Genomic DNA, 93,004 nt, shown 5'->3' with positions numbered 1-93,004 from the left:
GCCCCGCCGTAGCCGCCTGGGTCGCGGCCGCGCTCGCCCTCGGCGCCCCGGGGGCGTGGACGGCCCTCGCCGTCGCGGTGTGCGTCGCGGGCGCGCTCGCCCTTCTGGCCACCGCCGCCCGGGCGCGCGCACCGGGTCCGAGGTCCGCCCGGCAGGAAGCGGCGGCCACCGCCGCGTCGCCGGGCGGCCCGCCAGGACCTGACCTCCTGGCCGGCGCCTCCCCGGCCGGTCGGCGGACACGCGCCGCCCCGTGGACCAGAGCCGCCTGGTGGCGGCAGAACGCCACCGCCGCGGCGGCGGTCCTGCTGTGCGCGGCGGCGGGCGCCATGTCCGCCGGCCTGCACGGTGCGGACCTGCGCCGCGGCCCGGTGCCCGAACTGGCCGACCGGTACGCCAGGGTGACCGTCGAGGCCGTCGTCACCTCCGACCCCCGCCTCACCAAGCCCGTCATGGACGGACCACGGACGGGGCCGGCCGGCGTCATGCTCGACGCCGAAGTGACCAGGGTGCGGTCCGCGCAGTCCGCGCCCGCCGCCGTACGCACCCCCGTCCTCGTCATGTCCTTCACCGCACAGGACCGGTGGCGGCAGCTCCTGCCCTCCACCCGGCTACGGCTGACCGGCCGGCTGGACCCGCCACGGGACCGGAGCGCTCCGTACGCCGCCGTGCTGCGGGTCGATCCGGGCGGGCCCGCGGTCGTGGGCGCACCGAACCGTCTCCAGCGCGCCGCCGGGGAACTGCGCGCCGGGCTGCGCCAGGCCACCGACGGGCTCCCACCGGACGCCCGCGCCCTGCTGCCCGGACTGGTCGTCGGCGACACCTCACGCATCCCCGACGACCTGCACCGCGCCTTCGAAGCGACCGACCTGACGCACCTGCTGGCCGTCAGCGGAAGCAACCTCTCCATCGTGTTGCTGCTGCTCATCGGACCGCCCGGCCGGGCGCTGCGCGCCGAGCGCGGCGGGCTGGCGCCCCGGCTCGGCATCCCGCTGCGCGCCACCGCACTGCTGGGCGGCCTGCTCACCCTGGCCTTCGTCGTGGTCTGCCGCCCCGAACCCAGCGTGCTGCGCGCCGCCGCCTGCGGACTGATCACCCTGCTCGCCATCGCCACCGGACGCCGCCGCTCGCTGCTGCCCGCGCTCGCCGCGGCCGTACTGCTGCTGGTGCTGTTCCACCCATGGCTGGCGCGCGGCTACGGATTCCTGCTGTCCGTGCTGGCCACCGGAGCGCTGCTGACCCTGGCGCCGCGGTGGAGCGCCGCGCTGCGCCGCCGCGGCGTCCCGCCCCGCTTCGCCGAGGCGCTCGCGGCGACGGCCGCCGCCCAGGCGGTGTGCGCCCCGGTGGTGGCCGTCTTCGCCGCCCGGGTCAGTCTGGTAGCGATCCCGTGCAACCTGCTCGCCGAACTCGCGGTCGCCCCGGCGACCGTCCTCGGGTTCGCCGCGCTCGCCGTGGCGCCCGTCGCCGCTCCGGCGGCCGCCTGGGTCGCCGTCTGCGCGGGCTGGCCCGCCGGGTGGATCGCGTCGGTCGCCCGGACGGGCGCCGCGCTGCCGGGTGCGGAGACGAACTGGCCGGGCGGCTGGGGCGGTGGCCTGCTGCTCGCTCTGGCCACGCTCCTCGCGGTGCTCGCGGTACGCAGGGTGCGGCGCCGGATCTGGCTGGCGAGCGGCTGCGCGGTCCTGCTGCTCATCGCCGTCGTCCGGCCCCCACCGCTCGTCAGACTGGTCACCGGATGGCCGCCACCGGACTGGGCGTTCGCCATGTGCCCGGTATTCCCTATTGAATCTTCGTGTTGCAGCAGTTCGTGTTGTGGACGGAGAGGGTCGTGTTGAGTAAGACCTGGCAAGTGCACTGGGTCACGAGGCGGCATGCCGCAGCGGTGAGTGATCACCCTGTGCTGCGAGAGTGGTCCGATCTCGACGTACGGGAGGAGGCCGCTCGGATCGACCCGGGGGACGTGTTCTTTACGGACCCGAACTACCGAGTGGATCCGAGGCTGACGCTGTACACGACGCGCTCGGCGTTCGCGCACCTGGCGAAGGAGACGCGGCGGAATTACGCGGGGGACTGCTGCCTGTTCTTCAACTTCCTGTGGCATCGGGACAAGAACTGGTGTGAGGCCGAGGCGGAGGATCTGCTCGACTTCGAGGACTGGCGGCGCTGGTCGCCGCGGAACCCGAAGCGGATCGGCGGATCGAAGTGGAACCGTGAACTTGCGGCGCTGACCAGGCTCTACAAGTGGGCCGCGGCCAAGAAGCACGTCGCGGTTAACCCGGTGCTGGAGCGCGAAGTGCTGGGCCGCCACGGCGAGATGGTGAGCGTCCCGGCTCAGCGGGCCAAGGACGCGCGGTCGAGCAATGTGAAGTGGCTGACGCCCCGGGCCTACCGGATGTGGCGGGACGTGGGCCTGCGCGGCTACACCGCCGAGGGACGGCGGGATGCGTCGTTCCGCGGCCGCAACGACGACCGCAACGCTGCCTACTCCGACCTGCTGTTCTCTTCGGGGATGCGGCTGTCGGAGGGCGGTTCGCTGCTGACCTTCGAGGTCCCGGCCTTGGAGGAGAGTATGAAGCGATACTTCGACGGGCGGCTGGGGAAGGCGGCCACCAAGAGCCGGCGTGAGCGGACGTTCTACGTTGCCGTCGAGGATCTGCGGTCGGTCATCGCCTATGAGGGCACGACGCGGCGGGCGGCGATCCGCAGGGCCCAGGCCAGGGGCCGCTACGAGGCGATGGACGACATCTGGATCGTGCAGAAGCGTTCCGGCTGGCAGGAGTCGACCCTCCACTTCCGCGATGAGTCGGGGCAGTCGGTCGAGCGTGCCCTGACCTCGCTGGACGTGGAGGAACGCCAGCGTCTGTTCATTGAGGGGGACGGTGGTCTGGAGCCGTTGTGGCTGTGGCTGTCAGAGGACGGCAGTCCGTTCCAGCCGCACTCGTGGGAGGCGGTCTACCGGGCCGCGTCGCAGCGGTGCCGCACGGTCCTGAAGGGCAAGGTCGCCAAGGTGCCGTACTTCACTCCTCACATGGCCCGGCACTCGTTCGCGCTGAAGATGTTGGCCGCGCTGATGCACATCCTCGACAAGCGGTTCGGGCTTTCCCCGGAGGAGAGACGGGACTTCAGGCTGCTCTACGGGGATGCCTGGCGCATGGTCAAAAACCTCCTCGATCACGCGAGCGAGGAGACCACCCGCAAGATCTACCTCGCTCCCGTCTCGGACCTGCAGATCCGGTCCCTGCTGCTGGACGAGGCTGACCCGGGCACCAACGAACTCCTGGCCCGGATCGCAAACATGTCGGAGCGCGTCCTGGACAGCGAGGTACTGGTATGAGTGCACGAGGACGACGCGCTTCCCTGCCCGGCGACGAGGGGCATCGCCGTCGGCCGCCGCTGGAGCCCGGCGATCTGGTGGTCCGGCACACAGCCGAGGACGGCGTGAAGAAGGCCAGTTACGACTTCGGGCAGCTGGCAGTCGGCCCGCGACTGCAGCGTGAACTGGCGGAAGTCTTCGCCGTCCAGTGCGGCCCAGCGGGAGCCTGGAAGACGATCCCGTCCAGCCGGGAGTCCTGGCTGATCCTGCTCTACTTCAGCCGTTTCCTGGCCGCGCATGATCACATGCCCCAGTCGCTGGGCGAATTGGAGCCGGAGACGTGGGCGGCCTGGCGGCTGAGCCGAACACCGAACTCCACGGGCGGCCAGCAGATTCGCAAGGTCGCCAGACTGCTGAAGGACCACCCAAGGGTGCCCGAGGCGACACGGAACCTGATGAAGAAGCGGGTGCCGAAGCCAAAGGCGCCTAAGGAGACCGCCTACAGCCACGAGGAGTTCGACCAGATCAAGCTAGCCGCGACCCAGAAGTTCCGTCCCGCTCTGCACCGCATCCGCGACAACTGGCAGCACCTTACGGACTGGCGGGCGGGCCGGTTCGAGAAGCGTACGGACGGCTGGCTGGTGGGCGAGGCCCTGGACCACCTGGTCCGCACCGGCGAGACACCGTTCTACACCGGTTCTCACGGCCGTCAGCGGGCCGATTCGCGCTACACCGAGGCTCTGGGCAGTGACCGGGCCGAGCACACGTGGATGCGGCTGTTCCTGACCACGCAGGAGGCATGCGCGCTGATGACCTTGATGATCGCCGCCTACGGCTGGAACGCGACTCCGGTCATGGAGCTGACGGTGCCCGACGCGAGCCCGGACGCAGGGAACGAAGGGCAGGTCATCTACCGGATCGAGCTGGAGAAGCGGCGCCGGAGCCAGGCCGCGCGCTTTGAGACGCGGAATCTCGCCGACTGGGGGGCGGCCTCTCCCGGACGGCTGATCACGCACGCGATCGAGGCCACGGCCCCGGCCCGGGAGACGCTGAAGAGCCTCGGGGAGCCCACCGACCGGCTGGTCGTCTGGCGCCTGTCTCAGCGGCGGGAGGTCTACGGAGAGAGCCCCGCCGGGCTGTTCAAAGGCAACGACTTCCTGCCCGATGTCTGGCGCAACTTTCGCGACGACCTGGGCGGCGGAGTCTCGCTGAACCTGCGCAGGCTGCGGAAGACCGTGGTGATCGCCCACCAGCGCCAGCCCACCCAGCACAGCCAGGACACCCACGACGAGGTCTACGTCCTACCGGACCCGCGTACCCACACCGCCGCCCAGCCGGTGATCGCCGACGGCATTGCGGAGGCGGTCGAGACGGCCCGCGCGTCCTTCAAGGCTCAGATCAGCAGGGCCGAGACGGACGCCGACCAGGACACCCCGACCACCGGCTGCACTGACTACACGCACAGCCCCTTCGGGGGCCAGGGGGTGCCGTGCCGGGCGTCGTTCCTGCTCTGCACGGCCTGCCCGAACGCCGTGATCACCCCGCGCCATCTACCGCGGCTGGCCTATCTCCTGCACGTGCTGGAGGAGCTGAAGGCCGTCCTCGCGCCGGAGGTGTGGGATCAGGATTGGCGCGAACCCTACGCGCGACTGCGGGAACTCCGCAGAGCCCCGGACTTCACCGACACCGAATGGGAAGACGCCTTGGACGCCGCGACCGCCCGGGACCGGGAGATCATCGACCAGCTGCTGAAGCGGGGGTTCGACGCATGAGCCTGGCCCTGAACCCGCTGTTCCTGCCCCCCGCGCTCGGCGCCTTCGTGTTCGACCCGGCACTGGTCCCCGAGGAACGCCGCCCGTTCGTCCCCCGCTACGGGGATCCCGGCTGGTCGGTGCTCGCGCTGACGCAGAATCCGTCGGCGACGGACGACATCATCTACTGGCGGTGGTTTCCGGAGGTCTTCCGCGAGCCGTTCCGCTTCGCGTCCTGGACGCTGATCAACTACCCGCTGCCCGACGAGGACGTCGCCCGGCACGGTGCCGCCATGCGGTCCAAGCTGAGTGCGGGCCGGATCCTGAAGACGGTCAACCAGTGGTCGCAGTTCGCTCAGTGGCTCCATGAACGCGGGATCACCCGGCTGTCACACGTGGCGGCGGAGGACCTGGCGGACTTCGCCCTGCAACTGGACAAGAAGCGCGGCCTAGCCCGCAACACGGCCGTCGGCTACCTGGTGGGGCTGTCCCGACTCCACTACTACGGCCGGCATCTGCCGCAGGCCGACCGGCTGGTCGAGCCGCCCTGGGTGTCCGAGGGCATGGACGACTACCTGCCAGCCGCCACGCCGGGGGGCGAGAACATCACCGAACCGATCTCCCCGGTCGTCATGGGCCCGCTGTTGGTCTGGGCCCTGCGGTTCGTTGAGGAGTACGCCGACGACATCCTGACCGCCTACGAGGAACACCGCCGCCTGGTCGCCGCCGCCGATGCCCTGGACGTGCCACTCACACCCGGCTGCGGCGACGGGCTGGTGTCCTTCCTTGAGCAGTTGGAGGCCGAGGGCAGGCCGGTCCCGGTGACCAGCTGGAACCCGAACAAGCCGCTGGCCGCTGCCGGGATCTTCCTTGCGGCCACGACCGGGACGCCGCCGAAGAAGGTCCACAGCACCATGCGACGGCCGCGCTGGAAGGCATACACCCGCGACCACCACGGCCCCTGCCTGCTGGAGGCACCAGTCACCGCCAAGCTGGGCGGCGAGCCCTGGCACGAGCCGTTCGAGTTCTACAGCATCACCACCCTGGTCAAGCACCTGGTCACCGCGTGCTTCATCGTCCTGGGCTACCTGACGGGGATGCGGACCGGGGAGGTGCTGGGCCTGGAGAACGGATGCTGCCCGGACCTGGCGGGGGACGAGGAAGCAGCGAAGCGGCACCTGATCTACGGAAGGGTGTTCAAGGTCGCCCGTGATGAGAACGGCAACCACGACTCCGCCGGAATCGTCCGCGAGGCACCCTGGGTCGCGGTCCCGCAGGTGGTGACGACAGTGCGGGTCCTGGAACGGCTCGGCAGTGACGGCCTGTTGTTCGCTGCGGAGGCCCACGACCCGCGGCTACCCGAGCGCCGCAGCGGCCGGTCGCTGGCGATCGCCACGATGAGTAACCGCATCGAGTCTTTCATCGAGTGGGTCAACACCCATGCCGAGAGCCGGGGGCGGCAGGCGGAGGCGATCCCAGCAGACCCGCACGGCCGGGTCGGCACCGGCCGCTTCCGCCGGACCCTGGCCTGGCACATCGCCCGCCGGCCGGGCGGGCTGGTGGCGCTGGCGGTTCAGTACGGCCACATGCGCACGCTGATCAGCCAGGGCTACGGTTCGCGCTCACGCGGTGGCATCCATGACCTGCTGGACTTCGAGACGGCCCGCAACGTCGCCGAACACCTCAGCGAGGTCCACGAGGCCATCCAGGACGGCGAGGGCATCTCTGGCCCGGCCGCGAGGCGGCTGATCCATTCCGCTGCCCAGGAACACCACCGCTTCGGCGGGATCATCGCCTCGGTCCGTCAGGCCCGCAGTCTGCTGGCCGACCCGACCCTGAACGTCTTCGAGAACAAGGAAGCCTTCCTGTTCTGCAACTACGACCGGGCCAAGGCACTTTGCCATCCGGGCCGCGGCGGGAAGAACGAGGCTCCGAGCCTGGACCGCTGCAAGGCCAACTGCGCGAACATCGCCCGAACCGACACCCACGCACGCAAGCTGCGGGAGGCCGCCGACAGCCTGAACCGTCAGGCCACCTCCGGGCTGGTCCCCGCCCCCCTGGCCGACCGGCTGCGGGAACGGGCCCAGAACCTGGCCGAGCTCGCCGACCAGCACGACAACGACCGCGTCATGCCGGGAACGGGGGCCGAGTTGTGAGCCGGGACAAGGAGAGGACGAACATTCGGGCCGCGATGTACCGGCTGCTGGCCGGCACCCCGTTGCGGTCCGACGGAGCTCTGACCGTCCTGGCGCTGGCAGCCGAGGCGGACGTGAAGCGGCACGTCCTCACCCACCGGCACACCGACCTAAAGGACGAGTTCTACGCGAGGGTGAAGGCCCAGGGACAGGTCCCCGACAGTGAACGCAAGCTGCGGGAGGAGCTGAAGAAGACCAAGGAAAGGCTCGCTGAGGTGATCAAGGAGAACAAGCGGCAGCAGGCCGAGATCGATATGTTCGCCCGGGTGGTCAACGTTCTCACGGTCGAGAACGACCAGCTTCGCGGCCAGAAGGGCCGCAAGCAGGCCCCGGTGGTGGCGTTGCGTCCGGCACCCGAGCCCGGCTCGTAGTCGCGGTCGTCTGGTCTGGGCCGGTCAGGCGGCGGCGCCGAGTTCTTGGCGGGTGCGGTGGATGAACTCGCGGACGGCCGGCTCCCGGCGCCAGGGGGCGAGGGCGGTGCTGAATTCGCGGACGTAGTCCTTGGCCCTGGAGGACTGGACGCGGGCGAGGATGTCCACCGACCGGTTGCCGAGTTCCAGGCCGTGGTCGAGGTCGCGGGCCTGGAGGTGGGCGGTCCCCACGATCGCCAGGCGCATCCCGACCGAGCGGGTGAATACCCCCGTCGGCATGGCGGTGGCCTGCTGGTTCCAGGCCAGGGCTGCCTTGGGGTTCTTCAGATCGCGGAAGACCTCGGCAGCGTCCGCGGACAGGCGGGCATGGTGATAGAAGTCAATCCAGGCAGGCTCTGAGCCGCTGGAAGCTTCCGCCCGGCTCAGGAGGTCCTCGGAAGCCCTCAGGGCCCGAGAGGCGGCCCTGGCGTCCCTGTCGCGGGCGTGAGCACGGGCCTCGATCAGCTTGGTGAAGGCCAGCACCCTGGGGGCGGCCCGCCCATTGGCCCGCTCGAAGGCTCCCTGGGCCATGTCGACGGCCTCGGAGGCGAAGCCCCGTAGTAGCGACTGCATCGCCATGGTGGTCAGGACATAGCAGCCGAGCTCGACGTCGCCGCCCGCGCGGGCGAGGCGGAGGGCCTGGATGAAGTGTCGCTGGGCGACGTCGTGCTGTCCGACGTCGAAGGCTGTCCAGCCGGCCAGCCGGGACAGCTCGCTGGTGACGGAGAACAGATCGCGGCCGACGTCGTCGGTGAAGGAGCCCCGCAGCAGCGGGGCGGCCCGTTCCTGGAGGCAGACGGTGACGGAGTTGGCCTTCCAGTTCCCGCCGCCATATTTAGAGTCCCAGCGGCGGGCCTCGTCGGCCGCGTCGCGGAGTTCTTCCAGGTCGGCCCGGCCGACCTGCTTGCCGCCGGTGTGGTCGGCGGCCTCGTCGGCGGGGGTGACCAGCCAGCGGGTCACGGGGGTGGTGAACGCGGACACGGCGAAGCCGGATCCGGTCAGGAAGTCGCGGCGGTTCACGAAACTCCAGAACGAGGTGGCCACTCGGACCGCATCGCCACGGTCCCGCGGGAAATCCAACCCCACATCCGCGTCCGGTGTCTCCGCATCGCCCATTCCGATCTCGCCAAGCGACACCGGTCGGCCGAGCCGTTCACCGATCGCCTGCGCGAGGAGGTTCGGCACCGGCCACTTGGGGATCATGCCCCGCTGGCACCAGTTCGCGATCGAGGTATGCGAGTAGTCCGTCTCCAGCCCCGCCTGCTGGGCGAGCTGGTTGACCCGCAGAGCCAGGGACTTGTGGCTCGCTCCGCTGGTCTCGATGAGCCGGGCCAGGTCCGCGTTCGGCGGACGCTTCCGACGGCTGGTCGACGCCACCTTCAGCACCTCTTCCACCAGGTCAGCAACATGGCTGCTGACGAGGAAACGCCATGGGGCCGGCCGCGTCGACTGGGCATTTTCAGTCGTGCGCATTCCGGCTGGGCGCGGGAAGCCGGTCCGCCTTCCCGCGCCTTGAGGCACTGAGGGTATTGCCCCGCGAACCCTGGGTGAACCGGTTTCGCAAGTTGTGAGCCCCCCTGCGAGCCCTGCCCGGCACACGGGCCCGACGGGTGTGATGAGGGCACAGGCCGCCGCCGGGATGCCAGGAAGGGGCTCCCGACGGCGACCGCCGCCAGGCACCACGACTTCACGCTCGGGGGTGAACCAGATGTGCGGAATCGCAGGACTGGCCGGAGGCGACGCTCTCCGGCACGAGAAGACCGTCGCCGCGATGGGCGACTCGCAGCACTACCGTGGCCCGGACGGCACCATGCACGCCACTGCCCAAGATGGGCGGGCGGTGCTGGCCATGAACACCCTCTTGATCGTCGACCCGCAGGCCATGCCCGGCCCTTACCTGGACCGGTCCACCGGCGTCCTGCTGGCCTTCAACGGAGAGATCTACAACTGGCGGCAGCAGGCCGCCGCCTGGGGCATCCAGGTCCGCGAGCGGGAGTCGGACGCCCACCTCCTGCTGCGGGCCTGGGCCAAGATCGGCCCGTCTTGCCTGGACGGCCTGGACGGCATGTTCGCCCTCGCAATCTATGACCCCAGGGTCGCGAAGCTGTTCCTGGCCCGCGACCGGCTCGGCGAGAAGCCGCTCTACTGGCGCCTGGACGGCGGCCGGCTCGCGTTCGCCTCCGAGGTCACCACGCTGACCGGCTACGGCCCGGCCCCGCTGGTCTTACGGCCCGAAGTCACCGCGATCGAGACCCCGACCGGGGCCGACACCCCGTTCCAGGGCATCCAACTGCTGGCTCCGGCCACCCTGCTGTCCTTCGACGTCACCACCGGCTCGATCGACCAGATGACCTGGTGGCACCTGGAGGACCGGGCCCCATACGCCGGCAACTACAGCGAGGCTCTGGCGAGGTTCTCCACGGTCCTGGCCGAGCAGATCCCGCTCAGGTCTCCGGCCTGCGACTTCGCCCTCCTCCTCTCCGGCGGGCTGGACTCGGCGGTGCTGGCCTACCTGATGAGGCCGCCTGTCTGCGTCACCGTCCGCTATCGGGGTCAGGACCGTCTGGACGAGTCCTCCACGGCCGCCGTGATTGCCCGGGACATCAAGGCCGAGCTGGTGGTGGTCGAGCCGGACCACGTCGACTTCACCACTGCTCTGCCGCACATGATGCGGGCCTTGGACTACCCCATGGGTAACGCGTCCACGTTCTCGGAGCACATGGCTTACCGGAAGATCTCCGACCTTGGCCTTCGTGTCGTGATCGGCGGGCTGGGGCCGGACGAGTTCCTGATGGGCTACGTCCGCCAGGCCCTGGTCCTCTTTGGCCCCGACGCCGTCCTAAATGCGGGGCTGGAGGCATACCGGCCGCTGGCCGCCAAGCTTATGCACACCGCGGGCGAACCCCTGGAGGCTGCGGAGGCCGCCGCCCGGCTGATCCTGCGCGGGCCGGACCCGGACGGCCGAGTGAGGGACGTGGTCGCCGACGCGATGGCCCGCGCGGGCGGGGACCTGGCCCGCGGCCTGACCCTGGCCGACCTGGCGACGGCCTGGCGGCCTCTGGTGATGACCAGCGACAAGCTCGCCTCCGCCTACGCGCTCGAACGCCGGTCCCCCTACCTCGCCCGCGACCTGGTCGAGCTGTCCTACCGGTTCCCGGTCGAGCACAAGATCACCGACCCGGCCCAGGGCAAACGGATCCTGCGGGACGCCGCCAAGACCCTCGGCCTGCCCCGCGAGGTCTGGGCCAGCCGCGACAAGCTCGGCTTCGCCTCCCCGGTCCCTGCCTGGCTCAACGGCAACCTCGCCCAGTGGGCCGACGAACAGATCAACACCGCCCTCACCGACGCCCCTCCGGGCTTTCGCCCCCTTCTTGAGGGTGGGTTGGCCCCCGGCGGCCGGTTCGACCGCACCCGGATGCAGGCCCTCATGGCAGCCGCCTGGTTTTCGGGCCAGACGGTGAGGGTTGCCGCATGATCCCTAACTCCGTTACTACGGTGAGGGGATGCACTCCGACACCACCGCAAGCCCGGAGCCGGGCGCCGCCCGCGGAGCCGTCGCGATCATCACCAACCGTCGCGGCGAACTCCTCCTCCACCTCCGCGACGACCTCCCCGCCATCGCCTGGCCAGCCCACTGGAGCCTGTTGGGCGGCGGCTGCGACCCCGGCGAGGACCCGGCCGCTGCGATTGTCCGCGAACTTGACGAGGAAGCCGGACTCACCGTCCGGAACCTGACCGATCTTTTCGAGATCCGTGACGAACACGGCTCCGGCCAGCTGATCACGTTCTTCGCCGCCGACTGGGACGGCGACGAGACCAGCCTCCCGCTCAGCGAGGGCGTCAAGCTCCAATTCTTCGCCCCCGAACACCTCGACATCCTCACGATCCCGCCGTTCATCCGGGACGGGATCGATCGCTACCTGGCCGCCCGGCCCGCCTGACCGTGTCCTGAAGGGCCGGCGGGCCGGGCGGCCCCACCTGGAAGGACACCCCGTCATGAAGCTCACTGTCGTCGGCTGCGGCTACCTCGGTGCCACCCACGCGGCCTGCATGGCCGAACTCGGCCACGAAGTCCTCGGCATGGACTCCGACATGGACAAGGTCGCCACCCTCAACTCCGGCAAGGCCCCGTTCTTCGAGCGCGACCTGGACGAACTGCTGACCAAACACACAGCCACCGGAAGCTTGAAGTTCACCGCCTCCTACGCGGAGGCCGCCCACTTCGCCGACCTGCACTTCATCGGCGTCGGCACCCCGCAGACCCCTGGCGAGGACACTTACGACCTCACCCACCTCTACTCCGCCGTCCGCCAGCTCGCACCCCGCCTCACCGGCCCGGCCGTGGTCGTGGTCAAGTCGACCGTCCCCGTCGGCACGGCACCCCGCGTCCGCGAACTGCTGCACGAGGTCGCTCCGGCCGGCGACCGCGTCGAGGTCGCCTGGAACCCTGAGTTCCTGCGCGAATCGTTCGCCATCGAAGACACTCTCCGCCCCGACCGGCTCGTTCTCGGCTTCGAGACCGAGCACACCTGGGCCGAGACCATGCTGCGGAAGTGCTTCGAGAGGATCATCGAGTCCGGCACCCCGACGATCGTCACCGACTGGGCCACGGCCGAACTCGCCAAGGGCGCTGCGAATTCCTTCCTCGCCACGAAGATCTCGTTCATCAACGCGATGGCCGAACTCTGCGAGAAGTCCGATGCCGACGTCCACCAGCTCGCCGAAATCCTCGGCCATGACGCCCGCATCGGCCGACGCGGCATGCGGCCCGGCCTCGGGTTCGGTGGCGGCTGCCTGCCCAAGGATCTCCGTGGCTTCATCGCCCAGGCCGCCAAGCTCGGGGCCGAAGCGACGACCGGCATCCTCCGCGAGGCCGACGCCGTCAACACTCGCCGCCGCGAGGCCGTCGTCAGCCTCGCGCACGAACAGCTCGACAGTGACCTCGCCGGCAAGCGGATCACCGTCTGGGGCGCCGCCTTCAAGCCCAACACCGACGACATCCGCGACTCGCCCGCCCTCGCCGTCGCCCAGAAGCTCCACGACCTCGGTGCCACCGTCACCGTCACCGACCCCAAGGCCCTCGACAACGCCCGCAAGCTTCACCCCGAACTCGACTACATCGAGGACCCGATCGCCGCCGTCCAAGACGCCGACCTCCTCCTCCACCTGACCGAGTGGGCCGAGTTCGGGCACATCGACCCGCGCCGCCTCGCCCGCCGCCCCGCCCAAACTGTGGTCATCGACGGCCGCGGCACCCTCAACCCCGACACCTGGCGTCGGGCCGGATGGACCTACCGGGCACTCGGCCGTCCCTGATCCGAATCGCCCAGGGCGGCTGTCGGTCCGGGCCCGGTGTCGGGCCCGGACCATCCCCTGAGAATCCTGTGGGTCCTATGCAACGACGTTGCCTCACACTCTCTTCTCTCTGGTCCATCGGGTCTACGCTAGTCATCCTGCCGTGCTGAGCGGAGGAGGGATGTCGGGGCGGCGTGGGGTCGGTCGCGTCCAAATCGGATACGAATTGCTGACGTAAGCGCGGATCGTTCCGGCATACGCGCAAGGGGGAGTCAGGGCGATGAATAGCGAGCAGGAACAAATCGGAGAGCGCGTACTGGCGCAGGCTGCCGCAATTTTCGCTGCTCGCTCAGACAACGGTGCGACGGAACTGCTCCGTGCAGTTGAAAGGCTAGAATTCGCGCAAACAGAGGACGGCTATACGACATCCAGTAACTGGAACGATTATTACTGGGCTGCCGTTCTCTACATCGATGCAGTGGACATTCCCAGTTTTGACGATGAGGTAGTAGAGCACTTGCTGCCTACGATCATCGAGGTGGCCGCTCAAAATGACCGACCTGCCGTCAATCAAATCCTAGTCAGGCCAGCCCTCCGCGCCCCCGACGCGAACTGGCGGCAGGCGCTGGAGGGAGGCCAGGAGCCAAGGCTCTTCCAACCGCAAGACACGCGTCCGGGCGACGGAAAGCCGACACGCCTCACCGAAGTCACCCGCATGCGGCTCTTCGACACCCTTCGACTTCAGCATACCGAGTGGGCAGGCAGGCTAGAGGAGGCAGAATTCCTCAAGCGTATCTTCAATCTGGATGCGTTCGAAAGCTACGACTCGCGCTTCCAAACGGCCGAAGGTGACATCTATCAGCATCGCGTTAATAACGACGACTGGGAACCGGACTGGGTATTCACCGATGAACGGTTCGGGCTGAGGCGAGGCCCGGACGCGGTTCTTCTGCGATTCCTCTCCGAGATGCTCCACCCTGTGGTGCGGACCGACGAGGGAGAAGTGCAAAAGCTGCTGGAGTTCTTCAATTCCTTGTTGGCTCGCGATGGTTATGCGCTGATGCCTGTGGACTCGATCAGTGGCTACACCGTTTACGGTGGGAAACGCATTCCAGTGCAGGCGCGACCCATGGTTCCGACCAAGAGGCCACTAGTTCGCGCCTCTGCCCCCAAGGGCACTGCCAACCTGTATGACCTGGTCCGCGCTCAGGCCCGCGGGGAGCGAAGGGACTATCGTCTCGATCGCCTACCCAACGAAGAGGGCGGACAGGCGCAGATCTTCCGGGCTATTCACAAGCCGACCGACGTCGAGGTCGCCTTCAAGCGCAGAAACTCACAGCGAGACACCCCGGCAGCTCGGATGAGGCGAGAGATCGAAATCTCTCAGCTGCTCGGCCAGCACGCGCACTACATGCCCATCCTCGACTCCAACCCTGTAGATGGGTGGCTTGTCATGCCGATGGCGCAGGCTACCGCAGAGCAACGACGCGACAGTCTGGGCGACCCCGTGCAGTTGCGAGCTCTAGTCGAGGCGCTGATGGATGTACTGGAACTTGCTCATGCGCACGACTGGCTACACCGCGACGTGAAACCGTCAAACATTCTGCTGCTGGACAACCGATGGACTCTCGCGGACTGGGGAATCGTTCGGAGGCCGCGAGGTCAGACTACGCAGGCAGGACGCACCCGTTTCGAGCTCGGCACGGAAGGCTTCGCAGCGCCTGAACTCTTCGTTGCTGCACACGAGGCAACGGCAGCAGCCGACATCTACGGCATTGGACGGGTCATTGCCTGGGCACTTACTGGTCAGTATCCGCAGATGAACGTGCCACTCTCCCCTCCGCCAGGCCCATGGAGGAACATCACCCGACTTGCCACACATGCCGATCCCCGGCAAAGGGTGCAGAGCATTCAAGACCTTCGAGAGTTGATCAATCGCGAGCTAACTGAGCCAGCGGAACCTCCGAGTGAACAAGCAAAGCGCCTACTGGAACGGACGCGCGCCGGTGATCCAGCAGCAGTGGGATCCCTGCTTGAGCTGGTCGCGGACCATCCTGAAGACTACGACCTGTATGTCCGCGCGCTGGTGTCTCTCTCTGCCGAACAGGCCGGCCCGTGGCTGTCCCGCGACCCGCAAGCCAGCGGTCGCCTCTTCAAGGCGATGTCCGACCACGTTGATGGCCAAGGAACGCGACGTGTCCAGTTCGTCGATGCGGCCCGCGTCGCCATGTGGCTTCATGCCATCGCGAATTTCGCCGCAGCCAAGGACGACTGGGACCTCCTCGAAGAGGCCGCCCGCACGATGTGTACTTGGGATGCCACATGGGATCAGTGGAGTGCCCAAGACCGAATCGCGCCCTGGCTACGCTCACTGTCAGGGCAGGCAGCGCAACTTCTAGCGGCGGTCCTGCGAGATCACCCGCGCTCCGCACGACACTTTTCAGGCTTGGCCCAGGACGGAACCGTGGACCTCGGTATCCGCGTAGCAATTCAGGCAGCTGCGGTGACGTCATAACCGTAGGGGACAGACAGGCACAGATTCTCAGGCAGATTGATGCGAATCCTGCCAGGTGCGCTGCCGGGGGCGACCCGGCCCTCGGCGAGGTGCAGCGGGCGGCTGCCCCGCTCACCGACGGCTCGGCCAGGGCCACATCCGGCAGCGGCGGGTGCTCTCTTCGACATGCTCGGCTCAGCGTGGGACCGCGTCGAGATAGCGCTTGATGCCGGACCCCAGGCGGAGCTTGTCCGGGGTGCCCGGGAACTCGCGAATTGCCTGGAGGAGTTCCCGCTCTGGCCGTCCAGTGATCTTGACGTCGAGCACGTTCAGAAGTTCGTCCCACTTCGTCCGAGACAGAGGGCGTTGCAGCTGGCTTGAGATCTCCGCGTTGGCGAACGACCGGAGGGCGAGCGACGCTTGCTGCGGGTCGAATCGGCCGATCAAATCGAGGTAGATCGGGTCGGCCGCGAACACCACGCCGTTGCCATTGGTGAGGAACACCGCGACCACAGTCTTGACGTACTGACGGACTAGGTTGGTGGGGACAGACCCATGCTGTCCCACGAGTTCGGCGAGGCGCCGGGCTATTCGCGGCTCGTTGTAGAAGTTGTCCATGGCGAGGTGCACGTCCATGAGCTCTTCGATCGCCTCGGCCATCTCCGAGACCTTGACCGCCTCGGGGAGGTAACTGCTGCCCTGGGCAAGGTCGATGAGCTGGCGGGCAAGGGCGGCCTGCGCATGGTCGGCATCGGCCAGGAAGCGACCGAGGCGCGTGCCGGCCCAGAAGCGGGCGTCCTCGGAGAGATAGGGCCAGAGCTTTGGCCACAGATCGCGGATGTTGTCCTGGGTGTGCGGCTCGGCGCCGATGGCGGTGTAGACCCCGAAGAGTCCGTAGGCCAGGGTGTCGGCCTTCTCGCCGGGCAGTTCTTTGAAGAACACCGCCGTCTGTGCCAGGTAGGTGCTGTCCAGCCTCGCGGCCTGGACGTTGACCACCAGCTTCTTGATCTCGGCGACCACATTGTTGTGCGGGAGCGTGATCACCTCTCGGATGCACGTCTCCAGCCAGTCGGCGAGCTGAAGGCCCGTCAGCGACACCTGGTTAGGGTGGGCCGCGCTGGCGTAGTTGCGCATGAACCGGATGTGGTCGACCTGGTGATAGCCGACATCGCTGATGAGCCCGATCTCACGGGCCCCGCTAAGCAGCTTCGCGTCGTCGAGCTTAATCAGGTCCTCGGGGGTCTTCAGCTCCTTGCGACGGTTCTCGCTCTTCTCCGCGACGGCATAGAAGTACGAAAGGTCGTAGCCGATCACCCGCTTGCGCAGCTCGATGACGGTCTCGTCCCAGAGATAGTTGAGCGCGGCATCGAACAACCCGACCGAGCCCGCCATGATCATCTTCGCTATGTAGGCCGAGCGGGCCAGTTGCTCCTCGTCCAGGCCTGCAAGAGCGTGCTCGGTGCTCTGCAGCAGGGCATGCCGCTGGTTGAGCGCGACCAGAACATCCTCGGTGGGCAGCCCCAGGCCACCGAGACGGGCCAGGATCAGGTCCTGGAAATCCCGGAGGCCGTCAATGGCGGCTCGACGGGGCTCGCGCAGTGCGACTTCTCCGGAAGCGCTGGCGGCAGCCAGCGGCTGGCTCTCTGTCATGCCGGAAGGGTAGATCCGGAAGAGTCCCACCGTCTGCGGGTTTCGCCGGCTCTGCAGCTGAGTGCGCTCCGGTACCGTCGCGGCCCCCCGACGCCCCGACCAACCGGCTCGCGTTATCGGTACGACCCGGACGGCAGGATCCTGCCGGGACATCCGCCCCGGCGCCGGAGCCGTCACCGAGCCCCAGTGGAGGCGCCCTGTCTATCGACGATCTCCGATGGTAGAAGTGGGCAGCGGCGTGCACTTGGGGAAAGCGGCGCACCCGGGGGAGGGGGTAGCAGTGGACGCATTAGGTGGTCAGAGGAGCGCGGACCGCGTGTCCGTGTCGCAGTATGTGCCGCCGCCGTCGGTCGTGCCGCACAACCAGTTCGACACCCGGACACCCCTGCAGCAGGTCTTCTACTGGACGCCAGAGCAGTGGGAGCAGTTCACCTGCGAGTGGGTCCGCATGCGCAGGGACGAGTTCGGCTACCTCGGCGTGGAGGTCCTAGGCGGGACCAACGACCGCGGCGCCGACGTCGTCGCCTTCATGGGCGAGCAGCGGCTGAACGGTGTCTGGCACTGCTACCAGTGCAAGCACTACACCGACGACCTCACGCTCGACGACGCGCTGCCCGAGATGATCAAACCGTTCGTGGCGACGCTGGAGACGAGCCGGACGCTCCCCGCCCGGTACATCTTCGTGGCACCTAAGATCCATCCCCGACTCAAGGACATGGTGCTGACCCCGGCCGCGCTGAAGGACCGGTTTCTAACGTACCTGGACGGGCGGACCAAACCGGTCGCCGCGCTGTCCCCACAGACCCGGGCGGCCGCTCGGGCGTTGGCGGAGAGCACGGACTTCTCGATGTTCTGGACCGTGAACCTGGACGAGGTCCTGGAGGTCTACAGCAAGTCGCCGCTGTTCGCCTCCCGCTTCAACCTGCCGCCCACCGGCAAACCCCGCAAACTCCTTCCCCCTCCCGAGCCCCAGGTCAACGAAGCGCGCTACCTCCAGCAGCTCCTGAACGTTTACCAGGAGAGGTTCGGCGAGGACCTCGCCACCGTGCAGCACGCCTTCGAGCACCCCGATTCGGGAGAGCATCTTGGGCGGCAGCGAGTGGCGTTCTTCGACGCGGAGGCCCTACGCATGTATGCACGAGAGAGCATCGCGGGGGACACCTACGAGGAGCTACAGGACGACGTGCTGACCAACTTGATCGAGGTGGCCGCCATCGACTACCCCTCGGGGTGGGATCGCCTCCAGCAGGTCCTCAAAGCTTCCGGGCAGATGACCCTCACCGGGTCGCCCCTGCTGCACCTGTTCCGCAACAGCCAGCGTCAGGGCATGTGCCACCAGCTGGCGAACGTCGACAAGCTGCACTGGTGCAAGGGAGGTTGCCGATGAACCCGCTCAACAGCCCGGTCGAAGTGGGGATGCGTACATTGGTCCTGCTGGCCCGCAGCCATCCTCACCCACTGGACCTCTCCTGGCTGGTGGTCCTGGACCACGCCATGCTCCACAGCAGCCAGTTCGACGGTCCGCCCAGCCTCCATCCCCGCCTGCCTGCCCAGCCTGGCGAGCTCGGCATGAAGCGGCAGATGATGCAGGAAGGGCTGGAGGTGCTGCTGCGCGCCGGCCTGGCCACGGTCGAGGCGTCCGAGGGTGGGATCGTCTACCAGGTGACCCCCCGCGGCTCGGGGTTCGTCGGCATCCTGGAGGCCCCGTACGTCGGCGAACTGCGTCAGCGCGCGCAGTGGGCCGTGGAGCAGTTCGCCTCGACCACGGACGCGGTGGCGGCCACACGCGACGTCACGACCCGCTGGCACAACGAATTCACCACCGACATGCAGCACCTGGGGGTCGGCCGTGGCTGACTTCACCCTGACCCATCTGACGTACGCCGGTGCGGGCCTGCCCACGGCCAGCGTGGAGTTCGACCCCAAGTTCACGGTGATCTACGGCTCCTCCAACACGGGCAAGACCTTCCTGGTCGACTCCATCGACTACATGCTCGGCGGTCATGTTCGTCCCTCGATCCCGCGCGCCGAAGGATACGGACAGATCCTGCTCGGCCTGCTGCTTCCCGACGGCAGGCCTCTCACACTGGTCCGCAAGCCCGGCGGCAAGAGCATTCACGTACACCAAGACGACCTAAGGGAGCTGTCCCACGCCACCCCCGACGCGATCGTCTCGGCCCGCAGGATCCGCAGCCGCCGTGACATCTCGCACTACCTGCTCAGCAAACTGGGACTGGACGACACGTATGTTCGCACCAACGAGGGCGGCAACACCGAACTGCTCAAACTTGCCGACCTGACCCACCTCAGCGTGGTCACCGACACCCGCATGATCGATCCGAATCCGCCCTCGCAGCGCACCCGCGGCACCGCGGCCAGGACCACCGCACGCTCCGTCATGAAGCTGATGCTGACCGGAGAGGACGAGCCCCCGGCGACCAAACTCCCCAATGCTGCTCAACGGCGCGTCCAGCGGGGCAAGATCAACTTGATCGATTCGCTGGCTCTGGACCTGCACGCCAAACTCTCCCGCGACCAGACCCCCGACGAGCTGCGAGATCAGCTGGCCCGGTTAGAGGACAGCCTCAACGACATGGCCCGCTCGCTGGCCGGCGAGTCCGAGCAGCAGGCCCGCGCCGTCGCCGCCCGTGCACACCTGGCCGAGACGGACGCCGAGCTGGAGGCGCGCCTGGGTGAGGTGCTCGACCTGCTGGGGCGATTCGACACGCTGCGTCAGCAGTACGAGACAGATCTCGCTCGTCTGGAGATGGTCAGCGAGGCGGGCAATCTGCTGGGCTACTTTCAGGTCGGCCGCTGTGTCTTCTGCGGGGCGGACCCCGAACATCAGCAGGTCCAGCACGGCCATCAGGAGACCACTCAGCTCCACGAGGCCGTGCTTGTCGAGTCCGCCAAGACGCACTCCCTTCTCGCCGACCTCCGGCTGACCATTGAGGGGCTGGAGGGTCAGCGCGACGAGCTGGCCGAACGCCGCACCACCCTGAGCGCGCAGGCGGCCGAGGCCGACCGGTCCCTGGCGCAGATCGAAGCGCGACTGGCGCCTCTCCGCGACGGGCTGCAGGACACCGTCGACGAGCGACTGCGTGTCGAACGCGACCTGGAACTGCGGGCCCGGCTAGATGAACTGGAAGAGCACCGCTCCCAGCTAGTGGCCCAGGGCGCCCTGCCGTCCAAGCGGCGGGAATCCCTGATCGCGGGCAGAATCCTGTCATCGTTTGACGAGCTCTTCCAACGCACCCTGGATTCCTGGCGGATCCCCGACGTGGAAGGCGCCAGCTACGACCCGTACAGCGGGGACGTCAGTGCCGGCGGAACGGCGCGCGCCGGCCACGGCCGGGGCATGCGCGCTCTGCTGCACGCCGCGTTCTCCATTGCCCTGGCCCGCTACTGCCTGGACCGCAGACTCCCGCATCTCGGCTTCCTCGTCCTGGACTCGCCCCTAGTGACGTACAAAGAGCCGGACTTTGACGCCGACCGCATCCCCCCGAACGTGATCGACCATTTCTACCGCTCGTTCCTGGCCTTCCCCGGCCAGGCCATCGTCGTCGAGAACGCGACGCCGCCCCCTGACGTCCTCGAGCACGCAAGGATCGTCACCTTCAGCGGCAGCGGAGCCCGCCCCGGCTTCTTCCCCGCGCGTCCCAGCAGCATCAACCGGACCTGAGCCGCACCGAACCCGCAGAGGGTGAAGCACCGGATGGCCCGGCATGCCGAATCCGAGCTGACCAGCCGGCCACGACGTGGAGCGGCGGCACACCAGGTGCCCTCAGCGCCGCGCAGCCGTCACGGGCTTTCTGCCGACCGCCACGCGCGGAGAGACCCCTGAGCCCACGGTCAGCCGCTCTCCCAGCCGCAGACAGAGCCACACCCGACGACGGCATCAGCAAAAGCGGCAACACGCCTGAACTTGACAGGGAAGACGTCGGCCAGGGCGACGCCCTGGTCATCGCGGCAGGCGACGGCCAGGGCGTGGTGGTGGACGCCGGCCCGGACCCGCGGCTCGTCGACGACTGCCTCACCGAACTGGGCGTCAGCCGGATCCCGTTGGTCGTGCTCACGCACTTCCACGCCGACCATGTGCGGGGCCTGCCGGGGGTGTTGGACGGCAGACAGGTCGCCGCAGTGCAGACCACGGGGTTGCAGGAGCCACCGGAGCAGGCCGAGTTCGTCCGGCGGACGGTCGCCGCCGCCCGCATCCCGGTGCTACGGGCAGTGGCGGGCGAACGCCGCCGGATCGGTCCGCTCGACTGGCAGGTCCTCTGGCCGCCACCGCCACCGCCACCGCCGCCGCCTGTGGTTTGGCCGCTCGTGTCCATGCCCCTGCCTCTGCCCCTGCCACCCGAACCGAACGATGCCAGCGTGACGATGCTGGTGCGAGCCGCCGGGGGCGTCAGCCTGCTGCTCCTCGGCGACCTGGAACCACCCGCCCAGCAGGCACTGCTGCGGGCCCACCCCGATCTGCCGGCCGTGGACGTCCTCAAGGTCGCCCATCACGGGTCCGCTCGGCAGGACGCCGAACTGCTGGAGCGGGTGCGCCCCCGACTGGCCCTGGTCTCGGCCGGCCGCGACAACTCGTACGGCCATCCCGCCCCGCGCACGGTGGCCGCGCTCGACGACGGAGGAGCGGCCGTGCTGAGTACCGCCGAGCACGGGGCGATCGCCGTGACCGCGGGCGAGCACGGTCTGCGCGCCGTCCCCCGCGGACCGCCCACCGCCCCGTGACGACTGAGCCCCGGCGGCGACCCGGGGCCCGGTGGTCCGGCAGCGGCCCGAAGGCTGGGCAATCCGGCTGCGGCCCGGCGGCTGAGCGGTCCGGCGATCCTGTAGCGGCCGAGCGGCCGAGCGGCCGAGCGGCCGAGCGGCCAAGCGGGCGGCGGGCGGCGGTCCGGCGACTCGATGGCCCGGCTACGACCCGGCGGCTGGGCGGCCCGGTGGCCCGACGACTCGATGGCCCGGCGGCCGGCGGCCCGGCGTACCAACGCCCAACGCCCAACGCCCAAAGCCCGAAGCCCAACGGCCCAACGCCCAACGGCCCAACGGCCCAACGGCCCAACGGCCCGGCGGCCTTGCGGCCCGGCGGCCCACGGCCCAACGGCCATGCGGTCCGGCAGCCTGGAGGATCCGGCGTGGTGGTCCCTTGGCCTGGGGCCGCCGCGTCGGGGTCTTCGCTCACACCAGCCAGACGCCGTCCCGCATCACCTCGCGGCCGGGGATCTCGTTCGGCTCGCGCCAGGCCTTGATCCGGCGCGGGGTCACCCGCAGGTAGACCCAGGCAGGTAGCTGCCTCGGGTCCCAGCCCAGCTTGTCCGCGAAGGCGTCCGTGGAGGACCGCGCGAGGTCCGCCGCCTCGACCGCCTCGGCGACCCCCTCGACGAGCACCACGTCCCGGGTGTGGCCGAGGCTGAGCCGCACCTCGCCTCGCGGGGTCACGTTGCGGGCGGTGGGGTTGGTGCGCTTGGTCGACATCAGCACGGTGCCCCGGTCCCACAGGAAGGAGAGCGGCACGAGCACTGGTTCGCCCGCACCGGACGAGGTGGCGACCCACATGTCCTCGTCGTTCTCCAGCCGGTGCGTCACGTCACGTCGGCGCTGTTCGGCGGTGCGCGCCGGTTCGTACTCGGTCATGCTCGGGACACTAGGCGGGCGCCGGGACCGCCCGCATCGGGCCGCGGTCCTAGGACAGCAGACGGAAGCGGGGGTGCGGCCGGCGACCGGCACGGCCACGGCCACAATGGTCCGGTGGACGATGTGAGACATGTGCTGGTGCTGCCCGACCGCGACGCCGCCGAGGAGGCGGCGGCGGAGCTGGGCGAGCGGTTCGGCGTCGCGGAGGAACCCCAACTCGTGCGCGACGCCCTCGCCGGGGAGGACGACGCCGAGGACGCCCAGTGGCTGGTGGTCGTCGAGGACCCGACGGGGCGGCTGCCGGCCGCCGAGCTGGACGAGTTCGCCGCCCGCTGGGACGGCTGGCGCGAGGAGTCCTGACCCCGCCCGGAGTCCTCGTCCTGACGTCGTCCGCGGGCCGGGCTGTCAGTGGCGCGTGGGATGCTGGTCGCGATGGCCAGCAGAAAGAACCAGAGCGAAGACCCCCTCGGCCCCGTCACCCTCGCCGTGGGCCAGGAGGACCTGCTCCTGGACCGCGCGGTGCAGGAGGTGGTGGCCGCGGCCCGGGCGGTCGACGCCGACACCGACGTACGCGACCTGACGTCCGACCAGCTCCAGCCCGGCACCCTCGCCGAGTTGACCAGCCCGTCCCTGTTCGCCGAGCGCAAGGTGCTGGTGGTGCGCAACGCGCAGGACCTCTCCGCCGACACGGTCAAGGACGTCAAGGCGTACCTCGCCGACCCCGCCGAGGAGATCTCCCTCGTTCTGCTGCACGCGGGCGGCGCCAAGGGCAAGGGACTGCTGGACGCGGCCCGCAAGGCCGGGGCGCGGGAGGTGGCCTGCCCGAAGACCACCAAGCCCGCCGAGCGGCTCGGCTTCGTCCGCGGCGAGTTCCGCGCCCTGGGCCGGTCCGCGACGCCCGAGGCGTGCCAGGCGCTCGTCGACGCCATCGGCAGCGACCTGCGGGAGCTGGCGTCCGCCGCGTCCCAGCTCACCGCGGACGTCGAGGGCACCATCGACGAGGCCGTGGTGGGGCGCTACTACACCGGCCGCGCCGAGGCGTCCAGCTTCACCATCGCCGACCGTGCGGTGGAGGGCCGGGCGGCGGAGGCCCTGGAGGCGCTGCGCTGGTCGCTCGCCACCGGCGTGGCCCCCGTCCTGGTCACCAGCGCCCTCGCCCAGGGGGTGCGGGCGATCGGCAAGCTGCTGTCGGCGCGCGGCGGGCGGCCCGCCGACCTCGCCCGTGAGCTGGGCATGCCGCCGTGGAAGATCGACCGCGTCCGCCAGCAGATGCGCGGCTGGACGCCGGACGGCGTCTCCGTCGCCCTGCGGGCCGTCGCGGAGGCCGACGCGGGGGTCAAGGGCGGGGGCGACGACCCGGAGTACGCCCTGGAGAAGGCCGTCGTCGCCATCGCCCGAGCCGCCCGCTCCCACCGCTGAACCCGCGCCCCGCGCCCCTTCCGGATCCCGCCGCACCGCCACCGCCCGTGGAGCGACCGCTTCACCGGGCCACCGCCGCCAGCGCCAGTACGGCGGCGGCCAGGCAGAGGAAGCCGGCGGGCACCGCGATATTGCGCAGCACCCCGGCGCGGACGTGGACGGCGACCGTGCCGGTGAAGAAGAGCACCAGCCCGATCGCGGCAGCCTCGCCCAGCAGCGGCGCCCCCAGCAGACCGAGCAGGAGCCCGACTGCCCCGGCGCCCTTCAACGCGCCCAGCCACGGCAGCCAGTCCCGCGGCACTCCGACAGCGGCCGAGTTGGCCAGCACGAAGCCCGCGCCGCGTAGATCCGCGACGGCGACGACGGCATTGGCCAGCATCGTGACGACGGTGACGGTCACATACGCGGTGGACATCGAGAGCGCCTCTCTGAGTGTTCTGTCAACGGATGACCCCGGCTCCGACGGCCCCCGCGGCCCCACCGGCTTCCGCCGTTCCTCCCGCCGGGCCCGTCGGCTCCCGGCCCCAGCGGCTCCGATGACCCCCGGCCCCACCGGCTCCCGCCGCGCCCCGCCGATCGCCGCCCGTGTTCGCCCGCCTCGCGGATCACCACCAGCGTGTCCGCGCCCCGTCGCCCCGTCCAATACCTGCGTCCATAACCTTGAGGCATGGATGTGGACACCCGGCTGCTGCGCTACTTCACCGCCGTCGCGGAGGCGGGGACGCTGACCCGTGCAGCCGAGGAGCTGTTCGTCTCGCAGCCCGCGCTGACCAAGCAGATCCGGCAGTTGGAGACGCAGCTGGGCGTCCGGCTGTTCACCCGTTCACGTGCCGGGATGGCGCTCACCGAGGCCGGCCGGGCCCTGGCCGAGCGGGCGCCCGGCCTGCTGGCGGCCTGGGACGGGGCGTTGCGGGAGACCAGGGGCGCGGCCGCCCGCGCCGCTCGTGTCCTGCGGGTCGGGTTCCTGGCCAGCGCCGCCAACGAGGCCACCCCGCGGATCGTCGCCGCCTTCGGCGCGCGGCGGCCGGGCTGGCGGGTCGAGATGCGTCAGGCCGCGTGGTCCGAGCCGGCCGCCGGGCTGGCCGACGGGGGCGTGGACGCCGCGCTGCTGCGGCTGCCGTTTCCTGGTCAGGAGGACCTGCGTACGGCCGTGCTCTTCACGGAGGACCGCTGGGTGGCGCTGCCGGCCGGGCACCGCCTCGCCGGCCGGGAGGTGATCGACTTCCCGGAGCTGTGGGACGAGCCGTTCGTCGCCGCGCCCGCCGCCACCGGGCCGTGGCGCGACCACTGGCTCGCCGCCGACGAGCGTGGCGGCCGGCCGGTGCGCGTCGGCGCGGTCACCGACCTGCCGGACGACTGGCTGAGCGCCATCGCCAACGGCTACGGCATCGCGCTCGCCCCCGCCTCGGCGGCCCGCTTCTACGCCCGTCCCGGCGTGGTCTACCGGCCCGTCCGGGGCGTCAGCCCCAGTCGCCTGGCCGTGGCCTGGCCGCCGGCCGCCGACGCCGACCCGGTCGTACGGGACTTCGTCCGCTGCTGCCTGGAACACGGACGGTCCTGACCGGGGCCGCTTCGCGCAGGGCTCCGGAGTCCGGCATGCCGAAGGCCCCGGTCCCGTCCTGGGGAAGGACGGAACCGGGGCCTCCGGTTCAAGAAGTGGTGCGTCACACCCGCGTGGCGAACGCAGGCCGCGTGTGACGCGGGGTGCCGGTCAGGAGCGGATGAGAGGGCCCGCTTGGTCCGTCGCCGGCGTCGTACGTCCAGAAGCAGTCAGAGCGTGTGCTCAGCCCTGAAGGGTGGAGACCTTGGAAGCCAGTGCCGACTTCTTGTTGGCGGCGGCGTTCTTGTGGATGACACCCTTCGAGACAGCCTTGTCGAGCTGACGGGCGGCGGCGCGAGCGGCCGTGGTGGCCTTCTCGACGTCACCCGCGGCAGCGGCCTCGCGGGCCTTGCGGATCGCGGTCTTGAGCGAGGACTTCACGGCCTTGTTGCGCAGCCGCGCCTTCTCGTTCGTCTTGTTCCGCTTGATCTGGGACTTGATGTTCGCCACGAAAGAGCCTTTTCAGGTTCGTAAGGATTTGATCGACGCGTCTCCGGGCTGAGAGGGGCCAGGAGACACAGCGACCCAGGCTAGCAGTCGGCGCCCGGGCGGCCCAAACCGGGCCCCGGGCGGCTCAAACCGGGCCCCGGGCGGCCCAGACCCGGGGCCCGTCGCCGTCCGTGGGACCATGGAGCCTACGTATCGATCCGACGTCGACCCGAGCAGAGACCCCCGGCAGCGCCCGGCGTCTCGAGAATCAGGACCCTGCGTGCCCGCGACCCCTACCAACGTGCCGGAGCCGAGCCGTACCGACCCGGCGCTGATCCGCAACTTCTGCATCATCGCCCACATCGACCACGGCAAGTCCACGCTCGCCGACCGGATGCTCCAGCTCACCGGCGTGGTCGAGCAGCGGCAGATGCGCGCCCAGTACCTCGACCGGATGGACATCGAGCGCGAGCGCGGCATCACCATCAAGTCCCAGGCCGTCCGGCTGCCGTGGGCGCCCACCAGCGGTGACGGTCAGGGCAGCACCCACATCCTCAACATGATCGACACGCCGGGGCACGTCGACTTCACCTACGAGGTCTCGCGCTCCCTGGCCGCCTGCGAGGGCACGATCCTGCTGGTCGACGCCGCCCAGGGCATCGAGGCGCAGACCCTGGCCAACCTCTACCTGGCGATGGAGAACGACCTCGCCATCGTCCCGGTGCTCAACAAGATCGACCTGCCGGCCGCGCAGCCGGAGAAGTTCGCCGAGGAGCTGGCGAACCTGGTCGGCTGCGACCCCGACGACGTCCTGCGGGTCTCCGCCAAGACCGGCATGGGCGTGGAGGCGCTGCTCGACCGCGTCGTCCGGGAGGTGCCCGCGCCGGTCGGCGTGGCCGACGCCCCCGCCCGCGCGATGATCTTCGACTCGGTCTACGACTCGTACCGCGGCGTCGTCACCTACGTCCGGGTCGTCGACGGCCAGCTCAGCAAGCGCGAGCGCATCCGGATGATGTCCACCGGCGCGACCCACGAACTGCTGGAGATCGGCACCAACTCCCCGGAGATGCTGCCTGCCGACGGCCTCGGCGTCGGTGAGGTGGGCTATCTGATCACCGGTGTGAAGGACGTCCGCCAGTCCAAGGTCGGCGACACCATCACCCAGCAGCACAAGGGCGCCACCGAGGCGCTCGGCGGCTACAAGGACCCCAAGCCGATGGTGTTCTCCGGGCTCTACCCGCTGGACGGCTCGGACTACCCGGAGCTGCGCGACGCGCTCGACAAGCTCCAGCTCAACGACGCCGCGCTGGTCTACGAGCCGGAGACCTCCGCCGCGCTCGGCTTCGGCTTCCGCGTCGGCTTCCTCGGCCTGCTGCACCTGGACGTGATCCGCGAGCGGCTGGAGCGCGAGTTCGGTCTCGACCTGATCGCCACCGCGCCCAACGTGGTCTACCGGGTGGTGATGGAGGACGGCGCCGAGCACACCGTCACCAACCCGAGCGAGTTCCCCGAGGGCAAGATCGGCGAGGTGTACGAGCCGGTGGTGCGGGCCACCATCCTCGCGCCGAGCGAGTTCATCGGCTCGATCATGGAGCTGTGCCAGACCCGGCGCGGCACCCTGCTCGGCATGGACTACCTCTCCGAGGACCGCGTGGAGATCCGCTACACGCTCCCCCTCGCCGAGATCGTCTTCGACTTCTTCGACCAGCTGAAGTCCAAGACCCGCGGTTACGCCTCGCTCGACTACGAGCCCACCGGCGAGCAGGCCAGCTCCCTGGTGAAGGTGGACATCCTGCTGCACGGCGACAAGGTCGACGCCTTCTCCGCCATCACCCACAAGGACGCCGCCTACGCGTACGGGGTGCGGCTCGTCGCCAAGCTGCGGGAGCTCATCCCGCGCCAGGCGTTCGAGGTGCCCATCCAGGCCGCCATCGGCTCCCGGGTGATCGCCCGCGAGACCATCCGCGCCATCCGCAAGGACGTCCTCGCCAAGTGCTACGGCGGTGACATCTCCCGTAAGCGGAAGCTGCTGGAGAAGCAGAAGGAAGGCAAGAAGCGGATGAAGATGGTCGGCTCGGTGGAGGTGCCCCAGGAGGCCTTCATCGCCGTGCTGTCCAGCGACGACTCCGCCGGCGGCGGCAAGGCGAAGAAGTAGCGCCGCCGCCTTCGGATCCTCCCGCCTGAGCGCCCGCCCCGTCCGACGGGGCGGGCGCTCACGTCGTGCGACGGGCACGCACCCCGCGCCACGGACGTTGAGCAGGCGTGAGGCGCGCGTGAGGCGCGCGTGAGGCGCGCGTGAAGAGCCGGTCGCGGAGTCGCGGGGAGGCGCGCACAGTCGTCGTAAGCGTTATGAAGCGGGAACCAAGCGCCGGGCCGCTGCCCCTTACGCGGCGGGGCCCGGCCCTCTAACCTGATGCCGCCCGAGGGTTACTCGCCAGTTAAACAATCTCGTCGTGCAGCCCAGAGCCGCAAAGCCGCCCGGAGGACGCCGTGAGCGACACACAGACCCTGATCGAGAACCGCCCGCCCTCGGTGGCGGCCCTCTTCCTGGAGCGCGTGGCGAAGACCCCTAACGCGGAGGCGTACCGCCACCCCGTTCCCACCGCCTCCGGCGAGGGCCCCGAGGAGTGGAGGTCGCTGAGCTGGGAGCAGGCGGCCGAGCGGGTCTACGCGATCGCGGCCGGCCTGATGGACCTGGGCGTCCGGCCGGAGGAGCGGGTCGCGCTCGCCTCCTCGACCCGGGTCGAGTGGATCCTCGCCGACCTCGGGGTGATGTGCGCGGGCGCGGCCACCACCACGGTCTACCCGCAGACCAACGCCGAGGAGTCCTCGTACATCCTCGCCGACTCCGCGAGCCGGGTGCTGATCGCGGAGGACGCCGGCCAGTTGGCCAAGGCGCGCGAGCGCCGCGCGGACCTGCCCGACCTGGCCCATGTCGTGGTCATCGACAACGACGGCGCCGAGGCGGCCGGGGACGACCCGGAGGGCTGGGTGCTGTCCCTCGCCGACCTGGAGAAGCGCGGCCGGGACTACCTGGAGCGCAGCCCGGAGGCGGTACGGGAGCGGGTGGCGGCCATCACCGCCGACCAGCTCGCCACCCTGATCTACACCTCCGGCACCACCGGCCGGCCCAAGGGCGTGCGGCTGCCGCACGACAACTGGTCGTACATGGCCAAGGCCATAGCGGCCACCGGGCTGGTCACCGCCGAGGACGTGCAGTACCTGTGGCTGCCGCTCGCCCACGTCTTCGGCAAGGTGCTGACCTCCGGCCAGATCGAGGTCGGGCACGTCACCGCGGTGGACGGCCGCGTCGACAAGATCATCGACAACCTGCCGGTGGTCCAGCCCACCTACATGGCGGCCGTCCCGCGCATCTTCGAGAAGGTCTACAACGGCGTCGCGGCCAAGGCCCGGGCCGGCGGCGGCGCCAAGTACAAGATCTTCCAGTGGGCGGCGGAGGTCGCCCGCGAGTACGCGAAGGCCAGCCAGGACAACTACCGGCGCACCGGCAACGCCTCGGTGCCGTTCGGGCTGGGCGCCAAGCACAAGATCGCCGACACCCTCGTCTACTCCAAGCTGCGGGACGCCTTCGGCGGCAGGCTGCGGGCGGCGGTCTCCGGCTCCGCCGCCCTCGCCCCCGACATCGGCTTCTTCTTCTCCGGCGCCGGCATCCACATCCTGGAGGGCTACGGCCTCACCGAGTCCAGCGCCGCGTCCTTCGTCAACCCCGGTGAGGCGTACCGCACCGGCACGGTCGGCAAGCCGCTGCCCGGCACCGAGGTGCGGATCGCCGACGACGGCGAGATCCTGCTGCGCGGCCCCGGGATCATGGAGGGCTACCACGGGCTGCCGGAGAAGACCGCGGAGGTGCTGGAGCCGGACGGCTGGTTCCACACCGGGGACATCGGCGAGCTGTCGGTGGACGGCTACCTGCGGATCACCGACCGCAAGAAGGACCTGATCAAGACGTCGGGCGGCAAGTACATCGCGCCGGCCGAGGTCGAGGGCCAGTTCAAGGCGGTCTGCCCGTACGTCTCCAACATCCTGGTGCACGGCGCCGACCGGAACTTCTGCACCGCGCTGATCGCGCTCGACGAGCCCGCGCTGCTCGGCTGGGCGGAGGACAACGGCCTGGGCGGCAGGCCGTACGCCGAGGTGGTCGCCACCCCGCAGGCCACCGCGCTGGTCCAGGAGTACGTGGACCGGCTCAACGAGGGCCTCCAGCGCTGGCAGACGATCAAGAAGTTCCGGCTGCTGCCGCGTGACCTGGACATCGAGCACGGCGAGCTGACCCCCAGCCTGAAGCTGAAGCGCCCGGTGGTGGAGCGCGAGTACCGGCACCTGATCGACGACATGTACACCGGCAGCAAGGAGGCGTGAGGGCGCGGGGAGCGGGGGCGGCGCCTCGGCCGAAGCGCCGCCCCCGCGCCTGACCGGCGTCTCCGAGGCTCTCCGGCACCACTCGCCCGGATGGCACCATGGGCCACTTTGGTGACACCGTGCTTATGGGCGTGCCGCATCTGTCACCCTGTCGGTGTCCGTCACGAGGAACGACCAGGAGCCGACGAGGAGCCGTCCATGGGGCCTCTTCCGACCCAGCGCGCCACCAGCGGCGACGTGCCGTCGCCGTCCCGCCAGTCGGCGCCGGGCCATGTGGTCGCGCGCACCAGCCTGCCCGGCAATCCGCTGGCGCCCGGGGCGGCACGGCGGTTCGTGCGCGCGGCGCTGGCCGACTGGACGGGTCTCGCGGTGCCCGCCGCGGCGACGATCACCGACCGGGCCGCGGACGACGCGGTGCTGCTCGCGGCGGAGCTGGTCACCAACGCGGTGGTGCACGCCGGCACCAACGTCGAGCTGCTGTTCAAGCTGGAGGACCCCGACCAGGGCGCCCCGGCCGCCCTGGTGCTGGAGGTGTCCGACCACCATCCCGGCCGCACCCTGCGGCAGCAGCAGCGGACGGCCGACCACGAGCCCGACGACGACCTGGACCTGGACGAGTACGGGCGGGGGCTCCAGCTCGTCGCGGCGCTCGCGGAGTGCTGGGGCATCACCTACCGCCCCGGCACCAAGACGGTGTGGGCCAGGCTGCCGCTGGAAGGCTGGGACGCCTGCCCCGTCCCGGGCGGCGAGCCGGCGATCCAGCGCGGGCTGCGCGCCGCCGAGCTGCTGGCCCCCGCGCCGCGCCGCCCGGTCCGGGACGACGACGAGTGGACCGGCCGGGGCGCGCTGTCCTTCCTCGCCGAGGCGTCCGACCTGCTGGCCGGGCAGTTGGACGAGGACCTGGTGGCCGCGCTCGCCGGGCAGCTGCTGGTGCCGCGCCTGGCCGACTGGTGCGCGTTCTGGCTGGAGGACGCGGCCGGCGCGGACGGCTACCAGCGGGAGGGCGGCGGCGCGCCGCGGCTGGCCCGGGTGTGGCACGCCGACGAGTCGGCGCTGGAGGCGCTGCGGGCGGTGCTGGAGAAGGAGCCGCCGCGGATGGCCGAGCCGCCGAGCCCGGGGCCCGTCGCCGTGGCCTGGCCCGCGCCGGGCGACCTGCGGGCGGACGCGGGCGACGGCACCGCGCTCGCGTACCGGCTGGTGGTGGGCGGCCACGGACTGGGCACGCTGCTGATCGGGCGGCGCGGGGTCGCCCGTGTCCCGGACGCGGTCGCCTCCCTGGTGGAGGACTTCGCCCGCCGGGTCGCGCTCGCCATCGGCGCGGCCCGCCGCTACGCCCGCCAGGTCACCATCAGCCGGGTGCTCCAGCGCGGGCTGCTGCCCAGCCAGGTCGCCCAGATCCCGGGGGTGCGGAGCTGCGTGGTGTACGAGCCGAGCGACGACGGGCTGGCGGGCGGCGACTTCTACGACGTGTTCCAGGCCGGGCCGGGGGCGCGCCGCTGGTGCTTCATGCTCGGCGACGTCCAGGGCAGCGGCCCCGAGGCGGCCGTGGTCACCGGTCTGGCCCGGCCCTGGCTGCGGCTGCTGGCGCGCGAGGACCACGCCGACCACGAGGTGGGCCACGTCCTGGACCGGCTGAACCGGCTGCTGCTGGACGACGCCACCGAGGCGGCCGAGACGGCGGCCTCGGTGGTCGCCGAGGTGGTCGCCGAGGCCGCCGACCCGCTGGCCGCGGAGGCCGCCGCGCAGGAGGAGGAGACGGCCGGGGCGACGGCGCTGGAGCCGCGCCCGCTGCCGCGCTTCCTGTCGCTGCTGTACGGCGAGCTGGTGCCGCTCGCCCCGGAGGACGGCGGCGGCGCGCGCTGCACCCTGGCCTGCGCGGGCCATCCGCTGCCGCTGCTGCTGCGGCCCGACGGCACGGTCGCGCCGGCGGCCGTCCCGCAGGTGCTGCTGGGGGTCGTGGACGACGTCGGCTACGAGAGCCAGACCTTCCACCTGGCCCCGGGCGACACCCTGCTGTGCGTGACGGACGGGGTCACCGAGCGGCGCTCGCGCAGCGGGCGGATGTTCGACGACGGGGACGGGCTGGCGGCCGCGCTCGCCGGCTGCGCGGGGCTGCCCGCCCGGGAGGTCGCGGACCGGATCAGACGCGCGGTGCACGGCTTCGGCGAGGCCCCGGTCCGCGACGACCTGGCGCTGCTGGTCCTCCAGGCGGAGGCCGCGCCGGTCCCGGCGCAGGCCGCCCGCCACTGACCCGCGGCACACGCGGCGCGGGGAGCCGTCCGGGTGACGGACAATGGACCCCATGCCTTCCGTACTGCCCGACGGCGAGCCCGTGCCCGAGGACGGCGCCCTTCCGGCGTCCGCCCTGGTCGGCGCGGGGGAGCGGCCGCTGGGGTTCTATCTGCACGTGCCGTACTGCGCGACCCGCTGCGGCTACTGCGACTTCAACACCTACACCGCCACCGAGCTGCGCTCCTCCGGCGGGGTGCTGGCCTCCCGCGACAACTACGCCGCCACGCTCGCCGACGAGGTGCGCCTGGCCCGCAAGGTGCTGGGCGACGACCCGCGCCCGGTGCGCACGGTGTTCGTCGGGGGCGGCACGCCGACGCTGCTGGCCGCCGCCGACCTGGTGCGGATGCTGGACGCCGTACGGGAGGAGTTCGGGCTCGCCGAGGACGCCGAGGTGACGACCGAGGCCAACCCGGAGTCGGTGGACCCGGCGTATCTGGCGGAGCTGCGCGCCGGAGGCTTCAACCGGATCTCGTTCGGCATGCAGAGCGCCCGCCGGCACGTGCTGAAGGTGCTGGACCGCACCCACACCCCGGGCCGCCCCGAGGCGTGCGTGGCCGAGGCCCGGGCGGCCGGGTTCGACCACGTCAACCTCGATCTGATCTACGGCACGCCGGGGGAGAGCGACGAGGACTGGCGGGCCTCGCTGGAGGCGGCCGTCGGCGCCGGGCCCGACCACGTCTCGGCGTACGCGCTGATCGTGGAGGAGGGCACCGGGCTGGCCCGGCGCATCCGGCGCGGCGAGGTGCCGATGACCGACGACGACGTGCACGCCGACCGGTACCTGATCGCCGAGGAGATGCTGTCGGCCGCCGGGTTCGACTGGTACGAGGTGTCCAACTGGGCCACCAGCGAGGCGGGCCGCTGCCTGCACAACGAGCTGTACTGGCGGGGCGCGGACTGGTGGGGCACGGGCCCCGGCGCGCACAGCCACGTCGGCGGGGTGCGCTGGTGGAACGTGAAGCACCCCGGGGCGTACGCCGCCGCGCTGGCCGCCGGGCGCTCCCCGGGCGCCGGGCGGGAGCTGCTGCCGGCGGAGGACCGCCGGGTGGAGCGGATCCTGCTGGAACTGCGGCTGCGCGAGGGCTGCCCGCTGGAGCTGCTGAAGCCGGCCGGGCGGGCCGCCGCCGGGCGGGCGGTGGCGGACGGGCTGCTGGCGCCGGAGGCGTACGGCCGAGGCCGGGCGGTCCTCACCCTGCGCGGCCGGCTGCTGGCCGACGCGGTGGTGCGCGACCTGGTGGACTGAGCCGCCGGGCCTCAGGCCCGCTCCGGGCCCCCGACCGTCACATGGTCGATGAGGTGCTCCACCGCGCCGAGCAGCGAGGGCTCCAGATCCTTGTAGGAGCGGACCTTGGAGAGGATGTGCTGCCAGGCGGCGCCGGTGTTCTCCGGCCAGCCGAGCGCCCGGCACACCCCGGTCTTCCAGTCCTGGCCGCGCGGCACCGTCGGCCAGGCCGGGATGCCCACCGAGGCGGGCTTCACCGCCGCCCAGACGTCGACATAGGGGTGGCCCACGATCAGGGTGTGGGCGTCCGACACCTCGGCGGCGATCCGGGACTCCTTGGAGCCGGGGACGAGATGGTCCACCAGCACCCCGAGCCGGGCGTCCGGCCCGGGCCCGAACTCGGCGACGATGGCGGGCAGGTCGTCGATGCCCTCCAGGTACTCCACGACCACGCCCTCGATGCGCAGGTCGTCGCCCCAGACGCGCTCGACCAGCTCGGCGTCGTGCCGCCCCTCCACGTAGATCCGCCCGGCCCGCGCCACCCGGGCCCGCGCGCCCGGCACGGCCAGCGATCCGGAGGCGGTACGGGAGGGGCGCGCCGGGCCAGCCGCGGGCCGGACCAGGGTGACCGGGCGGCCCTCCAGCAGGAAGCCGCGCGGCTCCAGGGGGAAGACCCGGCGCTTGCCGAACCGGTCCTCCAGGGTCACCGTGCCCGCCTCGCAGCCGATCACCGCCCCGCAGAAGCCGGTGCCGGCCTCCTCCACCACCAGGTCCGGTTCGGCCGCCACCTCGGGCGCCGGCGCCGAACGCTTCCACGGGGGCGTCAGATCAGAGTCGTATGCGCGCATGGCCCGACGCTACGACATGATCATGCGCTCATCGGTCTTCGGCGCAGCCGAAGCGGCGGGCCAGCGCGTCGCGTTGGGCGCGGACGAAGGCGGCGTCCACCGCCGCGCCGTGCCCCGGCACGTACACCGCGTCCCCGCCGCCGAGCGCCAGCAGCCGGTCCAGCGCGGCGGGCCAGCGCCCGGGCACCGCGTCCGGTCCGGCCTGCGGTTCGCCGGACTCCTCGACCAGGTCCCCGCAGAACACCACCTCGCGGGAACCGGGCGCGGCCCCCGGCGGCGGGGGCGCGAGCAGCACCAGGTCGTGGGCGGTGTGCCCGGGGCCGACGTTGGCCAGCAGCACCTGCCGCCCGCCGAGGTCCAGGGTCCGCTCCCCGGACACCGGATGCCGGGGCGCCGCCAGGACGTCCACCGCCTCGGCCGCCTCCTCCTCCGCCACGCCGTGCCGGACGGCGTCCTGCCGCAGGGCGTCCCGCTCCCGGGCGGCGGCCAGCAGGGTGTCCAGGCCGACGGCCGCGAACACCTCCGCGCCGGCGAACGCGGACGCCCCGAGCACGTGGTCGAAGTGGGGGTGGCTCAGTGCGAGATGCGTCACGCGCCGGCCGCCGAGCAGCGCCTCGGTCTGCGCGCGCAGCTCCGCGCCCTCACGCAGGGTGGCGCCGGCGTCGAACAGCAGCGCGGCGTCCGTGCCGGCCACCAGTCCCACGGTGGCGTCCCAGCCCGGCAGCCGGCGCCGCCCCACACCGGCGGCGAGCCGCTCCCAGCCCGCCGCCGCCCAGTCGATCCGGTCGAGGTCCGCCGCGCCGTCCCGGGAGATGTCCATGGAGCAGACGCTAGCCGCCCGCGCGCGGACGCGGCGAGCGCCCCGCGTCCGCCGTCGGGGCCGGGCCGGCGGGCACGGTAGCCTGGTCGGCCGCCCTTGCCCGGTGCGCACCCCCGCCCCGTACACTGGCCGGGACATCACTGGCACTCGGACGAGGTGAGTGCCAGACAGGGAAGAGAGCACGAGCCCGCCGCCGGGCGGACAGGCCCGCTGCCGACAGGCGCGGGCGCGAGGACCCACGAGCTGGAGGTGTGCGCGGATGCTCAGCGAACGCAGACTCGAAGTGCTGCGCGCCATCGTCCAGGACTACGTCGGCACCGAGGAGCCGGTCGGCTCCAAGGCGCTCACCGAGCGGCACGCGCTCGGCGTCTCCCCGGCGACCGTGCGCAACGACATGGCGGTGCTGGAGGAGGAGGGCTACATCGCGCAGCCCCACACCAGCGCCGGCCGCATCCCCACCGACAAGGGGTATCGCCTCTTCGTCGACAAGCTCGCCGGCGTCAAGCCGCTGTCGTCGCCGGAGCGGCGCGCCATCCAGAACTTCCTGGCCGGCGCGGTCGACCTGGACGACGTGGTGGGGCGCACGGTGCGGCTGCTGGCCCAGTTGACCCGGCAGGTCGCCGTCGTGCAGTACCCGTCGCTGACCCGCTCGACGGTCCGGCACGTGGAGCTGCTCTCGCTGGCCCCGGCCCGGCTGATGCTGGTGCTGATCACCGACACCGGCCGCGTCGAGCAGCGGATGGTGGACTGCCCGGCGCCGTTCGGCGAGGCGTCCCTGGCCGATCTGCGGGCGCGGCTGAACAGCCGTGTGGTGGGACGCCGTTTCACCGACGTGCCGCAGTTGGTGCAGGACCTGCCGGAGTCCTTCGAGACGGAGGACCGCGGCACGGTCTCCACGGTGCTGGCCACCCTGCTGGAGACCCTGGTGGAGGAGACGGAGGAGCGGCTGATCATCGGCGGCACCGCCAACCTCACCCGCTTCGGGCACGACTTCCCGCTGGTGATCCGGCCGGTGCTGGAGGCGCTGGAGGAGCAGGTCGTGCTCCTCAAGCTGCTCGGCGAGGCCAAGGACTCGGCCATGACCGTGCGCATCGGGCACGAGAACGCCCACGAGGGGCTGAACTCCACGTCCGTCGTCGCGGTCGGCTACGGTTCGGGCGACGAGGCCGTCGCCAAACTCGGCGTGGTCGGACCGACCCGCATGGACTACCCCGGAACGATGGGAGCGGTACGCGCAGTGGCACGTTACGTCGGACAGATCCTGGCGGAGTCGTAAGTGGCCACGGACTACTACGCCGTACTCGGCGTGCGCCGCGACGCCTCCCAGGACGAGATCAAGAAGGCGTTCCGCAGGCTCGCCCGCGAGCTGCACCCGGACGTCAACCCGGATCCGAAGACCCAGGAGCGGTTCAAGGAGATCAACGCCGCCTACGAGGTGCTGTCGGACCCGCAGAAGAAGCAGGTCTACGACCTCGGCGGAGACCCGCTGTCCAGCGCCGGCGGCGGTGGCGCGGGCGGCTTCGGGGCCGGCGGCTTCGGGAACTTCAGCGACATCATGGACGCCTTCTTCGGTACGGCGTCCCAGCGCGGCCCGCGCTCGCGCACCCGGCGCGGCCAGGACGCGATGATCCGCCTGGAGATCGAGCTGGACGAGGCGGCCTTCGGCACCACGAAGGACCTCCAGGTCGACACGGCCGTGGTGTGCACCACCTGCTCCGGTGAGGGCGCGGCCCCCGGCACCTCGGCGCAGACCTGCGACATGTGCCGCGGCCGCGGCGAGGTCTCCCAGGTCACCCGGTCCTTCCTGGGTCAGGTCATGACCTCCCGGCCCTGCCCGCAGTGCCAGGGCTTCGGCACGGTCGTGCCGACCCCGTGCCCGGAGTGCGCGGGCGACGGCCGGGTCCGCTCCCGCCGCACGCTGACGGTGAAGATTCCGGCCGGTGTGGACAACGGCACCCGTATCCAGTTGGCCGGCGAGGGCGAGGTCGGCCCCGGCGGCGGCCCGGCCGGCGACCTGTACGTGGAGATCCACGAGCTGCCGCACGCGATGTTCCAGCGGCGCGGCGACGATCTGCACTGCACGGTCACCGTCCCGATGACGGCCGGCGCGCTGGGCACCAAGGTGCCGCTGGAGACGCTGGACGGCGTCGAGGAGGTCGACATCCGGCCCGGCACGCAGTCGGGGCAGTCCATCCCGCTGCACGGCCGGGGCGTCACGCACCTGCGCGGCGGCGGCCGGGGCGACCTGATCGTGCACGTCGAGGTGCAGACCCCGACCAAGCTCGACCCGGAGCAGGAGCGGCTGCTGCGGGAGCTGTCCAAGCTGCGCGGCGAGGAGCGGCCCACCGGCCAGTTCCAGCCCGGCCAGCAGGGCCTGTTCTCCCGGCTGAAGGACGCCTTCAACGGCCGGTGACGGCGGCAGCGGTACGAGAAGGGGGGCGGCGACCACGGGAGGTCGCCGCCCCCCTTTCCGTCCCCGCCGGGCGGGACGGGACCGGGTGCCCCGGCCGCGGCGGAGCCGGGCGTTCCGGTCGGGGCGGAGGCGGGTCTTCGGGGCCGGGCGGGGGCGTGGCACGATGCACGCATGTCCACCGCACTGACCGATCTCTGCCGGTACCCGATCGTGCAGGCCCCCATGGCGGGCGGCGCCTCCCGTCCCGCGCTCGCCGCGGCCGTCTCCGACGCGGGCGGCCTCGGCTTCCTGGCCGCCGGCTACAAGACGGCCGACGGCATGTACCAGGAGATCGCGCAACTCCGGTCGCTCACGGCGCGGCCCTTCGGCGTCAACCTGTTCATGCCGCAGCCCGGCCAGGCCGACCCGGCCGCCGTCGAGGTCTACCGCAACCAGCTCGCCGGCGAGTCCGCCTGGTACGACACCCCGCTCGGCGACCCGGAATCCGGCCGTGACGACGCCTACGAGGCGAAGCTCGCCGTGCTGCTGGACGAGCCGGTGCCGGTCGTGTCGTTCACCTTCGGCTGCCCGGCCGCCGAGACGCTGGCCGCGCTGGCCGCCGCCGGCACCCGCACCGTCGTCACCGTCACCTCCGTCGAGGAGGCGCGGGCCGCGCACCGGGCGGGCGCGGACGCGGTGTGCGCGCAGGGCGCCGAGGCCGGCGGCCACCAGGGCAGCCACCGGGACGACCCGGAGACCGACGGCTCGGGCACCGGGCTGCTCACCCTGGTCCCGCTGGTCACCGAGGCCGTGCCGCTGCCGGTGATCGCCGCCGGCGGCCTGATGCGCGGCGGCCAGATCGCCGCGGTACTGGCCGCCGGCGCGCAGGCCGCGCAGCTCGGCACCGCGTTCCTGGTGTGCCCCGAGTCCGGGGCCAACGCGCTGCACAAGCGGGCCATGACCGACCCGCTGTTCACCCGCACCGAGGTGACCCGGGCCTTCTCGGGGCGGCCGGCCCGCGGACTGGTCAACCGGTTCATGTCCGAGCACGGCCCCTACGCGCCCGCCGCCTACCCGGAGGTGCACCACCTGACCAGCCCCCTGCGCAAGGCGGCCGCCGCGGCAGGCGACCCGCAGGGCATGGCGCTGTGGGCGGGGCAGGGCCACCGGCTGGCCCGTGAACTGCCCGCCGGGCAGCTGGTCGAGCTGCTCGCCGCCGAGCTGCGCGAGACCGCCGGCGCCGCGTCCGGGGCGGGCGCGTGACCGCGCCGGTCTTCGTCGTCCCCGACGACGTCCTGAGCCGCGCGATCCCCGGGGGGCGGTACGTCCTGGACGGGCCCGAGGGGCGGCACGCCGTCTCCGTGAAGCGGCTGCGCGCGGGCGAGGACGTGGTGCTCACCGACGGTCTCGGCCGCTGGGCGGAGGGTGTGGTCGAGGGCGCCGAGGGAAAGGACCGGCTGCTGGTCATGGACCTGGAGTCGGTGAGCGAGGAGCCGGCCGAGCAGCCCCGGATCACCGTGGTGCAGGCGCTGCCCAAGGGCGACCGCGGCGAGCTGGCCGTGGAGACGATGACCGAGACCGGCGTGGACGCGATCGTCCCGTGGACCGCCTCGCGGTGCGTCACCCAGTGGAAGGGCGAGCGGGGCGCGAAGTCGCTGGCCAAGTGGCGGGCCACCGCCCGGGAGGCGGGCAAGCAGTCCCGCCGCACCCGTTTCCCGGAGGTGGCCGAGGCCGCGTCCACCGGGCAGGTCGCCCGGCTGCTGGCCGCCGCCGACTTCGCCGCCGTGCTGCACGAGAGCGCCGACGCCTCGCTGGCCACCGCCCCGCTGCCGGCCACCGGCGAGATCGTGCTGGTCGTCGGTCCGGAGGGCGGGGTCTCGCCCGAGGAACTGGCCGCGTTCCGGGAGGCGGGCGCGGCGCCGTATCTGCTGGGCCGCAGCGTGCTGCGCACCTCCACGGCCGGTACCGCGGCGCTCGCCCTGCTCCTGGGCCGCACCGGCCGCTGGGGCTGAGGGCGGCTCCGGCCCGTACCGGCCTGGGGCTGGGGCCGGCCCCCGGGCACCGGCCGGGGCGTGCACGGCGTCAGCGGGGTGGCGTACGCGGCGGGCACGGAGGGCGGACACGCACCAGGCGCCCCTCTCGTGAGAGAGTCCGCTCCGTGATCGTCGCCCGTTCCGTCGCCCTGTTCGCCGTCGCCGCGCTGTTCGAGATCGGAGGGGCCTGGCTGGTGTGGCAGGGCGTCCGCGAGCACCGGGGCTGGATCTGGGTCGGGGCCGGCGTCATCGCGCTCGGCCTGTACGGGGTGGTGGCCACCTTCCAGTCGGACGGGAACTTCGGCCGCATCCTGGCCGCGTACGGCGGGGTCTTCGTGGCCGGGTCGATCGCCTGGGGCATGGTCGCCGACGGCTACCGGCCCGACCGGTTCGACGTGGCCGGCGCGCTGGTCTGCCTCGTCGGCATGGCGGTCATCATGTACGCGCCGCGCGGACACTGACCCCGGCGCCGACCGCGGGGACCGCGCGCCCGCGGTCGGGCCGCCAGCTCGCCACCAGCGCGGCGGCCAGCAGCAGTTCGGCGATGTCACCGCCGTAGTACATGATCTCCGCGCCCGCCCGGACCTGTTCGGCCGGGGCGTGGATCGCGGTCCAGAAGCCGCCGTACACGAGCTGGGAGACCACCGCGTGCGCCGTGATGGCGACGCCCAGGCACACCAGCCGCGCCGGTACGCCCGGCCGGGCGGGCGCGGGATCGGGGCCGGCGACGACGTACGCGAACAGCCACCCGGACAGCAGGAAGTGGGCGTGCAGCAGCGCGTGCCCGACCGGACCGCCGGTGGCCGCGCCGTACAGCGGGGTGAGGTAGAGGGCCACCAGGCTGCCGGCGGACAGCGCCAGCGCGACCACCGGATGGGCGATCAGCCGGGCCGCCGGGCTGTGCAGGACCGCGGTGAGCCGCCGCCCCCGGGCCGGCGGCAGGGTGCGCAGCAGGAGCGTGACGGGCGCGGCCAGCACCAGCGCCAGCGGCGCGTACATGCCGATGAGGAGGTGCTGCACCATGTGGCCGCGAAAGTCGGCCCGCGCGAAGGGCGCGACGGGCGGCAGCAGCGCCACGCCGAGCAGGACGACGCCGGTGAGGAACAGGGCCGTCCGCCACCGGCTCCAGCCGAGCACCGGGTTGCGGCGGCGGGCCCGGCCGACGAGCAGCAGATAGGCGCCTGCGGCGGCCGGCAGGAGCAGCGCGGGCGGCAGCCACTCCGGCAGGCCCGCCCCGGCGGCGGACCCGTGCCCGTGCGTCCCGTGGTCCATCAGGCGGGCCGGGCCTGGTCCCGCCCGGCCGGGGCGTCGGGGTCGAAGGGGCGGCCGCCGCGCTGGAGGAGGTAGCCGCCGGCCACGAACAGCGCGCCCAGGGCGAGGAAGCCGAGGTCCCACCAGAGCCGGCCGTCCCCGGCGTACACGTGGTGGATGGCGAGGATCTGGTGGTCCAGGAGGCCCTCGACCAGGTTGAACAACCCCCAGCCGACGAACATCCAGCCCCACAGCACCCGGGAGGTCCACACCCGCCGGCGGTGGTGGGTGACCCGCGCGTACAGAATGGCGAGCCCCAGCAGCACCGACAGCCAGCAGACGGTGTGGAACAGGCCGTCCCACAGGGTGTTCATCTCCAGGCCGGGGACGGTGTCGGGGTTGTAGAACTTCACGCCGACGCGGTCCTGGTCGGTGCTGCTGAGCATGTGGTGCCACTGCAAGATCTGGTGCAGGAGGATGCCGTCCACGAACCCGCCCAGCCCCACGCCGAGCACGATGCCCGGCAGCCGGATGCTCGCGGGCCGTGCGATGCCGGGCCGGGCCCCGCCCGTCGTGGTCGCCATGGCTGGTCTCCTCTTCTGGTCCGTCCGGCGCCGGGCCGCCGCCGGTGCCGGAGCGGGCGCCCGTGCTCACGGGCCCTCGCAGGCAGGTTCTCCCCCCGGCTGCCGGACCGCCGCGCGCGGGACCGCCATCCGGCCCAGTCGCCCCCGGCGGGACGGGCTGTCGGTGCGGCTCCGTAGGGTGTGGCCATGTCCGACGACTCGCCTCTGATCCGCAGTCTGCGCGCCGCCGTGGCGGCCGCGCCCGGTGACGTACCCCTGCGCCTGCACCTGGCCGAGCTGCTGCTGGCCGCCGGGCGCGGCGACGAGGCGGTCGCCGAGGCCGCGGCGGCCCTCCAGCACGCCCCCGGCGACGCGGACGCCCGCGCCCTGATGACCCGCGCCATGGGCATACCGCCCGCCCCGGTGCCGGACGCCGCCGAGGGGTCCGGGTTCGACTGGTCGGCGGCCGAGCGCGAGGTGGACGGCATCGTCCCGCCGAGATTCGCCACCGGCGGGTCCGAGGGCGGCGGGGCGGAGGCGCCGCTCACCTCCGACGGGGCGGGCGACGGCCCCGGGGACGCCGACGCCTGGGAGGTGGACGCCCCCGGCACCGTCCGGCTCGCGGACGTCGGCGGCATGCAGGACGTCAAGGACCGGCTGGAGGCCGCGTTCCTCGCCCCGATGCGCAACCCCGAGCTGCGCCGGCTCTACGGCAAGAGCCTGCGCGGCGGGCTGCTGCTGTACGGGCCGCCCGGCTGCGGCAAGACCTTCATCGCCCGCGCCGTCGCCGGCGAGCTGGGCGCCGGCTTCCTGTCGGTGTCGCTCAACGACATCCTCGACCTCTACATCGGCGCCTCCGAGAAGAACGTCCACGACGTCTTCGAGACCGCCCGGCGGCAGGCCCCCTGCGTGGTCTTCCTCGACGAGCTGGACGCCCTCGGCGGCAAGCGCAGCCGCACCCACAGCAGCGGCCTGCGCAATGTCGTCAACCAGTTGCTGACCGAGCTGGACGGGGTGTCCGCCGCCGCCAACGAGGGCGTGTTCGTGCTCGCCGCCACCAACGTCCCCTGGGACGTGGACATCGCCCTGCGCCGCCCCGGCCGCTTGGACCGCACCCTGCTGGTGCTGCCGCCGGACGGGCCCGCCCGGGAGGCGATCCTCCGCTACCACCTGCGCGAGCGCCCCATCGAGAACGTCGACCTGGCCAAGCTCGTCAAGGCCACCGAGGACTTCTCCGGCGCGGACCTCGCCCACCTGTGCGAGACGGCGGCGGAGTCGGCGCTCCTGGACTCCGCCCGCACCGGCGCCGTCCGCATGATCGGCATGAAGGACCTGCTCGGCGCGGCCCGGCAGATCCGGCCCTCCACCGGCCCCTGGTTCGCCACCGCCAAGAACGTCGCCACCTTCGCCAACGACGGCGGCACCTACGACGACCTGCTCGGCTACCTCAAGCGGAAGCGCAAGCTGTGACCGCGCCCCACCAGCCGTCCGTCCTGGAGCGGGCCGAGGCGCTGTACGACCTGGGGCGGCCCGAGCAGGCCGCCGCGCTGGCCGGGCAGCACCTGGCCGAGCACCCGGACGACGCCGCGGCCCTGGCACTGCTGGCCCGCTGCCTGCGCCGCGCCGGCCGCCCCGCCGAGGCCCTGGGCTACGCCGACCAGGCGCTGCGCGCCGACCCCGAGCTGCCGTCGGCCTGGCTCCTGCGCGCCGAACTGCTCAGCAACGCCCGCCACTTCGGGCCGGCCGAGGACTCCGCCCGGCGTGGTCTGGCGCTCATCCCGCAGCACTGGGCCGGCTATCACGTGCTCAGCTCCGTCCTGCTGGCCTCCGGGCAGCGCGCCCGCCACCCCGAGGCGTACGCGCACGCGCTGCGAGCCGTCGAGCTGGGCCCCGAGGAGGACACCACCCACTTCCAGGTCGGCCTGGCCGCCTACCACCTCAAGGACCACGCCACCGCCCAGCGCGCCTACGAGCAGGCGCTGCGGCTCAACCCGGAGAACAGCGAGGCGCACAACAACCTCTCGCTGCTGCACCTGCGCCGCCGCTGGCTGCGGCCCGGCGCCTGGACGAAGGCCGCCTCCGGGTTCGTGGACTCCGCCGCCCTCGACACCGAGGACCGGGCCGCCCGCTACAACCTGGAGACCATGGCCTGGGGGGCCGCCGCCGGCGCCCGCTGGGTGGCGCTGGCCGGCTTCCTGACCGCCGCCGTCGGCTCCGCCCCGCTGCGCTCCGGCGCCACCGGCTCGGGCCCGCTGGTCGCCGAACTGGTCGGCGTCGGCGTGCTGGTGGCGCTGTGGACGGCGTGGGCGCTGTGGACGCTCCGCCGGGTGCCGCCCCGGCTGCGGCGGCCCCTGCTGCTGATCGCCCGCGGCTGCCCGCCGGTGCTGTGGATGGGCGGCGCGGTCGCCCTGCTGGGCCTGCACTCGGTGCTCACCCTCGCCCTGCCCCGGGCCGGCGCGGAGCTGGTCGGCGGGCTCGGCACCCCGCTGTTCTGGGCGGTGGTCATCACCTACTGGGCCAGCCGCACCGCCCTCACCCGGCGCGCCCCGCACCGCCGCAGGGCCGCCCCCGGCCCGTAGAGTGCCCGTACCGCACGACGAAGATCCATCCCCGTACCGACGAAGGTTCAGAGAGGACCGCGGCATGGCCGGAGAGCCCCAGGACGACTGCCTGTTCTGCAAGATCGTGGCCGGGGAGGTGCCCGCCACCGTCGTCCGCGCGTCGGAGACCACCCTCGCCTTCCGCGACATCAACCCGCAGGCCCCCACCCATGTGCTGGTGATCCCCAAGGCCCACCACGCCGACGCCGCCGCGCTCGCCGCCGAGGCGCCGCAGCTCGCCGCCGACGTGCTGCGCGAGGCCGGCGAGGTCGCCCGGCAGGAGGGGGTCGAGGAGGGCGGGTACCGCATCGTCTTCAACACCGGCGCCGGCGCCGGGCAGACCGTCTTCCACGCGCACGCCCACGTGCTCGGCGGCCGCGGCCTGACCTGGCCGCCCGGATAGCCGCCCGAGGACAGGAAGAGACATGTCCGTCCGCGAACTGGTCGTACTGGGCACCGCCAGCCAGGTGCCCACCCGGCACCGCAACCACAACGGCTACCTGCTGCGTTGGGACGGGCAGGGCATCCTCTTCGACCCCGGCGAGGGCACCCAGCGGCAGATGCTCCGCGCCGGGGTCGCCGCCCACGACATCGACCGCATCTGCGTCACCCACTTCCACGGCGACCACAGCCTGGGCCTGGCCGGGGTGATCCAGCGGATCAACCTCGACCAGGTCCCGTACCCGGTCACCGCCCACTACCCGGCGAGCGGGCAGCGCTTCTTCGAGCGGCTGCGGTACGCCACCGCCTACCGCGAGACGGTCAGGCTCGCCGAGGCCCCGGTCGCCGAGGACGGCGTGCTGGCCGCCACCTCCGCCTACACCCTGGAGGCCCGGCGGCTCTCGCACCCGGTGGAGTCCTTCGGCTACCGGCTCACCGAGCCCGACGGCCGCCGGATGCTGCCCGAGCGGCTCGCCGCGCACGGCATCGCCGGCCCCGACGTGGGCCGGCTCCAGCGCGACGGGGCGCTCGGCGGGGTCACCCTGGAGCAGGTCAGCGAGGCGCGGCGGGGCCAGCGGTTCGCGTTCGTCATGGACACCCGGCTGTGCGACGGCGTCCACGCGCTGGCCGAGGACTGCGACCTGCTGGTCATCGAGTCCACCTTCACCGACGAGGACGCCGCGCTCGCCGCCGACCACGGGCACCTGACGGCCGGCCAGGCCGGCGCGGTCGCCCGGGACGCCGGCGTGCGCCACCTGGTGCTCACCCACTTCTCGCAGCGGTACGCCGACCCGGAGGTCTTCGGCCGGCAGGCCCGCGCCGCCGGCTTCGACGGCGAACTCACCGTCGCCCGCGACCTGCTGCGCGTCCCCCTGCCCAAGCGCTCCCCGTAGCACCACGGGCCCGTGGCGCCCCGGGGCCCGGGCCGCACCGCCCGCACGCGGAAGACCGCACCACCGCACAGGAAAGACCGCACCCCATGGCACTCCCCGCCCTGCCCAAGGCCGAGCTGCACCTGCACATCGAGGGGACGCTCGAACCGGAGCTGGCCTTCGCGCTCGCCGCCCGCAACGGCGTCCCGCTGCCCTTCGCCGACACCGAGGAGCTGCGCGCCGCCTACGACTTCGCCGACTTGCAGTCCTTCCTCGACCTCTACTACGCGCTGATGGCCGTGCTGCGCACCGAGCAGGACTTCGCCGACCTGGCCGACGCCTACCTGGAGCGGGCCGCCGCGCAGGGCGTGCGGCACGCGGAGGTCTTCTTCGACCCGCAGGCGCACACCGCCCGCGGGGTGCCGTTCGGCACGGTCGTCGAGGGCCTCGGTCGCGCGCTGGAGGGAGCCGAGGAGCGCCACGGCGTCTCCACCCGGCTGATCATGTGCTTCCTGCGCGACCAGTCCGCCGAGTCGGCCCTGGCCACCCTGGAGGAGGCCCGGCCCCACCTGGACCGGATCACCGGCGTCGGCCTGGACTCCGCCGAGGTCGGCCACCCGCCGGCGAAGTTCGCCGAGGTGTTCGCGGCCGCCGCCGAGCTGGGCCTGCGCCGGGTCGCGCACGCGGGCGAGGAGGGCCCGCCGGAGTACGTCCGCGAGGCCCTGGACGTGCTCGGCGTCGAGCGGATCGACCACGGGCTGCGGGCCATGGAGGACCCGGAGCTGGTGGCGCGGCTGGTGCGCGAGCGGGTGCCGCTCACCCTGTGCCCGCTGTCCAACGTGCGGCTGCGCGCGGTCGACACCCTGGCCGACCACCCGCTGCGCGCCATGATGGACGCCGGGCTGCTGGTCACCGTCAACTCCGACGACCCGGCCTACTTCGGCGGCTACGTGGGCGACAACTTCCACGCGGTGGCCGGGGTGCTCGGGCTGGGCCCCGAGGAGCAGCGCGCCCTGGCCCGCAACTCCTTCGAGGCGGCGTTCCTGGAGGACGACGAGGAGCGCCGCGCCCGCTACCTCGCCGAGGTCGCCGCGCACCCCCGGGATCCCCGGGCGTGAGGGGCCGTCAGCGGTCGGGGCCGGCCGGGCGGTAGGCGCGGCGGCGCACCAGCCTGGCCGGCACCGCGCGGACCGGGAACTCGGCCACCACCTGCTCGGGCGCGCCGATCTGCGGGGCGGCCAGGCCCGCCGCCGCGCCCGTCGTGCCGGCCACCACCGCCGCCGGCGCGCCGCCGCGGCGGCGGATCGCGCCGGGCACCAGCGGCCGGCCCGCCGTGTGCAGGGCGACGGCGGTCAGCGGCACGGCCAGCAGCACCAGCAGCACGCCCAGCACCAGGCCCATCCCGGCGTACCCGGCCCGCTCGGAGAGCACGCTGCCGGCCACCGGCCCGCAGGCCACGCCCAGCGAGGACGCCGAGCCGGCCAGCACGGCCCAGCGGCCGCGCGGGTCCAGCGAGGCGGCCAGACCGATCAGATACGACAGGACCACCGGGTAGAGGGCGTTCCAGAGGATCTCGCCGCCCGCGAAGGACGCCAGGCCGTCGGCGGCCGAGGTGAGCGCGATGCAGCCGGCGATGAGGACCGTGCCCGCGCCGATCGGCGCCGCGCGGCCCAGCCGGCCGCCGAGCGCGCCCGCGCCCAGCACCCCGACCAGCCCGGCGCCCAGCGCGGCCGCGAACACCGCGCCCACGGTCACCTCGCTGAGCCCCGCCTGGGTCAGGCCGATGCGGCCGCTGACGCCCCACAGCATGTTCTGCGCCAGCGACCAGCAGGCCATCCCGCCGGCCAGCACCAGACCCGAGCGCAGCCGGGGCAGCTTGCCGCCCCGCTCCCGCCCGCCGGTGTCTGCCTGCCCGCGCTCCAGTCGGCCGGCCGCCGGCCAGACCGCCGCCGCCACCAGGGCGATCGAGGCGAACGGCAGCGCGTGGCCGCCGCCGAGCCACTCCGGCACGCTCAGCCGAGGCAGCGTCAGGTACAGCACGCCGGCGGTGGCCGAGACCGACAGCAGGCCGAGCGTGGAGGCCCGGTGCGGGTCGGTGCGGCCGGCGATCCCGGCCGCGGCCACCGCGGTCGCGGTGCCCGAGCCGAAGCCGCCGACCATCGCACCGGCCACCACCAGCGGCACCGACCAGGCCAGCGCGGCCGCGCCGTACCCGGTCACCGCCAGCAGCAGCCCGGTGCGGGCCAGTCGGCGCGGCCCGTACCGCTCGACGCGGGAGGCGAGGGTGAAGCCGGCGGCGGCCGAGGAGAGCAGCAGCAGCGAACCGGCCAGCCCGGCCTGGGCGGGGGAGAGGCCGAGGCCGGCGGCGAGCCGCCCGACGACGGTGGGCAGCAGGTACGCGGCCAGGTAGCCGGCGGTGAACACGGCGACGAGCGGCCACAGGGCGCGCGGGCGCGAGGACATGGGCGTTCCCGGAAACGAAAAGGGAAGGGGAGGGGAGGGAAAGCAGAAGGGGGGAGGCGCCCTGATCGGCACGGAAGCGTGCGCGGGAACGCGGGGCAATTTGTATCAAGGCGCCGGGCGCCCGGAGAAGTCGACGCCATGTGATCCACGTCACATAGTGTTTCGTACCGTCAGGAGCGGGTAGCGGCTGTGCCCCCGCTGCTCCGGCGGGGTGCCGCAGCACCCGTCCGGGTGCCCCTGCCGACCGCGCTTTTCGGGCAGACTGGCCTGATCCGCGAACCGGGGGCCGCGCCGACCCCCGCCGGCACGCATACGCCGGCCGACCGCCACCCGCCCGCGATCCGGGGAGAGGGAGAGAGCGCAGTGACCACGCCCAGGGGAGAGCACCACCCGCACCAGCCGCCGCGGCAGCAGCACACCGCCGGGGTCGACCCGCTGGAAGCCGTACGCGGCCCCGCCGACCCCGAATGCGACGTCTTCCTCACCGGCACGGTCTTCCTGGACATCATCTTCACCGGCCTGGACGCCGCCCCGGTGCGCGGCACCGAGACCTGGGCGCGCGGCATGGGCTCCAGCCCCGGCGGCGTCGCCAACATGGCCACCGCGCTGGCCCGGCTCGGGCTGCACACCTCGCTGGCCGCCGCGTTCGGCGACGACCACTACGGCGAGTACTGCTGGGACGCGCTGGAGCAGGGCGAGGGCATCGACCTGACCCGCTCCCGCACCGTCGCGGGCTGGCACTCCCCGGTCACCGTCTCCATGGCCTACGAGGGCGAGCGCACGATGGTCTCGCACGGGCACGCCGCCCCGCCGCCCGACGGCGCCCGCCCCACCCGTCCGCCGCGCGCCCGGGCCGCCGTCGCGTCGCTCGCGCCCGGCCGGCCCGAGGAGTGGGTCGCCCAGGCCGCCCGCCAGGGCACGATGATCTTCGCCGACGTCGGCTGGGACGACACCGGCCGCTGGGACCTGGCCGCCCTGGACGACCTGGCGCACTGCGAGGCGTTCCTGCCCAACGCCGAGGAGGCGATGCGCTACACCCGCACCTCCTGCCCGCGCGCCGCCGCCCACGCGCTGGCCGAGAAGGTTCCGCTGGCCGTCGTCACCCTCGGCGCGGAGGGCGCCTACGCCGTCGACGGGCGCACCGGTGAGAGCGCCGTCGTCCCCGCCATCGAGGTCGCCGCCCTGGACCCCACCGGCGCCGGGGACGTCTTCGTCGCCGGGTTCGTCACCGGCACCCTGGCCGACTGGCCGCTCGCCGACCGGCTCGCCTTCGCCGGACTGACCGCCGCGCTGTCCGTGCAGGAGTTCGGCGGCTCGCTGTCCGCCCCCGGCTGGGTGGAGATCGCCGCCTGGTGGAACCTCGTGCAGTCCGCCGCCGGCCAGGACCCGGCCGCCCTGCGCCGCTACGGCTTCCTCGTCCCGCTCCTGCCCGTGCCGCTGCGCCCCTGGCCGCTGCGCCGGGCGGTGCCCACCATCGGCTTCGGCCGCTCGGCCTGACGTCCGGAAAGCGACCCCCGCGCCCGCCCTGCGGCCGCAAATCCCTTCGGTGTTGTCGGTGGCACGTCGTACGCTGGAGAGCCAGAGGTTGTCGATCGGCGAGAACCGCTCAACAGGAGGTATGCGCAGGCCAGAAGGCCGGCCCATGACTCAGTCAGACACAGGTCAGACGCAGCCGCAGGCACAGGCCCGGTTCACCGTCCCCGCCAAGCACCCCATGGTGACGGTTCTCGGATCCGGCGACGCCCTGCTGCGCGTGATCGAGCAGGCGTTCCCGGCCGCCGACATCCATGTCCGGGGCAACGAGGTCAGCGCGGTCGGGCCGCGCGCGGAGGTGGCGCTCATCCAGCGCCTCTTCGACGAGATGATGCTGGTGCTCCGCACCGGGCAGCCGATGACGGAGGACGCCGTGGAACGCTCGATCGCCATGCTCAGAGCGAGTGGGGACGGCACGGCGGAGTCCGGCCAGGAGACCCCGGCCGTGGTGCTCACCCAGAACATCCTCTCCAGCCGCGGGCGCACCATCCGCCCCAAGACGCTCAACCAGAAGCGGTACGTCGACGCCATCGACAAGCACACCATCGTTTTCGGCATCGGCCCCGCCGGCACCGGCAAGACGTATCTGGCCATGGCCAAGGCGGTCCAGGCCCTTCAGTCCAAGCAGGTCACCCGGATCATCCTGACCCGGCCCGCCGTCGAGGCCGGCGAGCGGCTGGGCTTCCTGCCCGGCACGCTCTACGAGAAGATCGACCCCTACCTGCGCCCGCTGTACGACGCGCTGCACGACATGCTCGACCCCGACTCCATCCCCCGCCTGATGGCGGCCGGCACGATCGAGGTCGCGCCGCTGGCGTACATGCGCGGGCGGACGCTCAACGACGCCTTCATCATCCTGGACGAGGCGCAGAACACGAACCCCGAGCAGATGAAGATGTTCCTGACCCGGCTCGGGTTCGACTCCAAGATCGTCATCACCGGTGACGTGACCCAGGTCGACCTGCCCGGCGGCACCAAGAGCGGGCTGAAGCAGGTGCAGGACATCCTGGACGGGGTACCGGACGTCCACTTCTCGCGCCTCACGTCCCAGGACGTGGTCCGGCACAAGCTCGTGGGCCGTATCGTCGACGCGTACGAGAAGTACGACACCAAGAACGGCCAGAGCGGGAAGTAGACCGAACAGCACATGTCGATCGACGTCAACAACGAGTCCGGAACCGAGGTCGACGAGCAGGCGATCCTCGACATCGCCCGGTACGCGCTCAACCGGATGCGCATCCACCCGCTCTCCGAGCTGTCGGTGATCGTGGTGGACGCCGAGGCGATGGAGCAGCTCCACATCCAGTGGATGGACCTCCCCGGACCCACCGACGTCATGTCCTTCCCGATGGACGAGCTGCGTCCGCCGGCCAAGGACGAGGAGGAGCCCCCGCAGGGGCTCCTCGGCGACATCGTCCTCTGCCCCGAGGTCGCCGCCCAGCAGGGCGAGCAGGCGCCCACCGGCCACACCATGGACGAGGAGCTCCAGCTCCTCACCGTCCACGGCGTGCTCCACCTGCTGGGCTACGACCACGAGGAAGCGGACGAGAAGGCCGAGATGTTCGGCCTCCAGGCGGCGATCGTCGACGGCTGGCGCGCGGAGCACGGCCTCACCGGCCCCTCCCCGGCGCCGACCGTGTCATGAGCACCCCCCTCGTGGGCGGCGCCGTCGCCCTGCTCGTGGTCGCCTGGCTGGCCGCCTGCGCCGAGGCCGGGCTCGCCCGCGTCTCCAGCTTCCGTGCCGCCGAGGCCGTCCGGCACGGCCGGCGCGGCGCCGACAAGCTCGCCCAGGTCACCTCCGACCCCACCCGCTACCTCAACCTCGCGCTGCTGATCCGGGTCGCCTGCGAGATGGCCGCCGGCGTGCTGGTCACCTATGCCTGCCTGGAGGAGTTCCGCGAGACCTGGGCCGCCCTGCTGGTCGCCGTGGGCGTGATGGTCCTCGTCTCCTACGTCGCCGTCGGCGTCTCCCCCCGCACCATCGGCCGCCAGCACCCGCTGAACACCGCCACCGCCTCCGCGTACGTGCTGCTGCCGCTGGCCCGGGTCCTCGGCCCCGTCCCGCAGCTCCTCATCCTCATCGGCAACGCGCTGACCCCCGGCAAGGGCTTCCGCAAGGGCCCCTTCGCCTCCGAGGCCGAACTGCGCGCCATGGTCGACTACGCCGAGCAGGAGTCGCTCATCGAGGACGAGGAGCGCCGCATGGTGCACTCCGTCTTCGAGCTGGGCGACACCCTGGTCCGGGAGGTCATGGTGCCGCGCACCGACCTGGTCTCCATCGAGCGGTACAAGACCGTCCGCCAGGCCCTCACCCTCGCGCTGCGCTCCGGCTTCTCCCGCATTCCGGTCACCGGCGACAGCGAGGACGACATCGTCGGCATCGTCTACCTCAAGGACCTGGTGCGCAAGACGCACGTCAACCGCGAGGCCGAGTCCGACCAGGTCGCCACCGCCATGCGGGCCGCCAGCTTCGTCCCCGACACCAAGAACGCCGGCGACCTGCTGCGCGAGATGCAGCGCGAGCGCAACCACTGCGCCGTCGTCATCGACGAGTACGGCTCCACCGCCGGGATCGTCACCATCGAGGACATCCTGGAGGAGATCGTCGGCGAGATCACCGACGAGTACGACCGCGAGCTGCCGCCCGTCGAGAAGCTCGGCGACGGCAGCTTCCGGGTCACCGCCCGCCTCGACATCCGCGACCTCGGCGAGCTGTTCGGCCTGGACGCCTACGACGACGAGGACGTGGAGACCGTCGGCGGACTGCTCGCCAAGGCTCTGGGCCGGGTGCCCATCGCCGGCGCCGCCGCCGAGGTGGAGCTGCCCGACGGGCGCGGACTGCGGCTGACCGCCGAGTCCCCGGCCGGCCGCCGCAACAAGATCGTCACCGTGCTCGCCGAACCGGTCGAGAAGGAACCGGCCGCGTGACCGAGAGGCAGGAGGCCCCCGCATGACCGCTCGTACGACCCCTCGTATGACCCCGGAGCGACTGCGCGCCTTCTGCCTCTCCTTCAACGACACGGTGGAGGACTTCCCGTTCAACCCGGAGACCTCCGTGTTCAAGGTCGCCGGCAAGCTCTTCGCCCTCTCCGCGCTCGGGGCCAGACCGCTGACGGTCAACCTCAAGTGCGACCCGGACGACGCCGTCCGGCTGCGCGCCGAGCACCCGGACGCCATCGCCCCCGGCTACCACATGAACAAACGCCACTGGAACACCGTCACCGTCGGCGCCCTGCCCGACACCCGGCTCCGCGAGCTGATCGAGGACTCCTACGACCTGGTGGTGGCCGGACTGCCCAGGGCCGTGCGACTGCGCCTGGACCGGCCGTAGCCGTCGGCCGCGCCCGCCCTATGCTCGGGGCATGACGCAGAGCAGCCAGCCCTCCTCCGACGACCTCTCCGCCGAGGACCGCAAGATCATCACCCTGGCGCGCAGCGCCCGCGCCCGCAACGGCGTGGCCGAGGGCGCGGCCGTCCGCGACGAGACCGGCCGCACCTACGTCGCGGGCACGGTCGCCCTGCCCTCGCTGGAGCTGAGCGCGCTGCGCACCGCCGTGGCGATGGCCGTCGCCAGCGGGGCGACCTCGCTGGAGGCCGCCGCCGTCGTCTCCGCCGCCGACGCCGCCGCCGAGGAGGACCGGGCCGCCGTCCGCGACCTCGGCGGCCCCGGCACCCCCGTGCTGCTCGCCGGCCCGGACGGCGCCCTGCGCGCCACCGTCACCGCCGGCTGACCGCCGAGCTCTCCGGCCACCCGGGCCCCGTCTCGTACGGGTGTCCGGGCAGCGGTACGGGGCGGGGCCCGGGATCGGGGAGAATGGCCCCCATGAGCGTGCGCACCCCTGATTCCGAGACCCCCGGCTCCGAGGCCGCCCACCGGGCGGGCTTCGCCTGCTTCGTCGGCCGCCCCAACGCGGGCAAGTCCACCCTCACCAACGCTCTGGTCGGGCAGAAGGTGGCCATCACCTCCAACCGCCCGCAGACCACCCGGCACACCGTGCGCGGCATCGTGCACCGCCCGGACGCCCAGCTCGTGCTGGTGGACACCCCCGGACTGCACAAGCCCCGCACCCTGCTCGGCGAGCGGCTCAACGACGTGGTGCGCACCACCTGGGCCGAGGTCGACGTGATCGGCTTCTGCCTGCCCGCCGACCAGAAGCTCGGCCCCGGCGACAAGTACATCGCCAAGGAGCTGGCCGGGATCCGCAAGACGCCGAAGGTCGCCATCGTCACCAAGACCGACCTGGTCGACTCCAAGACGCTGGCCGAGCAGCTCATCGCCGTCGACCGGCTCGGCCACGAGCTGGGCTTCGAGTGGGCCGAGATCATCCCCGTCTCGGCGGTCGGCGGCAAGCAGGTGCAGTTGGTCGCCGACCTGCTCGTCCCGCTGCTGCCGGAGTCCCCGGCGCTCTACCCGGAGGGCGACCTCACCGACGAGCCGGAGCAGGTCATGGTCGCCGAGCTGATCCGCGAGGCCGCGCTGGAGGGCGTCCGCGACGAGCTGCCGCACTCCATCGCCGTGGTCGTCGAGGAGATGATCCCCCGCGAGGACCGCCCCGCCGACAAGCCGCTGCTGGACATCCACGCCAACGTCTACATCGAGCGCCCCAGCCAGAAGGGCATCATCATCGGCCCCAAGGGCGCCCGGCTGAAGGAGGTCGGCACCAAGTCGCGCAAGCACATCGAGGCGCTGCTCGGCACCCCGGTCTTCCTCGACCTGCATGTGAAGGTCGCCAAGGACTGGCAGCGCGACCCCAAGCAGCTCCGCCGCCTCGGCTTCTGATCCCGCCCCCGGGCGGGGGCCCGGGGCTACTTGGACTCCACGCGTCCCACCGCCCCCGGCCCGCTCGTCAGCTCCGCGCGGGCGTCCGGCCAGGCGGGGGAGCCGGGGGTGAGCCGGGAGTGCAGGTAGGCGGCGGTGAGCCGGGCGAGGGCGGCGACCATCGCCGGGTTCTCGTCGGTGGTCTCGGCGGCGTCGTACCCGGCGATCCCGCCGAGTCCGTGCTCCGCGCCGAACAGGGTGAGCAGGGACTTGGGGCCCGGGGCGAGGTGGTAGGGGTCGGCGTGCCAGTCGGGCCCCAGGTCGGTGAAGTGCCGTGAGTCGTCCCGGTCGCCGGCGACGACCAGGGCCGGTGCCGTCATGGTGGAGAAGTCGACGGCCCCGATGACCGGCCACCGCTCGGCCATCGGCCCGTTGAGGACGTCGCCGCCCCGGCCGGGCGAGGCGAGCAGCACGCCCGCCGCGATACGCGGCTCGGTCAGGTGCACCGGCTTCCCCGTGTCGGGGTCGGTGAGCCCAGCGCCCAGCAGCAGCGAGGCCGTGAAGCCGCCCAACGAGTGCCCGGCGAGGCCGATCCTGGTGTGGTCGATCCGCCCGGCGAGCTGCGGCACGCTCCGCTCGACGTCGTCGAGCCGGTCCAGCACGCGGCTCATGTCCTCGGCCCGGGAGCGCCAGAAGAAGGGTGCGCCGGGGGCGTCGGCGACCAGGTGCGCCAGGGTGGCGGAGGTGAGGTGGGTGGGCTGGACGACCACGAAGCCGTGCGACGCCCAGAAGTCGGCGAGCGGCGCGTAGCCGTTGAGCGAGGAGAGGTGGTTCGAGGGGCCGTGCCCGTGGGAGAGCAGGATGACGGGCAGGCCGCTTCCGGTGGCGGGCGCGGAGACCCGTATCCGGAGGTCCACGGGGCGTCCGGGCACGGGCAGGACCACGGGGCTGTAGGACAGGACCGGCACGGGCGCGGCCGGGAGGCCGGCGGTGGCGGACGCGGCTGCGGACGCGGATGCGGATGCGTTCATGGTGGTTCCCTCCTGGGGAGGACAGGGCGGACCGGAGCGGCCCGCTTCGGCTAGACTCAATCGGAACGTCGCTCCGTTTAGTATTCGGAGCGGTGTTCCGGTTTGTCAATGAGGGTCGGTCGAGGGAGTGCGCGATGGTCGCCGAGAGTCCTGCCGAAGGCCCGGCCGAGGGTCCGGCCGAGGGTCCGGCCGAGGGTCCGGCCCCTGGTCCCGACGAGCGTCCCGCCGAGGGCCCCGCCGGGGACGGGCCGTCCCGGGGCCGGCGGGCCGACGCCCAGCGCAACCGGGAGGCGGTGCTCACCGCCGCGGCCTCGGTGTTCGTCACCTCGGGCGTCGACGCGCCGATCCGCCGGATCGCGGCCGAGGCCGGCGTCGGCATGGGCACGGTCTACCGCCACTTCCCGACCCGGGCGGACCTGGTGGCCGCCGTGTACCAGCACCAGATCGAGGCGTGCGCCGAAGCCGGGCCCGCGCTGCTGGCCGCCGCCGGCTCCCCGTTCGACGCCCTGTGCCAGTGGGTCGACCTGTTCGTCGACTTCCTCGTCACCAAGCACGGCCTGGCCGACGCGCTGCGGTCCGACAGCGACCGCTTCGCCGCCCTGCACGGCGCGTTCCTGGACCGGCTGCTGCCGGTCTGCGCCCGGCTGCTGGACGCGGCGGCCGAGGCGGGCGACATCAGGCCCGGCGTCCAGCCGTACGAGTTGATGCGCGGCATCGGCAACCTCTGCGCCGGCCGCGACGACGATCCCCGCTACGACCCCCGACGCCTCGTCGCCCTCCTCCTCCGGGGCCTCCGCTGACGGGCCCGCTCAGGCGCCCTCGCCGAGCACCCGGCTGACCAGTTCGCGCTGGGCGTCGGTGAGGGCGGGATCGGCGCAGCGCACGGTGCGGCCGTCGACGGCGATGGTGTAGGTGAAGCCGTCGGGGACGGCCGAGGGGGGTGTGCGGGGGCCGTCCGCGAGGGCCTGCTCCGCCAGGGCGTGCCATGCGGCCGCATCCGGGCGGGCCGCGGTGTCCACCGACGCCCGCCGTTCGATGCCGGCGAAGCCGCCGGCGCGCGTCACCGAGATCCGCATGGTCACCGCCATGGTCGTATCCTCCGGCGGCCGGGGCGCGCCGTCCAGGTCGCCGGAGGGCGGGTCAGGCGTCCTCCTCGGTCGGCAGGCCCACCGTGGACCACGCCTTGACGAGGGCCTCGTCCTCCGGGCCGCCGCGGCCGAAGCGGGCGCGGGCGGAGGCGACGGTCTGGCGGGCGAAGTCGGCGAAGTCGGCGTCCGCGGCCAGTCGCCCGCCGGCGAGGGTGTCGTACCAGACCTGTCCGGCGCGCTCCCAGGAGCGGCCGCCGAGGTCGGTGGCGAAGAGGTAGAAGGCGTGGTTGGGGATGCCGGAGTTGATGTGCACGCCCCCGTTGTCGCTGCTGGTGCGCACGTAGTCGGCCATCCGGGCCGGCTGCGGGTCCCTGCCCAGGACGTCGTCGTCGTAGGCGGTGCCGGGGGCCTTGAGGGAGCGCAGGGCCCGGCCCGAGACGCCGGGCGCGAGGATGCCGGCGCCGATCAGCCAGTCGGCCTCCTCGGCGCTCTGGCCCAGGGCCCGCTGCTTGACCAGAGAGCCGAAGACGTCGGAGACCGACTCGTTCAGCGCGCCGGACTGCCCCTGGTAGGCGAGGTCGGCGGTGTACTGGGTCAGGCCGTGGGCCAGCTCGTGGGCGATGACGTCCAGGGCGAGCGTGAAGTCGAGGAAGACCCGGCCGTCGCCGTCGCCGAAGACCATCTGGCCGCCGTTCCAGAAGGCGTTGTCGTAGTCGCGGTCGTAGTGGACCGTGGCGTTCAGCGGGAGGCCGGCGGCGTCGATGGAGTCGCGGGCGTAGACCGACCAGAGCAGGTCGTGGGTGGCGCCCAGGCCGGCGTAGGCGCGGTTGACGGTGGCGTCCCGCAGCGGGGGCTCGCCCTCGCCGCGCACCCGGACGCCGGGCAGGGCGGTGCGGTGCCCGGCGTCGTACACCGTGCGGCGCGGCTCGGGCGCGGCGGGCTCGGCCGAGGCGAGAGCCGGCGGGACGCCGGGGGCGACGCCCGCCCGGCGGGCGGCGCGCAGCGAGGCGTCGTGGGCGAGGGTGCGGCGGGCGGCCTGGGCGATGTCCGGGTCCTCGGCGCTCGCCAGTCGGTCGAGCAGATGGGGCGGGACGATGGCGCACAGCACGGGCGCGTGGATGCGTTTCATCCACTGAGCGTGACACTGTGCCGCAGAGGTGTCACCGGAGGTGACGAGAGTGCGCCATAAAAAGTGATATATGACCGATTGACGGACCGCGGCGTCGATCCCGCATACTGAAACGGCACCGCCACTTCCCGTCCCCCTCGGTTAGGCTGCCGGGCATCATGCGTTTCGGGCTGCTTCTCCTTAGCTGCCGCGGCGAGGGCCTGTAGTCGTAGGCCGACCCCCTCCCCGCGGAGTCCGGTGCTGCCAGTCGGCCGTCCTGCACGACGGAAGTCCGCGAGAGACCCTCCGCGGACGACACCCGAGGAGCCCACGCAGATGTCCCAGCCCGTAGGCCGCCCCACGCCCATCACCAACGCGGCCCACTTCCAGCAGCCGTCCGGGATGCCCATCCACAAGTACGGCCCCTACGAGGCCGTCGCCATCCCCGACCGCACCTGGCCCGAGCAGCGGATCACCAAGGCCCCGCGCTGGCTCTCCACCGACCTGCGGGACGGCAACCAGGCGCTGATCGACCCGATGAGCCCGGCCCGCAAGCGGGAGATGTTCGACCTGCTGGTGCGCATGGGCTACAAGGAGATCGAGGTCGGCTTCCCCTCCTCCGGCGAGACCGACTTCAACTTCGTGCGCTCCATCATCGAGGACGGCGCGATCCCCGAGGACGTCACCATCTCCGTGCTGACCCAGGCGCGCGAGGAGCTCATCGAGCGCACGGTCGAGTCGCTGCGCGGCGCGCACCGGGCCACCGTCCACCTGTACAACGCCACCGCCCCCACCTTCCGCCGGGTGGTCTTCCGCGGCACCAAGGAGCAGGTCAGGCAGATCGCCGTGGACGGCACCCGGCTGGTGATGGAGTACGCCGAGAAGCTGCTGGGCGACGAGACGGTCTTCGGCTACCAGTACAGCCCGGAGATCTTCACCGACACCGAGCTGGACTTCGCCCTGGAGGTCTGCGAGGGCGTGATGGACGTCTGGCAGCCCGAGGAGGGCCGCGAGATCATCCTGAACCTGCCCGCCACGGTGGAGCGTTCGACGCCCTCCACGCACGCGGACCGCTTCGAGTGGATGTCCCGCCACCTGTCCCGCCGCGAGCACGTCTGCCTGTCCGTCCACCCGCACAACGACCGCGGCACGGCGGTGGCGGCCGCCGAGCTGGCGATCATGGCCGGCGCGGACCGCATCGAGGGCTGCCTGTTCGGCCAGGGCGAGCGCACCGGCAACGTCGACCTGGTCACCCTGGGCATGAACCTCTTCTCCCAGGGCGTGGACCCGCAGATCGACTTCTCGCAGATCGACGAGATCCGCCGCACCAGCGAGTACTGCAACCAGATGGAGGTCCACCCGCGCCACCCCTACGCGGGCGACCTGGTCTACACCGCCTTCTCCGGCTCCCACCAGGACGCCATCAAGAAGGGCTTCGACGCGATGGAGGCCACCGCCGCCGCCGCGGGCAAGACCGTGGACGACATCGAGTGGGCCGTCCCCTACCTGCCGATCGACCCCAAGGACGTCGGCCGCTCCTACGAGGCGGTCATCCGGGTCAACTCCCAGTCCGGCAAGGGCGGCATCGCCTACGTCCTGAAGAACGACCACAAGCTGGACCTGCCGCGCCGCATGCAGATCGAGTTCTCCCGGATCATCCAGGCCAAGACCGACGCCGAGGGCGGCGAGGTCACCCCGGGCGCGATCTGGTCGGTCTTCCAGGACGAGTACCTGCCCAACCCGCAGAACGCCTGGGGCCGCATCCAGCTCCGCTCCGGCCAGACCACCAGCGACAAGGACGGCACGGACACGCTGACCGCCGAGGCGATCGTGGACGGCGCCGAGACGGTGCTGACCGGCTCCGGCAACGGCCCCATCTCGGCCTTCTTCGACGCCCTGCAAGCCATCGGCATCGACGTGCGGCTGCTGGACTACCAGGAGCACACCATGAGCGAGGGCGCCTCCGCGCAGGCCGCCTCGTACATCGAGTGCGCCATCGACGGCAAGGTGCTGTGGGGCATCGGCATCGACGCCAACACCACCCGCGCCTCCCTGAAGGCCGTGATCTCCGCGGTCAACCGCGCCACCCGCTGACGCGCACGCCCCCGACCGCCGCGGCCTTCCGGTGATCCGGAGGGCGAGGTTCGGCCAATGTCGTCGCCTATGGGTGGCGATCTCTCGCCGAGGTGCTGACGCCACCGGATCGATGTGGCTAACATCACGCCAACGCGGCAGAGTGGCCGACGGTTCTGGGAGGTGCGACGTGCTGCCCGCACGAGGATCACACACGCGATCACACACGCGCAGAGTGCACATCTGGTCCGTCTCGACCTCGTGGAACACCGTGGGCGACGGCGAGTTCTTCTGCCCCGGCTGCGGCGGCGACCGCAACTACCGGCGGCGTACGGGCCGTCGGCGGCTCACTCTTTTCGGTGTCCCCACCCTGTCGCGGGGCGAGACCGGCCCGGTGGTCGAATGCGCCGCCTGCCACGGCCACTTCGGCACCGACGCGCTGGACCACCCCACCACCGCCCGCTTCTCCGCCATGCTGCGGGACGCCGTGCACACCGTCGCCCTCGCCGTCCTCGCCGCCGGCGGCACCGGCTCCGAGGCCGTGCTGCGCCACGCCGTGCACGCGGTGCGCGCCGCCGGGTACGAGGACTGCACCGCCGACAGCCTCACCTCGCTGATCGCCGCGCTGGAGGCCGACACCGGCCGCTACCTCGCCGGCGCGGAGGCCCCCTGCGGGGCGGCCCTCGCCATCGAGCTGCACGAGGCCCTGGAACCGCTCACCCCGCACCTCGCCCCCACCGGCCGCGAGTCGATCCTCTTCACCGGCGCGCGGATCGCGCTCGGCGACGGCGCGTACACCGAGGACGAGCGCGACGTGCTCGTCACCGTCGGCAACGCGCTGCGCCTGTGCACCGACGAGACCGCCCGCCTCCTGGAAGCCGCCCAGGCCCCGCTCTGAGCCACGACCCCCGCACCCGGCCGCGCCGTTGACGAGCCGCGGCGTCTTGTCTAAGTTGACGCCATGACTGCCGGGTCGGCCCGTAGGGGCCGTGCACAGACAGGTCGCCCGGCCTCGGCGTGACGCCGGGGCGGGCCGCCAGGGCTCCGCCGCCTCCGCTTTCTCCTTCGCGTACGAGACACCTCCCCGCAGGGGACGCCCTCGCCTCCACAGAAGAGAAAGCGACGATGTGACCCACGACGTTCCCCACGACTTCAACGCCTCCGTCATCGCGGAGTTCCGCGCCAACCGGGGCACGGTGGGCGGCCACTTCGCAGGCGCCCGCCTGCTGCTGCTCACCACCACCGGGGCCCGCTCCGGGAGGCCGCACACCACTCCGCTCGGCTACTACCCGGACGGCGACGGCCGGGTGCTGGTGATCGCCTCGGCGGGCGGCTCGCCCCGCCACCCCGCCTGGTACCACAACCTGCGCGCCACTCCACGGGTGACCGTGGAGAGCGGCGTCTTCACCTACCAGGCCGACGCCGCCGTCCTCACCGGCGAGGAGCGCGACCGGGCCTTCGCGCGAGCCGTCGAGTCCGACCGGGGCTGGGCCGCCTACCAGGCCGGGACCAGCCGGGTCATTCCGGTGGTCGCGCTCACCGAGGCGCCCGGACCGCCGGACTTCGGCGGGCTCGGCTTCGCCGAGGCGTTCACCGGCATCCACGACGGCTTCCGGCGGGAGCTGGAGCTGATCCGCAAGGAGGTCGCCGAGCAGGGGACCGGCGGCCTGGGCGTGCAGCTCCGGATCAACTGCCTGACCTTCTGCGGGGGCCTGCACACCCACCACACCGGGGAGGACGGGATGATGTTCCCGGCCCTCGCCCGGCAGCACCCGCACCTGGAGCCCGTGCTCGACCGGCTCGGCCGCGAGCACGAGCGGGTCGCCGCACTGCTGGCCGAGCTGGAGCGGACGGTGTCCGCCGAGGACGCCGAACCGGCGGCGGTGCTACGGGAGGTGGAGCGGCTCACCGAGGAGCTGGAGGCCCATCTGCGCTACGAGGAGGAGGCGCTGCTGCCGGTCCTCGGCGGCACGTGAGCGGGCGGGTCACAGGGGCCGTGCCGGCCAGTCGAGGAGGCGGGCGCCGATGACGGCGGTCTGGAGGGTGTAGCGGTCGGCCGGGTCGGCCGGGTCGGCGCCGGTGAGGCGGTGGATGCGCTCCAGCCGGTAGGTCACCGCGCGGACGCTCAGCGACAGCCGGCGGGCCGCCTCGGCGGCCACGCAACCGGTGTCGAAGTACGCCGTGAGGGTGTCCAGCAGCGGCCGGGCGCCGCCGCGGGCCTGCCGCAGCGGGTCCAGCACCGAGCGCACCAGGTCGGCCATCGCCGTGCGGTCGCGGGCCAGCACCGGATAGACCAGCAGGTCGGCGGCGTGCAGCACCGGGGCCCGTCCAGGCCCATCCGGGCGGCCACCTCCAGCGCGTTGAGCGCCTCCTCGTAGGACTGGACCACCCCGCCGACGCCCGGGTGCGCCCGGCCGATGGCCACCCGGCCGCCGTCGGTCGCGGCGTACGCCTGCTTGGCGAAGTGCCGCAGGAACCCGCCCTGGTCGCCCGGGGCGACGCAGATCAGCCGGCCGTGCTTGGTGCTGAGCAGGATGCGGCGGTAGCCGAAGCGCGCGATCAGCGCCGCCTCGACGCCCCGGGTCACGGCCGAACCGTCCTCGTAGGGCCTCGGCCCCTCCGCCACCGCCACCGCGTGCGCGTGGGACAGCAGCAGCCCGAACCGCTCCGCCTGCGCGGCGAGCTGCCCGGTGTCGTTGCGGCCGTACAGCAGGTCGTCGATGAACTCCCGCCGTGCCGCCTCCTGCTGCCGGATGGCCAGCCGCTGGGCGCGCTCGTGCCCCTCGGCGAAGGCGTCCACCGCCTGGGTCACCGCCGTGAGCAGATGGCCGGCGGCCGCCCGGTCGAGACCGGCCCGCACCTCCTCGGCGGCGGCCAGACGGTCCCGCACCAGCGCCCGCAGCCCCGTGCCGGCCTCGGCGGCCCGCTCGCCGTGCGCCCGCAGCGTCGCCGTCTCGTCCCGGCTCAGCCGCCGCCCGGTGGCGCACACCTCGGTGAGGATGCGCGCGTACGCGGCCAACTCGTTCCCGGACGTGCCCGGTTCCGTCATCGCCCCTCCCGCGGACTCGGCATCAAGGAAGCATAAAGACTGCCGGGGAACGGCAATGTGGGACCCCCTCCCCGTCTGCCACGATCGGAGCGGCCGGAGGCGGCGTACGGCATGACTGCCGGACTCCGGAAGTGTCGTCGTGCGCCGTCAGGCGAAGGGGGAGAGCCGTGGACGAGTTCCTGTACGCGACCGGGACCTTCCCCGCGGTGCTGTTCACCGCCGCCCTGGTGGTCGTCGTCGGCTTCTGGCTGCTGGTGCTGGCCGGCGCCGCGGACCCCGAGGTCTTCGACGCCGACCTGGACGCCGACGCGCTCCACCTGGGCGGCGCGCCCGTCGCGGTGTCGGGCTCGCTGTTCGTCGCGCTCGCCTGGTTCCTGACCGTCAGCGGCTCGGTGCTGGCGACGCGCACGGGCTGGCCGGCCGGCACCGTCCACGTCCTCGACGTGGCGGTGCTGCTCGCCGCCCTCTACGGCGCATGGCGGCTCACCCGGGCGCTGGTCCGCCCGCTGGCCCGGCTGCTGCCCGGCGAACCCGGCCCGTCCCGGCACGACTTCACCGGCCTGACCTGCGTGGTGCGCACCGGCCGGGTGGACGGCGGCTTCGGCCAGGCCGAGGTCACCGCCCGGGACGGCTCCACCGCCCTCGTACAGGTGCGGCAGGCGCCGCCCGCCGGACCGGAGGAACCGCTCGCCCACGGCAGCACGGGGCTGCTGTACGCCTACGACGAGGCCGGCGAGTTCTTCTGGGTCGCGCCCTTCGACCCGGCCCTGAACCCCCGTCGGCCGCAGCCGCCCCTCGGCTGACCCGGCTCCCGCTCCCGCCCGCACCACCCGTATCCGAACCCGAACCGGGGATTCCTCATGGACGCCATCTCCTGGGGCCTCGGCGTGCTCGTCGCCGTCGTCCTGCTCATCGTCGTCGCCGTACTGCTCGTGGTCAGCAAGCTGTTCCGCAAGGTGGAACAGGGCAAGGCCCTCATCGTCTCCAAGACCCGCACCGTCGACGTCACCTTCACCGGGCAGGTGGTCCTGCCCGTACTGCACAAGGCCGAGGTGATGGACATCTCGGTCAAGGCCATCGACATCAGCCGCACCGGCCGCGACGGCCTGATCTGCCGCGACAACATCCGCGCCGACATCCGGATCTCGTTCTTCGTGCGCGTCAACAAGACGACCGAGGACGTCATCAAGGTCGCCCAGGCCATCGGCACCGACCTCAACGGCTACAGCCTGGAGGACGCGGCCATCGACTACCTGGAGCAGACCCCGCTGGCGCAGTTGGACGCCGCCAACATCCTCGACGCCCAGGGCATCCGCAAGATCACCGAGCTGACCGCCGTGGAGCACGTGCGCACCAACGAGTACCAGCGCACCGAGGAGAAGGAGATCACCCGGCAGAACGTCGACGCCCGCGAGGCCATCCTGGAGCTGGAACGCCGCCAGGCCGACGCCGAGATCAAGCAGAAGCGGGAGATCGAGACCGTACGGGCCCGCGAGGAGGCCGAGACCGCCCGGGTGGTGGAGGAGGAGCGGCTGCGCGCCCAGAGCGCCTTCCTGCGCACCGAGGAGCAGCTCGGCGTCCAGCGGGAGAACCAGGCCCGCGAGGTCGCCGTCGCCCAGAAGAACCGCGAGCGGGTCATCGCGGTGGAGAGCGAGCGCATCGAGAAGGACCGGCTGCTGGAGGTCATCGCCCGCGACCGGGAGACCGAGCTGACCCGCATCGCGGCCGAGAAGGAGGTCGAGGCCGAGCGCCGGGAGATCGCCGAGGTGATCCGCGAGCGGGTGGCGGTGGACCGCACGGTCGCCGAGCAGGAGGAGTCCATCAAGCGCCTGCGCGCGGTCGAGGAGGCCGAGCGCGGCCGGCAGACCGTCGTCATCGCGGCCGAGGCGGCGGCCCAGGAGAGGCTGGTCAAGGACATCAAGGCCGCGGAGGCCGCCGAGCAGGCCGCGGTGCACCGCGCCGCCGAGGAGCTGACCCTGGCGGAGGCCCGCCACCAGGCCGCCGACCTGGACGCCCGCGCCCGCACCCGGGCGGCGGAGGGCCTGGAGGCGGAGGCCGCAGCCGAGGGCCTGGCGGCCGTGCGGGTCCGAGAGAAGGAGGCCGACGCCATCGAGAAGGCCGGCCGGGCGGAGGCCCAGGCCGTCGAGGCGAGGCTGCGGGCGGAGGCCGCCGGCCTGCGGGAGAAGGCGCTCGCCGAGGCCGCCGCGATCGGCGAGAAGCTCAAGGCGGAGGCCGCCGGCCTCACCGAGAAGGCGGCCGCGATGGCCGCGCTGGACGACGCCTCGCGCACCCACGAGGAGTACCGGCTGCGGCTGGCCGCGGACACGGACGTGCGGCTCGCCGAGCTGGAGGCCCGGCGGCACGTTGCCGAGGCGCAGGCCACGGTGCTCGCCACCGGCCTGGAGGGCGCGGACATCAACATCGTCGGCGGGGAGTCGGTCTTCCTGGACCGGCTGGTGTCCTCGATCTCGCTGGGCAAGGCGGTGGACGGCTTCATGGACGGCTCGAAGACCGCGCGCACCCTGGCCGGCCCCTGGCTGGACGGCTCGGCCTCCTTCACCGAGGACCTGGCGAAGGTGCTCGGCTCGGTGTCCACCGAGGACGTGCGCAACCTGACAGTGTCCGCGCTGCTGACGAAGCTGACCAAGCTGCTGCCGGCGGCCGGCGCGGGCCAGGCGGGCGAACTCCTCGACCGGGCCCGGCAACTGGGCCTGGCCGACATGCCGGTGGCCGAGCTGGCCGGCGCCGGCGGACGGGAAGCCGTCGGCAAGCCCCGGTGACCCGGTCCCACCCGGCTTCCGGAGCTGCCGCGCGGGGGGCGGCAGCTCCGGGACACCCCCCTGCGTACGGAGTGCGCAGGCGCGACACGACCGCAGGACCGCAGGACGCACGACGAAGAGGGAGAGCGGGGAGCGCGATGGTGATGACGGCGCAGGAGGCCGGTCCGGCCGGCGGCGCACCGCTCCGTGCGGACCACGGCGCCCACGAGGTGCTGCGGGACCGGCTGCGGCGGCAGGCGGGGGAGCTGGCGCGGCGGGCGGAGGCGCTGGAGGCCGCGCGGGTCGCGGCGTACGGCGCCGGGGAGACCGTCCTGACCGGCAGCGGGCGCCTGCGCACCCGGGACGACGCCGTGCCGGGCGACCTGATCGCCGTCGGCGGGGTGCTGCTCGCCGGATACCGCACCGGCACACCGGCCGACGTCTTCGCGCTGTACGACCGGGACCTGGCGCCGCTGCCGGACACCGAGGTGCCCGGGCTGCTGGACGACCCCGCCTTCGTCCGCGAACACCAGGCGCTGCACCGCTACTTCAAGGACGCCCGGCTGGTGCGGCTGCGCCGCGTCGAGGACCGGCTGCTCGCGGTGTTCCGCACCGGGGAGCGCGCCGAGGACCTGCGGGTGCTGCGCTGGTCCCTCACCGCGGACGGCGCGGCGCGGTTCCTGGACGCCCGGGGCGAGCGCGACCACACCGTCTCCGAGCCGCACGACTTCGCGTGGACCGGGACCACCCGGGACGACCACCGGCCCGGCCGGCACCCGCACATCGCGGTGGCCGGCGGCGCGCTGTTCGTCTCGGCCGCCGGCGGCGCGCTCACCCTGAAGACCGAGGACGACACCGAGCGCGCGGAAGGGGTGTACGAGGAGCCGGTCGACGAGCCGTTGCAGTCCCTCGCGGACGCCGAGGTGGCGTACGCGGTGGTCGGCCCGCTGGTCCTGCTGCGCGTGCGCCCGTACAAGGAGGAGCAGGCCCGCCACCTCGTCGTGCACACCCCCACCGGGGCGGTGGCCCGGCTGGACGCCGTCGGACGCTCCTGCCACCGGCTCCCCGACGACCAGGGCGTCGTCTTCCCCGGCGGCTACTGCCTGGCCACCGGCGAGGTGCGCACCTTCGACACGGCGCGCACCGACGGGCTGCGGCTGGAGCGCGTCGTCCGCTCACCCGGCGGCGACCAGGTGCTGTACGCCTTCCACGCGCACGCCGAGGGCCGCGCGCTGCTGCTGCCCTACGACCCGGTACGCCGGCGGGCCGCCGCCCCGATGCCCTGCCACGGGTACGCGCTGGCCGACGACGGCCGGCTCATCCTGCTGCGCCCGGAGGACGGCGAGCCGGGCCGCCGCCACCCGGTGCGGATCTGGCGCACGCCCTTCGCCACCGAAGCGGCTGCCGAGGCCGCTGCCGAAACGGCTGCCGAGGCCGCCGACGGGCCCGGCGGCGGCCCGCTCGCCCGGATCGGCAACGCCGACCTGGTGCGGGGCGTCTCCGACTGCCTCGCCCTGGCCCGCCAGGCCGCCGACGCCGCCGACGCCGCCGACGCCGCCGGGGACGGACCCGGCGAGCCGTACGCGGCGCTGGTCGCCGCCTGCGCGCGGGCGGCCGAGCGGCACCCCTGGCTCGGCGAGCCGGGCACCGGTGACCTGGACACCCCGCTGGCGCAGGTGCGCGCCACCGCCCAGCGGATGCTGGACGAGCGGGCCGCCGTGCGCGAGCTGGCCGACCGGGCGGCCGCCGCGCTCGCCGAGGCGGCCGCGCACCTGCGGGGCCTGGTGCGGCGGGCGCGCGGCGAGGCGGCGGACGCGGGGGAGTGGATCGACCGGATCACCGCGCTGCGCCGCGCCCGGGGGCGGCTGACCGCGCTGCGCGAGCAGCGGTACGCGGACACGGCCGCCGTGGACGCCCTGGCGGAGCGGACCGGGGGCCACCTCGCCGACACCGCGCGCCGGGCGGTGGACTTCCTCGGCCGCGCGGACGCCTTCGCCGGCCACCACGAGCGGGCGGCCGAGCTGGTCGCCGAGGCCGGGGCGCTGGCCACCGCCGCCGGGGCCGGGCCGCTGGCCGACGAGCTGGACGAGCAGACCGCCGGGCTGCGGGCCCTCACCGAGACGGTCACCGGTCTGGACGCCGGCGACGCCACCGTGCGCACCGCCGTCCTGGAGCGGATCGCGGAGGTGCTGGCCGCGCTCAACCGGGCCCGTGCCGTGCTGACCGCCCGCCGGCGCGAGCTGACCGACGCCGAGGACCGGGCCGCCTACGCGGCGGAGTGCGGACTGCTGGCACAGGCGGTCGGCGGGGCGCTCGCCGCCGCCGCCACCCCGCAGGCGTGCGACACCGAGCTGGCCGGGCTGCTGGTGCGGCTCGACGCCCTGGAGTCCCGCTTCGCCGGCCACGAGGGCAGGCTCGCCGAGATCGCCGACCGGCGGGCCGAGGTGCAGGACGCCTTCGCCGCCCGCCGGCAGTCCCTGCTGGACGAGCGGGTCCGGCGCGCCGAGAGGCTGGCCGCCTCCGCGCACCGGGTGCTGGCCGCCGTCGCCCGGCGGGCCGCCGCCCTGGCCGGACCGGACGACGCCGCCGCCCTGTTCGCCGCCGACCCGATGGTGGCGGGGGTCCGCCGCAGCGCCGCCGAGCTGCGCGACCTCGGCGACACCGCGCGGGCCGAGGAGCTCGAAGGGCGGCTCACCGCCGTACGGGAGGAGACCGCCCGCACCCTGAGGGACCGGGCCGAGCTGTACGCCGACGGCGGCGCCACCCTGCGGCTGGGGGCCCACCGGTTCACCGTCACCACCCGTCCGCCCGAGCTGACCCTGCTGCCCGGCCCGGACGGCGTCCCCGTCTTCGCGCTGACCGGCACCGACTACCGCGCCCCCGTCGAGGACCCCGGCTTCGCCGACACCCGCCCCTACTGGGACCGGCACCTGCCGTCCGAGGACGCCGAGGTGTACCGCGGCGAGCACCTGGCGGCCAGGCTGCTGGCCGAGCACGGGGCCGCCGCGCTGGCCGCCGACCCGGCACGGCTGCCCGAGCTGGTGCGCCGGGCGGCCGCCGCCGCCTACGACGAGGGCTACGAGCGCGGGGTGCACGACCACGACGCGGCGGTGATCCTGGACGTTCTGGTGCGGCTGCACCGGCGGGCGGGCCTGCTGCGGCACCCGGCCGCCGACCGGGCCGCCGCCCAGACGGCCTGGGCGGCGCAGCCGGAGGAGGTGCGGCGGGCCAGGGCCCGCCAGGCCGCCTCCCTCGCCCGCGCCCGGGACGTCTTCGGCACCGCACCCGGACTCGACGCCCTGCGGCGCGAACTGGCCGAGGATAGCGGGCTGGACGAGGGCGCCGCCGCCTACCTGGTGGAGGAGCTGGCGACCGGCGAGTCCTTCGTGGCAGGCCCGGCGGCCCGCGCCCTGCTGACCGACTTCCGCCGCGCGGCCGGGGACCCGGCCCCGTACGCGCACGACGTACGCGACCGACTGGCCGCCGGGGACCTCGCGGGCGGCCGCCGCCTGGTGGAGGGCTGGCTCACCGCGTACGCCGCCGCCCGCGCCGAACCGCCCGCCCCCGGGGACCTGGCCGAGGCGGTGGCGATGGAGGTCTGCCCCGACCTCACCCGCTACGACCCCGGCACCGGCGGCGCTCCGGTGGCCGTCGCCGACGGCCTGCTCGGCGTCCACCCGAGGATCGAGCGCGGCGCGCTCACCGTCCGACTGGACGAGTTCCTGGCCCGGACCGCGCGCTTCGCGGCGACCGCCGCCCCCGGCTTCCGCGCCTACCAGCGCCGCCGCGCCGCGCTGCTGGAGGCCGAGCGCCGCAGGCTGCGGCTGGAGGACCACCGCCCCCGCCCGCTGCCCGGCTTCGTCCGCGGCCGCCTGGTCGACGAGGTGTACCTGCCGCTGGTCGGCGGCAGCCTGGCCGGGCAGCTCGGCACGGCGGGCCGCGAGCGCACCGGCTCCGGCGGCCTGCTGCTCCTGCTCTCCCCGCCGGGCTACGGCAAGACCACGCTGGTCGAGTACGTCGCCGAGCGCCTGGGCCTGCTGCTGGTGAAGGTGGACGGCCCGGCGCTCGGGCAGGCCACCACCTCGCTGGACCCGGCCGCCGCGCCGGACGCCTCCGCCCGCCGGGAGCTGGAGAAGATCGCCTTCGCGCTGCGGGCCGCCGACAACGTGCTGCTGTACCTGGACGACATCCAGCACACCTCGCCCGAGCTGCTCCAGCGGTTCGTCCCGCTGTGCGACGCCACCCGCACCCTGGACGGCCACGACCTGCGCGGCAAGCGGTTCGCCGTGTGCATGGCCGGCAACCCCTACACCGAGTCCGGCCGGCGCTTCCGCGTCCCCGACATGCTCGCCAACCGCGCCCACGTGTGGAACCTCGGCGACGCGCTGACCGGCAAGGAGGACGCCTTCGCCCTCAGCTTCGTGGAGAACGCCCTCACCTCCCAGCCCGACCTGGCCCCGCTCGCCGCCCGCGACCGCGCCGACCTGGAACTGCTGGTCCGCCTCGCCGAAGGCGACCCGACGGCGGCACGCGACCGGCTCGCCCACCCCTACCCGCCGGCCGAACTCGACCGCGTCCTCGCGGTGCTGCGCCACCTGCTGGCCGCCCGCCGCACCGTCCTCGCCGTCAACGCGGCCTATCTCGCCTCGGCCGCCCAGGGTGACGCGGCCCGCGCCGAGCCGCCGTTCCGGCTCCAGGGCTCCTACCGCGACATGAACCGGATCGCCGCCCGGATCTCCCCGGTGATGGACGGTGCGGAGCTGGCGGCCGTGGTGGACGACCACTACACCGCCCAGGCGGCGACCCTCGCCGCCGGGGCCGAGGCCGACCTGCTGAAGCTGGCCGCGCTGCGCGGGCCGCTGACCGCCCGGCAGGCCGCCCGCTGGGCCGAGATCACCGCCGCCCACGCCCGGGAGCGCGCCCTCGGCGGCGCGGGCGACGACGCCGCGGCCCGCGCGGTGGCCGCACTGGGACTGCTCGCCGACCGGGTCGCCGCCGTGGAGAGCGCCATCACCCGCGCCGCGGAAGGCGGGTAGCGCGCGAAGCGGCGGGGGCTGTACCGGAAGGTGAGATCCGGTACGGCCCCCGCCGTCACCCGCGCGGCCCTACAAGGGCCTTGCCGTCTACTTCCCCAGGCCGCTCTCGGCGACGATCGCCTCGGCCACGGCCGTCTCGACGGCGGCCTTGAGCTGCGCCGGGTCGGCGCTGGCGTCCAGCATGCCGCGACGCTCGACGATCTTGACCCGCTCCCGGCCCTGGAGCGCGCCCAGCGCCTTCTCGGCCGCGTCCAGCCGGTACCAGCCGTCCCAGGTGGTGTACTCCACGCCCTTGGACGCGAGGAAGTCGACCACCGCGTCCTCCTCCGGGGCGCGCGGGGTCAGCAGCCTGCCCTCGGCGAAGTCCGCCAGCAGGTTGCCCACGGTCTCGTTGGCGTCGCCCTTGGTGTGGCCGATCAGGCCGACCGGCCCCCGGCGGATCCAGCCGGTGACGTAGGTGGACGGCATCGGCTGGCCGCCCTCCTCGATCACCCGGCCGCCGGCGTCCGGCACGGTGCCGCTGGCCACGTCCCACGGCAGCTTCACCAGCTCGTCGGAGAGGTAGCCGACCGCCCGGTAGACGGACTGCACGTCCCAGGTGGTGAACTGACCCGTGCCGCGCACGTTGCCGGTGCCGTCCAGCTCGGTGCGCTCGGTGCGCAGCCCGGTGACCTTGCCGTCCTCGCCGACGATCTCCGTCGGGGACTCGAAGAAGTGCAGGAACAGCTTGTGCGGCCGGTCGCCGACGTCCCGGATCGCCCAGTTCTCCAGGGTCTTGGCGACCATGTCGACCTGCTTGTTCGACCGGCGCTGCTCGATCGAGCCGTCGTCGTAGTCGATGTCCTCGGGGTTGACGATGACCTCGATGTTCGGCGAGTGGTCCAGCTCGCGCAGCTCCATCGGGGAGAACTTCGCCTGCGCCGGGCCGCGCCGCCCGAAGACGTGCACCTCCAGCGCCTTGTTCTGCTTCAGGCCCTCGTAGACGTTCGGCGGGATCTCCGTCGGCAGCAGCTCGTCCGCCGTCTTCGCCAGCACCCGCGCGATGTCCAGCGCCACGTTGCCCACGCCCAGCACCGCGACCTTCTCCGCCTCCAGCGGCCAGGTGCGCGGCACGTCCGGGTGCCCGTCGTACCAGGAGACGAAGTCCGCCGCGCCGTAGGAGCCGTCCAGCTCGACGCCGGGGATCCGCAGCTCGCGGTCGGCGGTCGCACCGGTGGAGAAGATCACCGCGTCGTAGAACGCGCGCAGGTCGTCCAGCGAGAGGTCCTTGCCGTAGTCCACGTTGCCGAACAGCCGGATCTGCGGCTTGTCCAGCACCTGGTGCAGCGCGGTGATGATGCCCTTGATCCGCGGGTGGTCCGGCGCGACGCCGTAGCGGATCAGGCCGAACGGCGCGGGCATGCGCTCGAAGAGGTCGATCGACACACCGGGGTCGGCGGCGGTGTCGGACTTCAGCAGGGCGTCGGCGGCGTAGATCCCGGCGGGGCCGGCACCGACGATCGCGACCCGCAGGGGGCGGGGCATGGCGGATTCCCTTCGAGCGAGGAGAGAGCGCGAAACGTACATGCTCGCGCACCAGCCTAAGTAAGGCTGCCCTCACCTCAGTACCCGCCCCCTGCCTATGACCCCATAAGCCGCCTTGATGACCGGCGGTCGGGCGATCAACACTCGCGTCACCGCGCCCCGCGCGCCACGCTGGAACCATGCGTACCGCCCGCCTGCTGAACAACTCCGTCGTCGGCATGCTGCCGTGGATGGTCTTCTCCCTGGTAAGCGGCCCCGGGCGGTACGGATACGGGGTGATCGCCGCGCTCGCCGCGGCCCTCGCGCTGCTCGCCCTGCGGCACGCCACCGGCCAGGACGCCGCCATGGGCGTCACCGAACCGACCGCCGTCGCGGTCTTCGCCGCCCTCGGCGTCCTCGGCCTCACCGCGCCGGAAAACATCGTGCGATGGCTGGAAAGCTACGCGGGCGAAGTGACCAACCTCACGGTGGTGCTGCTCTGCCTCGTCTCGCTCGCCGTGCGCGCGCCCCTCACGCTCCCCTACGCCCGCCAGAAGTGCGACCGCGACCTGTGGCGGGAACCGGACTTCCTGCGCACCAACCGGGTCATCACCGCCGCCTGGGCGCTGGCCTTCCTGTCCGCGACGGTGGCCGACGCCTGCGGCGACCTCATCCTGCACAACCCGGACAACCTGTGGACGGGCTGGCTGGTGCAGGCCGCCGCGTTCGTCACGGCGGCCCGCTTCACCGAGTGGTACCCGGCCGTCGTCCGCTCCCGCATGGGCACCGGGGAGCACGAGCCGCCCGTACGCGATCTCCTGCTGCCCTTCGTCGGGCTGCTGATCCCGGCCGGCATCCTCAGCCTGGTCTTCGACGGCGGCCCCCGCTACTTCAGCGTCGGCCTGATCGTCGTGGGCGTGGTGCTGGCCCGCGCCCTGCGCAAGGACGCGGGCCTGCGCGAACCGGCCGCCCGACGGCAACTGAAGTAGACCCGGCCCCCTCAGATACGGGCGTCCGCCGCCGCGAGCCCCACGAACGCGGACCAGGCGGCCGCGCCCACGACGACCACGGGACCGTCGGTCACCTTGCTGTCCCGGACGGGGACGACCCCGGGGACGTCGTCGCGGACTTCGAGGCAGTCGCCGCCTTCGCCGTTGCTGTACGTGCTCTTGCGCCAGGCGGCGGCCCCGGTGAAGTCGTACGCGACTTCGACGCAGTTTCCGCCGGAGCCGTTGCTGTAGGAGCTCTTGAACCAGTGGGCGGTGCTCAGGTCGTACGCGCGCATCGTCTGAATTCCTCCGCCGCCGACTCGATCAGGGCGAGGGACGCCTCCGGCGACAACGCGGCGACCCTCAGTAGATCGTAGGCACGGCGAGCCTTCTTCACTACCGCCGGATCGTCCAGGAGCGTGCCGGTGAACGCGGTCTCGGTGTAGCCGACGGGCGGGGCGTCTTCGAACTCCATGAGCTTCAGCGATCCCATCATGGAGGGGTGCGCACCAGCTACGCACGGGATCACTGCCACCACCAGTTCCCTGGCCCGCGCTCGGGCCGCGATGTGCTCCAGTTGGGCGGCCATCACCCCCGGGCCGCCGACCTGCACCCGGAGGACGTTCTCATGGAGGACGACCCAATACTCGGGTCGTGTAGCGTCCGCCAGGATGCGGGAGCGGTCGGTCCGTGAACTGACCTTCTCCTCGACGTACTCGTCGGCGGCGAAGGGGTTGGCCGCGACGGTGACCTGGCGTGCGTACTCCGCCGTCTGGAGCAGTCCCGGCACCACCGTCGGCGCGAACTCGCAGATCGTCGTCGCCAGCGCCTCCAGGTCCGCCACCTCGCGGAAATAGTCCGCGTACGGCGACTTGTTGATGAGCTTGCGACACATCCGCTCGAAAAAGCCTCCGCTTTGCAGGATCTCGTCGATCCGCGCCGCCACGTCCAACTGCGGTTTGCGAATCGCCTGTTCGAACTGGCCGATGTAGCCGCCGGAAACGAACACCCGACGGCCCAGGTCGTCCTGCGTCAGGCCCGCCTTCATTCGGCGCTCCCGCAGTTCCTCGCCCCAGAACTCCCAGGTCGCCCGGTGTCCCGGCCCCACGCCTTTGGCCATGGATTAACTCCCCTCGCCTGCCCTGCCGTTGTAGTGCCCGACCGTCTGCCGATGTTACGGAATCCGGGTCACTCTGGTGGCCGTAAGCGAGAAATGGACGACGAAAGGGCAGCGTTGTGGAGAAGGCAAGCGAGTGGGCGTCGCAGGAGACCGGAATCCGGGAGGCGATGGGCGCGGTGACGGAATTGCGCGCGGCACTGCACAGGGCCGGGATCACGCTGCCGTCGCTGGGTCTGGACCCCGTGACCGCCGCCGCCTCCTACGGACGGCCGCTCGTGGAACTGGGACGCTGCACGGCGGAGACGGCGCTGCTGCTCGCCGCCGCGCTGCCGGGGAAAGGGGCCGAACGTGAGCCTGTCGTGTGAGGGCGACCGACTGCCCGAGGGGGCGTACGTCGTGGAGATCCGCACCGGGCGGGTGGCGCGGCTGATGGGCCGGGTCGGACCGTACGTCCAGCTGCGGCCCATCGGCGGCGGCCGGGAGTGGGACTGCCCGCCGGACGGGGTGCGCCGGGCGACCGACGCCGAACGCATCAGCGCCGCGACGGCGTACGTCAACGCCCGCAGCCGGGGCGAGGTGGTCTGACCGCGGCCCACACGCCCGGCAGGAGGAGCCGGACCCGTGGACCGGGCCCCTTCCTCACGGGTGGGGGTCGGCGCACGGGGCTAGCCGGGGCCCTCGCGCATGCCCAGGACGTAGCTCGCGGTGAGCGCGACGGCCCGGTCCTCGTCCTCGCACAGGTCGGCCAGGGCGCGGGTCGCGGTGGGGCCCGGGATGCCGGCGAGCGCCTGGGTCAGCCGCCGGCGGGCGGCGGGCCCGGTGGCGCGGTGAGCGAGCCGCTCGACGAGCAGGGCGGCGATCCGCTCGGCGGGGGCGGGCCGGGCCGCCAGGGTGCTCAGCGCGTCGGCGGCGTCCACGTCGTTCACCTCCACGACGACCATGTCGACCAGCGTCGGAACGGCGTCGGCCACGCCCCGCGCCCCGAGCGTCAACGCCGCGTGCCGGCGTACCGCCACGTCGGGGCTGGTGCGGTGGGCCTCGCGCAGCACCTCGGTCACCGCCGGGCCGGGCGGAAGACCGGCGACGGCCCGCACGGCACGGCGGCGGACGGCGGCGTCGGGGGAGCCGAGCCCCCGGGACAGCGGGGCGAGCGCGTCCTGGCCCGCGCGGGCCAGGGCCCACCGCAGGGCGCCCGCGACGTTCGGGTCCCGCTCCGCCAGCACCGCGTCCACCAGGGCGTCCACCGGGGCGGGAGCCTCCGTCGCCGAGGCGAGGGCGGCGCGCTGGCGCGCCCTGGGGCTGGCGGAGCCCAGGGCCCGCAGCAGGGCGACGGCCTGGAGCACGTCGTCCCAGTCGGCGGGCCCGGCCGCGTCGATGCGGCGCAGGCGGGTGAGCAGCTCCGTCTCGGCCGCGAGGCGCTCGCCGGTGCGCCGGATCAGGTCGTCCACCAGCCCGGCGGGGCTGAAGCCCGGATCGTCCAGGGCCCGCGCGACCTCGCGCAGCGAGAGACCCAGGGACCGCAGGCTCTCCACATGGAAGATCCGGCGCAGGTCGTCCTCGGCGTACGCGCGGTACCCGGTGCCGGTGCGGCCGGTCGGCCGGACCAGGCCCAGCGTCTCGTAGTGCCGGAGCATCCGGGCGCTGACCCCGCACCGCCGCGCCACCTCACCGATCAGCATCCGCGCCCGCCCTTCATCCCGCCGGCCGGCGGCCGTCGCCGCCCAGGGCCACGATGCGCCTCGCCTCCTCGATCGCGAAGTCGAACCCGCTGTCCGGGTCGCGCCGCAGCCGTTCGGTGGCCAGCGCGTGCTCGCGTACGACCGGGTCGGGGGCGGAGGCGGCGGTGTGCAGGAGGACCGGCACGGCCGCCTCGCCGACGGCGACGAGCGCCCGGCTGAGACTGCGCTGCGTCTCCCGGCCGCCGCGCCCCAGTTGGGACGCCAGGACGGCCGCGAGCGCGGGCCGCTCGTCCTCCGGGGCCAGGGCGGCCGCCGCACGCCAGGCGGTGCGGGCCACCTCGTCGTCGGCGTCGGTCAGCAGCGCCCGGGTGATCGCCGGCCAGGCCCGCCGGTCGCCGATCTTGGACAGGGTGTGCAGCGCCTGGCTGCGCGCCTGGGCCGTCGCGGAGCCCAGCTCGCCCACCAGCGCCGGGACGGTGAGCGCCGCCGGAAGGCGGGTGAGCGCCCAGGTCAGCGCCTCGCGCACCGGGAAGTCGGGTTCGACCGCGCACCGCTCGACCAGCGCGGCGAGCGCGCGCGGGTCGGGTGACGTGCCGAGCGCCAGCGCGGCGCGCAGCCGTGCCGAAGCACCGCCCTCCGCCAGCGGCCGCGTGTCCATGTCGTCGTCCGGCCTGATCATCAGGACCACCTCCGGGCCCCAGGCAAGACCTTGCCACCGTGGCAAGGTCAAGCGGGGGCGGGGACCGGGGCGGCGTACGGGAGAATGGACCGCATGACCCTGTTCCGCGACGACGGCATCGTGCTGCGCACCCAGAAGCTGGGTGAGGCGGACCGCATCATCACGATCCTCACCCGGGCGCACGGGCGGGTGCGGGCGGTGGCGCGCGGGGTGCGGCGCACGAAGTCGAAGTTCGGGGCCCGGCTGGAGCCCTTCAGCCATGTCGACGTGCAGTTCTTCGCGCGCGGCAGCGAGCTGGTGGGGCGGGGGCTGCCGCTGTGCACGCAGAGCGAGACCATCGCCCCGTACGGCGGCGGGATCGTCACCGACTACGCCCGCTACACCGCCGGGACGGCCATGCTGGAGACGGCCGAGCGGTTCACCGACCACGAGGGCGAGCCGGCCGTGCAGCAGTACCTGCTGCTGGTGGGCGGCCTGCGGACGCTGTCGAGGGGCGAGCACGCCCCGCACCTGATCCTGGACGCCTTCCTGCTGCGCTCGCTCGCGGTCAACGGCTACGCGCCCTCCTTCGACGACTGCGCGCGCTGCGGGCTGCCCGGACCCAACCGGTTCTTCTCGGTCGGGGCGGGCGGGGTGATATGCGGCGACTGCCGGGTGCCCGGCAGCGTCGTACCCTCTGCGGAGGCCGTCGGGCTGCTCAGCGCGCTGCTGACCGGCGACTGGGCGACGGCCGACGCGTGCGAGCCCCGGCACGTCCGGGAGGGCAGCGGACTGGTCTCGGCCTATCTGCACTGGCACCTGGAGCGCGGGCTGCGCTCGCTGCGCTACGTGGAGAAGTGACGACAGCAATGCGATGGCAGTGGATATCGAGGAGTGTGTGACCCGCATGGCACGACGCGGATTCCTGGGGCGGTCCCGGCGCGACTACCAGGACCCCGAGCCGCACCCGTCCGGCGCGCGGCCGCCCAAGATCCCCGCCGAGCTGGTGCCCCGGCACGTGGCGTGCGTGATGGACGGCAACGGCCGCTGGGCCAAGGAGCGGGGCCTGCCGCGCACCGAGGGGCACAAGGTCGGCGAGGGCGTCGTGCTGGACGTGCTCAAGGGCTGCATCGAGATGGGCGTGAAGAACCTCTCGCTGTACGCCTTCTCCACCGAGAACTGGAAGCGCTCGCCGGACGAGGTGCGCTTCCTGATGAACTTCAACCGGGACGTCATCCGCCGCCGCCGCGACGAGATGGACGCGCTCGGCATCCGCATCCGCTGGGTGGGCCGGATGCCCAAGATGTGGAAGTCGGTCGTCCAGGAGCTCCAGATCGCCCAGGAGCAGACCAAGGACAACGACCGGATGACGCTGTACTTCTGCGTCAACTACGGCGGCCGGGCGGAGATCGCGGACGCGGCGAAGAAGATCGCCGAGGAGGTCGCGGCCGGGCGGCTCGACCCGGCAAAGGTCAACGAGAAGACGTTCCAGAAGTACCTCTACTACCCGGACATGCCGGACGTGGACGTCTTCCTGCGCCCCAGCGGCGAGCAGCGCACCTCCAACTACCTGATCTGGCAGTCCAGCTACGCCGAGATGGTCTTCCAGGACGTGCTGTGGCCGGACTTCGACCGGCGCGACCTGTGGCGGGCCTGCCTGGAGTACGCCCAGCGCGACCGGCGCTTCGGCGGGGCGATCCCCAACGAGGAGCCGGCGGCGGACGCGCACGGCCGCCCGGAGGCGTAGCGGCCGAGGGCGCGGCGGCCCGGAAATGCGTTTCGGGCCGCGCGCCCTGCTCGGCATGATGGCCGGATGGACGCCGCGCCGACCCCGCTCCCGACCCCGACCCCGGTCGACCTCGACACCTGGCCGCGCCGGCAGCACTTCGCGCACTACCGCCGGGCCGTGCCCTGCACCTACGCGATGACGGTGGAGGTCGACGTCACCGCCTTCGCCTCGGCGCTGCGCGGATCACGGCGCAAGACCTATCTCGCGCAGGTCTGGGCCCTGGCCACGGTGGTCAACCGGCACGAGGAGTTCCGGATGTGCCTCACCGCGGCGGGCGATCCGGCGGTCTGGCCGGTGGTGCACCCGGCGTTCACCGTCCTCAACCCGGAGCGCGAGACCTTCGCGTGCGTGTGGACGCCGTACGACCCCGACTTCGGGGCGTTCCACGAGGCCGCCGCCCCGCTGCTCGCCGCGCACGCGCGGGCCGTCGACTTCTTCCCGCAGGGACCGCCGCCGCCCAACGCGTTCGACGTCTCCAGCCTGCCGTGGGCGTCCTTCACCGGCTTCACCCTGAACATCCGCGACGGCTGGGACCACCTCGCGCCGATCTTCACACTCGGCCGGTACGCCGAGCGGGACGGCCGGACGCTGATGCCGCTCGCGGTCCAGGCCCACCACGCCGCCGCGGACGGCTTCCACACGGCCCGCCTGGTGAACGAGCTGGCGGAGCTGCTCGCGGAGCCGGGGTGGGTGGACGCCTGACCGCTTCCGGGCCCGGCGGCGCCGGCGGCTGCCGGCCGATTCCCGTCTCCGGCCGGCTCAGGCGTCGGCGGCGGCCTTGGCGCAGTCCTCGCAGGTGCCGAAGACCTCGACGGTGTGGGCGACGTTCACGAAGCCGTGCTGGGCGGCGATGGACTCCGCCCACTGCTCGACCGCGGGGCCCTCGACCTCGACGGCCTTGCCGCACACCCGGCACACCAGGTGGTGGTGGTGCTCGCCGGTGGAGCAGCGGCGGTAGACCGCCTCGCCGTCGCTGGTGCGCAGCACGTCCACCTCGCCCGCCTCGGCGAGCGACTGGAGGGTGCGGTAGACGGTGGTGAGGCCCACCGAGTCGCCCCGGTGCTTCAGCATGTCGTGCAGGTCCTGCGCGCTGCGGAACTCGTCGACCTCGTTCAGCGCCGCCGACACGGCGGCCCGCTGCCGGGTCGACCGGCCGCGCACGCCGGGGGGTCCAGCAGTCGCCACAGGTGCCTCCTCACACTCGACCCGCTCATATGTACGCGGGCCATTCTGCCAGGCTCCCCCGGAGGGAGGCCCGGACCGGGCGCGGGGCCCGTCACACCCGTACGTCGTCGCCTCCCGTGCCGGTGCCGGAGGGGACGGCCACGTCGCAGGTGTCGGCGGCGGCCTCGCCGGGCGGGGCGGCGGCCCGCGCGCGGCGGCGGGACAGCGGCGCGGCCAGCGCGGTGAGCAGCACGAACACCGCGATGGCGAGCAGCACGATGGTCGCGCCGGGCGGCACGTCCTGGTAGTAGGACGTGACCGTGCCGGCCAGGGTGACACCGGTGCCGACGAGCACGGCGATCACGAAGGTGGCGCGGAAGCTGCGGGCCAGCTGCTGGGCGGCCGCGACCGGCACCACCATCAGGGCGCTGACCAGCAGCAGGCCGACCACCCGCATGGCGACGGTGACGGTGACCGCGGCGGTGATCGCGACCAGCAGGTTCAGCGCGCGCACCGGCAGCCCGGTGACCCGGGCGAACTCCTCGTCCTGGCTGACCGCGAACAACTGCCGGCGCAGGCCGAGGGTGACCAGCATCACGAACGCGGCCAGCAGGCAGATCGAGACGATGTCGTCCGCGGAGACCGTGGACAGCGAGCCGAAGAGGTACGAGGTGAGGTTGGCGTTCGACCCGCCGGGGGCGAGGTTGATCAGCATCACGCCGCCGGCCATGCCGCCGTAGAACAGCAGGGCCAGCGCGATGTCGCCGTGGGTGCGGCCGTAGGAGCGGATCAGCTCCATGGCGACCGCGCCCAGCACGGCGACCAGGGTGGCCATCCACACCGGGTTGGTGGACATCAGGAAGCCGAGGCCGACGCCGGTCATGGCGACATGGCCGATGCCGTCGCCCATCAGCGCCTGCCGCCGCTGGACCAGGTAGATCCCGACGGCCGGGGCGGTGACGCCGACCAGCACGGCCGCGAGCAGTGCCCGCTGCATGAAGGCGAACTGGAGGAATTCCATGGTCAGGTGAACAGTCCCGTGCGAAGCGGCTCGTCGGCCGCGTGCGGATGTACGTGGTCGTGGCCGGGCAGCGCGTGCTGCCCGACGGCCTCGGGCGGCGGCCCGTCGTGGACGACGCAGCCGTCCCGCAGCACGACCGCGCGGTCGATCAGCGGCTCCAGCGGGCCCAGCTCGTGCAGGACCAGCAGCACCGTCGCGCCGGCGGCGACCTGCTCGCGCAGGGTGTCGGCCAGCACCTCCTGGCTGGCCAGGTCCACCCCGGCCATCGGCTCGTCCATGATCAGCAGCTCCGGTTCGGCGGCCAGCGCGCGGGCGATCAGCACCCGCTGGTGCTGGCCGCCGGACAGCGCGCTGACCGAGTCCTTCGCCCGGTCGGCCAGGCCCACCAGCTCGATGGCCCGGTCCACCGCGGCCCGGTCGGCCTTGCGGAGCCGGCCCAGCTTCGCCCGGGAGAGCCGGCCGGAGGAGACGACCTCGCGCACGGTGGCGGGCACCCCGCCGGCGGCGGTGGTGCGCTGCGGCACGTAGCCGACCCTGGCCCAGTCGCGGAAGCGCCGCAGCCCGGTGCCGAACAGGGCGACCGAGCCGCCGGTCAGCGGCACCTGGCCGATGACCGAGCGGACGGCGGTGGACTTGCCGGAGCCGTTCGCCCCGAGCAGGGCGACCACCTCGCCGCGGTTCACGGTGAGGTCGACGCCCCGCAGCACGGGCCGCGCGCCGAGGGTGGCGGTGGCGGCGCGGACGGCTATGACGGGCTCGGTGCTCTCCACGGATTCCATGGTGTCCTCGATCGGCTTGCTGCGCGCTTTCGGGACGGTGGGCCGCCCGGCGGGCCGCCGCTCGGCCGGCTGCGTCATCGGGCCCCCAGGGACTTCTTCAGGGCGGTCAGGTTGGCCTGCATGACCTGGAGGTAGTCCTCGCCCTTGCTGCGGTCGGTGATGCCCTCCAGCGGGTCAAGCACGTCGGTCTTCAGGCCGGTGTCCTTGGCCAGGGTCTTCGCGGTGCGGTCGCTGGCGAGCGTTTCAAAGAACACGGTGTTCACCTTGTCCTTCCTCGCGATGGACTGGAGGGCCTTGATCCGCGCCGGGCTGGGCTCGGACTCGGGGCTCACGCCGGAGATGCCCTCCTGGTCCAGGCCGTAGCGCTCGGCGAGGTAGCCGAAGGCGGCGTGGGTGGTGATGAAAGTGCGGGTGGCGGTGTTCTCCAGGCCCGTCCGGTACGCGGTGTCGAGCGCGGTCAGCTCCTTGACCAGCGCGTCGGTGTTCTTCTCGTAGTCGGCGGCGTGGTCCGGGTCGGCCTTGGCCAGGGAGTCGCCGACGCCCTTGGCGATCTCGGCGTACTTCACCGGGTCCAGCCAGACGTGCGGGTCGGTGCCGGCCTCGTGCTCGTGGTCATGGCCCTCTTCGCCGTGCCCCTCTTCGCCGTGGCCCTCTTCGCCGTGCTCATGGCTGTGGCCCTCGGTGGACGCGCCGTGGCTCTCCAGGGTGGTCAGCGAGCCGGCGTCGACCTTGTTCCGCACCTCGGCCTGGTCGATGGCCTCGTCCACGGCGGGCTGGAGGCCCTTGAGGTAGAGGACGTAGTCGGCCTCGCCCAGTTCGCCGATCTGCCGGGGCTTGAGCTCCAGGTCGTGCGGCTCGGTGCCGGGCCGGGTCAGAGTGGTGACGTCGACGTGCGTGCCGCCGATGCGCTCGGCCAGGAACTGCATCGGATAGAAGGACGCGACGACGTCCACCTTGCCGTCGGCTCCCGCCGGGGAGGAGTCGGCGCCGCCGCAGGCGGTCAGGGTGACCAGGCCGAGGGCGACGGCGGCGGCGACGGAGGCGGAAGGTATCGAACGGCGTACTCTCATGACAGTCATTTTCAACAATATTGAAAACGTTTGTCAACAAGGTCTTCCGTGTGCTGGGTCACCCACCGATTTGGTCCCGGGGGTGCGCCCGCCGGTAATCTGAATCATTCGCAAGCGCCGTTCGTGACCGTCGTACTGAAGAGAGCACCGTGGCCGCCGACAAGATCGACACCATCGTCAGCCTGAGCAAGCGCCGTGGCTTCGTCTACCCCTGCAGCGAGATCTACGGCGGGCAGCGCGCCGCCTGGGACTACGGACCGCTGGGTGTCGAGCTGAAGGAGAACATCAAGCGCCAGTGGTGGCGCTACATGGTCACCTCGCGCGAGGACGTCGTGGGCATCGACTCCTCGGTGATCCTGGCGACCGAGGTGTGGGAGGCGTCCGGGCACGTCGCCACCTTCACCGACCCGCTCACCGAGTGCACCTCCTGCCACAAGCGCTACCGCGCCGACCACCTCGAGGAGGCGTACGAGGAGAAGCACGGCCGCCTCCCCGAGAACGGCCTCAAGGACCTCAACTGCCCCAACTGCGGCAACAAGGGCACCTTCACCGAGCCCAAGCAGTTCTCCGGCCTGCTCTCCACCCACCTCGGCCCGACCCAGGACTCCGGCTCCGTCGCCTACCTGCGCCCGGAGACCGCCCAGGGCATCTTCACCAACTTCGCCCAGGTGCAGCAGACTTCGCGCAAGAAGCCGCCGTTCGGCATCGCGCAGATGGGCAAGTCCTTCCGGAACGAGATCACTCCGGGCAACTTCATCTTCCGCACCCGCGAGTTCGAGCAGATGGAGATGGAGTTCTTCGTCAAGCCGGGCGAGGACGAGCAGTGGCAGGAATACTGGATGGAGCAGCGCTGGAACTGGTACCGCGACCTGGGTCTCCGTGAGGAGAACATGCGCTGGTACGAGCACCCGGCGGAGAAGCTCTCCCACTACTCCAAGCGCACCGCCGACATCGAGTACCGCTTCTCCTTCGGCGGCAGCGAGTGGGGCGAGCTGGAGGGCGTCGCCAACCGCACCGACTACGACCTGTCCGCGCACTCCAAGGCGTCCGGCACCGACCTGGCGTACTACGACCAGGAGGCCGGCGAGCGCTGGACCCCCTACGTCATCGAGCCGGCGGCGGGCGTGGGCCGCGCCATGCTGGCCTTCCTCCTCGACGCGTACAACGAGGACGAGGCCCCCAACGCCAAGGGCGTCATGGAGAAGCGCGCCGTGATGCGCCTCGACCCACGCCTCGCGCCGGTCAAGGCCGCGGTGCTGCCGCTCTCCCGCAACCCGCAGCTCTCGCCGAAGGCCAAGGGCCTGGCCGCCGACCTGCGCAAGAACTGGAACATCGAGTTCGACGACGCGGGCGCGATCGGCCGCCGCTACCGCCGCCAGGACGAGATCGGCACGCCGTTCTGCGTCACCGTCGACTTCGACACCCTCGACGACAACGCAGTCACCGTGCGCGAGCGCGACTCCATGAAGCAGGAGCGCGTCTCCCTCGACCAGATCCAGGGCTACCTCGGCAGCCGCCTGCTCGGCTGCTGACGCCCGCTCCCGGCCCGAAGCCCCCGCCCGCACCGACCGACCGGTGCGGGCGGGGGCTTCGCATGTTGCGGGAGTGGCGAGGGCCGGCAAGCCGAAACTGAACAGACGGCAGTTTCCCGCCAGAACAAGCACGTTGCTCCGCCCCCAGATCGTCGCAAAGGTGAAGTGCATGTAAAGATCGTGCGATCCGAGCGGGCGATGATCGCTCCCCCTTCGGGGCGCAAGCGAATCCCCGAGGCGGCCCCTCGACCTCGTACCGCGATGTGGCGTGCGGCAGGGCCCCGGATCTCCCAGCAGACGTTCAGAGAGAGCACTCACGTGAGACTCAGAGGCATGCCCCTGCCAAGGTGGACCGGACGGTCATCGCCGGCGCCGGCGATAGGCCGGCTCCTCCCAGCGGGGCAGACCATGAGGCGGTCGTTTCTGTCCGCCGTTCTTCCCACTGTCCTCGTCACCAGCCTCCTCGGGGCCGTCCCCGCGACAGCGGAGGGGCAACCCGCAAGCGACCCCGCGTTCAACCGCGCCATGACGGCGGCATACTGGGATGACGGCGGGGCGGGTATCAGGGCGGCAGCCGAGCAGGCGCTGCTCGGTTCGGACGAGGACATCCGACGCTTTCTCGACGAGGCGCCGGCCATCCAGCAGGCCGATGACGCCGTGGACGTGAGCCGGTTGTTCACCGTCGGTGGTCCGTCGGTGCGGGAGGCGGCCAGGACAGCCCTGAGAGGCAGTCACGAGGACCTCCAGTGGTTCCTGGCCACCGGATGGCAGAAGCCTCTGGAGGCGGACCGTGCGGTGGAGGCGTCGCGGGCCGTCAGTGTGGGGGGCACGGGTGTCCAGGACGCCGGCAAGGCGGCTCTGAAGGAGGGCCCGGAGGCTGTCGCGGCGTTCCTGGAGACGGGGCAGTACCGGGCGCGGGAGGCGGACAACGCGGTCGAGGTCTCCAAGCTGTTCAGCACCGGTGGCCCGAACATCAAGGCGGCGGCGAAGCTGGCGCTGCGGGGCACGCCGGACGACATCGCGGAGTTCCTCGAGGTGGGCCAGTTCGTGGCCCGTAACCGGGATCAGGAGCATGCGACCGTCGCTCAGTTGACGGAGCAGGCCAAGCAGGCCGGCAAGCAGGCCGAGGCCGCGACGGAGAACGCGCAGGAGGCGTCCGCGCGGGCGGTGGCCGCTTCGCAGCTAGCCAAGGAGGCCGCGGCAAAGGCGGCGGCCGAGACGGAGGCGGCTCGCAACGACGCCAACCGTGCCGCGTACAAGGCCAAGCAGGCGGCGGATTCCGCGAGGGCGGCGGCCGGAGCGGCGCAGGAGGCGATCGGGGCGGCGAGCGCGGCCAACCGCGCCGCGCGGCTGGCGTCGCTGGCGGCGGCGCAGACCGCGAACGCGGCCGCCGCGGCGGCGAACGCGGCGAACGACGCCTACCGGGCGGCTGCCGCAGCGGCGAAGGACGCGGGCAAGGCGAAGGAGGCCCAGCAGAAGGCCGCCGCCGCCCGGGGCGCGGCGCTGCTGGTGCGGACGTCGATAGCGGCCGCCGAGCAGTCGGCCAAGGCGTCTTTGGCGGCCGGGGAGGCCGCCGCCGCAGCGCGGAGCGCCGGGACGAACGCGTCGGCCGCCGCGACCTCGGCAGAGGAGGCCAACCGGCACGCGGAGGCGGCCGGGGTGCACTCCTCGGAGGCGCGCAACGCCGCGGCGGACGCGCGCCGGCACGCCAACGCGGCCAACCGCGCGGCTGACGCCGCCACCGCGCTGGCGCGGCGGTCGGCGGAGCAGGCGTATGCGGCGCGCGACGCGGCGGCCTCGGCCGCCACGCACGCCGACAAGGCGGCCGACGCAGCCGAGCTGGCGGCGAAGTACGCCGGGCAGAGCGCTACCGCGGCCGCCGACGCACGCAAGTGGGCGGACGCGGCCAAGACCGCAGCGGTAACGGCGACCGCGGCGGTGAGCACCGCGAAGAATGTGCACCAGGTCGCGCTCGACGTGGAGGCCGCCGAGCTGACGGCCCGCGGCGAGGCCGCGGTCGAGGAGGCGCGCACGCAGAAGGAGTACAACTCCCGCCTGGTCTCGGAGGCGGCGACGGTGGCGCGGGACGCCCGTTCGCTGGACGCCACCGCGGCGGCTCTGGCGGCCGAGGCGGTCCAGCCCGGCGCTGACGTCCCCGTTCTGGCGGACAAGGGGCGCGAACTGGCCATGGACGCACTGGAGATGCGCGGTCCCTGGCACGAGGCCGCCGCCATGGCCGCGCTGAGCGGAAGCGACGAGGGCGTACTCGACTACCTGCGCTCCGGTTGGAAGGCCGCGGAGCTGGAGGAGACGAGGGACAAGGTCCTTCAACTGAGCACTTCCAGCCCCTATCCGTCGGTGCGGCAGGGCGCCGCTGACGCGCTCACGGGCACCCCGGAGCAGGTGGCCGCCTTCTTCACCACCGGCCAGTACACCGTCGGGCAGGCCGACATGTCCGTGGCGGTGTCGAAGATCTACAACACGGCGGACACGGGTGTGAAGGAAGCCGCCCGCATAGCCCTGGCCGACGGCAGCGGCAAGGCACTGGCAACCTTCCTCCAGACCGGTCAGCACTCCGCCCGCCAGGCTGACGAAGCCGTCACCGCCTCGCAGATCTACAACGAGGCGGCAAGCGGCACAGAGCTGAAGGCCGCCGCCAAGGCCGCCCTCGCCGGTGATGCTCAGTCGGTGCACGACTTCGTCACCGTCGGCCAGTACATGGCTGCCCGCAAGGACGGCCTGACCGGCCACCACCGCGCCCAGATCGCCAGGCTGCTCGCCGAAGGTCAGATCGTCGCGGCCCATGCCCAGGCCAACCGCTGGCTCGCGGCCGAAGCGGCTGCTCTCGCCAATGGCGCCAGTGCGGAGGCCGGCACCGCCGCGGCCGAAGCCAAGAGGTCCGCTGACACAGCCAAGGGCTACGCGGCTGACGCCAAGAACTCCGCCGACGCCGCCACGGCCAGTGCCAACCAGGCTGCGCAGTCCGCGACCGTCGCACGCAACGCCGCCAAGTCGGCCGAACAGGACGCCGACGCCGCTGAATCCTCCGCAGCCCAAGCCGAGTTTTCCGCTGACTACGCCCGCGAGTCCGCCGCCGAGGCGGTGTGGGCAGCGGCGGACGCCGAGAGGTCCAAGCTCGCCGCCGGCGAGAGCGCCGCAGCGGCCGAGGCCGCCGCGAGCCAGGCGTGGGAATTCACCCGGCAGAAGCGTGAAGCCGAGATAGCCGAAGCCAAGCGCCAGGCAGCCGAAGAGCACCGGAAGAAGATCGAGGCGGAGAAGAGCAAGAAGAAGCCCTGCTACGTCCCCATGAACCGGGACACCATCCCGCCCTGCATGATGACGGAGATCACGGGGTCCGACAGGGGCAAGTACGAGATCATCTTCGCCCGGCCCGACCTGGATCTCGTCAAGGCCATCGGCAAGGTGGCGTGGGAGTTCTCCGGCGCGGGTGACATCGAGAGGTGCATCAAGGAACCCACCTGGGGCGGCTGCGCCATGGCCGTCGCCGGCGTCACCCCGTTCGGCAAGGCGAAGAAGGTCTGGAACGGTGTGGAAGAGGTCGTCGACGCGTCCCGCATCGGCCGACACGGCACCCCTCCGTGCACTCCGGTGGGCAAGCACAGCTTCCTCGCTGGCACTCGCGTACTGATGGGGGACGCTACCACTCGTCCCATCGAGGACATTCGCATCGGCGACCGAGTTCTGGCCACTGATCCGGTGACCGGCGAAACCGGCCCTCGTTCCGTCGACGCCACCATATACACGCCGGACGACCGAGAATTCACAGACATTCGTACAGACTCGTCTGCCCGTGGTGCTCTTACGGCCACGGATCATCACCCCTTCTGGGTCGAGGGCGAGCAGACGTGGAAGGATGCCGGGGAACTCGTCGTCGGCGACCGGCTGCGCACCCCGAACGGTGACACTGAGAGGGTCAGCGGTGTTCATCACTGGAATGGGCTGCGCCCTGCCTACAACCTCACGGTGCGCGACCTCCACTCCTACTACGTCCTCACGGACGTCACACCGGTGCTGGTCCACAACAGTGACTGCCCGGTAGGCAACCTCTCGTCCCCGCTACCGAAGGGGATGAACTATCGCATAGCCTCGGCTTATGATGATGTGAAGGCGGGGCGGATCACCTCGCACAATGTTTATCAAGGTCGCGAGCATCCGTCGTGGGCCGGCGCCAAGGAGTATCGAGTGCCTGGTAGGCCGGACACTGACAGAATTTTGGTGAAGGAGCTTCCCAACGGCATCAAGATGTATGGCTGGACTTCCACCCACTACCGGAAGATTCAGCGCTTCAGTGCACCGCACTTCCCTGACTCGGGGTGGAAGAAGTAGGTAGGGTGTGCTGGTGGGTGCGGCGACTGGCTGCCGCACCCGCCAGACTTCCACCACAGAACATCGTGTAGATAGAGGTAAATTTCTCGTGACGGCTGTGGACGCGTACCCCCTCTGTGTGCTGGTGGATGACGAGTCCGGCGAAACCCTTATCGCCGCTGCGGAGTTGGATGGGTTCTTCGTCCAGCCCGACCGCGAACCGCCGGAGGTGACGTTTCGAAATGTGTGTAGATTCGCTGCGGGCAGGCGAGAAGTCGACAGTGCGGTATTGCGGATCGTAAATCACCGGGAGGATACGATTGGCGAGTACTACATCGGTCCGGTGCGCCTGCGTGCCGCGGAGGCGCGAGGGCAGGGCGCGGAACATCCCGCCGTCTTCTGCGAAATGCACGGCGATCGCGGTGAGTATCCGGAAGCCGAGGACATCTGGAGGCGGTGGGTGTTGGATCGGCCCCTGCAGGAGGGGGAGTGGGCGCAGCAGTCGGCGTACCGGCACATCGCTTGGTTGCACGTCGTGCAGAACGCCTGGTTCGCAACCGGGCACAGGGCGGCCCGGTACGGTTCCGCTGACGTCGTGCTGCTCGATGGCAGCCGCATGCCCACCACGGCCTCGTTCTACGTAGCTCTGGGCGAGGCGGTGAACGGGGCCGGAGGGTACTTCGGGTCGAACCTCGACGCCCTGGCGGACTGCCTGTCCTCTGACTGCGGGCAGGGGAATCTTAAGAGAATCGTCTGGCGGGAAGCGCGAATCTCTCGCCGACTCCTCCCATCCGGTTTTCCGGAGGCGGCGGCGGACGTATTGCGCGAATATGGCGTGCAGGTCGACATGGAGTGACGTCGATCCCGCCGGCCCCGGGGGAGCGGTCGCGAGCCTGGCGCGCAGCCTGTACAGGCGTAAGGTCAAGAGGTCGGGGTAGATATCAGGGAACTCTGCTTCCATCTGAGCGGCATGGCGGCCTGGAAGTTCTCCGGCGCAGGTGACGTAGAGCGGTGCATAAGGAACCCGCCTGGGGCGGATGCGCGATGGCCGTCGCCGGCGTCACCCCTTTCGGCAGGGCGAAGAAAGTCTGGAACGGTGTGGAGGAGGTCGTCGACGCGACGCGCCTCGGGCGACGTGACCTCTCCCCTGTGTTCCGAAAGATAAAGAGACTTTCCTCGCCGGGACCCGCGTACTCATGGGCGACAGCACCACCCGCGCAATTGAGAGCGTCCGTGTCGGCGGGTCCCACACCGGTGCTGGTGCACGACAGTGGGCCTGGGTGCGGGACGAACCGGATGTCGGCCGACAAGCTTCCGCATCACTACATGAGCACGAACAATCAAGGAGCATGCGCGCTGAGGATTTCGGCGTGAAGGGCCCTTATGGCAAGGCGAATGGGTAGGCCTTCCTGCGGGCCGTTGAACAACTCGTCAAGAATTCGGCGGCTCACCGAATTCAGGGAACGTACCGAGGGTGGCCGGCATTCCGTTTTGTGGACGATGCAGGCCTGCACGCATCGTTCGCCGCGGACGGATCCAAAGTCGGAGAGCATGTCGGCGGGTGGAGGCGCGAAGGGGATCAACACGCCTACCTCATTCGAGATGGTAAATTGCAGCGTGGTGCCGGCATGAGAGCTCGACCTGAGGATGGCTCCGTGGAAATCGGATTGACGCACGACCAAGCGCTCGTACTCTCCGATTGGATGAGTCGGGTTCTTCAACGAAGCGAATTCGCGGCAATCGTCGACGATCGCGCTGTGTGGTCTCCCCTGCTCTCTATCAATGGAGCACTGGAAACACAGTTGTCCTCGATCTTCGATGCGTCGTACACGACGCACCTGGATGCTGCGCGTCAGCGTCTGATTGCGGATCTCGGAGAATTCGGCGCGAGCTGAGACCGTCCTTCTGCCGGCACGGCTCGTCGGCGAGCCCTGGCGGTGTTGGCGGCACGTCTCAGCGGACGGCGAGCCGACTGATCCGCTAAGGGCAGAGGGACCTGAATGACGCAAGCATGCGGTCGTCTGTGCTGCCCAATCCGCAGCTCGCAAACCCGCGGGCCGGGCCACGCCCTCTCTGGTCCTACGAGCGCAGGCCGCGAAGGCGCATGTCGGTTGGTGGAGGTAAGGCGGCGCGAGTCGCCGGGGCGGCGAGTGCGGCCAACCAGGCAGCTCGGCGCCGCCCAGCCGGGGCGGGCTGCCGGATACCCGGACGCGGAGTTCCTCGCGATCCTCGTGGGCAGGGCCGACTTGGGGGATGCGCGGCGGTGCCTGAGGAATGCGCTGGAGATCGCGCTCGCCTTCGTCGAAGGCGTCGGTGACGATGTCGGCACTCGTCGATGATCGCGTCTCCGCGGAACGGGAGGGCGTCACACGGCGCGCGGAAGTCGCTTTCTCGCAGGCCGATGCGCGGGTCGACGTGGTGGAGGAGTGCGAGCCCCTGGTGCTGGGTCGTCACGTAGGTCTGGTCCAGCTCGCTCTGCTCGTCGTCCATCCAAGTGAAAGAACGCCCGCCCGCGTAGCCCACCAGCGGCGCGGTCTTCCAGTGGACCCGTCAGGGCGCTCCCGGAGGAGGGCTCGCCGAAGTCGACGAAGGGAAGCTCCGAAGGCCGATGACCCGGTGCGATCCAGCGGTTGGCGTCGCCCGTCCGTGGAGTGGCCCAGTACGGCTCGAAGCCGAGCCGGAGCAGGGATCGCCCGTGCTCCGGGTTGAGTCAGACACGCAAGGGGCGTCGTCGGGAGGACAGGCCGCCGTCGTCCTGGGCGCTGTCCCGGGGGGGCTCGGAGTGTGGTGTAGCCGTCGGGACGCCTCTCCGGCTGGGCTGCATAGGGGTTGACTGGCCCGTCCACGTCGAGGAACAGCAGCGGTCGGTTCACGTTTCCTCCAGGTCCTGCTCGGGGCGTGTGCCGCGGTGTCCCGCCGTGCGGTCCTCCGCGGCCTGCAGCTATGGGCGCAGGCCGCGGAGGAGGAGGTCGGTGACGGCGGTGAACTCGGTCTGGATGGCGGGGGAGGACCACACCGGGGCGTAGGCGGGGTCGTGGAAGCGGGAGGTGGCGTCGAAGACGGCGCGGGCCGCCTGGGCGGGGTCGGCCGGGGCGAAGCGGCCGGCCGCCGCACCCTCCTCGATGATCTGCTCCACCTGGCCGAGCAGGGTCTCGATGTGCCGCTCCACCACGGTGCTGCTGTCGTCGATCAGCGCGCTGTAGGTGGCGAACAGCTCCGGATCGTCGCCCGCCTTGTGGCGCTTGGCGTCGAAGAGCGTCGCCAGCCAGGCCCGCAGCTTCTCCGGGCCGGGGTCCGTGCCGGGGTCGGCGGTGGTCTCCGCGAGCAGCTCCTCGGTGCGGCCCAGCCAGCGCTGGGTGACCGCCTCGCGCAGCGCCGCCTTGGTGCGGAAGTGGCGGTAGACGCTGCCGTGGCTCACGCCGAGCGCCCGCGCCACGTCGACCACCGTGGCCTTGGCCGGGCCGTAGCGCCGCAGGACCTCCTCGGTGGCTTCGAGGATGCGGTCGGGGGTCAGCGCTTCACTGCTCATGGACAGTGACGGTACCTGGCGGGGGAGGCGCTCATCGCTCGCTGTCCAGATGGGCCATCTGGTCCGACGGGTAACGGTCGCCGGAGGCCGAGCCGGCGGGCACCGCCTTCTCGATGGCGGCCAGGTCGTCGGCGTCCAGCACGACGTCCAGCGCGCCCAGCGCCTCGGTCAGCCGGTCGCGCCGGCGGGCGCCGATCAGCGGGACGACGTCCTCGCCCTGGGCCAGCACCCAGGCGATGGCGACCTGGGCGACCGAGGCGCCCTTGGCGTCGGCGATCTCGCGCAGCCTGTCCACCAGGTCGAGGTTCCGCGTGAGGTTGTCGCCCTGGAAGCGGGGGCTCATGGCGCGGAAGTCGCCCGCGCCCAGCTCGCGGTCCCGGGTGAAGTGGCCGCTGATCAGGCCGCGGGACAGCACTCCGTACGCGGTGACGCCGACGCCCAGCTCGCGGGCGGTGGGCAGGATCTCCGCCTCGATGCCGCGGGTGATCAGTGCGTACTCGATCTGGAGGTCGGAGATCGGGGCGGTGGCGGCGGCCCGGCGCAGCGTCTCCGCGCCGATCTCGGACAGGCCGATGTGCCGGACGTGACCGGCCTGGACCAGCTCGGCGATCGCGCCGACGGTCTCCTCGATCGGCACGTCGGGGTCGAGGCGGGCGATCCGGTAGACGTCGATGTGGTCGACGCCCAGGCGCTGGAGGGAGTAGGCGGCGAAGTTCTTCACCGCGGCCGGGCGGCCGTCCACGCCGTTGAAGCCGCCCTCGACGTCCCGCAGCGCGCCGAACTTGACGCTGACCAGGGCCTTCTCGCGGTCGGCGGCGGGCGCGGTGCGCAGCGCCTCGTTGATCAGCAGCTCGTTGTGGCCCATGCCGTAGAAGTCGCCGGTGTCCAGCAGGGTGACGCCGGCGGCCAGGGCGGCGTGGACGGTGGCGATGGACTCGCCGCGGTCGCTCTCGCCGTACAGCGCGGACATGCCCATGCAGCCGAGGCCGAGCGCGGAGACCTCGGGGCCGGTGCGGCCCAGGCGGCGACGGGGGAGCGA

General features: G+C 72.4%; 75 protein-coding genes and 5 pseudogenes. 54 read left to right on the top strand and 26 right to left on the bottom strand.

From position 1 onward, the window contains the following. From C6N75_RS05340 to C6N75_RS05320, 5 genes and pseudogenes are all read left to right on the top strand, one after another. A pseudogene (locus tag C6N75_RS05340) lies at positions 1 to 1,769 on the top strand (ComEC/Rec2 family competence protein); the annotation flags it as partial. Positions 1,770 to 1,822: 53 nt separating this feature from the next. Then, on the top strand, positions 1,823 to 3,328 hold the full coding sequence (locus C6N75_RS05335) for a site-specific integrase (protein ID WP_258177240.1): 1,506 nt from the start codon (positions 1,823 to 1,825) through the stop codon (positions 3,326 to 3,328). Continuing rightward, positions 3,325 to 5,079: a hypothetical protein gene (locus tag C6N75_RS05330; RefSeq protein ID WP_146132488.1), complete on the top strand. Its 1,755-nt coding sequence runs from the start codon at positions 3,325 to 3,327 to the stop codon at positions 5,077 to 5,079. Before C6N75_RS05335 ends, C6N75_RS05330 begins: the two co-directional genes overlap by 4 nt. Further along, a complete protein-coding gene (locus C6N75_RS05325) occupies positions 5,076 to 7,214 on the top strand; it encodes an integrase (protein ID WP_105867667.1) in 2,139 nt (712 codons plus the stop codon). Before C6N75_RS05330 ends, C6N75_RS05325 begins: the two co-directional genes overlap by 4 nt. Next, positions 7,211 to 7,624, top strand: coding sequence for a hypothetical protein (locus C6N75_RS05320; RefSeq protein ID WP_219852846.1), 414 nt, complete (start codon positions 7,211 to 7,213; stop codon positions 7,622 to 7,624). Before C6N75_RS05325 ends, C6N75_RS05320 begins: the two co-directional genes overlap by 4 nt. A 24-nt stretch (positions 7,625 to 7,648) precedes the next feature. On the opposite strand, the gene C6N75_RS05315 is transcribed toward C6N75_RS05320, so the two are convergent. After that, the gene (locus tag C6N75_RS05315) at positions 7,649 to 9,040 is read right to left on the bottom strand and encodes a sporulation protein (RefSeq protein WP_105867675.1); all 1,392 of its coding nucleotides are present in this window, start codon (positions 9,038 to 9,040) and stop codon (positions 7,649 to 7,651) included. Positions 9,041 to 9,371: 331 nt separating this feature from the next. Here C6N75_RS05315 and C6N75_RS05310 point away from each other — a divergent pair, with 331 nt between their 5' ends. The 4 genes from C6N75_RS05310 (at position 9,372) to C6N75_RS05295 (ending at position 15,473) form a co-directional block, all read left to right on the top strand. Continuing rightward, entirely contained in the window at positions 9,372 to 11,138 is a 1,767-nt protein-coding gene (locus C6N75_RS05310) for an asparagine synthetase B family protein (RefSeq protein WP_181160350.1), read from the top strand. Positions 11,139 to 11,166: 28 nt separating this feature from the next. Then, a complete protein-coding gene (locus tag C6N75_RS05305; RefSeq protein ID WP_105867664.1) occupies positions 11,167 to 11,604 on the top strand; it encodes an NUDIX domain-containing protein in 438 nt (145 codons plus the stop codon). 55 nt (positions 11,605 to 11,659) lie between these two features. Beyond that, on the top strand, positions 11,660 to 12,979 hold the full coding sequence (locus C6N75_RS05300) for a UDP-glucose dehydrogenase family protein (protein WP_105867663.1): 1,320 nt from the start codon (positions 11,660 to 11,662) through the stop codon (positions 12,977 to 12,979). A 259-nt stretch (positions 12,980 to 13,238) separates the two neighbouring features. Next, positions 13,239 to 15,473, top strand: a complete 2,235-nt coding sequence (locus C6N75_RS05295; protein WP_105867662.1) for an AbiJ-related protein — start codon at positions 13,239 to 13,241, stop codon at positions 15,471 to 15,473. A gap of 174 nt (positions 15,474 to 15,647) precedes the next feature. Here the strand turns inward: C6N75_RS05295 and C6N75_RS05290 are convergent, their stop codons facing one another. Beyond that, entirely contained in the window at positions 15,648 to 17,102 is a 1,455-nt protein-coding gene (locus tag C6N75_RS05290) for a hypothetical protein (protein WP_258177239.1), read from the bottom strand. 316 nt (positions 17,103 to 17,418) lie between these two features. On the opposite strand from C6N75_RS05290, the gene C6N75_RS05285 reads away from it, so the two are divergent. The 4 genes and pseudogenes from C6N75_RS05285 to C6N75_RS05270 form a co-directional block, all read left to right on the top strand. Further along, entirely contained in the window at positions 17,419 to 18,489 is a 1,071-nt protein-coding gene (locus C6N75_RS05285) for an ABC-three component system protein (RefSeq protein ID WP_105867661.1), read from the top strand. Next, on the top strand, positions 18,486 to 18,959 hold the full coding sequence (locus C6N75_RS05280; protein ID WP_181160349.1) for an ABC-three component system middle component 2: 474 nt from the start codon (positions 18,486 to 18,488) through the stop codon (positions 18,957 to 18,959). The genes C6N75_RS05285 and C6N75_RS05280 overlap by 4 nt, the downstream gene beginning before the upstream one ends. Further along, positions 18,952 to 20,784 carry a hypothetical protein gene (locus C6N75_RS05275; RefSeq protein ID WP_181160348.1) on the top strand — a complete coding sequence of 611 codons (1,833 nt, stop codon included), beginning with the start codon at positions 18,952 to 18,954 and terminating at the stop codon, positions 20,782 to 20,784. Before C6N75_RS05280 ends, C6N75_RS05275 begins: the two co-directional genes overlap by 8 nt. A gap of 254 nt (positions 20,785 to 21,038) precedes the next feature. Continuing rightward, positions 21,039 to 21,842 (top strand): annotated as a pseudogene (locus tag C6N75_RS05270) (ComEC/Rec2 family competence protein); the annotation flags it as partial. A 447-nt stretch (positions 21,843 to 22,289) separates the two neighbouring features. On the opposite strand, the gene C6N75_RS05260 reads toward C6N75_RS05270, so the two are convergent. Beyond that, positions 22,290 to 22,745, bottom strand: coding sequence for a pyridoxamine 5'-phosphate oxidase family protein (locus tag C6N75_RS05260; protein ID WP_105867658.1), 456 nt, complete (start codon positions 22,743 to 22,745; stop codon positions 22,290 to 22,292). Positions 22,746 to 22,859: 114 nt separating this feature from the next. Here C6N75_RS05260 and C6N75_RS05255 point away from each other — a divergent pair, with 114 nt between their 5' ends. Together C6N75_RS05255 and holA are read left to right on the top strand one after the other, a co-directional pair. Continuing rightward, the gene (locus C6N75_RS05255) at positions 22,860 to 23,105 is read left to right on the top strand and encodes a hypothetical protein (protein WP_105867657.1); all 246 of its coding nucleotides are present in this window, start codon (positions 22,860 to 22,862) and stop codon (positions 23,103 to 23,105) included. Between the two features lie 72 nt (positions 23,106 to 23,177). Next, positions 23,178 to 24,164 (top strand): DNA polymerase III subunit delta, encoded by a 987-nt coding sequence (gene holA / locus C6N75_RS05250; protein WP_181160347.1) that lies wholly within the window; start codon positions 23,178 to 23,180, stop codon positions 24,162 to 24,164. 61 nt (positions 24,165 to 24,225) lie between these two features. On the opposite strand, the gene C6N75_RS05245 is transcribed toward holA, so the two are convergent. Beyond that, the gene (locus tag C6N75_RS05245) at positions 24,226 to 24,579 is read right to left on the bottom strand and encodes a DoxX family protein (protein WP_105867655.1); all 354 of its coding nucleotides are present in this window, start codon (positions 24,577 to 24,579) and stop codon (positions 24,226 to 24,228) included. Between the two features lie 252 nt (positions 24,580 to 24,831). Here C6N75_RS05245 and C6N75_RS05240 point away from each other — a divergent pair, with 252 nt between their 5' ends. Further along, on the top strand, positions 24,832 to 25,725 hold the full coding sequence (locus C6N75_RS05240; protein ID WP_105867654.1) for a LysR family transcriptional regulator: 894 nt from the start codon (positions 24,832 to 24,834) through the stop codon (positions 25,723 to 25,725). Between the two features lie 222 nt (positions 25,726 to 25,947). Here C6N75_RS05240 and rpsT read toward each other — a convergent pair whose 3' ends face one another. Next, positions 25,948 to 26,214: a 30S ribosomal protein S20 gene (gene rpsT / locus C6N75_RS05235; RefSeq protein WP_105867653.1), complete on the bottom strand. Its 267-nt coding sequence runs from the start codon at positions 26,212 to 26,214 to the stop codon at positions 25,948 to 25,950. Positions 26,215 to 26,473: 259 nt separating this feature from the next. Between rpsT and lepA the strand changes: the two genes are divergently transcribed. The 4 genes from lepA to hemW all read left to right on the top strand — a co-directional run bounded on the left by lepA (position 26,474) and on the right by hemW (position 34,108). Beyond that, the gene (gene lepA / locus C6N75_RS05230) at positions 26,474 to 28,348 is read left to right on the top strand and encodes a translation elongation factor 4 (RefSeq protein WP_105867652.1); all 1,875 of its coding nucleotides are present in this window, start codon (positions 26,474 to 26,476) and stop codon (positions 28,346 to 28,348) included. A 335-nt stretch (positions 28,349 to 28,683) separates the two neighbouring features. Beyond that, complete coding sequence (locus tag C6N75_RS05225) at positions 28,684 to 30,573, top strand: AMP-dependent synthetase/ligase (RefSeq protein ID WP_105867651.1); 1,890 nt, start codon at positions 28,684 to 28,686, stop codon at positions 30,571 to 30,573. Positions 30,574 to 30,771: 198 nt separating this feature from the next. Next, positions 30,772 to 32,823: an ATP-binding SpoIIE family protein phosphatase gene (locus C6N75_RS05220; RefSeq protein WP_105867650.1), complete on the top strand. Its 2,052-nt coding sequence runs from the start codon at positions 30,772 to 30,774 to the stop codon at positions 32,821 to 32,823. Between the two features lie 43 nt (positions 32,824 to 32,866). After that, on the top strand, positions 32,867 to 34,108 hold the full coding sequence (gene hemW / locus C6N75_RS05215; RefSeq protein ID WP_105867649.1) for a radical SAM family heme chaperone HemW: 1,242 nt from the start codon (positions 32,867 to 32,869) through the stop codon (positions 34,106 to 34,108). Positions 34,109 to 34,119: 11 nt separating this feature from the next. On the opposite strand, the gene C6N75_RS05210 is transcribed toward hemW, so the two are convergent. Both C6N75_RS05210 and C6N75_RS05205 read right to left on the bottom strand, forming a co-directional pair. After that, a complete protein-coding gene (locus C6N75_RS05210) occupies positions 34,120 to 34,935 on the bottom strand; it encodes a DUF3097 domain-containing protein (protein ID WP_105867648.1) in 816 nt (271 codons plus the stop codon). Positions 34,936 to 34,963: 28 nt separating this feature from the next. Further along, positions 34,964 to 35,755 (bottom strand): MBL fold metallo-hydrolase, encoded by a 792-nt coding sequence (locus C6N75_RS05205; protein WP_105867647.1) that lies wholly within the window; start codon positions 35,753 to 35,755, stop codon positions 34,964 to 34,966. 259 nt (positions 35,756 to 36,014) lie between these two features. Between C6N75_RS05205 and hrcA the strand changes: the two genes are divergently transcribed. The 5 genes from hrcA (at position 36,015) to C6N75_RS05180 (ending at position 40,641) form a co-directional block, all read left to right on the top strand. Continuing rightward, on the top strand, positions 36,015 to 37,031 hold the full coding sequence (gene hrcA / locus C6N75_RS05200; RefSeq protein ID WP_105867646.1) for a heat-inducible transcriptional repressor HrcA: 1,017 nt from the start codon (positions 36,015 to 36,017) through the stop codon (positions 37,029 to 37,031). Then, the gene (dnaJ, locus tag C6N75_RS05195) at positions 37,032 to 38,168 is read left to right on the top strand and encodes a molecular chaperone DnaJ (RefSeq protein ID WP_105867645.1); all 1,137 of its coding nucleotides are present in this window, start codon (positions 37,032 to 37,034) and stop codon (positions 38,166 to 38,168) included. A gap of 171 nt (positions 38,169 to 38,339) precedes the next feature. Continuing rightward, positions 38,340 to 39,410 (top strand): nitronate monooxygenase, encoded by a 1,071-nt coding sequence (locus tag C6N75_RS05190; protein ID WP_105867644.1) that lies wholly within the window; start codon positions 38,340 to 38,342, stop codon positions 39,408 to 39,410. Beyond that, the gene (locus C6N75_RS05185; RefSeq protein ID WP_105867643.1) at positions 39,407 to 40,159 is read left to right on the top strand and encodes a 16S rRNA (uracil(1498)-N(3))-methyltransferase; all 753 of its coding nucleotides are present in this window, start codon (positions 39,407 to 39,409) and stop codon (positions 40,157 to 40,159) included. Before C6N75_RS05190 ends, C6N75_RS05185 begins: the two co-directional genes overlap by 4 nt. 146 nt (positions 40,160 to 40,305) lie before the next feature. Next, the gene (locus C6N75_RS05180; protein WP_105867642.1) at positions 40,306 to 40,641 is read left to right on the top strand and encodes a YnfA family protein; all 336 of its coding nucleotides are present in this window, start codon (positions 40,306 to 40,308) and stop codon (positions 40,639 to 40,641) included. On the opposite strand, the gene C6N75_RS05175 is transcribed toward C6N75_RS05180, so the two are convergent. Continuing rightward, positions 40,616 to 41,452: a cytochrome c oxidase assembly protein gene (locus C6N75_RS05175; RefSeq protein ID WP_105867641.1), complete on the bottom strand. Its 837-nt coding sequence runs from the start codon at positions 41,450 to 41,452 to the stop codon at positions 40,616 to 40,618. The genes C6N75_RS05180 and C6N75_RS05175 overlap by 26 nt on opposite strands. Then, positions 41,452 to 42,015 (bottom strand): DUF2243 domain-containing protein, encoded by a 564-nt coding sequence (locus C6N75_RS05170; protein ID WP_105867640.1) that lies wholly within the window; start codon positions 42,013 to 42,015, stop codon positions 41,452 to 41,454. The genes C6N75_RS05175 and C6N75_RS05170 overlap by 1 nt, the downstream gene beginning before the upstream one ends. Positions 42,016 to 42,201: 186 nt before the next feature. On the opposite strand from C6N75_RS05170, the gene C6N75_RS05165 reads away from it, so the two are divergent. From C6N75_RS05165 to C6N75_RS05145, 5 genes are all read left to right on the top strand, one after another. Then, on the top strand, positions 42,202 to 43,464 hold the full coding sequence (locus C6N75_RS05165; RefSeq protein ID WP_105867639.1) for an ATP-binding protein: 1,263 nt from the start codon (positions 42,202 to 42,204) through the stop codon (positions 43,462 to 43,464). After that, a complete protein-coding gene (locus C6N75_RS05160) occupies positions 43,461 to 44,573 on the top strand; it encodes a tetratricopeptide repeat protein (RefSeq protein WP_105867638.1) in 1,113 nt (370 codons plus the stop codon). The genes C6N75_RS05165 and C6N75_RS05160 overlap by 4 nt, the downstream gene beginning before the upstream one ends. Positions 44,574 to 44,637: 64 nt before the next feature. After that, positions 44,638 to 44,997, top strand: coding sequence for a histidine triad nucleotide-binding protein (locus C6N75_RS05155; RefSeq protein ID WP_105867637.1), 360 nt, complete (start codon positions 44,638 to 44,640; stop codon positions 44,995 to 44,997). 22 nt (positions 44,998 to 45,019) lie between these two features. Continuing rightward, the gene (locus tag C6N75_RS05150) at positions 45,020 to 45,928 is read left to right on the top strand and encodes a ribonuclease Z (protein WP_105867636.1); all 909 of its coding nucleotides are present in this window, start codon (positions 45,020 to 45,022) and stop codon (positions 45,926 to 45,928) included. 86 nt (positions 45,929 to 46,014) lie between these two features. Next, positions 46,015 to 47,025: an adenosine deaminase gene (locus C6N75_RS05145; RefSeq protein WP_105867635.1), complete on the top strand. Its 1,011-nt coding sequence runs from the start codon at positions 46,015 to 46,017 to the stop codon at positions 47,023 to 47,025. A gap of 7 nt (positions 47,026 to 47,032) precedes the next feature. On the opposite strand, the gene C6N75_RS05140 is transcribed toward C6N75_RS05145, so the two are convergent. Next, a complete protein-coding gene (locus C6N75_RS05140) occupies positions 47,033 to 48,370 on the bottom strand; it encodes an MFS transporter (protein ID WP_105867634.1) in 1,338 nt (445 codons plus the stop codon). A 363-nt stretch (positions 48,371 to 48,733) separates the two neighbouring features. Here C6N75_RS05140 and C6N75_RS05135 point away from each other — a divergent pair, with 363 nt between their 5' ends. The 7 genes from C6N75_RS05135 (at position 48,734) to era (ending at position 54,683) form a co-directional block, all read left to right on the top strand. Continuing rightward, a complete protein-coding gene (locus C6N75_RS05135; RefSeq protein WP_105867633.1) occupies positions 48,734 to 49,867 on the top strand; it encodes a PfkB family carbohydrate kinase in 1,134 nt (377 codons plus the stop codon). 145 nt (positions 49,868 to 50,012) lie between these two features. Next, positions 50,013 to 51,038, top strand: a complete 1,026-nt coding sequence (locus tag C6N75_RS05130; protein WP_105867632.1) for a PhoH family protein — start codon at positions 50,013 to 50,015, stop codon at positions 51,036 to 51,038. A 12-nt stretch (positions 51,039 to 51,050) separates the two neighbouring features. After that, positions 51,051 to 51,548: an rRNA maturation RNase YbeY gene (ybeY, locus tag C6N75_RS05125; protein WP_105867631.1), complete on the top strand. Its 498-nt coding sequence runs from the start codon at positions 51,051 to 51,053 to the stop codon at positions 51,546 to 51,548. Beyond that, entirely contained in the window at positions 51,545 to 52,831 is a 1,287-nt protein-coding gene (locus tag C6N75_RS05120; protein ID WP_105867630.1) for a hemolysin family protein, read from the top strand. Before ybeY ends, C6N75_RS05120 begins: the two co-directional genes overlap by 4 nt. Positions 52,832 to 52,877: 46 nt before the next feature. Then, positions 52,878 to 53,234, top strand: a complete 357-nt coding sequence (locus tag C6N75_RS05115) for an MmcQ/YjbR family DNA-binding protein (RefSeq protein WP_105867629.1) — start codon at positions 52,878 to 52,880, stop codon at positions 53,232 to 53,234. Positions 53,235 to 53,265: 31 nt separating this feature from the next. Beyond that, positions 53,266 to 53,634, top strand: a complete 369-nt coding sequence (locus tag C6N75_RS05110; RefSeq protein WP_105867628.1) for a cytidine deaminase — start codon at positions 53,266 to 53,268, stop codon at positions 53,632 to 53,634. Between the two features lie 83 nt (positions 53,635 to 53,717). Beyond that, entirely contained in the window at positions 53,718 to 54,683 is a 966-nt protein-coding gene (gene era / locus C6N75_RS05105; protein ID WP_105867627.1) for a GTPase Era, read from the top strand. Positions 54,684 to 54,709: 26 nt separating this feature from the next. On the opposite strand, the gene C6N75_RS05100 is transcribed toward era, so the two are convergent. After that, the gene (locus C6N75_RS05100; RefSeq protein ID WP_105867626.1) at positions 54,710 to 55,693 is read right to left on the bottom strand and encodes an alpha/beta hydrolase family protein; all 984 of its coding nucleotides are present in this window, start codon (positions 55,691 to 55,693) and stop codon (positions 54,710 to 54,712) included. Between the two features lie 134 nt (positions 55,694 to 55,827). Between C6N75_RS05100 and C6N75_RS05095 the strand changes: the two genes are divergently transcribed. Beyond that, the gene (locus C6N75_RS05095) at positions 55,828 to 56,493 is read left to right on the top strand and encodes a TetR/AcrR family transcriptional regulator (RefSeq protein WP_105867625.1); all 666 of its coding nucleotides are present in this window, start codon (positions 55,828 to 55,830) and stop codon (positions 56,491 to 56,493) included. Positions 56,494 to 56,502: 9 nt separating this feature from the next. Here the strand turns inward: C6N75_RS05095 and C6N75_RS05090 are convergent, their stop codons facing one another. Further along, positions 56,503 to 56,769 carry a protealysin inhibitor emfourin gene (locus C6N75_RS05090; protein ID WP_105867673.1) on the bottom strand — a complete coding sequence of 89 codons (267 nt, stop codon included), beginning with the start codon at positions 56,767 to 56,769 and terminating at the stop codon, positions 56,503 to 56,505. Between the two features lie 64 nt (positions 56,770 to 56,833). Next, on the bottom strand, positions 56,834 to 57,910 hold the full coding sequence (locus tag C6N75_RS05085; RefSeq protein ID WP_105867624.1) for a M4 family metallopeptidase: 1,077 nt from the start codon (positions 57,908 to 57,910) through the stop codon (positions 56,834 to 56,836). A 315-nt stretch (positions 57,911 to 58,225) separates the two neighbouring features. Between C6N75_RS05085 and leuA the strand changes: the two genes are divergently transcribed. The 3 genes from leuA to C6N75_RS05070 all read left to right on the top strand — a co-directional run bounded on the left by leuA (position 58,226) and on the right by C6N75_RS05070 (position 61,938). Then, positions 58,226 to 59,983, top strand: a complete 1,758-nt coding sequence (gene leuA, locus C6N75_RS05080) for a 2-isopropylmalate synthase (protein WP_105867623.1) — start codon at positions 58,226 to 58,228, stop codon at positions 59,981 to 59,983. 169 nt (positions 59,984 to 60,152) lie between these two features. Next, positions 60,153 to 60,860 carry a hypothetical protein gene (locus tag C6N75_RS05075; protein ID WP_105867622.1) on the top strand — a complete coding sequence of 236 codons (708 nt, stop codon included), beginning with the start codon at positions 60,153 to 60,155 and terminating at the stop codon, positions 60,858 to 60,860. Between the two features lie 229 nt (positions 60,861 to 61,089). Then, positions 61,090 to 61,938 (top strand): nitroreductase/quinone reductase family protein, encoded by an 849-nt coding sequence (locus C6N75_RS05070; RefSeq protein ID WP_105867621.1) that lies wholly within the window; start codon positions 61,090 to 61,092, stop codon positions 61,936 to 61,938. A 9-nt stretch (positions 61,939 to 61,947) separates the two neighbouring features. Here C6N75_RS05070 and C6N75_RS05065 read toward each other — a convergent pair. Next, positions 61,948 to 63,011, bottom strand: a pseudogene (locus tag C6N75_RS05065) (PucR family transcriptional regulator). A gap of 167 nt (positions 63,012 to 63,178) precedes the next feature. On the opposite strand from C6N75_RS05065, the gene C6N75_RS05060 reads away from it, so the two are divergent. The 3 genes from C6N75_RS05060 (at position 63,179) to C6N75_RS05050 (ending at position 70,806) form a co-directional block, all read left to right on the top strand. After that, entirely contained in the window at positions 63,179 to 63,814 is a 636-nt protein-coding gene (locus C6N75_RS05060; protein ID WP_105867620.1) for a hypothetical protein, read from the top strand. A 57-nt stretch (positions 63,815 to 63,871) separates the two neighbouring features. Continuing rightward, positions 63,872 to 65,791 carry a flotillin family protein gene (locus C6N75_RS05055; RefSeq protein ID WP_258177237.1) on the top strand — a complete coding sequence of 640 codons (1,920 nt, stop codon included), beginning with the start codon at positions 63,872 to 63,874 and terminating at the stop codon, positions 65,789 to 65,791. Between the two features lie 143 nt (positions 65,792 to 65,934). Then, a complete protein-coding gene (locus C6N75_RS05050) occupies positions 65,935 to 70,806 on the top strand; it encodes a DNA repair ATPase (RefSeq protein ID WP_258177236.1) in 4,872 nt (1,623 codons plus the stop codon). A 168-nt stretch (positions 70,807 to 70,974) separates the two neighbouring features. On the opposite strand, the pseudogene C6N75_RS05045 reads toward C6N75_RS05050, so the two are convergent. Continuing rightward, positions 70,975 to 72,330, bottom strand: a pseudogene (locus C6N75_RS05045) (FAD-dependent oxidoreductase); the annotation flags it as partial. Positions 72,331 to 72,509: 179 nt separating this feature from the next. Between C6N75_RS05045 and C6N75_RS05040 the strand changes: the two are divergent. Then, positions 72,510 to 73,298 (top strand): hypothetical protein, encoded by a 789-nt coding sequence (locus C6N75_RS05040; RefSeq protein ID WP_105867617.1) that lies wholly within the window; start codon positions 72,510 to 72,512, stop codon positions 73,296 to 73,298. A gap of 11 nt (positions 73,299 to 73,309) precedes the next feature. Here C6N75_RS05040 and C6N75_RS05035 read toward each other — a convergent pair whose 3' ends face one another. Continuing rightward, positions 73,310 to 73,594 carry a DUF397 domain-containing protein gene (locus C6N75_RS05035; RefSeq protein WP_105867616.1) on the bottom strand — a complete coding sequence of 95 codons (285 nt, stop codon included), beginning with the start codon at positions 73,592 to 73,594 and terminating at the stop codon, positions 73,310 to 73,312. Continuing rightward, complete coding sequence (locus tag C6N75_RS05030) at positions 73,576 to 74,418, bottom strand: helix-turn-helix domain-containing protein (protein ID WP_105867615.1); 843 nt, start codon at positions 74,416 to 74,418, stop codon at positions 73,576 to 73,578. The genes C6N75_RS05035 and C6N75_RS05030 overlap by 19 nt, the downstream gene beginning before the upstream one ends. Before the next feature lie 167 nt (positions 74,419 to 74,585). Between C6N75_RS05030 and C6N75_RS05025 the strand changes: the two genes are divergently transcribed. Continuing rightward, positions 74,586 to 74,783 (top strand): hypothetical protein, encoded by a 198-nt coding sequence (locus C6N75_RS05025; protein ID WP_105867672.1) that lies wholly within the window; start codon positions 74,586 to 74,588, stop codon positions 74,781 to 74,783. After that, entirely contained in the window at positions 74,773 to 75,003 is a 231-nt protein-coding gene (locus C6N75_RS05020; RefSeq protein ID WP_181160351.1) for a hypothetical protein, read from the top strand. The genes C6N75_RS05025 and C6N75_RS05020 overlap by 11 nt, the downstream gene beginning before the upstream one ends. A gap of 80 nt (positions 75,004 to 75,083) precedes the next feature. On the opposite strand, the gene C6N75_RS05015 is transcribed toward C6N75_RS05020, so the two are convergent. Both C6N75_RS05015 and C6N75_RS05010 read right to left on the bottom strand, forming a co-directional pair. Next, positions 75,084 to 76,097 carry a HEAT repeat domain-containing protein gene (locus C6N75_RS05015; protein WP_105867613.1) on the bottom strand — a complete coding sequence of 338 codons (1,014 nt, stop codon included), beginning with the start codon at positions 76,095 to 76,097 and terminating at the stop codon, positions 75,084 to 75,086. 13 nt (positions 76,098 to 76,110) lie between these two features. Beyond that, positions 76,111 to 76,776 (bottom strand): HEAT repeat domain-containing protein, encoded by a 666-nt coding sequence (locus C6N75_RS05010; RefSeq protein ID WP_107503733.1) that lies wholly within the window; start codon positions 76,774 to 76,776, stop codon positions 76,111 to 76,113. Positions 76,777 to 76,869: 93 nt separating this feature from the next. Between C6N75_RS05010 and recO the strand changes: the two genes are divergently transcribed. From recO to C6N75_RS04995, 3 genes are all read left to right on the top strand, one after another. Continuing rightward, positions 76,870 to 77,616, top strand: a complete 747-nt coding sequence (recO, locus tag C6N75_RS05005; RefSeq protein ID WP_105867671.1) for a DNA repair protein RecO — start codon at positions 76,870 to 76,872, stop codon at positions 77,614 to 77,616. 46 nt (positions 77,617 to 77,662) lie between these two features. Beyond that, positions 77,663 to 78,502, top strand: coding sequence for an isoprenyl transferase (locus C6N75_RS05000; protein ID WP_105867612.1), 840 nt, complete (start codon positions 77,663 to 77,665; stop codon positions 78,500 to 78,502). A gap of 66 nt (positions 78,503 to 78,568) precedes the next feature. Next, positions 78,569 to 79,246 carry a CatA-like O-acetyltransferase gene (locus C6N75_RS04995; RefSeq protein WP_105867611.1) on the top strand — a complete coding sequence of 226 codons (678 nt, stop codon included), beginning with the start codon at positions 78,569 to 78,571 and terminating at the stop codon, positions 79,244 to 79,246. A gap of 57 nt (positions 79,247 to 79,303) precedes the next feature. Here C6N75_RS04995 and C6N75_RS04990 read toward each other — a convergent pair whose 3' ends face one another. From C6N75_RS04990 to C6N75_RS04975, 4 genes are all read right to left on the bottom strand, one after another. Next, on the bottom strand, positions 79,304 to 79,729 hold the full coding sequence (locus C6N75_RS04990) for a Fur family transcriptional regulator (protein ID WP_105867610.1): 426 nt from the start codon (positions 79,727 to 79,729) through the stop codon (positions 79,304 to 79,306). Positions 79,730 to 79,820: 91 nt separating this feature from the next. Then, positions 79,821 to 80,729 (bottom strand): metal ABC transporter permease, encoded by a 909-nt coding sequence (locus tag C6N75_RS04985; protein WP_105867609.1) that lies wholly within the window; start codon positions 80,727 to 80,729, stop codon positions 79,821 to 79,823. Positions 80,730 to 80,731: 2 nt separating this feature from the next. Further along, on the bottom strand, positions 80,732 to 81,508 hold the full coding sequence (locus tag C6N75_RS04980) for a metal ABC transporter ATP-binding protein (protein WP_105867670.1): 777 nt from the start codon (positions 81,506 to 81,508) through the stop codon (positions 80,732 to 80,734). A 74-nt stretch (positions 81,509 to 81,582) separates the two neighbouring features. After that, positions 81,583 to 82,578, bottom strand: a complete 996-nt coding sequence (locus tag C6N75_RS04975) for a metal ABC transporter substrate-binding protein (protein ID WP_105867608.1) — start codon at positions 82,576 to 82,578, stop codon at positions 81,583 to 81,585. 149 nt (positions 82,579 to 82,727) lie between these two features. On the opposite strand from C6N75_RS04975, the gene C6N75_RS04970 reads away from it, so the two are divergent. The 4 genes from C6N75_RS04970 (at position 82,728) to C6N75_RS04955 (ending at position 90,331) form a co-directional block, all read left to right on the top strand. After that, positions 82,728 to 84,110, top strand: coding sequence for a glycine--tRNA ligase (locus C6N75_RS04970; protein ID WP_105867607.1), 1,383 nt, complete (start codon positions 82,728 to 82,730; stop codon positions 84,108 to 84,110). A gap of 525 nt (positions 84,111 to 84,635) precedes the next feature. Further along, complete coding sequence (locus tag C6N75_RS04965; RefSeq protein WP_258177234.1) at positions 84,636 to 88,457, top strand: polymorphic toxin-type HINT domain-containing protein; 3,822 nt, start codon at positions 84,636 to 84,638, stop codon at positions 88,455 to 88,457. Positions 88,458 to 88,575: 118 nt separating this feature from the next. Continuing rightward, on the top strand, positions 88,576 to 89,292 hold the full coding sequence (locus C6N75_RS30080) for a barstar family protein (protein WP_146132487.1): 717 nt from the start codon (positions 88,576 to 88,578) through the stop codon (positions 89,290 to 89,292). Between the two features lie 799 nt (positions 89,293 to 90,091). Beyond that, positions 90,092 to 90,331: a hypothetical protein gene (locus tag C6N75_RS04955; RefSeq protein WP_105867605.1), complete on the top strand. Its 240-nt coding sequence runs from the start codon at positions 90,092 to 90,094 to the stop codon at positions 90,329 to 90,331. A gap of 469 nt (positions 90,332 to 90,800) precedes the next feature. On the opposite strand, the pseudogene C6N75_RS31355 reads toward C6N75_RS04955, so the two are convergent. The 3 genes and pseudogenes from C6N75_RS31355 to C6N75_RS04940 all read right to left on the bottom strand — a co-directional run. Next, positions 90,801 to 91,309 (bottom strand): annotated as a pseudogene (locus C6N75_RS31355) (hypothetical protein); the annotation flags it as partial. Positions 91,310 to 91,377: 68 nt separating this feature from the next. Then, a complete protein-coding gene (locus C6N75_RS04945) occupies positions 91,378 to 91,965 on the bottom strand; it encodes a TetR family transcriptional regulator (protein WP_105867604.1) in 588 nt (195 codons plus the stop codon). Positions 91,966 to 91,996: 31 nt separating this feature from the next. Continuing rightward, positions 91,997 to 93,004: aldo/keto reductase (locus tag C6N75_RS04940; RefSeq protein WP_258177233.1), on the bottom strand; the 1,008-nt coding region annotated here is incomplete at its 5' end.

The organism is Streptomyces solincola, from assembly GCF_002982015.1.
GTDB lineage: Bacteria > Actinomycetota > Actinomycetes > Streptomycetales > Streptomycetaceae > Streptomyces > Streptomyces solincola.
This window is presented reverse-complemented; position numbering and strand designations above follow the sequence as displayed.

What these genes read in the sequence shown, in the direction of transcription:
- C6N75_RS05175 (WP_105867641.1), bottom strand. Translation starts at nt 41,452, where the DNA reads ATGGACCACGGGACGCACGGGCACGGGTCCGCCGCCGGGGCGGGCCTG.
- C6N75_RS05035 (WP_105867616.1), bottom strand. Translation starts at nt 73,594, where the DNA reads ATGCGCGCGTACGACCTGAGCACCGCCCACTGGTTCAAGAGCTCCTAC.
- leuA (WP_105867623.1), top strand. Translation starts at nt 58,226, where the DNA reads ATGTCCCAGCCCGTAGGCCGCCCCACGCCCATCACCAACGCGGCCCAC.
- C6N75_RS05050 (WP_258177236.1), top strand. Translation starts at nt 65,935, where the DNA reads ATGACGGCGCAGGAGGCCGGTCCGGCCGGCGGCGCACCGCTCCGTGCG.
- C6N75_RS05280 (WP_181160349.1), top strand. Translation starts at nt 18,486, where the DNA reads ATGAACCCGCTCAACAGCCCGGTCGAAGTGGGGATGCGTACATTGGTC.
- recO (WP_105867671.1), top strand. Translation starts at nt 76,870, where the DNA reads ATGACCCTGTTCCGCGACGACGGCATCGTGCTGCGCACCCAGAAGCTG.
- C6N75_RS05000 (WP_105867612.1), top strand. Translation starts at nt 77,663, where the DNA reads ATGGCACGACGCGGATTCCTGGGGCGGTCCCGGCGCGACTACCAGGAC.
- C6N75_RS05010 (WP_107503733.1), bottom strand. Translation starts at nt 76,776, where the DNA reads ATGATCAGGCCGGACGACGACATGGACACGCGGCCGCTGGCGGAGGGC.
- C6N75_RS05145 (WP_105867635.1), top strand. Translation starts at nt 46,015, where the DNA reads ATGGCACTCCCCGCCCTGCCCAAGGCCGAGCTGCACCTGCACATCGAG.
- C6N75_RS05260 (WP_105867658.1), bottom strand. Translation starts at nt 22,745, where the DNA reads ATGACCGAGTACGAACCGGCGCGCACCGCCGAACAGCGCCGACGTGAC.
- C6N75_RS04945 (WP_105867604.1), bottom strand. Translation starts at nt 91,965, where the DNA reads ATGAGCAGTGAAGCGCTGACCCCCGACCGCATCCTCGAAGCCACCGAG.
- holA (WP_181160347.1), top strand. Translation starts at nt 23,178, where the DNA reads ATGGCCAGCAGAAAGAACCAGAGCGAAGACCCCCTCGGCCCCGTCACC.
- C6N75_RS05170 (WP_105867640.1), bottom strand. Translation starts at nt 42,015, where the DNA reads ATGGCGACCACGACGGGCGGGGCCCGGCCCGGCATCGCACGGCCCGCG.
- ybeY (WP_105867631.1), top strand. Translation starts at nt 51,051, where the DNA reads ATGTCGATCGACGTCAACAACGAGTCCGGAACCGAGGTCGACGAGCAG.
- hemW (WP_105867649.1), top strand. Translation starts at nt 32,867, where the DNA reads ATGGACCCCATGCCTTCCGTACTGCCCGACGGCGAGCCCGTGCCCGAG.
- C6N75_RS04985 (WP_105867609.1), bottom strand. Translation starts at nt 80,729, where the DNA reads ATGGAATTCCTCCAGTTCGCCTTCATGCAGCGGGCACTGCTCGCGGCC.
- C6N75_RS05150 (WP_105867636.1), top strand. Translation starts at nt 45,020, where the DNA reads ATGTCCGTCCGCGAACTGGTCGTACTGGGCACCGCCAGCCAGGTGCCC.
- C6N75_RS05190 (WP_105867644.1), top strand. Translation starts at nt 38,340, where the DNA reads ATGTCCACCGCACTGACCGATCTCTGCCGGTACCCGATCGTGCAGGCC.
- C6N75_RS05120 (WP_105867630.1), top strand. Translation starts at nt 51,545, where the DNA reads ATGAGCACCCCCCTCGTGGGCGGCGCCGTCGCCCTGCTCGTGGTCGCC.
- C6N75_RS05295 (WP_105867662.1), top strand. Translation starts at nt 13,239, where the DNA reads ATGAATAGCGAGCAGGAACAAATCGGAGAGCGCGTACTGGCGCAGGCT.
- C6N75_RS05115 (WP_105867629.1), top strand. Translation starts at nt 52,878, where the DNA reads ATGACCCCGGAGCGACTGCGCGCCTTCTGCCTCTCCTTCAACGACACG.
- C6N75_RS05210 (WP_105867648.1), bottom strand. Translation starts at nt 34,935, where the DNA reads ATGCGCGCATACGACTCTGATCTGACGCCCCCGTGGAAGCGTTCGGCG.
- C6N75_RS05100 (WP_105867626.1), bottom strand. Translation starts at nt 55,693, where the DNA reads ATGAACGCATCCGCATCCGCGTCCGCAGCCGCGTCCGCCACCGCCGGC.
- C6N75_RS05040 (WP_105867617.1), top strand. Translation starts at nt 72,510, where the DNA reads ATGCGTACCGCCCGCCTGCTGAACAACTCCGTCGTCGGCATGCTGCCG.
- C6N75_RS05095 (WP_105867625.1), top strand. Translation starts at nt 55,828, where the DNA reads ATGGTCGCCGAGAGTCCTGCCGAAGGCCCGGCCGAGGGTCCGGCCGAG.
- C6N75_RS05205 (WP_105867647.1), bottom strand. Translation starts at nt 35,755, where the DNA reads ATGGACATCTCCCGGGACGGCGCGGCGGACCTCGACCGGATCGACTGG.
- C6N75_RS05220 (WP_105867650.1), top strand. Translation starts at nt 30,772, where the DNA reads ATGGGGCCTCTTCCGACCCAGCGCGCCACCAGCGGCGACGTGCCGTCG.
- C6N75_RS04965 (WP_258177234.1), top strand. Translation starts at nt 84,636, where the DNA reads ATGACGGCGGCATACTGGGATGACGGCGGGGCGGGTATCAGGGCGGCA.
- C6N75_RS05130 (WP_105867632.1), top strand. Translation starts at nt 50,013, where the DNA reads ATGACTCAGTCAGACACAGGTCAGACGCAGCCGCAGGCACAGGCCCGG.
- era (WP_105867627.1), top strand. Translation starts at nt 53,718, where the DNA reads ATGGCCCCCATGAGCGTGCGCACCCCTGATTCCGAGACCCCCGGCTCC.
- C6N75_RS05155 (WP_105867637.1), top strand. Translation starts at nt 44,638, where the DNA reads ATGGCCGGAGAGCCCCAGGACGACTGCCTGTTCTGCAAGATCGTGGCC.
- hrcA (WP_105867646.1), top strand. Translation starts at nt 36,015, where the DNA reads ATGCTCAGCGAACGCAGACTCGAAGTGCTGCGCGCCATCGTCCAGGAC.
- C6N75_RS05090 (WP_105867673.1), bottom strand. Translation starts at nt 56,769, where the DNA reads ATGCGGATCTCGGTGACGCGCGCCGGCGGCTTCGCCGGCATCGAACGG.
- C6N75_RS05330 (WP_146132488.1), top strand. Translation starts at nt 3,325, where the DNA reads ATGAGTGCACGAGGACGACGCGCTTCCCTGCCCGGCGACGAGGGGCAT.
- C6N75_RS04995 (WP_105867611.1), top strand. Translation starts at nt 78,569, where the DNA reads ATGGACGCCGCGCCGACCCCGCTCCCGACCCCGACCCCGGTCGACCTC.
- C6N75_RS04975 (WP_105867608.1), bottom strand. Translation starts at nt 82,578, where the DNA reads ATGAGAGTACGCCGTTCGATACCTTCCGCCTCCGTCGCCGCCGCCGTC.
- C6N75_RS05025 (WP_105867672.1), top strand. Translation starts at nt 74,586, where the DNA reads ATGGGCGCGGTGACGGAATTGCGCGCGGCACTGCACAGGGCCGGGATC.
- C6N75_RS05015 (WP_105867613.1), bottom strand. Translation starts at nt 76,097, where the DNA reads ATGCTGATCGGTGAGGTGGCGCGGCGGTGCGGGGTCAGCGCCCGGATG.
- C6N75_RS05055 (WP_258177237.1), top strand. Translation starts at nt 63,872, where the DNA reads ATGGACGCCATCTCCTGGGGCCTCGGCGTGCTCGTCGCCGTCGTCCTG.
- C6N75_RS05140 (WP_105867634.1), bottom strand. Translation starts at nt 48,370, where the DNA reads ATGTCCTCGCGCCCGCGCGCCCTGTGGCCGCTCGTCGCCGTGTTCACC.
- C6N75_RS05300 (WP_105867663.1), top strand. Translation starts at nt 11,660, where the DNA reads ATGAAGCTCACTGTCGTCGGCTGCGGCTACCTCGGTGCCACCCACGCG.
- C6N75_RS05085 (WP_105867624.1), bottom strand. Translation starts at nt 57,910, where the DNA reads ATGAAACGCATCCACGCGCCCGTGCTGTGCGCCATCGTCCCGCCCCAT.
- C6N75_RS04980 (WP_105867670.1), bottom strand. Translation starts at nt 81,508, where the DNA reads ATGGAATCCGTGGAGAGCACCGAGCCCGTCATAGCCGTCCGCGCCGCC.
- C6N75_RS05310 (WP_181160350.1), top strand. Translation starts at nt 9,372, where the DNA reads ATGTGCGGAATCGCAGGACTGGCCGGAGGCGACGCTCTCCGGCACGAG.
- C6N75_RS05305 (WP_105867664.1), top strand. Translation starts at nt 11,167, where the DNA reads ATGCACTCCGACACCACCGCAAGCCCGGAGCCGGGCGCCGCCCGCGGA.
- C6N75_RS05030 (WP_105867615.1), bottom strand. Translation starts at nt 74,418, where the DNA reads ATGGCCAAAGGCGTGGGGCCGGGACACCGGGCGACCTGGGAGTTCTGG.
- C6N75_RS05290 (WP_258177239.1), bottom strand. Translation starts at nt 17,102, where the DNA reads ATGACAGAGAGCCAGCCGCTGGCTGCCGCCAGCGCTTCCGGAGAAGTC.
- C6N75_RS05110 (WP_105867628.1), top strand. Translation starts at nt 53,266, where the DNA reads ATGACGCAGAGCAGCCAGCCCTCCTCCGACGACCTCTCCGCCGAGGAC.
- C6N75_RS05245 (WP_105867655.1), bottom strand. Translation starts at nt 24,579, where the DNA reads ATGTCCACCGCGTATGTGACCGTCACCGTCGTCACGATGCTGGCCAAT.
- C6N75_RS05165 (WP_105867639.1), top strand. Translation starts at nt 42,202, where the DNA reads ATGTCCGACGACTCGCCTCTGATCCGCAGTCTGCGCGCCGCCGTGGCG.
- C6N75_RS05325 (WP_105867667.1), top strand. Translation starts at nt 5,076, where the DNA reads ATGAGCCTGGCCCTGAACCCGCTGTTCCTGCCCCCCGCGCTCGGCGCC.
- C6N75_RS05240 (WP_105867654.1), top strand. Translation starts at nt 24,832, where the DNA reads ATGGATGTGGACACCCGGCTGCTGCGCTACTTCACCGCCGTCGCGGAG.